Raw genomic sequence first — 113,449 nt, 5'->3', positions numbered from 1 at the left:
ATCTCGTAAGTCTCCGTCGTGCCGGGCTGGGGAACGCCGTCGGGCCCGTAAGCCATCAAGCCCTCGAACAAGGCATATGCGACACGCCCGTCGAGCTGGCCGGTGATCACCGCCGGGTCGATTGACTCGGGCTCGGCTCCATTGAGGAAGGCGAGGTCAGCCCGTTTCGCCACGGGCGAGCAGCCGAAACTGAGGGCGGCCAAGCCGATAACCAGCAAAACCCACCCTCGGAAAGGGATCGTCGGGCGCGGAATTTTGCTGGTGAAGTGGCGAATCACCCGATTGAGGAGGAAAATTTACGGAGTGGCCGAAGGAGATGCGGCAGATTCCACAGGTGAAATGGGAGCCGCAGCTTCCGGAGCGGGCGCAATAGGCGCAGCCAGGGGAGTTGGAGTCGCCTCAGGCGTTGGTGTGGCACTCGGCGCTGGCGTTGAGGGAGTCGGGGAAGCGGTCGGCGTGGCGACGATGGCCGCCTGCGGAGTCGGGGAGGAAGCGGGGAGCAATTTCTTCGCGGCAGCAGAGGCGGCGAGTTGCTTTTGAATGGCCGACTGCTGGGTGGAGGATTTCGAGTAAAGAACGGTGAGGAGCAGGCAGGAGCCAAAGAAGATCGCACCGAGGTAAACCGTGAATTTCTGGAGGACGTTGGTGGTCTGGGCTCCGAACAGGTCCTGCGTCATGCCGCCGCCGAAGGAAGCGCCGAGGCCCTCGTTTTTCGGACGTTGCATCAGGACGATCAAGACCATGAGCACGGCAGTGATGATCAAAATGCCGAGAAGCAGGTAAATGGAGACGTTTAACATAGGTGGAGCCGTCTAGTGTAACGAGAGATCGTGCTTTGTAAAGGGTCGTCTGGCCGCGGCTCCGGGAGCGAAAAAGTGGATGCAAGGCATGGGCAGCTAACCTCGGACGCGGCGCCGGATGCTTGCTAACAATGGTGCTAGCATAGTTTTTCAAATAGCTAGTCGTGTTAGCAACTAACATGCATCTCCTAACCAAGGGCTAACAGCTAACTTTCTAGCTGGAATGCATAAGATAGTATTTGCATTAGCCGAAAAGATTACTAATATGCGGCCATGCCTAAAAAAGCTACACCTAAACCCGTCAAGAAAGCCGCCCCTAAAGCCGCTGCCAAGAAAATCGTCAAAGCTGCAGCGCCAGCCAAACCTGTGAAGGCTGCCAAAGCCACCAAGCCAGTGAAAGCGGCTCCAGCCAAGACCGCTCCTGCAAAAGCGACGAAGCCGGCGCCAGCCAAGGTTAGCAAGACCGGCCCGAAAAAAGGACGTGGCCGCGTGACCTCTCCTAGTGGTCCACTTTCCGCCGCAGTTGTTTCCGTTCTCAAGCGTTCCAAGCGCCCGTTGAGCTGCGCTGAAATCACCGAAGCGCTCATCAAAAAGAACTATCAATTCACCCATCCGGAGCCAAAGCGCATCGTCTCGATCCGCATCTACAAGCTCAAGGGTGTGGAGCAGACCGGCCCCGGCCGTTTCACTGCTGCCGCTGAAGAAAACTAACTATCCTTAACTCACAGGGCGGCCCGGGAAACTGGGCCGCCTTTTTTGTTAGTAGAAAAAACTAACATGCGAGTTTAAGTCCAATGTGAGGCTTGCATCCCCGGTGATAACAATGAAACCCGACTCTGGGGTGCCAGAAGTTTATCCATTTCTTGCTTGCGGGGAAATGCCGACCCTTTAAAGCTGGGGAATGGTCGGCAAACTTCTCGCTCCCGAGATTCGAGAGATGATTTCCCAGAGGGATTTCACCTCTCTCCGCTCTGTTTTCACAGACTGGCCAGTGGCGGATCTGGCGGAGTTGCTCTCCGATCTGGAGGTGGAGGAGCAGGTTATTTTCTTCCGCGTTCTGCCGCATTCGATTGCAGCCGACACCTTTGAATATCTCGATGTGGACACGCAAACCGCGCTGCTCCATGCGATGGGCCAGGAGCAGGTGGTGGGGATTCTCAACGAGATGTCGCCCGATGATCGCACGGCCTTGCTCGAGGAATTGCCGGCGAATGTTGTCTCGCAACTGCTGCGACTTCTAACACCAAAAGAACGCGCCGTGGCGCAGGCGTTGCTCAACTACCCCGAGGAAAGCGTCGGGCGTTTGATGACTCCGGATTTCATTTCAGTGAGACAAGACTGGCGGGTCTCCGACGTGCTGGATTTTATTAGGAAACATGGGCATGCGAGCGAGACTTTGAACGTAATCTATGTGGTCGATTCGTCGGGAATGCTAGTCAACGACGTGCGCATCAGCGAGTTTTTGCTCAAACCCACGGATATGTTAGTCAGCGCGCTACAAGGCAGCTTTGTCGAGCCGCTGAAAGTGACCGATTCCCAAGGTGACGCGGTGCAGGTTTTCCGAAAATACGACCGTACGGCGCTGCCGGTAGTCGATTCCGAAGCCAAGTTAGTCGGAATCGTGACAGTGGACGACATTCTCGACATCGCCGAGGAAGAAACCACGGAAGACATTCAGAAGTTGGGTGGTATGGAAGCGCTCGATGAGCCGTATCTGGACATCTCGCTTTTCGGCATGGTGAAGAAGCGCGCGGTCTGGCTGGTGATTCTATTCATTGGAGAAATGCTAACAGCCACAGCGCTGGGTTTTTTTGAAAATGTAATCGCCAAAGCAGTCGTACTAGCTTTGTTTATGCCGTTGATTATTTCCAGCGGCGGCAACTCCGGTTCGCAGGCGACAACGCTAATCATTCGCGCGATGGCCTTGGGGGAAGTGACGCTGGTGGATTGGTGGCGTGTCATGCGACGAGAATTTCTCTCAGGCCTCATGTTAGGTCTCATCCTGGCCGTGATCGGATTTACGCGCATCTGTGTCTGGACGCTTTTCAGCCATCAATACGGAGAACACTGGCTGTTGATTGCCGCCACGGTTTCCTTGTCGCTGGTCGGGGTTGTTCTCTGGGGATCGCTCGCGGGTTCCATGCTGCCCTTTCTGCTTCGTAGATGTGGGCTCGACCCGGCGACGTCCTCGGCTCCGCTCGTGGCAACGCTGGTCGATGTGACGGGACTGGTAATTTATTTTTCGGCCGCGATTCTTTTGCTGCGCGGAACCTTGCTTTAACTAACTACGCCGGCTGCTGCTGCGAAAGGCAGTGGAAGGCGCCGAGGCCCCAGATGAGTTCGCGGCAATCGATGCCGACGATGCGCCGAGTGGGAAATGCTTGCTGCAAAACAGATGTCGCCCAGGCGTCGGTCGGCTGGTGAAAAATCGGGAGCAGGACGACTTTGTTAGCAATGTAAAAATTAGCGTAGCTAGCAGGCAGTCGCTGCTCCTGTTTGATGACTGCCGATGGCATGGGCAAGGTTAGCAAATGCAGCGGCGTGCCGTCCTCGACTTGCATTTCTTTCAGCAGATTCAGGTTGTGCTGGAGCGGCTCGTAGTTGGCATCCGCCGGATCATCCTCGACGACCGTGATGACCGTTGAGCGGTCTGCGAAACGACTAATATCGTCGATGTGACCGTCCGTGTCGTCGCCGATAATGCCGTCTCCGAGCCAGAGGAAATGACGCACGCCCAGGTAGTCGCGCAGTTTCTCCTCGATTTGAGTTTTGGTTAGATTGGGATTGCGATTCGGATGCAGCAGACACGCGCTGGTGGTTAGCAAAGTGCCGGAGCCATTCACTTCAATCGAGCCGCCTTCCATCACGATGCGCGGATAGAAAACATCCATTCCTAACAATTCTCCAACCCGCGTCGGCACATCTTCATCGAAGTCCACTGGGGGATATTTCCAGCCCCAGGCGTTGTAGTCCCAATCGACGATGGCGACGGATCGATCCGAGTCGCGTTTGACGAAGATCGGGCCGTGATCACGGCACCAGCATTCGTTCGTTGGAATGTGCCGAAAGGTGACATGGCTGATATCGATGGAACTCAACTGGCGCCTCACCATTTGCTCGACGTCCATGTTAGGGACGTTGATGTTGACGGCCTCCGACTCGCGCAGTGCGTCCACCATTTGCGTGAGCGCGGGCAGGACGGACTCGTAGGAATCCGGGAAGCTGATTCCCTCGGGACGCGGCCAGGAAAACCATGTGGCAGCGTGCGGCTCCCATTCGGCGGGCATGCGATAACCGAGACTGGCTGGAGTGGGGGAGGACATTGGAATGTTAGTCGATATAGCGGCGGGTCAGGTCGCTGTAGGCGTCGATGCGCCGGTCGCGCAGAAACGGCCAGTGCGTGCGCTGCGTGTCGAGCGTGCCAAGATTGGCCTCGACAATGAGGATTTCCTCCTGATCGACCGAACCTTTTTTCAGGATCATGCCCGACGGATCAGCCACGAAACTCTGGCCCCAAAACTGGATGCCGTCGCCGCCTTCCGGCGTTTCGACTCCGATTCGATTCGGAACGGCAACGTAGCAGCCGTTCGCGATGGCGTGACTGCGCTGGATCGTTTCCCAGGACGAATGCTGGCGCTCGCCGTAATGGGCTTTCTCCGACGGATGCCAACCGATGGCAGTCGGGTAAAAGAGGATTTCCGCGCCACTCAAAGCCGTGAGCCGGGCCGCTTCGGGATACCATTGGTCCCAGCAAACGCAGACGCCGATTTTCGCGTATTTTGTCTGCCACGAGCGAAAGCCGAGATCGCCCGGTGTGAAATAAAATTTCTCGTAGAAAAGCGGGTCGTCCGGAATATGCATCTTGCGATATTTCCCGAGAAACGTCCCGTCGGCGTCGATGATTGCGGCGGTGTTGTGATACAGGCCCTCGGCGCGTTTCTCGAACAGCGACGCCACGATGACGACTTTCAGTTCTTTCGCGAGGGCGCAAAGCAGGTCGGTCGTCGGACCGGGAATCGCTTCGGCGAGAGAGAAATATTCGTGCTTTTCCGCCTGGCAGAAATAGAGCGACGTGAACAATTCCTGGAGGCAAATAATTTGCGCTCCCATCGACGCGGCCGTGCGAATGCGCTCCACGGCCTTGGCCACATTTTCAGCGGGAACCGCCGAGCAAGTCATTTGGATGAGGCCGATCTGGACCGGACCGCGAGGTGAGGACATGGGAAGACTTTAGACAAGAAAAGCGGTGCGCCCAAACAGGAAAATCACGATTTTTCTCCTCTGCTGTGAATTGGACAAGTTCCCTGTGCGTCGTAAGCTCGCCCATGAAATTCCTCCTCGGCTCGCTCGCCATTCTCTTCGGACTCACCCTCTCCCCACTTCAGGCGGAGACCGCGCCATCCACCGAAAAAGCCGCGCCGCTCAAGGACATCCGGGTCGTTTTGCACACGGATAAGGGCGATATCGAGGCCACGCTTTTCGCCTCCAAAGTGCCCGTCACCGTGGCGAACTTTCTCAATCTTGCGGAGAAACGCTATTACGACGGTCTGACCTTTCACCGCGTGATCCCCGATTTCATGATTCAAGGCGGCGACCCCAAGGGCAATGGAACCGGCGGTCCGGGTTACAAATTTGCGGACGAGTTTGATCCGACTCTGCGTTTCGACAAATCGGGCGTCTGGGCCATGGCTAATGCGGGTCCGGCGACCAATGGCTCGCAATTTTTCATCACCCATGTGCCGACGCCGCACTTGAATGACCGACACACCATTTTCGGCCAGACCACGAAGGGTCAGGACGTGGTCAACAAGGTTGAAAAAGGCGACAAGATCAAATCCATTGACATCCTGGACGACACCAAGGCGCTCTTCGCGGCCGAGGCGACGAAAATCAAGGAATGGAACGAGGGAATGAGCAACAACTAGCTCTTTACCGACACCACGATGGCGTATTGCTGAATCTCGAATTTCGTCGAGGTCAGCTCACCCAAATAACGCAGCACTTCGGTAAAAGGAACGTTACTCAGATCGAGTGTAATCGGTGTTTTCTCGGCAAAATCCGGCGGCAGTTGCAGGACAAAACTGGGTGTGATCTTATTCGCGGAGAGTTCCGCCGCCTTTACTTTGAGATAATCCAGAACCGAGCCGAAAGACGCTTCCTTGAAAGTGACTTTGGGAACAATCAAAGTCGCGAGCTGCGTCGAGAGCGTGGATTTTTTGTCCTTTTTCTCCGCCGCGAGAATGGACTTCATGTAATTTTTCGCCCCTGGATGTTCCGGCTCTGCGGCGAGAACTTTTTCAAATTTCTCCTTCGCCGTCTTTGTGTCTCCGGACAGATACGCTCGCTGCGCCTCAGAGTAAGTGGCCGAGGTGCTGGTCTGCGAATAAACGGCAGGAGCCGTCAAAAGCAGGGCCAGAAGACAGAAATGGGGGATCTTCATGCGCTGACAATAATCACTAGCCAGCCCGTTTTCAAATGTTCTTAATAGCCGAGAGATGTCGAAGAATATGATCAAACCAGAGGCCACCATCGGGCTGCTTGGCGGCGGGCAACTAGGCCGTATGTTTGCCTTGGCAGCACGTAAAATGGGCTATCGCGTGCATACTTTTGAGCCGCAACCTGCGAGTCCGGCAGGGCAGATTTCAGACCGGGAATTCACCGCCGCCTACGACGATCTGGAGCAGCTCGACACCTTTGCGGAATCGGTGGATGTGGTCACATTCGAGTTTGAGAACATTCCAGCGGGCGTCATCGATCGCATCGCCCGTCACAAGCCGGTGCATCCACGTTCCGAGGTGCTGCACATTTGCCAAAATCGCGAGCGGGAGAAAAATTTCCTTCAGCAAAAAGGCTACCCCGTGGCTCCGTTTCGGATCGTCGCCTCCGCAGACGACTTGCAGTCCGCCCTGCTGGAGATCAAGGGCGATGTTGTCCTAAAAACAGCCGACTTCGGTTACGATGGCAAGGGCCAGTTCAAGGTCGACCGCCCGCAATCCGCCGAGGCTATCTGGGGCCAGTTTGCCACGCCGAAAGCTGTTCTGGAAAAATGGATCGGCCACGTTTGTGAGTTGTCAGTCGTCGTTGCGCGCAATGCCACAGGCGAGAGTACCTGTTTTCCTGCCGCCGAAAACCTGCACAGCCGCCACATTCTCGACATCTCCATCGTGCCTGCGCGGGTTCCTGCCGGGATTCAAAAAAAGGCCGCCGAACTGGCCACAAACATCGCCGCTGATTTGAGTTTGATTGGACTCCTGGCCGTCGAGTTTTTTCTGACGGCGGATGGCGAACTGCTCATCAACGAGCTGGCGCCCCGGCCGCATAATTCGGGTCATTACACCGGCGATGCCTGCGTCACCAGCCAGTTTGAACAACAACTCCGCGCCGTCTGCGGCTGGCCGTTTGGCTCCACGAGACTGCTCTCGCCTGTGGTCATGGTGAACCTGCTTGGGGACCTCTGGAAGGACGGAAAGCTCCCAGATTTCCTGCCGGTCCTCCGCGAGCCGGATGCCAAGCTACATCTCTACGGCAAAGTCGAGGGACGTCCCGGACGCAAAATGGGTCACTTCTGCGTGCTCAAGCCGAGCGTGGAAGAGGCCCTGGAGACCGCCCGCAGAATACAGGCGGAACTCAAAGGCTAAGAGCCTTTGTGGAGTTCAGAATGGAATCCAACTCCGCTCAATTCAACAAAACTGAATCCGCGCAGGTCGGGTTGCACAAGTCTTGGTTCGCTCGAGTCTTTTATCATTGGAAATCACCGGCGTTGCCCGTGAAGCAGAAAACAACCTCTGCGGCTCCTGCCTCATCCAAGTCCGATTCAGTTTTAAAACGACTTAATAGCGTTTTCCATGCTGCCTATTATCTCTCTAAAAATCCTGCTGCCGCCGATTCGGATCTAACTCCACTGGAACATTATCGAACCATCGGATGGAAGAAAAACCGCCAGCCACATCCGCTTTTCGATGTGACTTGGTATCTGCGGCAGAATCCCGAAGTGGCTGCATCCGGGCAGGAGCCGCTCCAGCATTATCTGGAGCATGGCTGGAAAATGGGGTGTTCACCTCATTTGTTTTTCGATCCTCAATATTATCTACAGACCTATCCAAATGTAGCAGCCAAAGATCAGGAACCGTTGGGACATTATTTGCAATTTGGATGGAAGAGAGATTTCAAAACGAGCGCTCACGGACGGTTTCACTGGCAACGTGAATTCTCCAATCTCGACGCTTTAATCAACGGGGACGAAATATCTGTAATCTTGGGGCTGCGGTTTTTTTCGGCACTGAAAACAAAGAGCCCAAACAAGCCCGCAATCCTGCTCGTCACGCATGAGAGCACCCGTACCGGCGCACCGATAATGCTCCTCAATATAGCTAAAATATTGAGGGAAAAATATTTTATTATCCTGCTAGATTTTTGTGAAGATGCGTTGCAACCCGAGTTCCAACAGGCGAGCGATTACTATGCCGGATTTGGAACCAAAACCCAGCCGCGCATGTCGGGGCTTACGCTGCATCTGCAGCTTTTGCTCGCACATATTCCGATTCATTTTGCGCTGGTCAACACACTGGCTTCCACAAAAATTCTGTCGCTTTTATCGAGGCACAGCATTCCCTCAGTTCACCTTGTTCATGAATTTGCCGAGTCTTGTAGGCGTTCAACCTTTCGCGATGCTGTTTTCCGTGCAAGCAAAATGGCGTTCCCCTCGCAGCTTGTTCTCGATAGTGCCACGCGAGCTTGCCCGGATTTAAAAACTTCGCACGCCGTGATTCTGCCGCAAGGAATCTGTCCGCTTCCTGCATTCCTCAGCTCTTCCGAGAAAGAGACAGTCCCGAAGGCCATTCGGCCATCCGGTTGGGAGGATGCTGTCATCATTCTAGGCATGGGGAGCGTGGAATATCGAAAAGGCGCCGATCTTTTCTTTCTTTGTGCCAATCAGTTGATACAGCGTAATCCCGACAGGAAAATACGGTTTGTATGGATTGGATCAGGACTCGTTGCTGAGCAGAACAACCACTTTTGCGTCTATCTGAAGGATCAACTGAAAGAAGCCTCTACAGATGGTGCGGCTGTCATTCTCGAAGATATCACCAATGTCGGACTCGCTTACTCCGAAGCGGATGTGTTTTTTGACAGTTCCCGGCAGGATCCATTTGCATTGGTGGCTCAGGAGGCCATGCACCATGCCTTGCCGGTGATGTGTTTTGCCGAGGCGACCGGTACAGCGGAAGTCCTCTCGGCAGAACCCGTCACCCGAGAATGCGTTCTGCCATATCTCGATATTGAAGCAGCTTGCTGCGAACTCCAAAAACTCATCGCTGATCCGGCTCTCCGCACAACTATTGGACTTAAATGCCAGCAAATTGCCGCGACGCTTTTCGACTTCGATAACTATGCAACCCAAGTCGAAAAGGTGGCCTTGGAACAGGTAGAACTCACCCGGGAGCTTAACCGACAAACAGCCGAGATTGATAATTCCAAGGTGCTCGATCTGGATTATTTATCCTCTCCCATCCAGCCAGAAATCTGGGCTGATCCCAGTCGTTGGTTTGTTCATTCTTGGTCGAAGGGAATGAGTCGTCGAAAGCCATTCCCAGGTTTTCATCCTGGCATTTATGCGGAAAGAAATCAGATCCTGGCAGGTGATCCACTGGTGCATTTTCTTCGAACTAGACAGCCTTTAGGCCCTTGGTTGGCACGGCGAATTCATCCCTTGGTGGGAAATGCCCGGCCTATTGCGGACTGCAAAATTGCCCTGCACATCCATTTTTTTTATGCTGACATGGCGGAGGAAATTTCCCGTCGGCTGCTGCGCAACCGGACCTTGATCGATCTTTTCATTTCGGTCCCGGATGAAGAGACTGCGGAGCTGGCTAGGCGCAAATTTTCTGCGTGTGCGAATCGAATGAAAGTCGCTGTGGTTCCCAATCGGGGACGCGACATTGGGGCGTTTCTGAAAATGTTTACCAGAGAAGTAGCCCGTGATTACGACATCGTCGGCCATCTGCACACGAAGAAATCGTTGCATTCTTTCAAGTTGAGCAAGGTGGCTCTTTGGAAGGAATTTCTATTTGAGAATCACGTAGGTGGCAGCGAGGCCATGATGGACGCTATCTTGTCAGCGATGGTCGAAGATCCAAAGATTGGGATCGTTTTTCCAGATGATCCCAATGTCTTGGGATGGGGGAAAAATTTTCCAGTCGCGAATGATTTGTTGACTCGGATGAAGTTGCCGCCCGTGGTGCATCAGGAGATTAATTTTCCGGCTGGGACTTTCTTTTGGGCCAGAACAGCGGCTTTGCAAAGACTGCTCGATCTTGATCTCCAATGGGAGGATTTCCCTGAAGAGCCGGTACCAATGGATGGCACGATTTTGCACGCTATTGAGCGGCTTCTTCCGCTGATTACCGAATCGGCTGGATTTTACTCTGCTATCACCGCCGTGCCGGGCTTCACTCGATGATATTATTGTCCTGTGGCATCTTTGACTTTGTCGCCGACGTTTTCCGCACTGTGTTCGATCGAGCGTCCGACCTTGTCTAGAGTATGCTCAATTTTCTCCGCGCCCGTGCGGGTGTCCACCGGCTCTATGGGTGTCATGTTTGACTGTGGAGCGGTGGCTGTGGCTGCGGCATAACGGGCTGTTTCCTTGGCACGGTAAGTCTGCATATTCGTGAGTTTCGCCTGGGCTTCAGCCTGATCCGAGCCAGAGGTTTTAGCGACACGAGCTTGCAACTCAGCGATCTCACCGTCCAGATCGGCAAATGCGCGTTTTACATCGGCGGCGTTCTCGGCACTGGGAGTGGAAGCGTATTGGTCGATGGCGGTTCCAAGTTTTTTAGTTTCCAAAGTGGCCGTGGCCGACTCTGGAGTTCGAGTGATATCAATGGGAGTCGGGCTCGGGATGACGACTTCGACTTTCTTTTCACAGCCAGCTCCGACAAGGCTAAAGGTAAGCAGGGCGGATAAGCAAATATTCTTATTCATACCTAGAATATTCGAAAGCCGCAGCCTTGCTGGCTGTATCGATGATCTTAAGCTGACTGCTCGAAAGCGGTCTGAGTCGCATTGGTCGGGAAGCGCAATTCTGGCTGGCCACAGAGGCGTTTGCTGAGATCCACCGGATCGCCGATGTGCACTTCGCGGGGATCAACTTGATACGACCAGACCTCGAAATATTGGAGCAGCGTCGGACCAAAAAACGTCCCAAAGGCGCAACTTCCTGCATCGTATCCAGAGGAAATTCTCACCCGGCCGATTCGTGGTTTCAAGAAACGCGCGTCGAATGTCTGCCAGCGCTGGTCGAGCCAGACTTCCATGTAAGCGTGGAAATCCATGGGGCGACCGTCATCTTTCCAAGCAATATCGCTGACGTAGCCGCTGACGTAGCGGGCCGGGAGGTTCATGGCACGGCACAAGGCGACAGCGCAATGGGCAAAATCACGGCAGACGCCGAATCGGCGCTGAATGACGTCATTAGCGGTGATGAACGGGCTGCCGGAGCCGGTGCGATATTCGATATTGGCGTGAATCCATTCGCAGATCGCCAAAACACGCGACAAACCCGCTGGCAGATGCCCAAAGTTGTTCCAGGCAAAATCAGCCAGGCGGTCAGAGTCGCAATAGCGCGAAGGCTGGGTGTAACGCAGAATCTCCGAGGGAAGCTCGTTTACCGGAGTGGGCACATCGCTCCACCAAGCATCCTCGCGGACGCTAGGCACCATGACGATGGCGTCGTAAGTCAGGAAGTGTTCGCCGGGTACGAGGAGCATGCGGTAGATGACGTTGCCGTGCTCGTCGCGGTATTCTGTAACCGAGGAATTCTGCGAAAGCTGGATGCTTTCCTGCCGAATGGACTGCGTCGGCTCCTGCTGCGGCTTGAGAATGGCGAAAGTCGGCACGTCGTTGTTGACTGAATAAACGAGCTTGCAACCGACCCGCACTGCGATGTCGAGGACGGGAGGTTCGTGATGTGAAATGGTGCTCATAAATTTTCAGACTGCCCACCTAATCGAGAATTGTCCGTCGCCCGGTTCCCAGAAGTTGCGGGATTAAACCACGAAGACGCGAAGACACGAAGGGAAATAGCACGGACGCCAAATGCATTCCTCAAAACAGACTGCCGTCTTCTTTTCCCTTCGTGCCTAGGTGTCTTCGTGGTTATTTTCCAGCCATGCCTGAAGATCTCGCTGCCTTTTGCCAGTCCGCCCTGCCGGAAACCTTGGAATTTCTCCGTCAGATGGTCGGGCTGAACAGCTTCACCGAAAATCGGGACGGCATCGCGGCAAATGCGCAACTCATTTCCCAGCAATTCGCCCAGCTCGACTTCCGTCCGACTCTCAAACAGGCGGCAAATCCAAAATTTGGACCGCACCTCGCCCTCCGCTGCGCGCCCGTGGACGGGCCCACCATTGCCTTGCTCTCGCACCTCGACACCGTTTATCCGCCTGCGGAAGAGGCCAAAAACAATTTTCACTGGGAACAAGTCGGCAACCGCATTTACGGCCCTGGCACCAACGATATCAAAGGCGGCACGGCGATGATTTGGCTGACGCTGCTTGCGCTGCAAAAGTTTGCGCCGGAGGTGTTTGCGCAAACCAACTGGGTGATTTTGCTGAACGCTTGCGAGGAGGTCGTCTCTGAGGATTTTGGGGAATTTTGCCGCGAAATCCTGCCGCCGTCGACGAAGGCCTGCCTTATCTTCGAAGGCGATGGCGGCGAACCGGGCGAAGTGTCGCTGGTTTCCTCACGCAAAGGCCGGGCAGCATTTCGGGTCGATGTCGAAGGCAAAGCCGCCCACGCCGGGACGCAACATCCGAGCGGTGCGAACGCTATTGTGCAATTGGCCGAATTCATTTCCGACATCAGCGCGCTAACCGATTATGAGCGCTATCTGACCGTCAATGTGGGCCAAATCTCCGGCGGGACAGTCCCCAATCGAGTGCCACACGAATCATCAGCCACATTCGAGATGCGGGCGTTTGATCCAGCAATTTATCAAGAAGCGCGCAAAAAAATTCTCGCATGGAACGAACGCTCGACCATTTCTGCAAAAGACGGTTCCAGCCAGTGCCGCGTGCAGGTGAAAATCGTTCACGAAACCGTTCCCTGGCCGCGTAATCCCGCGACCGATCAATTGCTCGCGATTTGGAAAACGGCCACGGAAGATTCGGGTTCAATTTTTGTGGCAGAAGATCGCGGCGGATTAAGCGACGGAAACGTTCTCTGGAATCACTTTCCCACGCTCGATGGCCTCGGCCCTCAGGGAGAAAACTGCCACTGCTCCGAACGCGACCCAACAAACGGAAAAGACGCCGAATGGGTTGGCTTGCAGACATTTGCAACAAAAGCCGCCCTCAACGTTACAGCCATCATGAAAATCCTGAGGAATGCCGCCCCCGCCGACGGATAAAGTGACAAGAATACCGCAAAAACACCGGAGTTTCATTGGACTCTCCGCTGTTTTCGGAGTAGTAAATTCCCTTCAAATCAGCATTATGAACAAATCCCCCAAGTTCCTATACCTTTTTCTGGCCGCCGGACTGATGTTGTCCACAGCAGGTGCACAATCAGTCACCACAGATCCAGTGGGATTTGTTACATTAACTATTGGCGCAGGCAACGGTTCGGGTGGGCGAACGCTCACGCCTTTGTCGATTCCCCTTCTTGCTAATTCTGTCGTCTCCGGACAAGTGGCGGGCGTAATTACGTCAGTTACATCTTCTTCAATAACCAATAGCAATGCCGGTTGGACGGCGGGACAGCTTTCGGCTGTGGCAACTCCTCAATTGATCAAAATTACCAGTGGAGTTGCCAAAGGTCGGACTTTGCTAATTTCAACAGACTCTAATTCTCAAAACACCGCAAACACCGTATTCATCGATCCTGCTGATTTGGCGGGGGCTGATATTGCAGCCCTCCAGATTGCAGCAGGCGATACATATCAGATATTTGCGTGTGACACTCTTGCAATTTTATTTGGCGACCCCGGTTCCACGGGCATTGTTGGAGGTTCTAGTTTAAATACATCTGACAATGTGATTGTTGCTGTTAACGGTCAACTTTCAACATACTACTATGCCACCACAGGCTTAAATAGTCCCGGTTGGGTGCAGGCTTCGTTTGGAAATCCTGCGTCTGGAAATACCCCAATTCGTCCCGATTCTGGTGTGAATTTTAGTAGGGTAGGGAGTGCTGATATTGTGCTGACCATTCTAGGGTCAGTCCCCTCTACTAATCGTCTTATTCCCATCAAAGATGCAGGCGTAACTTATTTGGCTCAAGGCTGGCCAGTCGACGTCCTTTTAAGTGGTCTTAGTGGACTCAACCTTCAAAATTCGCCTAACTGGACATCAAATTCATCGCCAAACTCTGCGGATACTGTCACTGTCAAAACCTCAAACGGCCTACAAACATTTTTCTATGATGGGGCTAACTGGAGGGAGCAATCTTTTGGTAATCCAGTTAGCAATAACGTAGTTATCCCGGCGGGCTCAATGATCTTGATAAATCAACGTGGAATAGCCTCAGGAACATCGTTGCTAAATCAAACAATTCCATACACTCTGTAATTTAAGTTTTATTACTTGATTTCGACCTTTTGATTTATGGCAAAAATAATCCTAAGCTGTTTTGCGATTTTAGTAATTTCAATTACAAGCTTGCAAGCAATTGTAATTACAGGCTTTGGCTCAACCGGGGAGTCAGGTGCCTCCGCTTTTACTGTGGACACCAACAACACAAACTTTAATACCTCGGGCCAGACAGCTTTTACTTTGCCTGCAACTGGCACAGATTCTAATGTGCTAATTGGAACATTTACTCCCATCAACATTACAGGCAATAGCACAATTCAGTTGACCTTAGCTGTAAGTGGCACAAACCCTAATTCTGCATTTACAGTTCGACTTTATTCGTCAGATTTCAGCTTTAGAACATACAGTGGCTTCTTGAGCAGCTTTGGAAGTAGTCAGACGACCGTGGTCTTGACTCCTGGAAGTGGTACTATTACCGGGAATACGGTTGTAGCTTTTGGCTTCTTCGGGGGCGGATCGGGAAATTCTTTAAACCTAACATTTGATACGATCACAGCAGTTCCAGAACCGTCTTCTTATGTTTTGATGATTATAGGTGCTATGGTTTTGAGTAGAATTGCCTTTAAACGCAGAACGCAAGCTGAGATTTGATTATCTTCTTCGCCAGCTAAGTATAATCTTACTTGATCTTTTGGCGCGTTTCCTTATCAGTCAGTCTTGTTCGCCATTCTGACCGCCGATATTTACAGAAGCTAACGTGATGTCGAACAATTGCCTCACCTAACCGTGCTCGTCCGGCTTTTTTTTAGAGATATCCGTGCGACTTAAATTTGGCCGCGAAAAGTCTTTCAATTTTCCCCGGATGATCTCGGCTCGCAGATTATCACGCTCGTCAGCGGTTAATTTTTGCTGACTGCTTTTCTGCAAATGGGCTGGTTGCGTTTCCATGAACAGCTCATCGAGCGGCTGACAGTAGTCTGCCTCAAAAAATCCCAAGTCCACTCCGAGGCGCATGATGGATAAGAGATTCAGCGCCTCTTTGCTCGTCATGGAGTAGGCAAAAGTCAGCGTGCCATATGCGCGCCCGATTTGATCTAGCAATGTATTGGCGCGTTTCTCCACGAGAACGGCGCGGGCATTTTCCTCGTGCTCAATGATTTTTTCTATCACTTTGGTGAGGTTGCCAATGATTTCTTCCTCCTTCTGTCCGAGAGTCGTTTGGTTGCTAATCTGGAAAAGATTGCCCATGGCTTCGGTGCCTTCCCCGTAAAGTCCGCGGACGGCAAGTCCGATTTTATTCACACCCTGAACCACGCGATTGATCTGCTCGCTAAGAACGAGACCAGGGAGATGCAACATTGCCGAGGCGCGCATTCCGGTGCCAACATTGGTGGGGCAGGCGGTGAGATAACCTAGATCGCGGCTGTAAGCGAAGTCGAGCGTGGCCTCTAGTTCGGAGTCCACAGAGTCGATCATCTTGAACACATTCTTGAGCTGCAGACCGGGCCGAATCGACTGCATACGCAGGTGATCCTCCTCATTGATCATGATGGCGAGCGTCTGCTTCTTATTGATGACCACCGCGCTGCCTACGCCTTTAGCGGCATGTTCGCGGGAAATTATATGGCGCTCCACGAGCACTTGCTTTTCCAAGGCCGTGAGGTCTTGCAGTCCAATGGAAGTCGCCTCCTTCATCACGGGCAATGCTTCGACCGCAGGACGAATCATGTCCAATGTCTGCACGCGCTCCGCTTTTTTAGCCCATCCCGGAAAAGGCAGCCTGGCCAGATTGCGGGCGAGTCGCACCCGGCTCGTGATAACGATGGACTGATTGGCGCCATCGCCGGAAGGCCATTCGCCAGATTTGGAAAGGCGATTGATTTTCATGAGAGTGGCTGGTTGGCGGGAAGCTGCTCGATCTGACGAATTTCATCCCGCAGCTTCGCGGCGAGTTCGTAATCCTCATCGAGAACGGATTTTTGCAACGTCGTGCGAAGATCCGTCAGGCGATTGGTTAGCTCGACTTCACGAAACTGGCGCGCCGGAATCTTGCCTACGTGCCGCGTTCCCTTGTGCATTCCCGAGAGCAACGGTTGAAGCTGGTCGGCAAACGTCTCATAGCAGTCACTGCAACCGAGACGGCCGGTTTTCTTGAAGTCTGCCTGAGTAAACCCGCAGGTCGGGCACTGGCCTTCGGTGATTTCAGTCGTCGTGGGGACTTCAATATTTTGCGGCGCTCCCAAGCCCAGCAACAAATCGGCCAGCGCAAAACCTGTCGGATCGGTGACGCCATTTTTCTTGGAGCAAGCCTCGCACAAATTAAGCTTTTGCATTTTCCCATCGACGATTTGCGTGAGGAAAACGCTCGCTTGATTGGATTTGCAGGAGTCGCAGAGCATGGGTTTGTTTCGCCTCTGAATGGAGGATTCGCGGCCGGATAAAATCGGAGTTCCACTGCTCCCTGTCAAATGACCTTTCGCCAGAGCACGCCCTGACTCGGCTCTATTTCTGGTGATGTCGCTGCCAGATTCGGTCGGAAAGACAGCGAGTGGCGAGTGCGGTCCAACCCGTCTGATGACTGGCACCCAAGCCGCGACCGGTGTCTCCATGAAAATATTCATGGAACAGCGCATAGTCGCGGAAATGAGGATCGTGGGAAAATGGCCAGTCCGGGCCGTCGAAAGGCCGTTTGCCGGATGCATCGCGCAGAAACAGACTCCCCAGACGCGCGGAAATGTCCTTGGCGATTTCACCCAACGTCAGCTCTTTCCCAGAGCGGGTGGGATATTCGATTTTGAAGCTGTCGCCGTAGTAGCGATGGTAGCGCTCCAAGGCTTCGATGAAGAGATAGTTCACCGGAAACCAAATGGGCCCGCGCCAATTGGAATTTCCGCCGAACAAGCCCGTTGTAGATTCACCCGGATCGTAGCTCACGCTGGAGCTGCCGCCATCGAAAGCGAAGGTGTAGGGATTTTTTTGATGCCACTTCGATAGCGATCTAAGTCCGTATGGGGAGAGAAACTCGTCCTCATCGAAAACATAGGACAAGGTGCGCCGGAGGCGGTCGCGCGTGGGCATTGCGAGGAGCAGATAGTCGTGCGGCTGGGTGTTGTTCTCCAGATAACTGATACTGCCCGACAGGTCGCCACGGTTTTCCAGAAACCAACGCGCGCGCTTGGCAAACCCAGGGAGTTTGTCCAGGGTTTTGCGGTCAATGAGTTCGACCGCGAGCAACGGTATCCAGCCCACGACGGATCTCACTTTCAGCGGCTGCCGCTCGTGTTCCGACAACATCTGATCATAGTAAAAGCCGTCCTCATCGTCCCAGAGACCATTGCCCTGGGCACCGTTGATGGCGTCGCAAATGCGGATAAAGTGCTCGAAAAACTTCGACGCCATGTCCTCGTAAACTGGACGCTCCAAGGCGAGTTCGATTGCCATGGAGAGCATGCTGCCGCAGTAGAAACCCATCCAGGCGGTGCCATCGGCCTGCTGCAATTTTGCTCCATTCGGCAGTGGCTTGGATCGGTCGAAAACACCCACGTTGTCCAATCCCAGAAATCCGCCGGAGAAAACATTGTGACCCTCGTCATCCTTCCGGTTGATCCACCAGGTGAAATTCATCACGAGCTTTTGAAATGTTCGCGCGAGAAAATCCCGATCGCGCTGACCCTCCGGCGCAGAGATTTTGTAAACCCGCCAGGCGGCCCAAGCTTGGACGGGTGGATTTACATCCGAGAGATTCCACTCATAGGCGGGCAGCGCCCCATTGGGGTGCATATACCACTCGCGCAGGAAGACGAGCAGTTGCTGCTTGGCAAAATCTGGATCGATTTCAGCCATTGGGATCATGTGAAAAGCGAGATCCCAGGCCGCATACCAGGGATACTCCCATTTATCGGGCATGGAGATGATGTCGCGGTTAAAGAGGTGACGCCAGTTGTGGTTGCGCAGGAGTTTTCGGCCTTCAGGCGGCACGGGCTGAGTGGGATCCCCGTCGAGCCAGTCTTCGACCACGTAATGGTAAAATTGTTTGCTCCAGAGAAGTCCGGCGTAGCTCTGGCGCATGACGTTCGCCTCCTCGGGCGTGGCGCCGTCCCAGAAGTTGCGGCGATAAAAGGTATCGGCCTCGGCCAGACGATGACCGAATACCGTTTCGCGTTTTTCCTGGCTCGGTGCTCCATGCCAGCGCGGCTGGATCGCGAGCCGCAGGTCGATGGTCACTTCGCCTCCGGCTGGGATGACGGTTTGATACCACGCGGCGGCTTTCGTGCCTCGTTGTTTGGGCGAAACGGCACCGAGTTCGCCATTCACTACGCGTCGATGAAAGGCGTCCTTGAAATAGGATGTGTAGCTCGGGGAGTTGAAAAAAAGCGGCGAATTCGTCTCGTTTTCTGTGAAGAGCCATTCGGGTGCAACTCCCGTGTTCGACTTCGCCGCCCAGAAAGTAAAACCCTCCAGCAACTGGTGACGCGTGCGCACAATGCCGTCCTCCAACCAGAGCGACGGCTTCAAACTGCATCCGTCATGACGGCAGCCCCAGATCCAGGAATTGCGAAACCACAAAGTTGGCAGCAAATGCAGGGGAGCCGCCTCAGGCCCTCGATTGTGCGCTGTGATGCGGATGTAAATGTCATCCGGGTCATCCTTAGCGTATTCGACGAAGATATCGAAATAGCGGCTCTCATTGAAAACACCCGTGTCCTCGATTTCGTATTCCGGATCGAGCCGCGAGCGCCGGGCACTTTCAGCTACCAGTTTGTCGTAAGGAAACGCCGCCTGCGGATATTTGTAGAGCGCCTTGCAGTAGGAATGAGTCGGGGTGGAATCGAGGTAGTAATAGTGTTCCTTCACGTCCTCGCCGTGATTTCCCTGGTGGCCGGTGAGCCCGTAGAGCCGCTCCTTCAGAATGGCATCCTGCCCATTCCAAAGAGCCAGCGAAAAACACAGGCGGCATTCACGATCCGTGAATCCGAGGAGTCCATCCTCGCCCCAGCGGTAGGCGCGACTTCGGGCGTGATCATGCGGAAAGTATTCCCACGCCTCGCCGGTTTCCGAATAATCCTCGCGCACCGTGCCCCATTGCCGCTCGGACAAATATGGGCCCCAGCGCTTCCAGTTTTTTTCACGCCGCTGATCTTCTTCGAGCCGGCGGTGTTCTGGAGTCATGCGATGTTTCCTAACAGCCCAAGTCGAACGCCGAGCTATTTGCCATATCTCTGCAACCGCGCCGGAGTCGGAGTGGGGACGCCCTCAGCCATCGTGCGGCCTTCGACGCCCACCTCGCTGCGAGCTTCCTCGCCCAGACTTTCACGTTGGGCTTCGTCGTTGTTTGAGACCACATTGGGCTGGATGAAAACGAGGAGTTCGTCCCGTGTTTTGCTTTTGCTGGTGTTGCGGAAGAGCGCGCCGAGATAGGGAATGTCGCCCAAGACGGGAATCTTGCTCCGATCATCGCTGGTGGATTCGGTGACGAGCCCGCCGAGGACGACGACGTTTTTATTCGCCACAGTGACCGTGGTCCGAATTTCCTGAGTGGCAATCGTTGGCACCGTCTGACCCGCGACGGTCTGGCTGCCATTCACACTGTCGTTCACCTGTGCGATCTTCATGGTGACTTCCTGGTCGGAATTGATCTGCGGCACGATCTCGATTTTCAAAACGACATCTTCGTAATCAATATTGGAGACAACCGAGGCCGTGTTGTTGGAGTTCAGGTTGTTGTTCGTCAACGATTGCGTTGGAACAGCAATGCGCCGCCCCGAGGAGATGACGGCTTTTTCATTATTCGACGCATAGATTGCCGGACGTGAGAGGACTTTGAATCGATTGCTCGATTCCAAGGCACGCACGTAGATGCTGAGGTTGTCGGCCACGGTGCCGTAAAGGCTGAGGCCGTTAAGGGCGGGAAGTTTGCTAATCGCATTCAAAGCCGCCGGGGACGTGAAAGTCGCCGTGCTCGCGGGAGACGAGGTAATCGCGGTGCCGCCAATTCCGGAGCCTTTACCGCCGAGGAATGACTGGAGGTAGTCGATGCCAAACTGTTGGTTCCCTGTAATGCTGAGCTGGCCGATGACCGCCGAGAGATAGACCTGCTGGGGTTTGTGGTCGAGTCGCCCGAGGATGCCGCGAACTTTCTGGAGGCTTTCGGGCGGACCAATGACGAGGACTTTCCCGGCTTTGTTGTCGGCGATGATGCGAGTTTTTCCAACGATGCGGGACTCGGGTCCGATGTCAGTTTCTGGATCCTCAAGCGAGTCCTCACGAGTGAGCGATCCCGAGTTGCTATTGGAGCTGGAGCGGCTGTTGTTATTGGTGGACCGGCTCTGATTGTTCGCTGGCGTCTTGGGCTGCTGAATGGCATTGGTACCACCGGCGGCCGCGTCTTTTTCATCCTCGGTGAGGAGGTCGGCAAGCACTTGCAGAATGTCACTGGGTTTCACATAACGCAGCGAGACTTCGAGCGGCTCCGTGAGCCCGACCGAGCGGTCAAATTCCTGAATCAGGCTTTTCACATACGGGAAACTCGACGGCCGGGAAATAACTAGAATGCGATTGGTGCGGGTATCGGCCGTGAGTTGGATTTGCCCCGCCGTGAGGCTGTTCGAGGCCGATTCATCACCACCGCCAACATTATTGGCTTGGACCAACTGACCATTCGCATTCGGAGGAGGCGGAGCTCCATTATTGGCGAGAGGAGCGCTGCCCGAGGTAGAGGCATTGTTTTTCTGTGCGTCGATCATTTTGGTGATCGTTTCAGCGACCCGCTCCGCATCGGCGCGGATCAAGGGGACGAATTCAGAAATGATCCGCGCCGGAGGCACATCGATGAGTTCCTTTAACTCCAGAAGGCGGCGGATGACGGATGTGCTCTCGGTAACGATCACCGCCTGCGCATTTGGAACCGGAAATATGATCCCATATGGATGCGGCACAAATGCCTGTCCAAGTTCCTGCGCGGCTTGCAGTGCGTCGCGATATTTGAAGGTCATGAAATAGGACACGACTTGGTCACCTTCTGGCAAGGAATTGGGTGTCGTATAGATGGCCACGCCTTCGCTGCGTGGATTTTTGCCATTCTGGATACTAACAATTTTCATCTGATTCTCGCCAAAGGGAATGAGGGCGTAATTGTTCAGCAACAACGTGGCCTCGATAATGGAGATGGCCTCGCGTTTGCTGACCGGCTCCGCCACGACGATGCTCATGTTTTGGCCCGCCAGTAATGCGTCTTTAATGAGACGTTTGCCACTGAGCCGCTCGTAGTTGAGCAAGATTTGAGTCAGAGTCGTATCGGGAAAATTAACGCTAATTTTATCCTCCATGCTCGGATCGGCATTTGGATCGGTCTTCTTCACGGAAGAAATGGGAGTGGCCATCGGTTCGACATTTTCCGGCGGCACATCGCCAGAGACTTCGTTTTGCGCCGAAAGCGAGCCACTCAAAATAAGCGGGCTGAATAGAAAAGAGAGAATCAGTTTTTTCATTTAGGGAGGTGGAATGACATTGGCCTTGGGCGAGTTGGGGCGCGTTGGCTGGTTGGGCCGGTTGGCTCCTGGGAGTTGAAGCTGACGTCGACGAATAATTTGAGGGCCGCCTGGCATCGGCATCACGGGTCCAGTAGCGCGGGGGAGCACGCGAGGCTGGCTGGGATTGGGAATATTTTGGTTGTTGTTCAGGCGAGGCTGCACCACCCGAGGGGGTTGGCCCCCATTCGGCTGGTCGGGAGGCGGAGCGGGAGTCTCGTTGATGACAAAATGAAGCGTGCCAGTCGCATCACCTTTTTTAAGAACGACTTCCACTTTGGTCGGATCCAGATTATTGACGAAACTCACCACCTGTAGCCCGGCTGCATTTGGCTTGTCTGCTTCCACCAACTGCGTTTCCTGCGAATCATTGGCTACAACAGTCACTAATGGTTTGCCATCGATGGTCAGCAAACCCGCCAATGTGAGGGAGTCGGCAAAGGTGGTATTATTTACGGGTTCAGCCGCAATCACGGAAGCGACGGTGAAAGGAGATTTCTTCCAGATACGCTCATACCGCTCCGGCGCGTAGCCTTGTGGGATGATCGGTTCTGCGGCATTTGCGCAAACCAAACCCAGCAGGATAAAAGCAAAAATATGGGTTCTAGCTGCCATTGCTCGGACGGTAATATTTGGAGATCTCCAGTTCCACATTCACATTGGGTGGTTCTTTTTCACTCTTCAGCGAAAAGCTGGTGATGGCTTGAAAAAGCTCCGGGCGTTGAAGTGATGCCAGCCAGCGAGTAGTGTTTTCCAAAGAGCCGGTGATCCGCATTTTGACGGCAACGGATTGAAAGTAGGTGCTCTCGGAGACCTCACCAAAGCCCTGCTCATTGATGGCCAGGTTGAGAGTGCGGGCGGATTTTTGCAGATCCTCAAAGAACGTGGATTGAGCCGCCTCCGGTTGGGATGCCTTGGGCTGGGTCTTGTCGAGCCACGCTTTCCGGGTCAGCCATTTGTCTTTTTCATTTAGCCAAATGTTGGATTCATCGCGCTCGCCTTTGAGAGTTATGGCATCGAGCTGCAAGGCCCGGCGGTGGCGCAGCAGCGCAGAAACGCCAAAGAGATTTGCGAGCAGGAAAATGGTTCCCACCAAGCCAATGATGAGCGTTTTTTCGAGTTTAGTGAGTTGGCGCATTGGGTGGCTCTCCTTTGATCAGAAACTCGGCTTTGTCGTTCGGTAAAATGTTGGGCTTGGGCATTTCCCAATCAAAATAATTGAGCTCAGACTTACCCTTGATGGCCTCGACGAGTTTGAAAGCAGCTGCGGCGCTATTCGATTCGCCACGGATTGTGACTCGATTGTTATTTTCCTCAAAGACAGTGAAGCGAACACCATCCTCTGGCAAAAGTGAGGCGGATTGCAGTAAAACCTCTACCGGATAAATCGCGGGATTGATGGCCGCCTCGATCGCTTTCCAACGGGAATTGGTTGAACGAATGGCTTCAACTGTTGGCTGATCGGCAGCGATCTTCTTGCGTAAGCTGCGGTTGTTATAACTAAGCCAAGCCACACTCAGAATCAGCCCCAAAAGTAGCAGGCCGTAAATCCCAGCCGCACTTAAGAGGACACGTTCCAAGCGTTGACGGGTGCGTACTTTCTGCCGCTGCGTCTCGACCAGCGGTGGAGTCAGGTCTGATACGACAAGTGGCAAAAACGGCGCTTCGATAGGAGCGTGTCGGGGAGTCGTTGCAAAAATAGACGTAAGGAGTGAAGTCTCGTCATCGGTGAAATCGCCCAGAAGAGAAATACCTAACTCCGAAGTTAAAATTTCCTCCGTCTCCAACTGCAGCTTGGTGCAGAGGAGTTCAATGGCAATGCTCTCGCTCAGCACGCCTTCATGAAACGACTGGAGATGAATCAGCGAGCCAGCGCGTGAAAATGCCGCGACCAGCCGTCCAGCCTCGCGCCACAAAGTCAGTCCATCGCGGATGAGCGGCTGGAGGTCAGCGGCGATTTCAAAACGCTCCACCTGAGGTTGGCATAAACCGGCTGGGATTTGTGTTCCGAGGAGTCGGATCGCTACCAGCGTGCGGTTTTCCTCATGCAGGACTGGGACGAAAGAGAACGATTTGCCGCCTTCCTCACGAGGTATTAGGCCTTGGCGGTCCAGAAGAATCTGCACCATCTCTGGCAGCAGGCTGTCATCGTTGGTTTGCAGCCAGCGCGAGATCACCAGCACTGAATCAGCAGGCAGCGCGACGGCGAGGAGGTTCCTTTTCTCAAGATCAGGTAGGGTTTCAAAACGTCCCGCCTCACGTGGAGCACCTGGAGCCGTGGCCCAGAGTTCCCAGCCAACGTCAGCGGCGGGACGAAGCAGCAGCGTATCCGGATTTTTCCGGGAATTGCCACGTGATTTTTCTGGGGAAGCCAATGCGAGAGTAGAATTTAGAGGGGGACTTCCTGCCATTGGTAAATCACGGGGGGTTGTGCCTTGCGGTTGAAAATAACTCGAATCTGATGCTTCCGCTCATTCAAAAACGCCGTGCTCTCGGCTCGGGTTAGAAGTGTCTCGAGCGATACCTGCTGGGCGTAGGGCGCGAATTGTTTGTCCGTAAAACCGAGAGCGCCAGCGAGGAGTTTCATATCGGTATAAGGCTGGTCGTCGAGAGTGTGCTCTTTTTTGTCAGGTCCAGAGCGGGATTGCACGAAACTTTCCGCTTTCCGCTCACCAATTCCGAAGAAGGCTCGCAAAATATCGGCGGACGCGTCGTTTACGTCAATTTTTCCATTCCCCCAGATCGTAAACGCGCTCATCCAGTCCGGATGCAGTTTCTCGATTTTATCCATGCCCTCGACGTCACGCATTTGTTCGACCGAGGCAAACTCACGCTCCACTGAATAATTATCCGTCGCATCGCCGGTGCGCCCGCTCCAAAGAATAAGCTTGGCAACCACCATTCGAGCATCCGAACTGGGTGCTCCCCACGCCACAAAAAGCCGTTGCAGAATATCCTCGCGACCCTTTTGGAGAATTTGATTGATGTGCAACCGAGCCGTCTCGCTGTGCAGCACGACCTCGTAGCGGCCGCCATTCGTTCCCATGTCAGCCATCAGCAGCGGATCGCCCTCGGAAATCTGCGGGGAAAACGCCACGGCAATGCCAGATTCGGCGATTTGCCGAAGCTCGAAATTCAGATTCAGCCCCTGAGTTTCATCCAAATTGTAATGGATGTATTCGACAACTCCGAGGACGGCGACGGACATTGTAATGATCGACCAGAGGACGAGCAAAAGAGCCGAGCCGCGCTGATGCGACTTCCATTTCATTGTGATGGGCTGGGGGGAAGCATGGGGAAAACCACACGGGTTTCTTCGGGGCTGGCGGGAGATTGGATCACCAGTTCGACCATGCTGGGCCGCACGCCGCCTTCCTCCCATTCTTTGCGCCAGGTCGCGGCGCGAGGATCGAAAAAGCGCCATTCCAGCTTCTTCAGATCGCGGACTAGGACAAACCATTTCGGCTTGGGCGCCAGCTTGCTATCGTTCTCTGTGCTGTCCGCGTCGGGTTCGTGCAAAAGACAAAAAGCCAGCAATCCATTGGCCTGCGGACGCGGCGAAACCGTGGTGATTCCTGTCTCAGTCCCATTCCCCTGCCAGGAGAAAGCCAGCGGGCCGTCCTCGATTCGAAGTTCCTGCACGTAGCCGCCACCCGTGGCGGGTTTGACGGTCGAGGTGAACTGCGCGCGTCCATCCAGAGTCGCAAAAGTCTCACGGCAAATTTCGATCAGCCCATTTAATTCCTGAGTCTGACCTTGCTTGATGCTCAACTGCGCCGCCGCGCCAATCGTGCTTTCAACCAGTGTAAAAAGTACGCCGGCAAGCAGGCCCAGAATGAGCACGCCGAGAACCACCTCGATCAGGGTAAACGCAGACCGGTTTCCGCCGGCGACACGCTTAATTCTGGAAAACATATTGCATCGCCTCCCGTTGCACCTTGCGGCCGCCTTCCTGCCAATCGGCGTGAATCACCACCTGATAGAGATTGGAAACCGGATCCTTTTTTTGATTTTTCCAGTCCAGCAGGGTCACTTCGCGTGAGTAAACCACTGTGCCGGTGCCGAGTTGCAGGGTTTCTTTTCCCACAGTCAGTTTTTGCCCGATTGCCTCGGCCAGCGCGCTTTGGAGTTGCAGGCGAATTTCCGACTGGCGGCGCACGTCGGCAAAGGCATCGAGTGATTCATTTAGGGCCACTGCCAGCGATACTGCGGCCAGTGAAAAAACGATCACCGCCAGCATCACCTCTAGTAGAAGCATTCCGCTTTCCGATCTGAGCCGCGAAAGTTGCATCACTGGAAGAGGAAACTTTCGTCCTCAGTTTGAGCGGTGAGCGGATTGAAACTGAACTCGAGAAAATCCTGATCGCGCACGAAGTGCACGGTGATCGGTTCGCACAAACCAGTCGGCAGAAAGCGCCAGCGCGCGTCGGCCTTGGCGGCAAATTGGGTCTCGTCCCAGCGCTTGACGGAATAAGTGATATTTTTCGGCAAGGTGTAGGAATCGATCTCTGCGTGGTCCGTTTCGGGCGCAATCTTCGCACGGCTGGTGGAGTCCTCTAGAACGGCATCGCGCAGGACGTAGCGGTTATTTTCCAGCAAAATCTCCACCGTTTTCTGTTGCGTGACCGCGCGGCGGCGGGCGGTGAGCGCGAACTTTTTCAATTCACTGGCTGGTTCGCGCAACTGGCTTTCGCGTCCCATGCCCGTGGCAAAGGGGAGTCCGATTCCAATTACCAGCACGACGATGAACATCGCGAGCGCGACCTCAATCAGCGTGAACGCCCGCTGGCGTTTCCCAAACACCGTCCTTTGATTACTTGGGATCACTCCAATTGCCGATGTCATCGGCGCTCTCCTTTTTATCGGGGCCTAGAGAATAGACATCGTAGCTGGTGGTGTTGTGGACACCGGGATTACGATATTGGAAAGGCTGGCCCCAAGGGTCCATCGGGAGTTCCTTAAGGAGTTGCATCCAGCCGCGGGGCTTGGGCTGGCCGCTCGGCATGGTGACCAGTGCCTCCAGGCCCTGCTCGGTTGAAGGCGCGTTCAGGTTCGACATTTCGTAGCGTTTGAGGCTGGTCGTGATCGATTGAATGCCAGTGCGGGCAGTGATGGTTTTTGCGTCGTCGAGGTTGCCGGAAATGTTGTAAATGACGGCACCCATGAGGATGGCAATGATGGAGAGAACGAGAATGATCTCGATCAAAGTGAAGCCCGAGCGGCGTCCGGTGATTCGAGTCGGAGTGAAATGAAGCGGGGAGTGCATGACTGGTTGGTTATTGGGGGTATTGCAGTTGAACGTCGAAATCTTTTAGGGCCAGTGCCGGGAGTTCTTTACCAGCCTCGAAGTAGAAATGATTCTCTCCCACTGTTAGCAGAGCCGCCTCGACTAGCAAGCTGGCCTCGCGCCAGCCGGTGTAGCTGAGACCTCCTTCTTGCGTCTCGAAAAGCCCCGGATCACTCAAGTCTGGAACGACCACGGAGACCTCGCCGGCGGGTTTGTTATTCACCCAGAGCGTGAGCTTGGTGCCGAGCGGAAGACCGGAAACTTTCGTATGCACACGGACAAATTTTGGCAATTCGGGCAGCTCGGCGACAAATTGCACTCCGCGCTCGATCCGCACTGGCGCGGTGATGATCGGAGCGGTGACCACCTCGCCCTGCCAGAAATCGTTGCGCGGAGTCGCGGGTAGGCCGTCAATCTCGTCATCGTGCAACCATTCACCGCTGCGTCCGAGAAGTCCGCCCGGAAAATAGGACTCGTCCAAGTAGGCCGACTGCTGGCGGTTCCATTGCCAGTAAATGCGGTCCACGCCGAGTTGAGTTTCACTCGACTGAAAAGTGAGCAGACCCTTGGCCACCATCGTCCCGCGCTTGATCACCAGCGTGCGGCGGTTCGCCATGCCAATTCCCTCGGCCAAGTTCTCGGTCAGCATCTCCTTATTAAATCCATCGTCCCAATAAACCCGCAAAAAGCCGCCGGGTTGCTCATTAAAAAAAACTGTCACAATCAAATCATCCTCAGCCTTGGGCGGATTGATCGGAAAACTGACCGTGGCATGTTTCGCCGGTGTGGCCATGGGCGGACCATCCATCCACTGCGGGAGCTGGGCGGATTCCGCGCCATTCAGGTTTTGCAGAAAAGTGGCGCCGGCTTGAGACGTCGCTGCGAAAGCTAGAAGCGCGGCAAGAACGTGGAGAACTGAAAGTCGCATTGGAGGGAGGGGATTAGCGAATGAAATAACTGAGGTTCTCCAGTTCAATCGCGAGATCAACATTATTCACAAAGACCAAAGGCGGAACCTGCAAAACCGTCGGGCAAAAATTCAGAATCGCCTGGATGCCTGCGTCAACGAGTTCATTGGTCACCTCCTGAGCCACGACGACGGGAACCGACAAAATCGCCATCTTGATCGCTTTTTTTCGGATGAAATCCTTCATTCCGGCAGTGGAGCGAACCTTCAGGCTGGCGTCGGCACCGCTGATGGCCTGGCGTTTTCCGGCATCCGCATCGAAGGCTGCAACGATCTCGAAACCTTCCTTGGCAAACCCCTCATAACGAGCCAGAGCGGATCCGAGATGTCCCACGCCCACCAGAATCACCGGTTGGAAACCCGTCCGTCCGATCGCCGCGCTAAGCCGCTCGCACATGTCGTCCACCGCATAGCCGAGACCGCGTGTGCCAAATTGGCCGATGTAGGTGAGGTCCTTGCGGAGTTGGGTTGGTTTCACGCCGGCTGCCTTGGCCAGAGTCGCTGAAGAAACGGTCGCGACGCCATTGTGCTTCAATCGTTGCAGGCTGCGATAGTAGAGCGAAAGCCGGTAGATGGCCTTGCGCGGGATTTCCATTTTTAACATCGACGTGTGCCGAAGTTAGCCGAGCCGGGGAAATCTTCAACTCCGACTCATAGAGCCAGCTTGGTGGTGGACCTTTCTGGCGCACTATGCTGTAATTTTCTCCAACATGTCCCAGCTTCCAACCATCATTTACACCAAGACCGACGAGGCACCGGCGCTCGCCACTTATTCTTTTCTGCCCATCGTCCAGGCATTTACCAAGCACGCCGGAATCTCCGTGGAAACGCGGGACATCTCACTGGCGGGACGCATCATTGCCGCCTTTTCGGATCAGCTAACCGAGGTGCAAAAGACCAGCGATGCCCTGGCCGAACTTGGAGCCCTGACGCTTCGTCCTGACGCCAATATTATCAAACTCCCGAACATCAGCGCCTCCGTGCCGCAGTTAAAAGAGGCCATTGCTGAACTCCAGTCCAAGGGTTATGCGCTGCCAGATTATCCAGCCGATCCAAAGACGGATGCCGAAAAAGACGCGCGTGCCCGCTACGATAAAATCAAGGGCAGCGCGGTAAACCCAGTTTTGCGCGAGGGAAATTCCGACCGGCGAGCCCCAAAAGCGGTAAAGGAATATGCCCGCAAAAACCCGCATTCCATGGGTGCGTGGTCAGCGGATTCCAAGACAAAAGTCGCCACGATGGGTAGAAGCGATTTCTTCTCCAATGAAAAATCCGTCACCGTTCCTGCGGCCACGGAAGTGAAGATCGAATTCATCGGAGCCGATGGACAGACCGCAGTATTGAAAGAGAAGACGCCGCTACAGGCAGGCGAAATCCTGGACGCAACGGTGATGAGCAAAAAAGCGCTCGTTGCATTTTTAGAGGAACAAATTGCCGAGGCAAAAAATCGAGGCGTCCTCTTTTCCGTGCATCTGAAAGCGACCATGATGAAGGTTTCAGATCCGATTATGTTCGGCCATGTGGTGAAGGTTTTCTTCAAGGATCTCATCGCCAAACACAGCGCTGTGTTGAGCGAACTCAAAGTGGACTTCAATAATGGTTTCGGTGATCTCGTTGCCAAAATCCAGAAGCTTCCGGCTGAGAAAAAAGCGGAGATCGAAGCGGACATTCAGGCGGCTTATGCGAATGGGCCTGCTCTCGCGATGGTGAACTCCGACAAGGGAATCACCAACCTGCACGTGCCGAGCGATGTCATTGTCGATGCCTCCATGCCAGCCATGATCCGCACCTCGGGCAAAATGTGGAATGCGGCTGGGAAGGCGCAGGATACGCTCGCAGTGATTCCCGACAGCAGTTACGCGGGTGTCTATCAGACGACCATCGAGTTTTGCAAAAAGCACGGCGCATTTGATCCCAAGACAATGGGCACGGTGCCAAATGTAGGACTCATGGCCCAGGCCGCCGAGGAGTATGGCTCGCACAATAAGACCTTCGAGATTCCGACGAACGGCAGCGTTCGCGTGACGGATGCGAGCGGTCAGATTCTCTTCGAGCACGCTGTGGAAGCTGGCGACATCTGGCGCGCCTGCCAGGCCAAGGATGCCCCGATCCAAGACTGGGTAAAACTGGCCGTCAATCGCGCCCGCGCCACCGGGACTCCGACAGTTTTCTGGTTGGATGAAAACCGCGCCCATGATGCGCAAATCATCGCCAAGGTGAAAACCTATCTCGGTGATCACGACACCAACGGGTTGGATATCCGCATCCTCGCTCCCGCTGCTGCCACGCAATACACTCTGGAGCGTCTGAAGGCGGGTCAGGACACGATCTCGGTCACAGGAAATGTCCTGCGCGATTACTTGACCGACCTGTTCCCGATTCTCGAACTCGGCACTAGCGCAAAGATGCTTTCGATTGTCCCGCTAATGAATGGCGGCGGACTTTTTGAAACCGGAGCTGGTGGTTCAGCTCCAAAGCATGTGCAGCAATTTGTTGAGGAAAATTATCTTCGCTGGGATTCGCTCGGTGAATTTTTGGCCCTGGCCGTTTCGCTGGAACACCTCAGCGAAATTTTCAAAAATCCCAAAGCCAAAGTGCTGGCCGACACATTGGATGCGGCCACTGGATTATTTTTGGAGAACGACAAATCTCCCTCTCGAAAAGTGGGCGGCATCGATAACCGTGGAAGTCATTTCTATCTCGCTTTGTATTGGGTGCAGGCTTTGGCGGCACAGGAAAAAGATGCCGAACTTAAAGCGATCTTCACTCCCCTGGCCGAAAAATTAACCGCCGCAGAATCTACAATCGTCGATGAACTAATTGGAGTTCAAGGTCAGCCAGTGGACATAGGCGGATACTATCAATTGGATGACATCAAAGCCACGATTGCACTTCGTCCGAGCACGACGTTTAACGATCTTCTGGCGACTGTTTAAAGACGCTGCTTATTCCGGCTGGGATGGCAGTGGCTGTCCAATCCGATGCTCACTATCTCTGGCACGCACCGCTGTTCGGCGAGGTGCCAGTGCTCGTTGGAGCGACCTTCAGGACACCCTTCTTCTTGGTAAATCTCCATGGCCAGCGCGGCTATTTCTTTATCGGTTACCGTCAAGTCGGATTTTGGAACGGGGATTTTATCTTCCAGCATATCGGTGATGTCGATTGACGGCTCCTTGTCCTGCTCGCGAGCAAATTGCGGCGACGGAATGTCCATATCCTGATTCTTGGAAGGCATATTTTATTCTACGGAACTCGAGTTCCATCCGAATGTGGGCTAATGCGCCGCGTTGTGCTTCCTACATCCGCAAGTTGTCTCAAGCGCGTTAATCGTCTGTTAACCTGCCGGCTATGGAAAAGAAAAATACTGAAGGAGATACCACTAAAAAATTAGGTGACGTGGTCATAGAAAAGGCAGGCATTCTTACGCCAGACCACACCACCGAAGAAGCGGCGCACAAGATGCGTGCCATGGAAACCGATGTGCTTCCCGTAACGGAAGATCGCCGGTTGGTGGGCATGATGAGTGGCCAATATGCCGACCGCGAGGTGGCCAAACGTGGTCACGATCCCAAGATGATTCGGGTTGGTGAGCAAATGTCGCGCGATGTCATTTTTTGCTACGAACATCAGGATCGCACCGAGGCGGATCGGATCATGAAGGAAAAAAATCTCCGCTATCTTCCTGTCGTGGACAATGAAATGCGGATCGTGGGCATGATCACGCGCGATGATATTGTTACGGAGTAGCTGTCGTTTGACCGGCTGCCTCGGCTAGCAAAGCCTCCACGGCGCGCAGAGGAATTTCCACAAAGGATGGACGGTAACTGAGTTCGTATCCAACCTCGTAGATCGCCTTATCCAGCAGGAAAATTCGCAGCAGCAGCGCAGTGTCTGCCTCGCTCTCCGGAATTAATCCAGCAGGCCGGGCAGCGGCAAAATACCCGGTCAGAAATGATTCGCTGATCGTCTTCACCCAGAGTTCTGCCCATGGCGCGAGAGTCGATTGATCCACCTCGTGTTCCTGCCGAAGCGTAACGCAGGCGGCATAATCGAAGGACCGCAGCATTCCAGCCACATCCACCAGAGGCGAGCGTTTCAGGTTGCGCTCACCCAGAGTTTTGCGCGGCTCACCGCCAAAATCGATGATCACAAAATCCTTTCCGGTGTTTAGGACCTGACCCAAATGGTAGTCTCCATGAACACGAGTTTTGACGGCTTTGATTCGATGATCCATGAGAGGAGCATATGCTTTGAGAATGGTGGAATGATCTTGCAGCAGCCGTGCGGCGCGAAATTGCAGTTCGTCTGGAAGAATGGACATTTGCCGACGAAGTTGACGCAGCAAACGCCCGGTCGATCCACGCAGCGCCTGATAGAGCGACCGCTGCCACAGGGTGCTGAATTCCTCGGGAGCAAAGTCGGGCAAATCGGTGCGATTCGCGAGAGCGATATGCAACTCGGCTGTGCGCTGGCCGAGCTGTTGCATGCGTTCAGGGAAAATGGCACCCACCATTTCTGCAGGGCCCACATTAGGACCGGACGCGGCCAGGACGCGCTCGAAAAACCGGCCCGCTGCTTCCAAGGCGTAGGCCCAGCCGTCGCCCTGATTGCGAGTGTATTCGACAAGTAGCGCAATGAGCCCGTGTTGATTCCGACCGGACCGGAGTACCAATGCACCGGCGTAGGGCGCGGAATGAGTGAAGCCCGCGTCGGTAGTTAAATAACGAGTCACTTCCAGATCGGGATGTGAGCCGTTTTCGAATTGGCGAAGGAATTTGAGGAACCATTGATCTCCGTAAACAATCGTGGTGTTGGATTGCTCCCCGCCTAGCAGACGACTGGGTAGCGTCCCCGGAGACGTGGTCATATTTCCACCCGGCAATCCAATCAGTTGCGTTGAGCCAAGACCATGTTTGCCACCTTGCAGAATGATATTCAGCAATTCCGAACGGAACGAAGGAAGCCAGAGTGCATCGCAAAGAACAGCCCCGGATTCCCATTTGGCGAGCACCGGAAGCGAGGCGAGTTGGGCCGCTATCTCTGCTGTGGCAATAGCCAGCGGCAACAACCAGGTGTCCGGATTTCCGTCGGCGTAAGTCACTTCGATGGCGAGCACATGGACAGTCTCGGTGCCGGCATCGAGCTGGATGTTGTGAATAACGTGCAAGTCGCGAATCACACGACCCTTGCCACCAAACCAGCGACAGGTTGGCATCCAGGCAGCCAGAATGTTTTTCTCCAGACGAGTTTGCAGTGTGCTGTTCCAAGCGGGCAAACCAGTGAGAAGAGGAGGAATCCAATCCGGTGTTTGCAAGGCTTTCTCCACCGGATTTTTCAACGACAGCCAATAGAACCCGTGAGGAGCCAGCGTGAACACCATGGGCGTTTCCTTGATCGTCGGAAAAGCTGTGTTACCAAACATCTCATACGGCACACAACCGGCAAAGGCCGCGAGATCCAATTCGATGGCTTGCGAAAACCGGGAGAGATTTGCCAAACACAAAATTGTGTCATCTCCCAAACGGCGGATGTAAGCGAGAACAGCCGCGTTATCCGGATGAAGAAACTCCAAGGAGCCGCTGGAGAACGCCGGTGATTGCTGCCTAACTCGCAAAAGGCGCCGCATCCACCACAGGAGCGAGGAGGGATTGGTCAGTTGGTTTTCGACATTGACCGATTCATAGTGATAGCCCGGATCGATGACGACTGGCAGATAGAGCTGCTGCGGATTGGCCGAGGAAAATCCGGCGTTCCGATCTGCGCTCCATTGCATGGGAGTGCGCACGCCATTGCGGTCGCCGAGATAAAAATTGTCGCCCATTCCGATCTCGTCTCCGTAGTAAAGTATGGGCGTTCCGGGAAGCGAAAGCAGGAGTGAATTGATGAGCTCGATCTTACGTCGATTGTTTCCGAGCAGTGGAGCCAGTCTGCGGCGAATTCCCAAATTTATTCGAGCGCGCGCATCGAGTGCATAGACGCGATACATGTAATCGCGTTCCTCATCGGTGACCATTTCCAAGGTCAACTCATCGTGGTTGCGAAGAAAAATAGCCCACTGACAGGATTCTGGAATCGCTGGTGTCTGTTCCATAATGTCGATGATTGGAAAGCGGTCCTCCATCTGTATCGACATGAACATTCGCGGCATCAGCGGGAAGTGAAATTCCATCTGGCACTCGTCGCCCTGACCAAAATATTTCGCCGCGTCTTCCGGCCACTGATTGGCTTCCGCGAGCAGCATTCGGTCCTCAAATTTAGCGTCGATGTGTGCACGCAATTTTTGTAGGAAAGCATGGGTCTCCGGGAGATTTTCGCAATTGGTTCCCTCGCGTTCGTAAAGGTAAGGCACGGCATCGAGCCTCAAGCCATCGACCCCCATCGCGAGCCAGAAATCGATCACGCGAAAGAGTTCCTCATGCACGGCTGGGTTGTCGAAATTCAGGTCGGGCTGATGCGAGTAAAACCGATGCCAGAAATAGGATTTGGCGACAGCATCCCATGTCCAGTTGGAGGCTTCAAAGTCTTTGAAAATAATACGCGCCTCGGCATATCGGTCCGGGGTGTCGCTCCAGACATAAAATTCCCGCTCAGGTGAACCCGCCGGAGCACGTCGGGAATGTTGAAACCAGACGTTCTGATCCGAGGTATGATTCAACACGAGCTCGGTGATGACTCGCAGGCCACGCGCATGGGCTTCCTGTAGAAAAGTCTGGAAGTCCTCCAGTGTTCCGTAACTCGGATTCACCGAATAATAGTCCGCAATATCGTAGCCGTCGTCCCGCAAAGGTGAGGGATAGAAAGGCAGCACCCAGATGGCTGTGACCCCGAGTTCCTGCAAATAATCCAGCCGCGATAGCAGCCCTGGGAAATCCCCGATTCCATCGCCGTTGCCGTCCTGAAAAGTCTTAATATGCAGCTCGTAAACAACGGCTTCCTTAAACCACAACGGATTACTCATACCCACTTTCAACGTATCCCATACGTGGTGCGCGTGCATCCATCCCGCTCAGGGGTCAGCCCTATATACAAGATGCGGGGACACTGGATATTGCCATCTAGCCTGCTGACTCAGCAGGTTGCATCCCCCCATGAAAAACATTATCCCCATCATGAAAAATAGGAAGGTCCTGCCTTCAGTTAAGAATATGCCTCCCAAAAAACGACGCTGCCCACTCTGCAATCGCGTGTTTGAATTGCCAGATCCTCTGGATTTACAATTGGATAAAACCCTGCATTGCCCGACTCCGAATTGCCGCGGCACTTCCGACATGTGGGTGCATCCGGGGAATCCGCTGACCTCTGAGGAAGCATGGAGGGATTGGGAGCGGATGACCGACTGGTGGGAGAAGCATCACGGTCAGGATGACGTGGCCGCGTAATCCTGCGGCTACATTTGCGAGTGGAACGGCAACACGATCCATTCGCCGAATCGCTCCCAAAGCCCCCGTCGATTAAAATCATCCAACCGATATGGTTTTGAGAATCGCAGATCACCCACAAAGATATTTTCCATTTGTTGAGCGAATGCCGCGTCATAAACGGTGACATCGATTTCCTCATTTAATTGCGCGGAGCGTGCATCGAAATTGGAAGTTCCAAAAATGGAAAACATCCCGTCGATGACCATTGTTTTGGTGTGAATCATAGCGGGTTCATACTCGAAAATCTGCACGCCGCCTTGCAACAATTTGCCGTAAGCCGCTCGTCCTGCAGCCTTCGTCAGTGGCTGATCGTTGTGCGTGCCGGGAAGTAAAAGCCGAACTGTAACTCCACGCTTAACTGCATCGCAGAGCAGGGCAACTTCCGCATTACTAGGTGCACAATAGGAGTTCGTAATGAAGATGGATTTTTCGGCCGACGAGAACGCCACTGCCTGCACAAAAGCGAGAGGTGCAAATGAAAAAGACTCAGTTGCGATGACCTGCGCCTTGAGATTCCCGGCAGGAGGCAGCAGCGGATAGTCATCAGGACCCGCAATGATATCGCCACCTGATTTGATCCAATGTTTTTGAAAAGCGCTTTGCAGGCGAGTTACAATAGGTCCTTCCAAACGAGCCTGCACATCCCGCCAATGCTCCGGCTGGTCTGCGTGTCCCTGCCAGCGATCGGCGAAACCCACGCCGCCGGTGAATCCTACTTTGCCATCCACCACCAGCACACGGCGGTGACTGCGGCGGTTGAGTTGATCGAATCGCCAGGTGTGAGTCGGATGGTAGTAGGCGAATTGGCAGCCGCCTTCGCGAAATGCATCGACATCCTGACTCTTGAGTGAGCTGCCGGAGCCGACTCCGTCCAATAAAACACGGACTTGCACGCCAGCGCGGGCTCGCTCGCAGAGCGCCTCACGAAACTGTGTTCCAATGGAACTCGACTCAAAAAGAAAGGCCTCGAAGTTGATGCTTTTTTTTGCCGAACGAATTGCCGCCAGCATCGCTGGGAAAATCTGGCCGCCATTTTGCAGCAGGTCGATTTTATTTCCATCGACGGGCAGGGGATCAGCCAGCGCATGGACTGAGCCGATGAAAGCGGGGTCGTGGACCGAAAACTGATGCCCCATGTGATATTCTACAATCTGCCGTCGAACAAACAGAATACTATAGGCGGCAAATCCCAGCAGGATCGCCAGCAGAGCGCCCACCCAGAGTCCGAGTGGGATGTAGAGCCAGCGTGTTTTCGTCCAGCGGAGTCGGGGGTGCATGAAAGTGGAACTACGCAGAAAGATCGTGGCGCACCAGAGTTTCGCTTGTATGGCAATGTAGATCGATCAGTGCAAAAAGAGGGTAATGATCGGACGCCAATCGCGCGGCACGGCCCACTCCCACGGCCACTCCATGCACGCGGCAAGACATATTTACAAAGATGTGGTCGAGCGGGAGCATAGGCAGAAACGTCGGGAAAGTGGGTCGCTTCCGTCTGCCATGCACGCGGCTGGCATCGCGCAAGATGGAGGTGAGAATGCGATATGGCCGAGAGCTCGGCAGCGAATTGAAGTCTCCGAGAACGATAAGCGGTTCTTCCTCTGGAACCGCGCCAATCCATTCCGCACCGATTAGGGCTTCAGCTTGCTCGATGCGCTCGCCGGTCCCGATTCCGAAGTGAGTGTTGATAACGTGGACGCGGCCGAACGGCGTTTGGATTTCCACCCAAAGTGCACCGCGAGTCTCGGGAAATGGGAACGCCTTCTGCGATGGCAATTCTCCCACGAGCCGCCGCGTCATGGGCCAGCGGCTTAGGATCGCGTCGCCATAATGCTCCTCGTTGCGAATCAAGGCAGGATGAAAAATCCTGTCAAATCCGAGTTCCAATGCAATCAGGCCTGCTTGGTCAACACCCCCAGAACGCTTGCGCCCGAGGTCGAGTTCTTGCAGTCCAACGATGTCCGGCTGAAAACTCGCAATGACTTCAGCGACCCGCTTTTCCGACCGGCGCAGATCCATTCCGACACAGCCGTGGACGTTGTAAGTCATCACCCGCAGACTGTTGGTTTGGAGAACACTCACCGCAGAGAATCGAATGCAACTCACCACCCGGACGCAAAAACGCCGCCCCGGTGTAGAGGCGGCGTTTTTGCTGATTTCTGGCAGTGACTATTTTTTTTGCAGCGTTTGGATGTGTTCCAGATGCATCTGCAAAGTAGGAAGAGTCTCAGTGGCGAAGCTTTTAATGTCCGCATCCTCGCCTTTTTTGGCTTCAGCTTTGAATAACGCCACATCCATCTTGTGGTCGGTAACCATGTCTTTGATGTAAGCTTTGTCGAAATCCTCGCCTGTCATCTTGGACATCTTATCATATTTCTCCTGGTGCTTTTCATCCAGCTCGGAGGACAGCGTAATGCCCTTCGACTTGGCCACACTCATGAGTTGGGTGTTCGCTTTGGTGTGATCCGTTACCATCATGGCACCAAATTCTTTTACTTGGCTGCTGCTGCCATTTTTCTCTGCGAGCTTGCCCAGTTTCACTTCAGCCATGCCACCCATCGCGGCTTTCATAATAAATTTTTGATCGGCAGCGGATAGGTTGGATTCCTGAGCTGTGCCTTCTTTTTTAGCGGAGCCCGTGGTTGGAGCCATGCCAGGATTGGACGCGGCGTTGCTGCCGCCGGTGTGAAGTTCGCCGGTTTGCTTGTCGGTTTTAGAGGGAGTCGGATCAGGTTCCATCTGACAAAAAGCGGTCAGTGGTGTCAGGCCCAGGACCAGGCTGGCGACTAGACTGCGGTTGAAAAGAGAGGATGTAGTATTCATAGTTGGGATTGAGTTGTGTGTAATCCTTTTCGCATTCCTCCGTGGCTGCGGATGCTGTTTTGAGAACACCTGACGAATGGCTCAGGGGTAAGCCTGATTCATACAACCAATTCTGTTGGCCCATGCGTAATTGCACAGTCGATGGATTTTGGCCGTAACTCCGAAGGCAGTTGCCAGTTTTCAAGATGTAAAAATGGATCATGCTTTCACTTCTAATTTTTTAGCCGCAGGAGGCGAACTTCTTCAAATGGAGATCGCTGAAAAGCACATGCTCGTGCGTGCATTTCTGGAAGCTGGAGAAGTGGAGTCGCGACTCCTCGGGCAGAGACTCCACGATACTCTCAGTCAGCAGCTTTTGGGAATCACCTTCGCGGCCAAAATCCTCGCGCGGGACTTGGAAAAAGTGGATGTCATTCGTGCGGCGAAGCTCCATGAATTGGTTGGCCTTCTAAATGATGCGATCGAGAGTTGCAGGGAACTGACTCAAGGTGAGAGCTTCGCCAGCGGCGGGGATTTACAGGCGGCATTGCAGAATCTGGCTTCAAAAATAACTTCGGTAGTCCCATGTGAAATCGTCTGCCGGGAAAATGTTTCTCTCATCAACCCAGAGTCCGGTCGGCAGGTGTATCGCATCGCATTGGAGGCCATTGAGAACGCATTAAAATTTTCCCATGCGAGTTGCATTCGCATGGGCTTGATGCAGGCGAATGATCTCGTCACGTTCGAGATTTTTGACAACGGAATGGGCTTTGAGCCAGACGAGAAAACGGACGGGCTTGGCCTCCAAAATATGTATTTCTGCGCTGAAACACTCAAAGGCAGCCTGAGAATCGAATCTAAGGCGGGTGACGGAACCAAGGTCATCTGCACTTTCCCGAATATTTGAATTATGAAACCCTTGCTTGATTTGGAAAAAACAGAGGCGACCTCAACAAAAACTTTCAAAGCCCTCGTGGTCGATGACCACCCCGTCTTTCGGCGCGGCATTATTGCGCTGCTTCAGGAACTTGGAAATGTGATCATTTGTGGCGAGGCCGACGACGCGATGAAAGCACTTGGAGCCATGCGCACGCTCGAGCCGGACATCGTTCTCGTGGATATTTCCATGCCGGGTACGAATGGAATTGAGCTCACCAAGTCCATGCTTTGCGAACGCCCGGATTTAAAAATCCTTGTCCTCTCCATGCACGACGAATCGCTCTACGCTCTCCGCGCTCTTCGGGCTGGTGCCAAGGGTTACGTGATGAAGGCCGAGGCGCTCGATTATGTGAATGAGGCGATGCAAAAAATCATCGAAGGCGGCACGTATGTAAGTCCACGATTTGCCGAGAGACTCGTCTTCCGCGCTGTCCAATCGGTCGAAAGTGGAATGGGTTCGCCCGTAGATAAATTGTCCGACCGCGAACTTGAAGTTTTGCACCTGCTGGGACGCGGATTGGGCACTCGGGAAATCGCCGCCGAGTTGCATCTCAGCATCAAGACGATCGAGACTCACCGCATGCACATTAAGGACAAGCTGGACTTCAAGGACGCCAGCGAAATGGTGCGTTTCGCCATTGATTGGGTGGCGCAGGAAGAGGGGTAAATCCAGCTCCGGCTCGGAATCAGTAGGAAGGCCGCGTCGAGTGCGGCTGTGTGGTCGCGCCCTGGCCGCCGAAGGTTCCGCTTGTGGTGTTATCACCGTCGCTGCCGGTGTAGTGGGCGTTGTTCGTGTAAACCTGGGCGGGTGCGAGTCCATTTACCGTGACGACTTTCGAGTTGTCGATCTGAACGGTGTTCGCGGCGATGATTTTCGTGCTGTTGCCGTTCAGAGTCACATTGTCCTGGAAGTGGACTGTGCCGTTGCTGCCGCCAGCGTAGAGCTTGAGCAACGTGTCTGCAGAAATGCTGCCGCCCTTGATGTTGAGCACGCCATTGGTGCCGAGCGCGTTGGCCTTCACTACATCGGCGGCCACGGTGGAACCATCCAGTGTGATCACGCCATTCGCGCCGGTGTTTTGAATATCGATGGTGCCTTGTTCAGCGATGACGGCGCCGTTGATAATAATGTCGCCGCCACGAGATTCCATGGTCACTTTGCCGCCAGCGCCGGTGCCTAGTTGATCCATGAGAGCTTTCAATTGCGCGGTGCTGGTGATGGAAATGGCGGTGCCGGTGAGACGTTTCCCGGTGAGCTTGATGCGTGACGCAGACCCGGCTGCCAATGGATCGGGAGCACCAGTGGCAGTCAGATTGGAGGAAACGGTGAGGGTGTCCGCAGCTTCCAAGGTGATGCCGCCGCCCGTGGTATCGGCCAATTTGGGAGCAGCGTTGATGGCTCCAGTAACGACTAGTTGTCCATCGGTCAGGCCAAACATTTCGTGTGTTTGCAGAGTTGCCCGCAAATCCAATGTGTCTCTCGCGTCGAGTTGGAGGTAATCGGATGTGGTAGTGCCACCGAGGATGATTTTTCCCAACGAATTAAAGAGGCCGCGGTTGAATGTGGCGCTGCCAGTGGACTTCAACTCAAGGTCCTGCGCGGAATCAATGTAAAGATTTGCGGTGGGCAAATTGATCGTTCCATTGAGGGTGACTTTTCCCGCGCGACTGTAGAGGTGCAGAAACTTGAATGGCGTCGTCGTGGCGGAAATGGTGCCGCCATTGGCGAGACTAATGTCGCCCGATTTCGCAGCGAGGGTGAAGCTGGAGAAATTATTCAGACTCACATTGGATCCTCCGGTGGCGAGGGAAATTCCGTTGGTGTTGCTGATGAGCGCCACGTTTTTCGCACTGCCATTGGCGAGCACTTGGGGCGTGCCTGACAGTTGCAAGGAGGTGAAAGAGAACACTGCAACTCCCGATGTGGGGAATGAGAAATCGTAATTTGAGCCGAAGCGTCCATCGAAGGAAGTTTGCAGGTCGAAGGTTTGCGTGGAGCCGAACAGGAACGCAGATGCGGGGCCGTCCACTGCGAATCCGCCGTAAGTCGTTCCCGTGGAAAGAACATTGCTGATGATGTTGCCCAAGCCCAGCGGAAGGGCGGTGAGGATGCCGCTGGTGATGGTGGGCGTGCTGCCGCGCAGGTCGAAAACGGTGTTCGCGACATCGCTGACGATGTAGGTGGTGAGCACGGTGTTGAGAACTGGCCGGAGGTGCAATGTGACTCCCGTGTAAGAGCTGCCGCTGGCAATGGCTGTATCGTCGATGGATGGATAATCCGCCGTTTCGTCACCAATGATCGGGATCTGGCGCGGTGTCGGTGTTGGGCCCGGTGTGGCGGTCGGGACAGGAGTGGGTGTGGAGATCGGCGTTGGCGTAGGGGTGGCCACAGGGTCCGGCGTGGCAGTGGGGTCGGGTGTGGGGGTATTGAAGGGCAGCGGCGTGGGAGTGGGAACGGCCAGTGGGGTGGGGACTGGCGTGGCCGAGGTGGTGGTGACAATGGTTTCGAGTGTCTGCGTCGGAGTTCGCACATCGCCATCCCGGACGGTTGGTTGTGATGGGGTGTCCACGGCGACCAATTGCGTGCCGTAGCCGTCGATCACTAGATTGGTCGGAGTCAGGCCGCCCGTTTGCACACGGCCATTTTGGTCGTCAATGACGGTTTGGATTTTCTTGAGAGCCTCATGCGACAATGGCTTGAACTTTCCACCGTCCAGGAGTTTGGAGGTCTTCATCAACTTCGCCGTGTTGATTTCGACGGTCTGCCAATTCTTGAAAGAGTCGTCCTTAATCGGCCCGATCAGCATCTGACCGCCATGGACCATCATGGATTCGCGAAGTTTGTTATTGAGGAAAACCCGCATCGTCCCCTCCAGCAGCACCAATTTGTAATGGGTCGGGCCGCGTTCGATGAAACCCGTCGTGCCGATGATGGCCGCCGTGATGGCTCCGGTCTGAATGCTCGCGCCGCCGACGCCTCGCGGAACTTGGAAAAGAAGCAGGCCGCTTTCCACGTTCATTTTCCGCGTCCCAGTCTCAAAAGTGAACAGAGTATCTGAACCCAGTCGGGCCAGGGTCTGATCTGGAAAGAGGAGTTCAGCGGCGGATTGTGGACCTGTCCGAACGCCTTGTCTCCCACGAACAATCTCGCCTTCCCTGGCGGCAATGGCAGCTCCATTGTCCTCGATAACACGCACATCGCGTTGCACCCGATTGATGCGGGCTTCGGTAAGCGGAGCCGAAAGGACGGAGTGTGCCGTACACAGAATAAGAATTCCAAAAACGGCTCGCATGGCTTCTTGTGAAGCTATTTTCGAGCCAACTAGCCGCGTGAAACGCCGCCAGAGCGGAGTTTCATTTATTTCTTTCCCAACCGCACATCCGCCCAAACAGCCAGTGCCAGGACAATGCCGCGGGCGATGTATTTGGATTCGGGGCTGACGGCGAGCAGCGTCATACCATTGAGCAGGGCGGCCATGATCAAGGCTCCGAGCAAGACTCCGCCCACGGTTCCGCGTCCGCCTTTAAGGCTGGTGCCTCCGATGACGCAGGCTGCAACGGCGTCGAGTTCCATCAACGAGCCGACCGTCGTCGTGCTGGCACCGGAGTAAGCGGTTTGCAGAAATCCGGTGATCGCGACGATCAAACCCATGATGAGAAATGCGCCAATCGTTACTTTCGCCACGGGAACGCCGCTGACGACGGCCGCCTCTTCATTGCCGCCGATGGCGTAGAGGTAGCGCCCAAACGGCGTCTGTGTGGTGAGCACGTAAGCCAGAAATGCCACGCAGCCGAGCACCAGGGCGGGCAGGGGAATGCCGCGATAGGCGTTGCAGATGAGGACGAAAAAAAAGAGGGTTTGAGCCGCGACGAAGGTCTGGAGAAAGAGTTGCTCGCCGTCGATGCCGCTGGCTTTGCGGCGCCGATATTCACTCCAGCGAACCGCCGCCAAGGCTAACACAACGCCCGCCGCGAGCATGTAGCCGGCGATGGGCGGCAAATAGTAAGTCGTCAGCATCGAGTATAAATTGACCTCGCCACCGCGGCTTACCGGCACCGTCGCATTGTGGATCACGAGCCAATGCAGCCCTCGAAAAACGAGCAATCCGCCGAGGGTGATAATGAACGCCGGGACGCGTTCACGGATAATAATGGAACCCATTCCGAGCCAGATGATGGCGGCCGCAATGATGCCGACCAAGAGCGCGAGCGGAGCCGGCCAGGCGTGCTCAAAGACAAGCACCGCAGACACACCGCCGATCAATCCCACGCCGCTCCCGGCGGAGAGATCGATGTGGCCGGGAAGAATGATCAGGAACATTCCCAAAGCCAGAACGGCTGTGATCGAAACCTCGATCGCGAGCATCGAGAGATTGCGCGAGGAGAGAAAAACGGAGGATTGCACCGTAAAATAAACAAAGATGGCCAGCAGCGCTAGCGGCATGGCCAGGGCGCGGAAGGGCAATCGGCGGGCAGTGATCGGAGTGGTGGAGAGAGTCTGAGTGGTCATAGGAAGTCGGGATTGGATTTGGCCATGGCGGCGGCGAGTAGTTTTTCCTGAGTGGCTTCGGACTTGGTGAAGACGCCCCCGATCTGGCCCTCGGCAAGCATGACGATGCGGTCGCTCATGCCCATGAGTTCGGGAAGTTCGCTGCTGACCAAGACGACCGCTTTTCCCTCGTCGGTTAGGCGGTTGACCAATTCATAGACCTCCAGTTTGGCTCCGACATCAATGCCGCGGGTCGGTTCATCGAGGAAAACAACCTGCGGGCTGGTCATCAGCGCCTTGGCGAGAACGACCTTTTGCTGGTTGCCGCCGGAGAGCGTGCCGACGCGAGTTTTGAGTCCGGGAGCTTTCACGCGCAGGGAACGAAAATAGTCGTGGTTGCGCGCTTCCTCGCGCTGCTCCTGAATGAGCCCCCAGCCGCGCCAGGCGACTTGATCGAGAGAGGAAAGCGCCATGTTGAAGCCAATCGATTGATCGAGCACGAGGCCATAGCGTTTGCGGTCCTCGCTCACCACGGCGAGGCCACGGCGAATGCAATCGGTGGGTTTGGAGCGAGGGCCGAGGGCGGTGCCGTTGAGCTTGATTTCGCCCGAAGTCCGGGTGCCGTAAGCGCCGAAAATATGCATGAGCAATTCGCTGCGACCGGCTCCCATGAGGCCTCCGATGCCGAGGACTTCGCCCGCGCGGACTTGCAATGAAATGTCGCGCAACCGGGTCTTGCCGCGATGTTGGACGGAGAGATTTTTTACATCGAGTCTGAGTTCGCCCACTTGGCCTGCGCGCCTCGGGAAAAGGTCCTCGATGGAGCGCCCGACCATGTGGCGGATGACTTCATTTTTATTGGTCTCGGCAGCGTTGAGAGTGGTGATGCTTTTTCCGTCTCGCAAGACAGTGATGCGGTCGGCCACGGCAAAAACTTCGTCCAGTTTGTGGCTGATATAAACCAAAGCCATGCCGCGTTTTTTGAGATCGAGCAGCATGTCGAGGAGCACGGCAACCTCCTGCTCGGTAAGCGCGGCGGTGGGTTCGTCGAGAATGAGGATGCGCGTTTCCTTGGAGAGCGCCTTGGCGATTTCCACGAGCTGGCGATGACCCACGCCGAGATCCTGGACTTTCGCCGCCGGATCAATCGCGAGTCCGAATCGATCCAGTAAAATCTTCGACTCGCGATAAATGCGATCCCAGTCGATCAGCACGCCCGCGAAAGAGCGTGGCTCGTTTCCTAGAAAAATGTTTTCCGCCACCGTCATTTCTGGAACGAGGGCGAGTTCCTGATAGATCACACCGATGCCGGCTTTTTCGGCTTCCTTGGCATTGGCAAAGGCAACAGCACGGCCTTCGACGTGCAGGGTTCCCTCGTAACTTCCCGCAGGATGAATACCGGAAAGTGTCTTGATGAGGGTCGATTTCCCGGCTCCATTTTCACCGCACAAGGCATGCAACTCACCAGCCCGCAGGTCGAAGCTGACGCCGTCCAGAGCCTTCACTCCGGGGAATTCCTTTACCAAGCCTTCGGCTGAAAGTAGGACGTTCATGAGGGGAAAACCGGGCTACAGCCGAGTTTCAGTGCGTTCCGTAAACAGCTTCCTTCTTCTGGAATCCGTCGGCGATCACTGTTTCCATCATGTTGGTTTTATCGACGGCAAAAATATCTCCCAGAACAGACGGGACGTCGATCTGGCCGTTGTTGACGGTTTTGTTAGCGATGACAGGCTTTCCCTTGGCCATTTTTATGGCGACTTCGGCGGCATTGGACGCGAGTTTTTTGAGAGGTTTGTAGATCGTCATGGACTGCGTGCCGCCGATAATGCGCTGGCAGGCCACGAGTTCCGCGTCCTGTCCGGTGACGAGAATTTTGCCCGCGACGCCTTCCTCACTGAGTGCCTGAATGGAGCCGCCAGCCACGCCGTCCGCCGCAGCCAGAACGGCATCAAACCCGTCCTTGCCGAGCTTGCTGAGAGCGGCGTTGACGATTTTCTTGGCGTTCTCCAGTTTCCAATCTTCAGTCCAGTCCTCCCAGACGATTTGCACATCGCCCTTGTCGATCAAGGGCTGGAAAACTTCCATCGCACCCTGATGAAAAAGGAAGGCGTTGTTGTCGGTCTTCGAGCCATTTACCAGCACGATGCGGCCTTTTCCCGGCGTGGGCAGATGGTCCAGAATCCACTGCGCCTGGAGCCGGCCGACTTTGATGTTGTCGAAGCTGAGATAAACATCGAGGTCGCAGTTTTTGATGAGCCGGTCGTAGGCGATGACCGGGATGCCGGCCTCATGAGCGATTTGCACGCCCTTCGCCATGGCGGCACCGTCGTGGGGAACGATGACCAAGACATTGATTTTGCGGCTGATGAGCGATTGCACGTCGTTGATCTGCCGGGTGTCGTCGCCGTTGGCCGATTGGACGAGAACGTCCGCGCCGAGTTCCTCGCAACGCTGCTTGAAGAGGGCCGCGTCCGCCTGCCAGCGGGCTTCTTTGAGGGTGTCGAGCGAGATTCCAATCAGCGGACGCCCAGCGGTCTTGCCTACGCTTTTTATATCGCCGCTTTTCCCGAGGAAAAGACCAATGAGAATGCTGAGAACCAAGGAAACGACGACGAGACTGGATTTTAAGGACATAGGAGGATGAATCCTATAGGAAAACCGGTTTTGAGCCAATAAACCAAGAACAAAGAGGCTCACTTAACCGGTAGCAGAAAATCTCAAACCTGCTGGAGCGGGTGAAGGGAATCGAACCCTCGTATGCAGCTTGGGAAGCTGCCGTTCTACCATTGAACTACACCCGCTTTTCTTGCTACTGCCAGGAAATCACGTCGTCTTTGGAAGTGCCTGCATTTTTATCGGCAGCTCCGCCGGCCGCATCGCGCCCAAGCGACCACACAATAACCCCAGTGCTTAGTTTAGAACTGCCCGCATTGGAAGAATATGGATTATCCACCTGATTATCGTAATCGGTATCAAAGGTGATGTAATAAAACCCCTTTGCCGTACCCCATGGGTCGAGATATTGGCCAGAGCTGCCAATGCCAGCCCGTTCCTTGGCGGCTGTACCTAAATTTTTGGCGTTGGGAACTTCCAAAAAAACAATTTTCCTTGGGTTCATCGCTGTAACCAAAGCAGTGTTCGAACCAGTTGTTGTATTACTGCGGAGGATATCAATGAGTTTGGCATTATCGCTCGCTGTGGTGATTTTGGTATCTGTAGTTGGAGCAGTGGCCGCATCAAGGCTGGGATATTTACCGTATTCTGTGTAATAGCCTTTAATGGCATTGACGATTTGTAGCGCGTCGTTCTTGGCCTGAGTCTTCTTTGCGGCTTCGATGGCCGAACCGATGGTAGGAAACAGGATGCCCATTAGGATGGCGATGATGGCAATGACGGTGAGGAGTTCGACCAGAGTGAATCCGGCAGTTTGGCGGGCAGTTTTGGGGGTAAACATAGAGAACTTTCTTGCAGTCAAAATAGCGGAGCGCGCCTGTTTTGCAATGCTGATAACATTCGGACTCGCATGTGCCCAAACGCCCCGCACGCTAGGCTCGCGGATGCGCGGAATCATAGACCTTCTTGATGCGCTCCGTGGTCACGTGCGTATAAATCTGCGTCGTCGAAAGGCTGGCGTGGCCGAGCAGACTCTGCACACTGCGGAGGTCGGCCCCGGCGTCCAGCAGATGGGTGGCGAAACTGTGGCGCAGCTTGTGCGGGCTGACTTTGAGCGGAATGCTCGAGGCAGCGAGATATTTGCGGAGCATGAGCCAGATGGAACGCACGTTGATGCGCTTGCGCTGTTTGTTGATAAAAAGCGGGCCGCTGCGGACGTTGGCCACGCTCTGATATTGGGAAATACAGGTCAGCGCACGGCTTCCCACCGGGCAGATGCGTTCCTTCGCGCCCTTGCCCATCACGCGCACGGCCTCCGAATAGGGATCAAGGTCGGCCACATCCAGCCCGGCCAACTCGGACAAACGCAGGCCGCTGCTGTAAAAGAGCTCCAGAATCGCGCAGTCGCGCTGTGGCATCCAAGTCGGGGCCTGCTTCGTCAGCTGCAGCGACAGCGGGAGCGAAAAAAGCTCGTCAATCTGCGCAATCGTCAGCACCACAGGCAGACGACGCCCCATTTTCGGGAGTTGCACTTCTTTCACCGGGCTCGTCGCGAAGCCGTGCCGCTCCATCAGGAACCGGTAAAAACTGCGATACGCGGAGAATTGCAGCCGAATGTAGGAGCGCGCCACCTCGGCCTTCATTTGAGTCAGAAGGAAATTGCGAAACAGGTTCGCGTCTGCCGTGTCCCAGCCACTGAATTTCGGCTGCGCGCGCAATGTTTCCAAAGCCTGGCGGTAGGCGATAAGCGTTCTCGGCGACGAGTTGCGTTCGACTTCGAGGTATTGGAAAAACGCTTTTTCCAGACGCTGATCGCGGACTTTCAGGAGCGATTTGGGTTTCATTGAAATCTGGAAGCCATCCTACAACGATGAATGGTGGCGGGAAAGCTCGTTGCGGTGTTTCTCAACGAATCTAAAACCTAATTTCGATGGCAACCGAATAATTCTTTGACTCTTTTTTGCCAGACCCTTACCAAATCCCTGTGCTTGCACGGGCTCGGGCTCTGGCAGGCGGGTAAACGCTGGTCAAACAGCGGTCACATCAGTGATATAAAAGGGGAATCATTTTGCGAAAGGCGGGACCGGCTCGCCAAATAGCTCAACAACCAAACTGCGGTTCATGCCTATGATAGCCAACGTCGTCATCGATCAATTTCACAAGGGCGGCCCGATTATGTGGCCCATGTTAGTCGTCATGATCACGGCTGTGGCGGTGATTCTCGACCGCATCATTTGGTGGACGGCACACGCGGCCCATCGCGAACCGGCTAAACTCGAGGAAGTCTATGGCGCACTCGAAGAGGGAAACATCAGCGCCGCCTCCGCCGCTGCGAAAGACGCCCGCGATCCGGTGGTCAAAGTCCTCTGGCATGCATTGAATCATCACCACGCCTCGCTGGAGGGCGCACTCACCGTCGCGTCAGGTGCCGAATTGCAAAAAGCCGGCCGATTCCTCGTGGCGATGGACACCTTGATCACCATCGCGCCGCTCCTCGGATTGATGGGCACCGTCCTGGGAATCATGCATTCCTTCAACGCCGTCGGGGAATCCGGGCTCGAAGTATCCAAGGTTTCGGGTGGCATCGGCGAGGCGCTCATCGCGACGGCTTGCGGCCTGGGCGTGGCGGTTTTCGTGGTGCTTTTTTACAACTATTTCGGCGCGCTGGTGACGAAGCTTCAGTTTGAAATTGAGACTGCCGCCAACAACCTCGAGATCATGCTCAAGACCAGCAAAAAGCCGCGCGCGAAAGGCCAGCCCGAATGAAATTGCGTTCGCCCATACCGCACAAAAAGGCACGCATCGAGATCATTCCGCTGATCGACATCATGTTCTTTTTGCTCGCGTCTTTCATGCTCGTGAGCCTGAGCATGATCCAGATGCGCGGCATGAAAATCAACATGCCGACGGCCTCCGCGAGCACGCCGGAGCAGAAGCCGGATTTCATCACGGTAACCATCGATGTCACGGGCACGATTTATTTTGAAAAAGACAAGGTCGATCGTGATCAGCTTCTCACTCGATTGAAGGACGAGATCGCCCGCAAACCCGATACGAAAATCTACATTCGCGGCGACAAAGACTCCACTCACGGCGACGTGGTGAACGTCCTCGACTGCGTCAAGCGCGCGGGCATTACCAAGGTGGCCTTCGAGATCCGCCCCGAAGCCTCTGGCGGCAATCCTCCGCCCGCCCCACCGAAGCCGCCGACTCCTTAGATAACGAGTTCCATTCCGATGACTGCGCCACGTCTGCCCAGCCCGTCCACGGGAAAAAAAGACTACACCTTCATCGTTCTCCTGCTCGTTTCCGTCGCGTTGCATGTCGGCGCGGTTTATCTCGGTGCTTTTCTTACACCGACGACCCTGCCCCCGGTGGATAACTCGCTCGATATCGAAATCGTCGGTGAAGAAAACGAGCCTCCGCCACTCGGCACCAACGACATCGAAACGGGCCCGCCGCCAGCCCCAGAGACCACACCGCCGCCGCCCGAACCTGAGGAAACGCCTCCTCCGCCAGTCGTTCCGCAGGATTTCGCAGTGCCAGAGGAAGCTCTCAGTCCGACTCCAGCGGCAACGCCCAAACCCAAAGTCACGCCCAAGCCGCAGGCAACTCCGTCCAACACGACCAAACCGGCCCCAGCGTCCGGAGTCAATCCAAACGCGCGTCCCGGTGCCATCAAAGGCGTGGACGCCGCACACGGCGGTGTGGCCGGCGGCACGGGTGCGGTGAAATCTGGTGGTCGTGCCGACTTCATTTCCACACCAAACCTGATCGTGCCTTACAGCATGAAGCAACGCCTGCAGGGAATGAAAGCATCCGCCTCCGCGTCGATCATTTACTCAGGTGGCACGATCACGGAAGTGAACATTATTCGGAGCTCCGGAAACTCCGCCATGGATGCCTTGGTTATCAAGCATGTGCGTAGCAATTATCGGGTAAAAAGCGGTGCCGCAGGCAAGATAACTCTTCCCATTGGAATTCGACTGTGATTCCAATCGACTCAAAGTTTTATGATTGACTCCAATCATATATTGTCTTTACTTGCGGCACATTGAAAGTTGCCCTCCACCAAGTTCATGCCCGACGCGAGGGGCTCCGTGCCCTTCTAAAAAGCGACCGTTATCTCTCCATCACCCGGATCTGCCGTCTGCTCGGCGTCTCCGAGGCCACGGCCCGGCGCGACCTCGCCGTGCTCCATGAAGAGGGAAAAATCACCCGCACTTACGGCGGCGCCGTCGGCGAATACGCGGAGCATTTCCCCGCTTTCAGCGACCGCGAACGCGTGGCACCCGCCGCCAAGCAGCGCATCGCCGAGGCCGCCATTCACCAGATGAAATCGGGCGAAACCTATTTTCTCGACGCCGGCACCACGCTGCTGGCCATCGCCAAAACGCTCGCCCAGACCGCCCTCACCGATCTCACCATCGTCACCAACAACCTTCCCGTCGCCGAAATCCTCAGCCGCATGGCTGGCGTGCAAACGCATCTCCTCGGCGGACAATTTTTCAGTCGCCAGGCCGTGCTGCTCGGCGACAAGACGCAGAAAATGGCCCGGCTGTGGCAGTTCGACGCCGCCTTTCTTGGAGCCGAGGGCATGAGCGCCGAGGGCTTGTGGAATTCGCAGGCCGACGTCGTCACGTTTCAACGCACGATTTTGTCGCGCACAGAGGACGTCTTTTTTTGTCTCGACGCCACCAAGATCAATCGTAAAGCTCATTGTCCGCTCGCCAAGTGGACCGAGGTTCCGCACATCATCACCGATGCGCACGGCGACCAGCTCACCAACGCTCAAATCACTCTCACCAGCCGGCAACTCGTCGTAGCGTAAATCCCCCCTCTGTAGTGGACTTGCATCATTATCTAGCTTGCGATCTCGGCGCGGAAAGTGGACGCGTCATGTTAGGAACCCTCGACAGGGGCCGCCTCATTTTGGAGGAAATTTATCGTTTTCCGAGCGCCATTATTCAGAAGGAAGGCGACATGCGCTGGGACACCGAAGTCATCTTTGCATCGCTCCAGAGTGGTGTGCAACTCGCCTTGGAAAAGAACCTAACCATCTCAGGAATCAGCGTCGATTCCTGGGGCGTGGATTACGTTTTGTTAGATGCCGCGGGCGAAAAGCTGGCCGAGCCGCATCACTATCGCGACGAGCGCACGGACGCAGTCTTCCCGGAGGTTAGAAAAAAAATCGGCGACGAATTCATCTTCGCGGAAACAGGCATCCAGTTCATGCACTTCAACACGCTCTACCAGCTAGCGGCTGAGTTGGAGTTGAATCCCGAAGTGTTAGGAAAGACTGCTGTGTTTCTAACCATTGCCGACTACTTCAACTACCGTTTTAGCGGCACCTCCGTCATCGAGGAAAGTCTTGCGAGCACCACGCAACTCTATAATCCGCACCAGCGTAAATGGTCTTTCGACTTGATCGCGCGCGCCGGATTGCCTGAAGCCATTTTTCCGAAAATTGTCCCAAGCGGAACCTTGTTAGGAAAACTCAAGTCGAGTTCCATCGAAGTCATTGCTACCTGTTCGCACGACACCGGAGCCGCCATCGCCGCCGTTCCAACCACACCCGGCGAAGACTGGGCCTACCTTTCCTCCGGCACGTGGTCGTTGTTAGGCGTCGAGTTAGATGTTCCTCTAACCACGGAAGTCGTGCGCCAGCATAACTTCACCAACGAAGCGGGTTACGGTGGAACGACACGCTTTCTCAAGAACATCGTCGGCCTCTGGATTCTCCAGGAATGCCGCCGAGCCTGGGCCGCTTCTAACATGGACTATACCTACGGCTGGATGATGGAACAAGCCGCCGCCGCAGAGCCGTTGCGCTCGCTCATTCATCCGTCGGACGACCGCTTCATGAAACCGGGAAACATGCCCGCGAAGATCGCCGCGTTTTGCTCGGAGACAAGCCAGCCGATTCCCGAAACACCCGGCCAATTCACCCGCTGCATTCTGGAAAGTCTGGCTTTGTTGTATCGTCAGACCATTGGCGAAATCGAGCTGCTAACCAACCGCCATTTGAGTCGCATTCATATCGTCGGCGGAGGCAGCCAGAGCGAGTTGCTTAACCAATTCAGTGCCGACGCCACTGGACTCACCGTCGTTGCTGGACCCGTCGAAGCGACCGCCATTGGCAACGTCCTCGTGCAGGCGCTCGCCCTCGGCCATCTCGACTCTCTTACAGCCGGACGCCAGCTTGTGGCCGACTCTTTTTCTGTTATCACATATCAACCCAACCAAACCCAAGCGTGGCAGCAGGCTTACGCCAAATTTACTAACTTATGAGCAAGACCTATCAATTCGTTAACTACTCCTGGGACGACACCTTCGCAGCCTCTCTCGATCCCGTGGGCAGACTGATCTACCGTTCTAACATCCTCGGTGCCGACCAGCGCATAACTAACACAGGCGGCGGCAACACCTCGGCGAAGATCATTGAAAACGATCCGCTCACCGGCAAGCCCACGGAGGTTCTCTGGGTGAAGGGCAGCGGCGGCGATTTGCGTACTAGCAAACGCGAAAATTTCTCCTCGCTCTACCAGGAAAAACTTCTCGGCTTGCAGGAACTTTATGCCGCCGCTCCTGAGCGTGGACCGAAGACGGATGCCGAGGACAAAATGGTAGGCATGTATTCGCACGCTACGTTTAACTTAAACCCGCGGCCGAGTTCCATTGATACGCCGCTGCATTCTTTTATCCCGGCGAAACACGTCGATCACATGCATCCGAATGCGGCTATCTCTGTTGCTGCGTCGAAAAATTCCGTAGCACTCACCAAGGCGATCTTTGGCGACGAAGTCATTCATACTCCCTGGCTGCGGCCCGGGTTTGAGCTGGGTCTGGCCATGCAAGAAATCTGCCGCCAGCATCCAAATGCGCGCGGTATTATCATGGGCCAGCACGGCCTGATCAACTGGGCCGACGACGAGAAGGAATGCTATGAGTTGACTCTAACCCTGATCGAAAAAGCCGCAGCTTACATCGAGGCGAAGTATCAGGCCAAAGGCGGCGATGCCAAAGCTTTCGGCGGAGCCAAATATCAATCGCTCGATGAAGCGAAACGCCGCGCTACACTAGCAGCCGTTCTTCCCTGGCTGCGCGGACAAGTTTCGCAGAAAGCCCGCTTTGTCGGGACAATTCAGGACGACAAAAAAATCCTGCGCTTCGTAAACAGCGCCGACGCGCCTCGCCTCGCCGAGCTGGGTACTAGCTGTCCCGATCATTTCCTGCGCACAAAGATCAAGCCGCTCTATGTGGACTGGAATCCGCAGACGGAGGACATCGCTGCGCTCAAGAAAAAACTAGGCGACGGACTCGTGAAATATCGCGCGGACTACGCGGAGTACTATCAAAGCTGCAAGCGCACCAATTCGCCAGCGATGCGCGATCCGAACCCAACGGTGATTCTTATCCCTGGGCTTGGCATGGTCGCGTGGGGCAAAGATAAGTCTGAAAGTCGCGTGACGGCGGAGTTCTATAACTGCGCGGTCGAAGTGATGCGCGGTGCGGAGGCGATTGATGAATACATTGCGCTCCCACTCCAGGAAGCCTTCGACATTGAGTATTGGTTGCTGGAAGAAGCCAAACTCCAGCGCATGCCTGCCGAGAAAGAACTAGCACGGCAGATTCATATCGTCGTCGGAGCTGGCAGCGGCATTGGAAAAGAAACCGCGCATCGTCTCGTCAGGGAAGGCGCACACATCGTCGCAGTGGACTTGAATCAAGTAGCCGCCGAGGCGACTGCGAAAGAAATCACCGATAAGTTGGGACTCGGTATCGGCGTCGCGGGTAGCGGCATTTCCGGTTGCGGACCAGCCATCGGACTCGCTGCTAACATCACAGATCGCGCGAGCATTCGGGCGATGTTAGATCAGGTCGCGCTCGCTTACGGCGGGTTCGATGCAATTGAGGTGACCGCCGGAATCTTTGTCGCCAGCGACACGTCGGGCCACATTCCAGACGACAAGTGGGCGCTGACTTTTGGCATCAATGTTGCCGGTCTGTATTTTGTCGCCGACGAGGCTTACAAAACCTGGAAAGAGCAGGGACTCAAGGGCGCGCTAGTACTAACCACGAGCGCGAACGCGGCAGTCGCGAAAAAAGGCAGCCTCGCCTACGACACGAGCAAGGCGGCGGCGAATCATCTCGTCCGCGAACTGGCCATCGAACTTGCGCCGTTGGTTCGCGTGAACGGCGTGGCTCCGGCGACCGTTGTGCAAGGTTCTGCAATGTTCCCGCGCGACCGCGTGATTGGTTCACTGGCGAAATATAACATTCCCTACACGGACGACGAGGCGACAGAATCATTGGTTAGCAAGCTCGCGCAATTCTACGCGGATCGCACCCTAACGAAGGCGCCGATTACCCCGGCGGATCAGGCCGAAGCCTACTTCCTCCTGGTGAGTAATCGCCTGAGCAAAACGACCGGCCAGATCATCACGGTGGATGGCGGTTTACACGAGGCATTCCTGCGCTAACATTTCACCAACCCCTCCTGAATATGTCCACCTTTCACGATCCAGAACGCACCATCGAATTCGAGTTTGTCCGAGCCACGGAAAATGCCGCGCTCAATGCGTTGCGCTGGATCGGGAGAGGCGAAAAAGAAGAGGCGGATCAGGCGGCGTGCGATGCGATTTATGGTGTGTTCGATCTGGTGAACATCTGCGGCGAAGTCGTCATCGGCGAGGGGATCAAGGACGATGCGCCGGGGATTTTCCTGGGAGATAAACTAGGAACTTGGCGGGAGGGCGCGCCGCATTTTGACATAGCGCTCGATCCGGTGGATGGCACCACTAACATCTCGAAAGGAATGGCGAATTCCATCTCTGTCATTGCTGCGGCAGAGGTTCCCGAAGGCCAGAAAGCGATGATGAATATCCCGAGCTATTACGCGCACAAGCTGGCCTATGGACGCGACGTGGCGGAGGCGATCCGGAAATTTAATGTCGCCGCAGACTGGCTCGACCAGCCGCTCTCGGAGACGCTCGCCTTCATTGGTCGCATCTTGGGAAAACGTGTCTCGGATCTCGTTGTGCAGGTTTTGGATCGTCCGAGAAATGAGACGTTTATCCAGCAGGTGCGCGAGGCGGGTGCGACGTTGCGGATGATTTCCGATGGAGACATTACGGCGGCAGTCGCGCCGGCGTTGGTCGATAGCGGCATCGATCTGTATGTCGGAATTGGCGGCTCGCCAGAAGGAGTGCTAACCGCGACGGCGTTGCGCGCACTGGGTGGCGACATTCAGATGCGGATGTGGTTTCGCGATCACGATGAACGCGAGGCGTTGCGCGGGACGCTTTCTGATAACGATCTAACTCGTATCTACACGGCCGATGACATGGTTCACGGCGACAGCGCCATTTTTTGCGCCACGGGAATCACGGACAGTCCGCTCCTGCCTGGCGTAAAAATGATCGGGCACACAGCGATCACGCATTCGATCCTGATGCGAGCTCGCAGCCAGACGGTGCGGTACATTCGTGCCGTACACAATTTACAGCGGAAAACGATTCATCTCCGCAGCGACCGCGCCGATCACAAAATCTAGTTGGTCTTGTTTTCCACTACCCGCTCCGTCGTGCGACGGGCGTTCTGGACGAAGGGATTATTGTCGCCGTAACGCGCCCATGGTCCGGGCGGCACATCGCGGAACTCGACAAATTTCCAGTCGCAATGGTCGGTGTTGTTCATCCCGAGATAATCGCGGACGGCTGGCGAAACATCGAGACCGGCGCCGCCATTCAGATTCCAGCGGGGGAGTTCGTTGCCGAAGACGTATTGCCAGTGATCGGTGCGAAACGGTCCGCAATCCTCCCATTGCGCGAAGCAGACGCGATTGCCGCGGCGGATGGCCAGCCAGCGGCCTTTGCAAACGGACTGCCCAGGCTCGCGATAGGCACGGCGGAACCAGGGAATGACGAATTTTGCCTCCGGCTTGTGCGCACTGGAGTTGATGATGTCATTGTAAGGCAGCGCGATGTAGAAAGGATTTTGGCGAGGGAGGAATCCAACTGGAACGAAGTTTCTCCGCGCGGCTGGATCGGGATTGTCGGTGCCGCCGTAGTTGGACTTCCAGTTCACATCCCAGGAACTACGGATGTTATCGACGGGGTTGTTTTGGCCGGCGTTTTCACCGATCCAGAAGGTGGTGGTGACGATGTTGCGCTTCCACGGGTAGCCGCCGTTTCCGTAGAGCGCACCGTAAGTCGAGGTCGAGGGCAGGACGACTTGGGGTTGAATCTTCGAGAGGGCGTCCTCGCGAAGTTTCATCGCATATTTCTCAAAGTCGGAGCTGCTTTGATATGGGTCCGCCGCCATGGCGGGCAAGCTGAGGCCAAGCAGAATGGCGATGAGCAGGCGTGGGAAATTCATAGGTCGTGCGGGGGAGCAGATTTTTATAAAGATTAACCCATCCCGTCGCAACTGCAAAACCCGCGTGCGGCGGGTGTCAAAGCGGACTTTCAGCGGGCTCATACGCTTTTAATAAGCATAAGGCAGACCACCGATTCGGGCTGGGCGCAGGTTTTAAGACGCCTGGCTCGGAAATTGTTCAATATCGCCGGATGAGCGTGTCTTTTTTCCAATGCAGATCGTCCGTTTGCGGGTAATCGAGATTGAAATTAAGGCCGCGGCTTTCCTTGCGACTGAGGGCGCTATCGACAATCAGGCCGGCGACAGTGACGAGGTTGCGCAGTTCCAGCAGGTCGGTGGTGAGCTTGAAATTCCAGTAAAAATCCTGAATCTCGCGGCGCAAATTTCGTAATCGAGTTGCAGCACGCTGGAGGCGTTTGTCGGTCCGCACAATGGCCACGTAATCCCACATCAGGCGGCGGATTTCGTCCCAGTTATGGTAGATCACGACGAGTTCGTCCACGTCTTGCACATTGCCAGCGCGCCATTCGGGCAGGCGGTATTCCTCGTGATTGGCCGAATAATCGAGCGTGGCCGCCTTGTCGCAGGCGCGCTTGGCCATGACGACTCCCTCCAGCAGCGAATTACTCGCCAGCCGGTTCGCGCCGTGCAATCCGGTGCAGGCCACCTCGCCGATGGCGAAGAGTCCCTTCAAAGTCGTCGCGCCGTGAATGTCCGTCTTCACGCCGCCGCACTGATAATGCGCTGCCGGCACCACCGGGATTGGCTGCTTCGTAATGTCGATCCCGAAGCGCAGACAGGTCTCGTGAATGTTCGGAAAATGACGCATCACAAACTCCGCAGGTTGATGCGAAATATCGAGGTAAACGCATTTTGCGCCGGTGCGTTTCATCTCCGCATCGATCGCGCGGGCCACAATGTCGCGCGGGGCGAGTTCCATGCGAGGGTCGGCTGTTTCCATGAAGCGGACACCTTTTTCATTGCGCAAAATACCGCCCTCACCGCGCACGGCCTCGCTGATGAGGAACGATTTTGCCTCCGGGTGAAACAGGCAGGTCGGATGGAACTGGATGAATTCCATATTCGAAATCGTCGCCCCGGCGCGCCAGGCCATGGCTACGCCGTCGCCGGTCGCGATGTCGGGATTCGTCGTGTAAAGATAGACTTTTCCACAGCCGCCGGTGGCGAGAACGATCCGGTCGCTGCGGACGGTTTCCACTTCGCCGGTGTGTTCATTGAGCACGTAAACGCCCAACACGCGATCCTCCGTTGCGTAGCCGAGTTTGCCGGTGGTGATGAGATCCACGGCCATGTGATTCTCCAACAAATCGATCTGCGGATGATTCGTGACGGCAGCGATGAGGGCGCGCTCGATTTCTTTTCCAGTGAGATCCGCGGCGTGCAAAATGCGCCGCCGCGAATGTCCGCCTTCCTGCGTGAGATCGACCTCGCCCGTTTTGCCCTCGTCGAATTGCACGCCGAGATCGATCAACTCCTGAATTCGCTCCGGGCCGTCCATCACGATTTGGCGCACTGCAACCTCGTCGCAAAGCCCCGCGCCGGCTACCAACGTGTCATTCACATGCAAGTCGAATGAATCCTCATCGCTCGTCACACAGGCCACGCCGCCTTGGGCATAAGCTGTGTTGGACTCCGATCCAGTGCGTTTTGTAATCAGGGCCACCCGGCCCGTGGCCGCCGCTTTGCGAGCAAAAGTGAGTCCTGCCACTCCGCTGCCGATCACGACAAAGTCATAATTTTTCATTTGGAATAGGCAGCCTGCCAGAACGTCGCCGGGCGGTCCAGTTTTAGAGTCAGAGCGAGGCCAGCGCCTGCCGGAGACGGGTGAAATCCACGGGTTTGATCAGGTGCAGAATGAAACCGGCGTCGCGGGAACGGGCCATGTCGTCTTCCATGCCGTAGCCGCTGAGAGCGATGCCGCGCAGGCCGTATTGCGCCCGAAGCTTTTGCATCAGCTCGTGACCCGTGCCGTCGGGCAGGCCGAGATCGGAGATGACGAGGTCGAATGTTTCCTGACTCGCGGCGGCCAATGCGGCAGTGGCGGAGGCGACCGGGACGACTTGATGCCCGTCGCGGGAAAGCAGTCTTGTGAGAACAAGCAAAGTCGAATCGTGGTCCTCGACGAGCAGGAGCCGGAGCGGAGTTTTCTCGAGAGCGGCGGTGGGCAGGGTGCCGTTGGGGTGTCCTTTTATAATAGGCTGGAGACCGGTCGGTAGAGTCGCAGGAATGTCGATGACGAAGGTCGCGCCCTGACCCGAGCCGGCGCTTTGGGCGCGAATGCTGCCGTGATGCACCGCCAGAATGGCGCGGGCGATGGCGAGTCCGAGTCCCATGCCGCCGAAACGATGGTCGCCGGTGAGCCCGCCCTGCTCGAACGGGGTGAAAATCTGATCCAGCAATCCGGGTTCGATGCCAATGCCGGAGTCGGCGACCTCGATTTGCAACCGGTCTTCGTGATCGCGCGTCTGGATCGTAATCTGGCCCTGGCGCGGAGTGAATTTCACGGAGTTGCGCAGCAGGTTCCAGATGACTTGCTGGAAACGCGCCGGGTCGGCATCGACTTCGTTGCGAGTCGCCTGGAAGTCGCAGGTCAGTGTGAGTTCCTTGGCCTCGGCGTCTTGCCGGACGATCTCCACGGCGAGCCGGATGAGGGCGTGCGCGTCGCAAGGCTGTGTGCGGAGTTGGAGCTTGCCCTGGGTGATGCTCGTGACGTCGAGCAAATCGTCGATCAGCCGGGCTTCCAGGGCGATGTTGCGCTCGATCATTTCAAGCTGCTCCTGGATCTCGCCAGGGAGACGGTCGTCGTGGCGGAGCGTGGCAGCGGTCATCAGCACCGGCGTGAGCGGAGTTCGAAGCTCATGGGAAAGCGCGGCGAGAAAGGCGTCTTTCGCGAGATTCGCCGCCTCGGCCCTGCCCTGCGCGAGCTTCAAATCCTGAATATCGGTGTTCGTGCCAAACCATTTGCCCGGCCCCGTTTTGGGGTCGTGCATCGTCTCCGCCCGGGTGATGAACCAGCGATAATCGCCACTTCCATTACGCAGGCGGAACTCCGTCTCGTAGTGTTTACCGGTGGTGATCGAGTCGTGCCATTGCTGGGTCACGCGGTCGAGGTCTTCGGGGTGAAGGAAACTCGCCCAGCCTTGGCCGAGGAGTGCGTCCGCAGAGGCGAGGCCGAAATAATCGACGCATTCCTGGTTCACATAATTGATGTGCCCACGTTCATCGGCCATCCAGACCTGAAGCGAAACCACCTCGGAGAGCAGCCGGAAACGCTCGGCGCGCTCCCGCGACTCGGCCTCGGCCCGGGCGCGCTCGATCGTGGACCAGCAGCGCTCCACGACTTCCTCGACGAGTCCGATTTCGTCCACGGTCCAATGGCGCGGCTGCGTCTGATGCACAGCCATCATCGCGTGCAGCTTGCCCTCCTTCACCAGGGGACAGCAAATCAGGGCCTTGATCCCGATGGCATTGAACATCTCCGCTCCATCCTCGAGGGAGAGTTCCGCATCGACATCGTGCAAGACCAGCGTGCGGCCCGCGTGCATATCCGCCACGGCGCGCGGACCAAACAGAGTCAAATGGTACTCGCCCCGCGAACTGGCGCAGCCGTCGGTGTAATCGTTCGGAATGACGAATTCATCCGTCGCTGGATTCACCTCGGCGTAGGCGCAGCGCGACGTTTTCATGTAACGACCGAGCGCCTGCGTGGTCACTTCCATAATGGCCTCGCCATCGAGCAGCGTCCGCGTGGACTCTCCCAGTTCGTTCAGAAAAACACCCCGGTGATGGATCGATTGCATCTGGCGCGCGGCCTTTTTCTTCTCCGTGACATCGTGAAAAACAAGGATCACTCCGAGAACCTCGCCATTCTCCGCCCGGATCGGCGCGGCGGAATCCTCGATCGGCACTTCGATGCCTTGGCGCGAGCGCAGCACCGTGTGATTCGCCAGGCCCACCACGACGTTCTCGCGAAGGACGCGCTCCACGGGATTCTCCGCCACGGCTCCGGTCTGCTCGTTGAAAATAGCGAAGACCTCCGGCAGCGGACGGCCCTGGGCGTCGGCATTCGTCCAGCCCATCAATCTCTCAGCGGCGGCATTCAGAAACTCCACTCGCCCGCGCCGGTCTGTCGCCACCACCGCGTCGCCGATGGAGTGCAGAGTGACTTGCAACTCGCTCGCCCGCCGTTCCGCCGCCGCTAAGCTGTCCTGGTAGGCACCATTGGCCCGGCGCAGGAGGCCTTGCAGGAAAAAGACCAGCGTCGGGATTCCTATCAATGCGGACAGACCGAGGAGGGCAAAGAGGGCCAGCTCGATGGCGTGCAACCTTTCAGCACGCCGCAGCCGGAGATGATGTTCCCCGGCGATGAATTTCTCCAGCGTGTCCTGCGTTTGATCCATCAACTGCCGTCCCTGCTGCAGCACCTCCGGGGCTGGGTCCGCCTCGCCGCGCTTCATCTTGGAAAGGTAGTTGGCCACGAGTTGCATCCAACTCTCCGCCGTGTGGCGCGCCTCCCGGACGAGGTCCTGCTGCGGCCGATTGTCCGAGACCAGATTGGTTAATTCATCAAGTTGCGGCAGCACTTTCAGACGCGCCGCGGCGTAGGGGATGAGAAATGTTTCATCGCGCCCAGCTCGGTAGCCGCGGACTCCATTTTGCAGGGTGATGAGGAGATTCTGGGATTCACGAGCCTTCAGGATGACCTCGTTGGTGTGCTCCACCCGGTCGGACGAATGGAGCAGGAGCAACACCAGTGCCACCAGCATGAGCAGCGGCCCGCCGAGAGTGAGGATCAGCACCTTGCTGGAGCGATTCAGTAGCTGGCGAAAACTTTTTTCACCGAGAATGCGCTGCGCCTCAAGCTTGGCAGTGGGCGAAGAAAGGTTCGGCATGGAGCACAAGCTTTTTACAAGGGCAGGCAGACACTGGCAATTCGAGTTACAAACGAATGCTGGAATCGTTTGGATGCCTCACGGGAAGTGCTGAACCTGAGTAAAAAATAAGAGCCGAAAAGGAAGCGTCCGGCATGGTTTGAGCTAACAAAAGAAATCACATGCTCCTCACATTGCTTATCTTCCTCGCGGTGATGTGGGGCTGCGGCCACTCGGTGCAAATCCTCGATAACGTGCGGCACAAGCATCCCAAGCGGCCAGATGCCGCCGAACCTAGGCAAAGCTGACGGACGCTGGAAGCGATTGAACTGGGAGTCATATCCCTAGTTAGCATGGCATCTGACCTGCTTGGTTACATGTTATGATCCAAGCACTCTACGCGAAACTCCGGGGGCTGCGCACGAAACGCATCCCTGTTGCTTCGGCCCGTTTTCCCAAAAAAAACGCCGGCTTCACGATTATCGAAGTCGCTGTGGCTGTGACATTGCTGGCGCTCTTTGGCATGGCTGGGATCGACGCTTTGCTGACGCTCAATCGCGATGCTGGTTCGCTGCGCGTCATGTCAGCGGCCCGCGAAGTCGTCCAGCGCAACATGGAAATGGCGATGACGGTGCCGTTCGATTCGTCGAACATTCCCGCGATTTTGGCCGTCAACACCGGCACCGGCTGGAACGAGACGTCCGATGTCTCGCTCGGTTCCGCCCCGATCGCCCTCATCACCGCCCGCGATGGCACGGTGCTCGTTACGGGCACGCTCAAGCGCACGGTGGCACTCTTCTCCGGCTCGACTTACAACGCCAACACGCGCCGCATCACGTTCACACTGGATTACTCGATCAATGGCAAGTCCAAGCCGAGTTACACCCTGACCTCGATCCGGTCGCCTGACATATGAGAAACTCGCTGCGACAGACCATGCAAAGTGGATTCACCCTCGTGGAGGTGATGGTGGCTGGCGCGCTCTTCGCACTCGTCGGCGGCATCGCCTATTACATCATGACCGCGGGCACGGTGCTCTACGCAAAAAATTATTCCATCAACAGCTCGGGCGGCGCCTTGCGAGCTGGGCTGGACCGGATCAACGCCGAAGTCAGCCAGGCCACCGACATGCCGCAACTCGTGACCCTCAACGGCAGTGGCGGATTCACCACACAGGCGATTGTCGCAGGAGCCACGGCTGGCATCGGGCCAGCAGCTGGCATCATCTTCGATAAATATCTCGGCGGCCCCTACATCATGGAAGGAACGGGTGCCGCCACGGCCACGACTTTCAGCATGAAGCGCTCGACTAATCCGCGGGTGATCGCTCCGATTCCTTCAGCCGACGATGTCGTTTTGATCGATGGCTCGGATAACCGCTCCCGAGTCAGCACCGCGAGCGGCGGAGTCATTTCCAGCCAGTTGCAAAGCATCTCGGTGACGTTGAAATCTGGCAACAGCTCCGGCATTGCCTGGGTCGCCGGCGATAAAAAACCAGCGACGCTGGTTCGGCGCGTCGCCTTTATCATCGTCGGCAACGAGTTGCGTTACTATCCGACGATGGAGGGTGCGACGACCTACACCACGTCCGCCACGCCGTATTCCGTTCTCACGACGGACGTCGGCACCAGCTCGGGCGAGGCGACGCCGTTTTCCATCGTCATCAAAAACACCGAGCCATTTCTCAGTCTGTCGTTCCGGGTGCAGAACCGGGACAACAACAGCGTTTTAACCAAGAAAGAAGCGAAGGATTTCAACACATCCATGCGCATCGACACCCTGCTCCGCCCCCGAAATGCACAATAAATTCATCACTACCAAACTCACGAGCCGGGAAGACGGAGCGGCTCTGCTTGCAGCCATTTTTGTCGCCCTCGTCATCGCGGGCGTGGTCGGCATCGCGCTGAACCACACCCAAGGGATCGGCAAGCAAGTCGATACCAGCCGCGATTATTCCGACCTGCGCTTTGAAAGCGAAGGCGCTCTGGAAACGGCTTACGGAATCTGGCTCAAGGCCGCCAACGCGAAATACGGACCGCCCAATTCTGCGGACATCGACTCCACGGTCCGCGGCCCGACGCCACCGACGGCCAACTCGCCATTCAATTTCCCCTACGCCTCGGGCGGCCAGTTGAAGATCGATGTGGTGGACGACTATGGCGCTCCGCTGCCCACGACGACTTCCACACTGCCCGCCGCCGTCTATGTGGATCTGCCGGAATATCCCGGCTGGAAAGGTGTGAAATTTTCCTACACCGCCAGCGTCAAACTCGCGAAAAGCTCCGCCTCCAGCGCCCAGACTTACGGGTTGAAACGCACCATCGAATACGTCTCCGTCCCGCTCTTCCAGGCGATGGGATTTTTCCAGGACGACATCGAGTTTTACAAGCCGGCCCCCATGATTATTGCCGGACTCGTCCACACCAACCACAAGGCTTACATGAGCGGCGGCACGACAACGGCGCTCACTTTCCAGAACAACACCTCGAACGTCGATGGCTACACTTCCACGGAATATCCCACCGGCGCGACGGCTTGGAATAACTCAGGCTCCAATTATTCCCCGGTTTTCTCAAATGGCGGCCAGTCCGCCCAGGTGAACACTGTTTCCACGCTCTATCCTCTCGGCACCAGGCCGGAGTCGGTCCTCAGCACCACGGACTCCAATCCCAACAACGATAGCATGCGCGAGTTGATCGAGCCGCCCGTCGCGGGTTATGCGGATGATCCCGCCATCGCGGATCGCCGTCTCTACACCAAGGCTGGCATCATTGTTAAAATCACCGGCCCCGCCTCCGTCGCGACCAACATCACCATCACCACGCAGAACGGCGTCGCACTCACCGCCGCCCAGATCACTACGATCAAGAGCGCCATCACCGCCCAAACCATCACTGACCGACGCGAAAACAAAACCGTCGATGTCTCCACGGTGGACATCAATGCCATTCGCAGCACGCTCAGCGCGGCTACCGGGTTCACCACCAATGGCGTCCTCTATGTCTATGATACGAGTTCGAGTGGAGCCTCGGACCCGAAGGCGGTTCGTCTAAAAAACGGGGGCACCCTGCCTCCCACCGGTCTCACCGTCGTCAGCGAAAACCCCATTTACATCCAGGGCGATTACAACACCGGCAGCACTTCGGCCACAGTTAACAACGTTCCGTCCAACAACGGCGGCAACCCTAGCAACACCGACAGCCCTGTCGTTTCCGGCTACACCAAGGCTCCCTCCGCCGTTATCGGCGACGCCGTTACCATTCTTTCCAATACTTGGAACGACTCCAACTCCGCCAACGCTCTCTCCTCAAGACCTGCCAGCAGCACCACCGTCAACACCGCCATCGTCACCGGCAACATCCCATCGGGATGGGACCCGGATTCCAACTCCGCCACCAACAACAGCTACGGCTACTCGGGTGGGTTTAATAACTTCCCACGCTTTCTGGAGGATTGGACCAATGACAGCTTCACCTACTTCGGTTCCATGGTGCAGCTTTTCACCAGCAAGACCTTCACCGGAGAATGGGATACCGGGGCCATCTACGCCGCGCCCAACCGCGCCTGGAACTTCGACAGCTCGTTCCTCGCCACCCCGCCCCCGGGAAGTCTGGACGTCGTCACCCGCACCCGCGGCAACCTCATTCGCTTCTAACTCCCATGAAAACCTCTCTTATTGCTTGCGCGACCGTCTTCCTCGGCTCCGCTTGGAGCGCCTTCGCCTGGGACTTCACCCCGCAGTCCGCAGTCACGTTTGTCGATGGACCAGCCCAGCGTCATTATTCTCTGCTAAACGACACGCGGAAGGTGAATTTTCGGATCGACGGCACCACCAAAGTTTCCGGGGATGCGGGCAAGGCGGAGTTTATTTTCACCGATCTGGCCAATGCCACTTTGAAGATCGCCCTGTCGCCGCTGAACGAAAAGAAGCCCGCTTTTCAGGGAAACATTCCGGTCTATCTCGAAGCGGCGCGCAAGCTTTTGCCCGAGGGCTCTACCGAGATCATCATGGCCTCCGAGGCGGATAATGTTTTCCCGATCAACCAGTGGACGAGCCACCAGTTTGTCTTCCAATACGGCTACTTCGGTCGTCCCTTCCGCACTAGCGTCACCTTCCTCAATTACAGCGCCAAGGATCAGTGGATAGTCGTGCTCAGTGCCGGCCCGAATGAATTTGAGGGTGCCGGCCACCGCACCAGCCGTCTGCTCAATACCTTTCTCGAAACTGACGCCAGCTACAAGGCCGAGGACGCTCCAAACTGAGTTCAGGCCGTCCGCCGCCGGCTCAGCATCCAGGCCAGCGCAGTGCCAGAGAGGATCATTAGCGAAGTCGTGCCCGGCTCGGGCACGAGCACCAGACTCGTCGCCACAGCGGGCGCGGTCGTGCGAATGCTGTAATTATCCGTCTCGAAGATCGCCACGGATTCGCTCAGCACCGCGCTCGTGATCTTCGTTCCCGCTGTGGCGAAGAAGCTGACATACGCATACGGCTCGCTGGCATTCGAGCCGGTCACCGGCTGGCCATAATACTGATCCGTGTTGTAGAGCGTATTGTCGATCGCCCGCACCGTGCTCGTGGGATTGTTGGGCAGCAATGTCGTCAGCGAACTCGCATTGAAGGTCAGCAACAGCGTAGAGCCATTGTAGAGCTTGATCACGTTGTTGCCGTCCAGAGCCGAAATGTAGAGGCCGAAATACTCCACCGGTGCCGCGAAAGTCGCCGTCACCACCGCCCCCGACGCAACTCCGAGATAGTTTCCCGTGCCATTGCCGCCGTATTGGTCATTCGCCTGAATCTGCGGCGAGCCGGTGCCCGTGTAAGTGATGCCCGTTGTCGAGCCGGTGAAACTGGTAAAAACTCCGCGATTGCCGGCCTTGGTGCCAAAGTCATCCGTCAAAAAGGTCGTCCCGCTGGTGTAAGCCTCCTCGATGGCCTGCTGGTCAAACTTGGAAATATACGTCGTGATCGCCGCAGGTGAGTTTGCAATGATTGCTGAGGCTAGGCCCGCCCAGGCGAGGCTACGCAGGCAGAGGACTGGGGTGGATAGGGTCTTCAAGTAGAGGTTGATGTGGCAAACTCCACGGGCAGCCCTTGTTTGCGGGTGGCTTAGGAGAACGCAAGCACCAGAAAAAGATTTTACCGCTCGGCTGTAAAGCCTTTTTCTGCGGATGAAGCGAACTTTTTCACTTTTGCGTCGCAACCGCTCACTTTTGGGAGGTGAGCTGTAAGCACCCCGCCACCCCGCTAGAGAGAGATCTCCGGAGGTTCTCGCAGCCGCAGCTATTTTCCAGTCTGTCTGTGCTTTTTCGTGACATCCATCCCCTGCTGGCACGGCTACTGCTAATTTACCCTTGGAAGAAAAATTCCATTCATAATAGCAGCCAATAAATAAACCTATGACACACAAGAACCACATTCATCGCGGGGGCTTCACCCTCGTCGAGATTATGATCGTGGTGGCCATCATCGCCTTGCTCGCCTCCGTCGCTGTTCCCAGCTTCCTGCGGGCCCGCAAGCGATCCCAGGCCACCGCCGTAAAGAACGACCTCCGCCTCATCGACGCGGCAGTCGATCTCTACGCCATCGAAACCAGCAAAGCCACGGGCATGCAGCCCACCGGCGCGGATATCTCCAAATATCTGAAAACCGGCACCCGGCTCCAAGTCGCTGCCGCTGCCAATGCCATCACGGACCAACTCGGCAACACCATCGCCGTCCCGACCGTGGACTCATTGCCGAAGCTGCCCACCACCACGAACACGGCTCTCTCCGACGTGGCTAACGCCAGCTTCTGGGCCCCGTATTCCATCAACTAATGCTCGCCAGCCCGTGGCCGCCAGTTTTTCTCTAAACTGGCCGCCACCCCGGCTGACTAGACCCCTGCCGGGGGCGTTATCCCCTTTTCGCACTTCGTCGCGCACCATTCCGCGATCTTCCCTGCGATCATCTCCCGCACCGAGATCGTCTTCTCCAGACGCTCCTCCCAAGTGCCGGTAAAAGACGAAGGATCGGGAAATCCCCAGTGCAATCTCTGGGCTATCCCTGGAAATATCGGGCACCGCTCCGCACTCGTCTCATCGCACACCGTGATCACGTGCGAGTAATATCGCCCCGCTTGAAAGAGCTCCAGGACCCCCTGCGGCTGCTTCTGGGAAATATCGATCCCCATGTCGGCCATCGCCGCGACCGCCAGCGGATTCAGCACGCCCGGCTCCAGACCGGCACTCTCCGCCCGCATCTGAGTGCCGCAATAATGATTCAACAACGCCTCCGCCATCTGACTGCGGGCGCTATTATGAATGCAGACAAAAAGAATCTTTTCCATGCGACTTGGAATAAATTGAAGCTCCGCCCGAGGCAAGCCAGAGTTCGTTTCGTCACCCAAACGTCACAAAACAGAGCCAGACTCAACCTTGTCCTGCCAATCGGATGCGAGAACGTATGATGAGCCACTGGAGTCACGGTTTTAAGGCGGCCCGGACCCCGGCTGGGAAATGACCCGTGCGAGTTTCCCAATCGGTCAGAGCAGAGACGAGTTGCATTTCTGTCTCCAGCGAAGTGAGGGCTAGGGTGAGGTGCTGGCGTCGGCTTTCGTAGATGGAAACAAAGGTGCCGGTGCCCGAGGCGACGCTTTGCTGGATGCGTTCCGTGTTCTGCCGGGCCTGCGCTTGCGCGGTGCCATCGAGCTGACGCAAAATCTCCGCCAGACCCGTCGCGCGGGTTTGCGCCTCGCGGATCTCGGTGGAGATGGCGAGCTGTCGCGCGGTGATTTGGGTTTGGGCGCGTTCACCAGCAGCCTGGGTCTCCGCGATGCGACCTTGATTGCGATTCCAGACCGGCAGCGGCAGGGAAAACTTGAGCTGCGCCATGTTCTCCGACATCCCATCCTCGCGCTGACGGCTGACTCCCAAGCCAACGGTGAGGTCTTCCCATTTCTCCAAGCGAGCCAGCCGCTGCTCCGCTTGGGATTTGTCGGATTGGAGAAGAGCTAGTTGCAAGTCGGGACGTTCGGGTGCGACAGCGAAGCTTTTAGGCAAGGCTGGCAACGCACCGGTGATCTCCATTGGTGTCCCTGGTTGCAATCCCATCAGGCCGCGCAAGGCATCGTGCGAGCTGTCGCGGGCGACGATTTGCGCCTGTCGCTGCAAGCCGAGCGTGGTCTTTTCCAATTGCACCACGCCGATGTCGTTGGTGTCGCCCGTGCCAGCGGAAGCCAGCGCCGTCGTCTGCTCCAAAATGCGATCCAGGAGTGCGATCTGACTCCCATGGACGGCGATCCGTTTGTCCAGGAGGAGAATGGCGCGGGCCTGGGTGAGGACGTTGCCGGCGAGAAGTCGTTGCTGATTGTGGAACTCCGCCACGGCCATGGCGACATCCACCCGGGCCACAGCGCGGGCTTGCCCAAGGCGTCCGGCGAGGGGAAATTTCTGGCTGAGTCCGGCGCTGATCGTGCGATCGCTCACCCCCACATCGGCATTCGCCTCAAACTCAGGATTGCTCCATAGACCTGCCTGGATGAGGCGTCCCTCGGCCTCGGCAATCAGGGTTCTGGCCGCTGCTAAATCAGGATTGTGCTGTAGCGCATAGACCGCCGCCGTCTCCGGCGTGAAGCTTGCTGCCTGCAGGGAAGCCACCGCAAAGAAGCTGAGCAGAAAAATTTTCATGTGAGTTTCATTTCCCTCGTGCGCAGCCAGAGAAAGATCGCCGGGGTGACGATCAGGATGTGGAGCAGGCTCGAAACCATTCCGCCAATCACTGGTGTGGCCAGCGGCTTCATCACTTCCGAGCCGGTTCGCGTGCTCCACATGATCGGTAGCAGACTCGCGACGATCGTGGCCACAGTCATCACTTTTGGACGGAGCCGGAGCCGCGCGCCTTCCTTGATCGCATCCACGAGATCGCGCTGACTGAATGCGGCTTCGAGTTTTTTCATGCGAGTGGCCACAGCCTCCTCCAAATAAACGACCATCACGACTCCGGTCTGGATCGCCGTTCCGAAGAGCGCGATGTAACCCACCCAGACTGCGACGCTGAAGTTGTAGCCCTTGGCATATTGCAAAAACACGCCGCCGCTCAACGCAAACGGCACGGCCAGGATGACGTGTGCCGCTTCCTTTGCATTGTGATAAACCATGTAGAGCAGCAGGAAAATAATGAAGAGCACTGCGGGAACGATCACGCGCAAAGTCTTTGCGGCTCGGATCTGACTCTCAAATTCTCCGCTGTATTCCACGGTCATCCCCTTCGCGAGATGGGGAATGATTTCCTGGTCGATGCGCGACTTCACCTCGCTGACAAAACTCCCCAAGTCGCGTCCGGTAACGTTCGCCTGAACGAATACGCGCAGGCGTCCATTTTCGCTGGCAATCTCGTTCGGACCCTCCACGCGCCGGATCTCCGCAACTTGCCCTAGCGGAATGACCTGGCCGTTGGGCGACGTCACCAGCACATCGCGCAGCCGGGTGATATCCTCGCGCTCACTACGTTCGAGTCGCACTTGAATAGGAATCCGAGCCCGACCGTCGATGGCAGTGGAAACCGTCTTGCCGCCCAGACCGGCCTCGACCGTTTCCAGAACATCCTGCGCACGCAAGCCGAACCGGGCCATGGCCGTGCGGTTGACTTCAATTTCAATGAAAGGTTTCCCTTGAACGCGGCTCGGCGCGACGCCCGTGGCACCGCTGACTTGCTCGACGATGCGCTGCACCTCGAACGCCTTCGCCTGCAACGCGTCGAGATTGTCCCCCAGAATTTTCACGCCGAGTTGCGCACGAATGCCGGTGGAAATCATGAGCACGCGATTTTCAATCGGCTGGAGAAAACCCGGAGCCGCGCCGGGCACGAGACGCATCTTGGCGGAAAGTTCGTCGATCAGCTTTTGTTTGGTCAGACCTGGCCGCCACTCGGATTGAGGCTTGAGCATGATGGTCGTCTCAATCATTTCTGTGGGAGCCGGATCGGTGGCCGTGTCGGCACGGCCGAGTTTGCCGGCAACCGAGAGCACTTCCGGAGTTTCCTTAATCACGCGATCCTGCCAGTTCATCGCGCGCTTTACTTCTGTGAGCGACGTGGCTGGAACAAACGTGGGCATGAAAAGCAGGCTGCCCTCATTCAGCGGCGGCATAAATTCCTGCCCGATCCCGGCCGTAACCCGATCCAAAATGGGGATGCCGGTGAGATGCCGGTGGATTGTATCTGGTAATCCAAATGCGACGAGACAGGCGGTTGCCAGGAGACAGGCGGCGAGAGCGAGAACGGTTTTGCGATGAGTCAGGGCGAAATCCAGGCAGGGATCGTAAAGGCGTAGCAGGAACCGCATGACAAAATTACGATCCTCCGAATGGAATGGGCCGCGCACCAGCCATGTGCACAGCACCGGCACGATGGTGACTGCCAGCAAAGTCGAGCCGATCATGGCAAAGGTCTTGGTGAAGGCCAGCGGATGAAACATTTTTCCTTCCTGTCCGCCTAGCGCGAAGACCGGAACGAAGGCCAGGATGATGATCGCCATTGTAAAAAAGATCGGGCGTCCGACCTGCGCGGATGCAGCGAGGACGACTTCAAATGTTTCTGCGGGAGTGAGCTGGCTGCCCTTTTCGGTTTCGGCTCGTTCGGCATGGCGGAGGACATTTTCCGTGAGCACAATCGCGGCATCGACCAGCACGCCGATGGCAATGGCGATGCCGGAAAGCGACATGATGTTTGAAGTGATTCCAAACTCCTTCATCAGGATGAAAGAGATCAAAATCGAAAGCGGCAATGGGATCGTGACGATCAAGATACTGCGGAAGTGAAACAAGAAAATGATGTGCGCCAGCGTGACCAATATGACTTCTTCGGTAAGCGCGTGCTTGAGCGTTTCGATGGTGCGGTCGATCAATTCGCTGCGATCGTAGAACGACCGAATCGTTACACCCGGCGGCAGGCTGGGGGAAATCTGCGCAATCTTTTCTTTCACGCGCTTGATGACCTCATGGGCGTTCTCCCCGGTGCGCATGACCACTGTTCCGCCAACGACTTCATGTCCGTTGACATCGAGAGTCCCGCGCCGGAAATCGCCGCCCATTTCAACACGAGCGACATCCTTCAAATAAACCGGTGTTCCTTCGCGAGCGAGCAGCACAGTGTTCTCCAAGTCGGCTGTGTTTCGCACGAGACCGACTCCGCGCACGATGAATTCCATGCCATTTTCTTCGATGGTTTTGCCCCCGACATTGAGGTTGCTCTGTCCCACGGCCTCCATAACCATGGCTAGTGAAACGCCCGTGGCACGCATCTTTTGCGAGTCCACTTCGATCTGATACTGACGAACAAAACCACCAATGCTGCCGACCTCGGCGACGCCCGGAACTGAGTTCAATTGATATCGCACAAACCAATCCTGGACGGAACGCAGCTCACCGAGGTCGTAGCCGTTCGGCGCGGGTTTCGGATCGACGTCGAGATAGTATTGGTAGATCCAGCCGAGTCCTGTGGCGTCTGGTCCGAGGCGCGCCTCAACACCCGACGGCAGGATGTTGCCGAGATAATTTAGGCGTTCGAGCACCCGTGATCGGGCGAAATAATTATCCACCGAATCGTCGAATACGACGGTGATTAAAGAAAAGCCAAACATCGAATTGGCCCGGACTGTTTTCACACCCGCCAGACCTTGGAGATTAACCGAGAGCGGATAAGTCACCTGATCCTCCACTTCGGTGGGACTCCGGCCTGTCCAGTCAGCGAAGACAATGACTTGGTTCTCGCTTAAATCGGGGATCGCATCGACTGGTGTGTGCACAATCGAGTAGATGCCAAATGCCACCAGAAACAACGCCCCGCAAACAACGAGAAAGCGGTTCCGCAGAGACCAATGGATTATCCGTTCGATCATGGCACTTCCTCGCCGCAATTGAGCATTTCTTTTCCGAGGTAAGGATTATGGATTGCAGGTGAGAGCTGCACCCATCGGGCATTTTTCGGCACACCATCCGCAGCCTGATTGCTCATGGGGCAGCTAAAAATTTTCAGGTTGGGAATGTCGCGACGAATCTTTTGGGCAGCAGCCACCACCGTTTCGCTGAAGGGCTGAAAGTGCTGGCGGGTTGTTTCCAGATCGTTGCCAGGCTCGGGAGCCTTTTTGGAGAAACCAGCCGGCGCGGCGGGCAGTTTCGTGAGGGCTATTCGATAACGTTGCAAGTCGTCCGCAGCCAATGCCTCACTCAGGGCAACGACTCCGGCCAGATAAGAATGACGCTCGTCCTGAGGAACTGAATCGCCCAGACGATCCATCTGCGCCTGACCGTCGATGAGCATGTTGCCGCTCACTACAACGTGTTCGCCCTCACTTAAGCCTTCCATCACTTCCCATGCTTCGTCGCCGGGCTGGCCGAGGGTGACGGCACGCGGCTCGTAGTTGCCGACAGATTTTTCTACATACACACGTGGCTGTTTGCCTGACCACAAAACAGCGCTGCGGGGAACGGTCAGCATTTCGGGAGATTCCGCTGTAACTCGAACCTCGGCGTAGGTCTTGTGCAAAAGCTCGCGCTGCGGATTGGCCACCTCCACCCGGACCATGGCGCTGCGGGTCGTGTTATCCAGGTTGGGATTGATGAAAATGATCGGTGCTTCCAGTGTTTTACTCGGAAGTGAAGACAGGGTGACCTCCACTTTTTGCCCTACTTTCAACAGCGGCAGATCCTGTTCATACGCCTGAAACTGGAGCCACATCGTGGAAAAATCGGCGATCTCCATCAGCTTTTCGCCTTCCTGGACATACTGACCCTCATAAGCTGCGCGCTTAACGACGGTGCCGGTAATCGGGGCAAGAATTTCAAAATAGAGATCGTTTTCCGCACGTTCTGGAATCTTGGCGATCTGTTGCTGAGTGAGACCCAATTGTTGCAGGCGGGTGGCACCAACAGAAGCAATGGGGTTGTTGTTTTGCTTGCGACTCAGGGCGTATTCGCGTGCGGCGGAGAGTAATTCGCGGCTGTAAAACAAGGCGAGCGGCTGGCCCTCCTCGACTTCGGCTCCTTCGTAGTTGACGAATAATTTCTCAATTCTGCCGCCGGTGTAGGCACTCAAAATCCGGTGCCGCGAATCATTGTCTTCGATGGTTCCAGCGAATCGCAACGTGCGAATCAGCTTCTGCCGCCGAACTTCCGCCGTTCGAATGGAACTCGCCTGTGGCGCGCCTTCAGGGAGCATGACGAAATTGGTTTTCTTCGGTTGGGACTGATTGGCAAACACAGGAACCAAGTCCATTCCGCAAATAGTGCATTTGCCTGGATGATCGGAGCGTATCCACGGATGCATGCTGCATTGGTAGTGAGAGACTTTCTGGGTGTTGGGCGGGCTGGCCGGGCTCGTCTTCTGACAGCCTACGTTCCAGCCAACGATCAAAATACAGGCGAGTAAAACGCGAATCAGAGTGAGCTTTTTCATAGATGGGTAAGGTGACCGGCGGCGTGTCTGAGCTGGCACACCGCCGGAGGCTATTTATTTCTTCGCGGCGGCAGCTTCCGTCACCATCTTGGTGTATTTGCCCGGATTTTTGGCGAAGTCTTTCTTGCACATTTTGCAGCAGAGATAGACGTCGATGCCGTCTTGGGTAACTTTGACGGGTTTCCCATGCTCGCCGAGTTTTTCGTCGGAGACGACGCACTTGGTGAGCGGGTAACTGGCGGGTGGTTCCTCCGCACGAAGCGAGGCGCTGCTGGTGACTACGGCCAGTGAAGCGAGACTGAGGATGAGTTTGGTGATGTTCATAGTTTGATATTTGTTTCTTGTTGGGATGGCTGGATATGCGCACAGGACGCAGAATCCAAAGGGATGCGCAGCGCTCAAGTGGCGTGGCGATGAAGGCAATAACGACCTGAAAATCTCGTGAGAACGAGAGGAGGTCGTTAGCTGAAATACGGGGGAGCGAAGGCCGGATGGCAACGCTCCAGATCGAGACAAGATGCGAGCCTAACTCCCGGCGGATCGCCCATGTGGATGCGGCCGGCGAGTGTCTCGTCCGCCACGGGAAGAATGAGGTCGATAAAGCTGAACATCACGTCCGGCAGTGGAACGACTGATTGCAGCGGCACGGAAATGCTGGCTTGCTCCGTAGTCTGAAGCGTTTGGCAGCAGGCGGTGCTGGCGGGCTGTTTTTTCTCCGACTTGGTGCAGCAGCTTTCAGCCTCGTGAGGAGTCGATGCGAGGGACGCCAGCGCGCAATGGTTGGTGATCTCCAGCCAGGAAATCAGGCAGAGCAGGACGACGAATGCTTTCGCGAGTTGTCCCAGTTTGGCGGTCATCAGTGATGGTAGAGTCGTTGAAGCGGGGGAATGTTCAACTGATTTCCCTGCGCTCAGCCGACTTACACTGTCACGGGTTTCAGCTTCCAGATGTCGTCGGCGTATTCGGCAATCGTGCGGTCGCTGCTAAATTTTCCCATTCGCGCCGTATTCAGGATCGCCATGCGCGCCCAGTCCGACTTGTCTTTGAAGGCCTCATCCACCTTTTTCTGGCAGTCGCTGTAACTCGCAAAATCGGGCAGGCAAAGGAACGGATCGCTGTGGATCAGATTCTCGCTCAACATGGTCAATGCGCCGGGTTCGTCTGGAGTGAAGAAATTCGAGCCGATCCAATCGACAACGGCTTTCAGCTCTTCATCGCCGCTGTAATACTCGTGCGGGCGATAGCCTTTCTTCCAAAGCGCAGCGACTTCCTCGGTAGTCATGCCGAAGAGGAAGAAATTCTCCGCGCCGACTTCCTCGCGAATCTCCACATTCGCGCCGTCGAGCGTGCCGATGGTGAGCGCGCCGTTGAGCGAGAGCTTCATATTTCCCGTGCCGCTGGCCTCCTTGCCGGCAGTGGAGATTTGCTCGGAAAGATCGGCTGCCGGAACGATCCGCTGTGCGAGCGAGACGCGGTAGTTCGGCAGGAAAACGACCTTCAGCTTGTCCTTGATCCGCTTGTCCGCATTGATGTGCGCTCCGACGGAATTGATCGCCTTGATAATGCACTTCGCGAGGTCGTAACCCGGCGCGGCCTTCGCAGCGAAAATGAAGACGCGTGGCACGATGTCGAGATCGGGATTTTGCAACAGCCGCCGATAGAGCGCGAGAATGTGCAGCAAGTTCAGATGCTGGCGCTTGTATTCGTGCAACCGCTTGATCTGCACGTCAAACAAAGCAGACGGGTTGACCACGACTCCGCAGGTCTGGTGAATAATCTTGGCCAGATCGATTTTGTTGGCGTGCTTCACGGCCATGAAATCTTTCTGAAACTGCGCATCGCCCGCATACGGCTCCAACTCCCGGAGCTTGTCCAGATGGCGTTCCCAGCCGGAACCAATCTTCGATGTGATGAGCTGGCTCAGACGCGGATTGCAGGCTAGCAACCACCGGCGCGGCGTGATGCCGTTCGTCTTGTTGTTAAACTTCTTCGGGTAAAGCGCATCGAACTCCGGAAACAAATCACTCTTCAACAACTGCGTGTGCAATGCCGCCACGCCATTCACCGAATAGCTGCCGACCACCGACAAATGCGCCATCCGCACCATCTGGGTGTGGCCTTCTTCGATGATCGAAAGGATGCGCTTTTTGTGACTGTCGCCTGGCCATTTCTCCTCCAGATCGACCATGAACCGCTTGTTGATCTCGAAGATAATCTGCAAGTGGCGCGGCAGCACTTTCTCAAACAACGGCACACTCCATTTCTCCAGCGCCTCGGGCAGCAGGGTGTGATTCGTGTAGGCAAACGTCCGCGTGACCAAGCCCCACGCCTTTTCCCAAGGCATCTTGTGGTCGTCGTGGAAAATGCGCATCAATTCCACGATTGCCACCGCCGGGTGCGTGTCGTTGAGTTGGATAGCCACCTTGTCCGGGAATGTGTCCCAGCCCTTGTTATCCTTGGCGTAGCGGCGGAAAATATCCTTCAACGAGCACGCGACGAAGAAATACTGCTGCGCCAGACGCAACTCCTTGCCGCTCTCGGTTTTGTCATTTGGATAGAGAACTTTGGATATGGTCTCACTCGCATTCTTATCGCGCACCGCCTCATCGTAACTGCTCCGGTTAAACGCCTCGAAATCGAACTCCGACGATGCCCTCGACTCCCAGAGACGCAGGTAATTCACCGTATTCGTCCCAAAACCAGGGATCGGAATGTCATACGGCACGCCCATCAACTTTTTCGTGGCCGTCCACTTCGGCGTGTAGTTGCCAAAGTCATCGAAAACGTTTTCCACGTGCCCGTAGATCTCGATCTCGTTCGTGTGCTCGGGCCGCATGATCTCCCAAGGCGTGCCAAATTTCAGCCACGCATCGGGCAATTCAACCTGGTGTCCGTTACGGAATTCCTGCTTGAAGAGGCCATATTGATAATGAATGCCGTAGCCGATGGCCGGCAGATCGAGTGTGGCCAGCGAGTCCAGAAAGCAGGCCGCGAGCCGTCCCAAGCCGCCATTGCCCAGCGCCATATCGTATTCCTCGTGGCGCAACATTTCCGTATCGAGTCCCATTTCTTTCAAAGCCGACTCGACCTCGTCGAAAATGCCCGCGCTGTAGAGGCTGTTTGAGAAAAGACGTCCCATCAAAAACTCCAGCGAGAAATAATACAGCCGCCGGGTGTTCACCTCGTGATGCTTCGCTTGCGTGGCGATCATGCGCTCGATGATCACCCGCTGGACGGCCTTCGACGTGGCGAGCCACCAATCGCGGGTCGAGGCGGTGCTTTTATCGCGGGCCAAGGCAAACTTAAGCTGGCTTTGGATGAGCTTTTTCAGCCCATCAACGGACATGTCGATTTCGGAAGTGAAGGTAGTGGATTCGGCCATGCCGACCTGATTAGGGAAAATTTTGCGCCGGGGTAAGGAAAAAATGCGTTTTCGGTTCCATATTTATCGAAAGATCCCGACTCGACGCCTCCGATTTAAGCGAAATCAGCTCGGAATATCGCTGCATCCACTCGAAATAGCGTCAAAGCGACACAGAATAGCGTTCCATCGGTTCTGAATATCGCCTCAGCGACTACGCATAGATCGGAGTTCCAGTCGAATTGGCCAATTCGCGGAAACGCGTGATGAGTCGCTTCGTGATCGGGCCCGGAGTGCCGTCGCCAATGGGGCGCGAGTCCAGCTTGATCACGGGAATGACCTCGGCCGCCGTGCCCGTAAGGAAAATTTCGTCCGCCGTGTAGAGGTCATAACGCGTCATTTGTGGCTCGGTGACAGTGATATCAAACTCGCCGCAAATTTCGATCGCCGCCTGCCGTGTGATGCCGCAGAGCGCGCCCGCACTGGCTGCCGGGGTGATGATTTTTCCGTTCTTGATCGCAAAAATGTTGTCTCCGGTGCATTCGGCGACGTAGCCCTGCTCGTTCAGCATCAGGCCCTCGCCCGCGCCAGCCTGGTTGGCCTCGATCTTGGCGAGGATGTTGTTCAGGTAATTGAGCGATTTCACCGTCGGCGGCAGTGAGGCGGAGCCAATCCGGCGAGTGGAAGTGGTCACGACGATCAATCCTTTTTCATACGCCTCGGCAGGGTAAAGGCTGATCGCGGCGCTGATGATGAAGAGGCTGGCTTTCGGACAAAGGCTCGGGCTTAGCCCGAGACTGCCGACGCCACGGGTGACTACGAGCCGAATGTAGCCGTCGCGGAGGCCGTTTTGGCGAATGGTTTCCAGCGTGTGCTCGATGAGTTCCTCGCGGCTCTCGGGAATCGTCAACAGGATCGCGCGGGCAGAATCGAACAAGCGGTCGATGTGTTCGTCCAGGCGGAAGACGCGTCCATTATAAAAGCGGATGCCCTCGAAAACGCCGTCGCCGTAGAGCAGGCCGTGGTCGAACACGGAGATTTTGGCGTTTTCCTGATCGAGAAACTGGCCGTCGAGATAGATTTTCATGGGAGTTGCGATGGATTGTCCGAAATGGTCTTAGGATTGCAGCAGGCCATCGACCACTTCGAGCCGACGATCGCCGAGGGCTGCGAGCCGCGCGTCATGGGTGACGACTACTAATGTTTTGGCGCGTTCGCGGACGAGGGCAAGCAGTAAATCCATGATTCCGCCGCCGGTGGAGGAGTCGAGATTGCCCGTCGGCTCGTCGGCGAAGAGGATGCCGGGGTCGTTGATGAGGGCGCGGGCGATGGCCACGCGCTGCTGTTCGCCGCCGGAAAGCTCGGTCGGCAAATGCGCGTGCCGGTCGGCGAGGCCCACGGTTTCGAGCAGGGAAATGGCGCGTTCCTGGGCGGCAGCCTGGCGTGCCGTGCCGAGGATCATGGCTGGAACAAGGACGTTTTCCAGTGCAGTCAGCTCGGGCAGCAGAAAATAGCTCTGGAAAACGAAGCCCATTTTTTCGTTTCTGAGCTGGGCCAGGGCGGATTCGCTACCCTTGTAGAGCGGCGTGCCGTCGAGCGCGACCGTGCCAGCTTCAGGACGCTCCAACCCAGCCAGGGTGTAGAGCAAGGTGGTTTTTCCCGCGCCCGATGCGCCGACGAGGAAGACGGATTCGCCGCGCTCGATCTCCAGCGAGATACCGCGCAGAACGTCGATCTTGCGCGCCCCGATCTTAAACGAGCGACGGAGGTTTTCAGCTACGAGATGGGCAGGCATGGGAAGGGGAATTTAGCCACAGAGGACGCGGGGGCACAGAGATTTTTTCCTCTCTGTCAGCTTGCAAACGGTGGGTTTGAATTTATTCTGTTGGCTCCACTGCCGCGTGGTGTAACGGTAACACAGAGCCCTTTGGAGGCTTTATTCATGGTTCGAATCCATGCGCGGTAACCACTTTTTCCCAAGCGAGTCGGCGGCGTGAATTTCAATCGAATCGCCTCCTTTTACGGTCTCATCGAACTCCTCTCGACCGGCTCCCGTATGCAGAGGGCCCGCGTGGCGCATCTGTCGTCCGTCGCCGATGCTCGTCGTGTGCTCATCGCCGGTGAGGGAAATGGAAGTTTCCTCGCCGCCTGCGCCAGAGCACTTCCAGAGGCGAGTTTCACTGTTATCGACGAATCGCCCGCGATGCTGCAACGCGCCGCCGCCAGTTGGAAGAAGGCTGGTGGAGATGAGGGTAGAGTAAGATTCGTATGCGAAAACTTGCTAACATGGGCACCCGAGGAACCGGGCTACGATCTTATCGTGACGCACTTTTTTCTGGATTGTTTTCCCGAGGAAACACTTCGTCTGATTACAATGAAACTTGCGTCTGCCGCGACTTCTAACTCGCGCTGGCTCATCACCGATTTCTGCGAGCCTGAGTGCGGTCTAGCCCGACTTCGCGCCCGCGTGATGTTGCGTGGCGCCTACCTCCTTTTTCGTAATCTCGCCGGTGTTCAGGCGAGGCAGTTAGTCAAGCCAGACGCGATGTTAGAAAATGTAGGGTTCCAACTTTTTAGTCGAGTTACATCCGATTGGGGAATGATGCACTCCGATCTCTGGACGCGTTCTAGCTAATCAAAAACTTCCGGGTGTAAAACGCCTCCGCCATTTCCGATCCAGCCTCGATTCCGCGCAGCCGCATCATGGCTTGAAAAGTCTCTGGAGTAAACCAGCGCTTGCTTCGTTGTGTACCAAAAAACTCCATCAAGTAATTCACTTTCAACGTCGCTTGCTTCGCACTCAAAGAGACAAAAGTGTTAGGCTGACCAAGGTCGCCATCATACTTGGGAATCTCGTATTCAAAGATTGAATGATCGCGCCAAGTATTCCAGGTGAGTTCGCAAAGTGTGCGGTGATCTTGATGTCGATCCTCTCGCGAATGGGTGAAGATCAAGTCCGGCGCAGTATCGATCTTGATCTTCTCAAAAGTCTCCTTCACTTCCATGCCCAGCCATGGAAGAAACCCATCGCGGAAAGAAAAAATCCTAATATCGCGCAAGACATCCTTGCCTAGAAACGCTTCGGCGCTTGCATGAGCTTCCTTCGCGCGTTCTTCATTGGAACAAATCACCACCCAAATAAAAAGCGCATCGGGATACTTCTCGACGAGCTGCAACACAGTTCCGCCGCAACCAATCTCTATGTCGTCGGAGTGTGCTCCTAACAATAAAATCTGACGCGGAACTTGGGTGGGCTTAAAGGTCAGCATAACGATTTATTCCTGCCAGACGGCCCAGGGCATGTGACCTCGCGCATAGAGATCCTCAAACTGCTGCTTCTCCTTAAAAGTATCCATGCACGCCCAGAACCCATTGTGCTGATAAGTATGCAACTGGTTCTCCGAAATCAATCTCTGGAATGGTTCGTTGACTAGTTCGTCGCCTTCCTTGATGTAGTTAAAAATCTCGCGCTTGAAAACAAAGAATCCGCCATTGATCCAGATGCCGGAGTTGCCCATTTCCTCGATACAACGCACCGTGCCATCCTCTTGGCTCTCCACGACGTGGAAAGTTTGCTTGGGGCGAATGCTAACAAAGCTGGCGATCTTGTCGTGCTTATGGAAATCGCCGATCACTTGCGGCAACGGCACGTCGGCCAGACCATCGGCGTAGTTGGCTAGAAATTCTTCGTCGCCATTGAGATATTTCTCTACCGATTTGAGTCGCATTCCGATGTTGGAATTCAGCCCGGTATTCACGAAGCTGATCGTCCAGTCTTTCATTTCGTTGTTGAGCAGCGTGACTTCGGAGCGGCCATTCGCGAGAGTAAAATCGTTGGCCAGCTTCTCGTTATAGTTGAGGAAGAAATCCTTGATCGCTTCTCCCTTGTAACCAAGGCAGAGAATAAAATCCTTATGCCCGTGGTGCGCATAATATTTCATGAGGTGGAGAAGTATCGGGCGGTCGCCGATAGTCACCAACGGCTTGGGCAAAGCTTCTGAAGCTTCGCGCATTCGCATTCCCATTCCACCGCAAAATAAGACGACTTTCATGATGTTGGTTCTAATCTAGAATACTAACTTCAGGAATGGGAACAATGAACTTTCCGCCCCATTCGCGGATGTAACTGAGCTGGCCCGTGATTTCCTTGGTGAGATTCCAGGGCAGGATGAAAACGTAGTCTGGTTTCGTCTCGGAAATCTTCTCAACCGGATTGACTGGAATGCGGCTGCCGGGAAGGAGTTTGCCTTGTTTGTAAACATTTCGATCCACGGTGTAGTCGAGGTAGTCAGTGCGAATGCCGCAGAAGTTAAGCAAGGTATTCCCTTTGCCGGGCGCGCCGTAACCGACAATGGTTTTCCCCTGAGATTTGAGTTCGATCAGTTTCGAGAGAATGCGGTTTTTCGTGAGCTTCACGCGTTCGCCAAAATCGCTGTAAGCCGCCATGGTGTCGAAGCCAGCGGTGGCCTCGTCGGCGCGCACTTTGAGCAGGCCCGATGTTAGCTTGGGAGCTATGTTAGTATGCTGCGCGTAGATTCGAATGGAACCCCCGTGGATTTTTAGCTCATCGACATCGAAGATGGTGAGCCCGTGGGCGGCGAAGATTTTTTCGACCGCGATCAGCGACAGATAGGAAAAGTGCTCGTGATAAATCGTGTCGAACTGGTTGCCCTCGATCAAACGCAGGAGGTGGGGAAACTCCATCGTGATTGTGCCGCCGGGCGCTAGCAAAATGCGCATACCCTCAACGAAGTCATTGATGTTAGGCACGTGCGCGAGAACGTTGTTGCCGATGAGGAGGCTGGCGGCTCCGCGTTCTGCTAGAAACTGTGTCGCGGTCTCCACGCCCATGAATTTGTGCACGACAGGAATGCCTTTCTCGCGGGCGACAGCGCCGACATTTTTAGCGGGTTCGATGCCGGTCACGGGAATGCCGAGCGGCAGGAAATGCTGGAGAAGATAGCCGTCATTGCTGGCGATTTCCACGGCCAGATCGTTGCTAGTCAAGCCGAGGCGCGTGACCATGGACTCCACATATTTTTTAGCGTGCGCGACGAGGCTGTCGGAGTAGCTGGAGAAGTAGGCGTATTCGGTGAAAATTTCCGACGGACTAACAAATTCATCGAGCTGCACGAGCTTGCAACTGCCGCAGACGAAGACGTCCAGCGGGTAGAACGCCTCGGGTTTGCTGGCGTCCTCCAGTGGGATGATGTTCTGGCAGAGTGGCGACAATCCGAGATCGACGAACCGGGTCGAAAGTGGCGCGTGGCAAAAGCGGCAGGACGGGACGCTCATGGCTGGATGACTGTGAAAAAGTGGAACATTGCAAAAGATGGTTGCAGAAATTGTGCCACCGGCAACGATTCAACCGAGAAACTTTCCCGGATTGAGAATCCCTTGCGGATCGAGGGCTTTTTTTAGAATGCGATGCAACTCGTCCGTGTTTTCGCTCACCGCCTGCGGCCACCAGCGTTTCTTGGCGAGTCCGACGCCGTGCTCGCCCGTGATCACGCCGCCCCACGCGAGGACTTGGGTAAAAAGCTCGTCCAGCGCGGTCTCGGCGAGGGCGCGAACTTCCGGCTTTTCGTAGTCGGGACACATGATGTTGACGTGGATATTTCCATCGCCAGCGTGTCCAAAACAGGCCACGGGAAAGCCGTATTTCTCCTGCAAATGCGCGCCGAAGGCGAACATATCCACGAGGCGTCCGCGCGGGACGACGACATCCTCGTTGAGCTTGATCAAACCCGTCGCGCGTAGGGAAAAAGAGAAGCCGCGGCGCAAGTCCCAGAGCTTCTCGCAATCTTCCTCGCCGACGGCGGTTTGCAGCGAGAGAGCGCCGGATTTTTGCAGAATCTGACGCAGCGACTCCGCCTCGCTGGCCACGGAATCGTGCTGCCCGTCGAGGTCGATCAGGAGATGGGCCTGGCCGTCAGGAACGAGGCCGCGACCGAGGTATTTGCGGGCGGCGTCGAGAGTAAAGGCATCCGCCACCTCCAGTGCAGCTGGGAGAAATCCGCCATGAAACACCGCCTGCACCGCCGCCGCCGCCGCTGGAGCGCTCGCAAAACTGGCTGATAACGATGCCCTCGCTGGTGGCAGCGGGAGCAAACGGAGCGTCGCCTCCGTGACGACTCCGAGCATTCCCTCGGAGCCGGTAAAGAGGCCGATGAGATCGAAGCCGGTCTTGTTTTTATGGGTGCGCCCACCGCAGCGCACAACGTTTCCATTCGGCAAAACCACTTCCAGCCCGAGCAGATAGGAACGCGTGACGCCGTATTTCAGGCAGCGCGGACCACCGGCATTCGTGGCGATGTTTCCGCCGATGCTGCACTCCTTCAAGCTCGCCGGATCGGGCGGATAATACAGGCCGACGGCGCGCACAGCCGACTGTAACTCGCCTGTAATCACCCCCGATTGTACGACCGCCACGCCGTCGTTGAAATGGATTTCCAGGATGCGATTCATGCGGGCCAATGAGAGAACGATGCCTTTTTTCACCGGCACGCAACCGCCCACATAGCCGTAGCCTGAACCGCGCGGCGTCACCGGAATTCCGTGGGTCGAGGCAAACTGCATCACCGTCGCCACGTCCGCCGTTTCGCTGGCAAACACCACCACCTCGGGCACGGTGGAGGCAAACCATTTGTCGCCCGCGTGCTCGGCCAGCACCTGCGGATCGGCGGACGCCTTTTCCGGCCCGAGGAGTTCTAGCAAACGCGTGGCGCAATCGATCATCGGGAAATTATTAGCCACCGGGGACAACGGAGGCCACAGAGTTTTTGGGTGGCAATGTAGCCCACGTGAATTTTATGGGTGTGATTCTGTGATGACTATTTTTCCAGACGAGACATCAAACTTAAGCCGCCGTAAATCGACTGTCTCGACATTGAAATAACCTTCCGAGTCCAAGCCCCATCTATTTCCCCAAGCGTAGTGCGACACGCTTCTTTCGAGCTTGGATAAGTCGGGCATGATCTCAGAAACAGTGACCCTGCGAACCAGCTTGGGTCCATCGAAGAACTCCAACAGCACAAGGCCCGGCGAATAATCGAGCGGAATGAGGTTGGCCCCGCCATACACCGTAATCAGGTGCCGGCCATCGTCTGCCAGGAAGGCGATGCGGTGAAACCCTGGCTTCGACCACAGTAGCTGACGTTGACCAGCGCCCGACACATCAAACACGGTGGTCTGTGGCGGTTCGAGAGTGATCGAGGCTTCAAACTTTGCATTCGGCGATTTGATAATCTGGTCCTCGGATGGCGGAATGGGAGAGTCGCCGATCGCACCTGCGATAAACGATAGCAGGACGAGCACGATGCAGATGAGTTTGGACATGGAAGTGTGGAGAGACGTTTCGTGAAAATATGGACAAAAGAAATAGCGTCCAGCTTTCCCTCATTCCTGTGTCTAGCTGCTTTTCTGAAGATTTGACGGGCCATTCGGCTCCGGCAATGATCGCAAGATGCGCGTTCTTTCGTCTCCGACTTCTGCTCTTCAGAGTGCTATGCAACTCCCGTCTCTGCGGGTGCTCGTGCCGACGATGGGGGCGCTTCATGCGGGTCACATCGCGCTCTTGAAAAGGGCGCGGGGGCTGGCAGGGAAAAAGGGCTCGGTGATGGTGAGTATTTTCGTGAATCCGATCCAGTTTGGGCCGAAGGAGGACCTCGCGAAATACCCGCGCCCGCGCCGGGCGGACCTCGCCATTTGCAAAGCGGAGGGCGTCGATCTGGTGTTTGCGCCGGAGACGCTCTATGCCGCCGATCACAGCGTCTTTATCGACGAATCGAGTCTCAGCACCAGTCTTTGCGGAGCGTCGCGGCCGGGGCATTTTCGCGGCGTTTGCACCGTGGTGGGGAAATTATTTCACCTGCTCCAGCCGCAGATCGCGGTCTTTGGCGAAAAGGATTACCAGCAACTCGCCATCACACGCCGCATGGTGCGCGACCTCGATTTCCCCGTGAAAATCGTCGGGTTGCCCACGGTGCGCGAGGCCGACGGGCTCGCCCTCAGCTCGCGCAATCGCTATCTAACTCCGTTGGAGCGCGCCGCCGCGCCGGTCATTCGCCGGAGTTTGCTCGCAGCAAAAACAGAGGCGAGTGAGGGAGAAATCAGCGCGAAGAAAATCCTCGGACGTGTCACCCGCGCCATCGAAAAAGCCGGGGGCCGCATCGATTACGTGAGCCTGGTGGACGCCGACACGCTGGAGCCGCAATCCCAAGTGACGAGTGGCAGTCTGATCGCCGCCGCCGTGTTTTTTGGCCAGACGCGGCTGATCGATAATTGCCGGATCGGCGGCTGAGGGAGGAATCTGGAGGGACTACGTTCGTCATTCGCAGGAACCATTCTTGACGGACCGGGCGCTTTTCGCCATGTAAGTGCGATGCCTACGCCACTCGATACGCTCCGCCAATTTTCCACCGGCTCCGACGCTTCGGCGGCCTATTTTTCCCTGCCTGCCCTCGAGGAAATGGGTGTGGGCCCTATCTCCCGGCTGCCGGTGAGCATTCGGATCGTGCTCGAATCGGTGTTGCGAAACTGCGACGGGAAAAAAGTGGCCTGGAAGGACGTGGTCACGCTCTCCAACTGGAACGCGAAAACGCCGGTGGAAGAGGAAATCCCCTTCGTCGTCGCACGCATCGTTTTGCAGGATTTCACCGGTGTGCCGCTGCTCGTCGATCTGGCGGCGATGCGCAGCGCCGTGGCCCGGCTTGGTGGCCAGCCGAAAATCATCGAGCCGCTGGTGCCGGTTGATCTCGTGGTGGATCACTCGGTGCAGGTCGATTACGCCGGTTCGCAGCAGGCGCTGGACCTAAACATGGCGATCGAGTTCCAACGCAATCGCGAGCGTTACCAGCTCTTGAAATGGGGCCAGCAGGCATTTGAAACCTTCGGCGTGGTGCCTCCCGGCATCGGCATCGTGCATCAGGTGAACCTGGAATATCTCGCGAAAGGCGTGCTCTCAACCACGCTCGATGGGCAGACTATTTTCTATCCCGACACCCTCGTCGGCACCGATTCGCACACGACCATGATCAATGGTCTCGGCATCGTCGGCTGGGGCGTGGGCGGCATCGAGGCCGAGGCCGGAATGCTCGGGCAGCCTGTGTATTTTCTCACGCCCGAAGTCGTCGGCGTGCATCTCACCGGGCGGCTCAGCGAAGGTGTCACCGCGACTGACTTGGCGCTGCATGTCACGCAAATGTTGCGGGCGAAAAAGGTCGTCGGGAAGTTTGTCGAGTTCTACGGCGAAGGCGCGGAGACGCTGCCGCTGACCGACCGCGCAACCATCGCCAACATGGCTCCCGAATACGGCGCGACGATGGGCTTTTTCCCCGTGGATTCGGAGTCCGTCGAATATCTCAAAGCCACCGGACGCACCGAGGCACAGGTGGCGGCGTTTGAGAATTATTTCAAGGCGCAGGGGCTCTTCGGCATGCCGAAAAAGGGCGAGATCGATTACAGCGTCGATGTCGAGCTGGACCTCGCGACCGTCGTTCCCGGAGTCGCCGGCCCGCGTCGCCCGCAGGATCATATTAATCTCCCCGACCTCGGCAGCGCCTTCACCAAGCTCCTGCACAAATCCTCGCTCGACGGTGGTTACGGCAAACCTGACGCCGACACTTCGGCCCGCATCGCCGTCCATATGAATGGAACTCCGGTGCAAAACACGCCCGACTTGCTTTCCACCGACGCGAAAAAACCCGAGGAACATTTGCAGGAGGGCACGCCGCGTCACGTTTTGGAAATGACTTCCAACCGCCCGACGCAGACGCCCGCCGAAGACCTCATCGACGTTTCCGCTCCGATCCAGGACACCGCCATCGGCCACGGCAGCGTGCTCATCGCGGCGATCACGAGTTGCACCAATACCAGCAACCCCAGCGTGATGCTCGGCGCGGGTTTGCTCGCGAAAAAAGCCGTCGAGCGCGGACTTACGGTCGATCCTTCGGTGAAAAGCTCGCTCGCCCCCGGCTCCCGAGTCGTCACGGATTATCTCAACAAATCCGGGCTCCAGCCGTATCTCGACCAGCTCGGTTTCCAAGTCGTCGGCTACGGCTGCACCACCTGCATCGGCAACTCCGGCCCGCTCAATGCGGCCATCGAGGAAACGATCACCAAGAACGACCTCGTCGCCGCCAGCGTCCTCTCCGGCAACCGCAATTTTGAGGCGCGTGTCCATCAAAACATCAAGGCCAACTTCCTCATGTCGCCGCCGCTCGTGGTCGCGTTTGCCATTGCCGGACGCGTCGATATTGACCTCACCACCGAGCCGCTCGGCACCGATACGCATGGAACTCCGGTCTTCCTGAAAGACATCTGGCCATCGTTGAAAGAAATTCGCGAAACCATGCAGGGCGCGCTCAAGCCCGAGGTTTTCCAACGGCTTTACACTGGTTTCTCCGAGCAAAATCCAAAATGGAACGAGATCCCGTCGTCCGTTGGCGAGATCTATCAATGGGACGCCGAGAGCACCTACATCCAGGAGCCGCCGTTCTTCACCGACTTCCAACTCGAGCCAGGCACGATTCAGGAAATTCAGGGTGCGCGCCCGCTCGGCATCTTCGGCGATTCCGTGACGACCGACCACATTTCGCCCGCCGGTGCGTTCAAGGCCGCGAGTCCGGCAGGAAAATTTCTCGTCCAGAGCGGAGTGGACCCAGTGGACTTCAATAGCTATGGAAGTCGCCGCGGCAATGATCGCGTGATGGTCCGCGGGACGTTTGCGAATGTGCGGATCAAGAACCTGATGGTGCCGGGCATCGAGGGCGGCGTGACGAAACATTTTCCCGACGGCGAGCAGCTCTCCATCTACGACGCCAGCGTGCAATACAAAGCCGAGGGCACGCCGCTCATCGTCATCGCGGGTCAGGAATACGGCACCGGCTCCAGCCGCGACTGGGCCGCGAAAGGCACCGCCTTGCTGGGCGTCAAAGTCGTCGTCACGCAAAGCTACGAGCGCATTCACCGCTCGAACTTGGTCGGAATGGGCGTGCTCCCGCTGCAATTTATCGAAGGGACGAACGCGCAAACCCTCGGCCTCACCGGCGGCGAAATCTACGACGTCATCGGGTTGAACGACCAGATCGTGCCGTTGCAAATGCTCTCGCTTGGCATTACTTACGCCGATGGACGCAAGGTGGAAGTGCCCGTCAAACTGCGCATCGACACGCCGATCGAGGTAGATTATTACCGCCACGGCGGCATCCTGCCCTTTGTCCTGCGCCAGCTCGTCAACGCCTCAAACGCGTCCCAGTAAGAGTCAAATGGAAGTCCCATGAACGACCTTCTGGGCTCCGCACTTCGGCTCTACTGCAAAGTTTTCGGCGTTATTCTCGGGCTCGTCCTGAGCATTGGGCTCGTCGGCCAGATGCTGTCGAGCTATCTGGCCTACAACGTCTTCGACCGGAAAAACTTCGTGGCCGGTTTGCAGACGGGCCTGTTGATCGATCTGGTTTTTGGCAGTGTGATCGCCGCTGGTGTCCTGCACGCGCTCTTCGTGGATCGCATGGGACGGCGCGCCGGTTTCCTAGAATGCTTTGGTGTGGCCGTGAGCCACTGGCTGCAACTCTGCTGGACGAATTTATTGACGAATTGCCTGGTCGTGATGGTGTCGGCCTTGTTTTTCCTGCCGATTGGCACCTGGCAGATGCGGCTGATTTTTCTTCTGCCGTCCGTGGTGATCGGGATTCGGCTCAGTCTCGCCGTCACGGTGGTGATGACTGAGGGCGAATGGGGTGTGGCGGCTTTGCGGCGCAGCGCCAAACTGACTACTGATCGTGGCTGGCAAATCCTCGGGTTGTGCCTCTTCGTTTACGTGCCGGTGCAGCTCGCGGGTTTCATCGGTATCGGGATGCTGCAGACCAATCCACAGTTCGACACCTGGCAAATGACCGCTGGTTTTGGCACCGTGCTGAAACTCGCGTCGAGTTTCATTCCGGTCTGCTTCTTTTGCCTCTACGAAAAAATTATCGCCGAGGATCGTCCGGAGGAATAAATTACCTAGCCGAAGCTGAGATTCGTGACCTTGGCGGCGGCGGCGGCGTTAAGCACGTCGATAATCCGTTCCTGCTGAGTCTCCATCGAAGGCCGAATAATCACCGGGTCTTTGCTGCCGAACATCTTGATCGTCTCGCTTAGCCAAGCTTGGAGTTGGACCAGATTCTTGGTGGTTGGCGAATCAAATGTTTTGCCGTTCACGACGATGGAATCGTCCTGGTTGATGTCGATAATGATCGGAGTCGGAGGCGGGCCGCTCGAAGCTTTTCCCCCGCCAGGGAGATTGATGGAGAGCTCCAGCTCGGTCTTTTGCGTGCCGGCCATTGCCATAAAAAAGAGCAAAAGCACGAACACCACATCGACCATTGGCGCGATTTGAAATCCGACGTCGCCATCCTCGGAACCTACTGATCCAGCCATGTTAGAGTGTCCTCCTCATTTTTCGTCGTCTTTGTTGATGACCGAAAATGTGATATTGATCGCACCCGCCCGGCCGACGGCAACGAGCAGGGGCCGGATGAAGCTGTAAGGCGCGCGCCGGTCGGCACGGATGATGACGCGCAATTTCGGATTCTTGGAAATGGAATCCTGCAACGGTCCGATAATGGCGTTGGCGTCGTTGACGGTGACCTCGTTGTATTGAATCTGGCCCGCGTTGCCGAGCGGCACCCAGAGGACGTTGAGAATGGCGGTGCCAGAGTCCCCTCCTTCCTTTGGGTCCTTGGCCTTGGCGGCAACCGGCAACTGGACCTGATCATTCGACTGCAAGACTTGGGTCGAGCTGATCGACATGAAAAACACTAGGAGCACGAGCAGGATGTCGATCATCGGGGCGATCTGAAACTCCGGATCTTCCTCGGGCATGACCCGGACGGCTCCTTTGATGACACTCGTGTGCGACATACTCTGGGGGAGGCGGCTGAGTTCAGTCTAAGTCCACTGCAAAGTGGCGCCGCAATGCGGGCAGGGATTCACGCCGGGAGTGACGGCACCGTTGCAAACGGGGCAGTTGGTCGTGAGAGCCATGGAGACTTTGCGGGATTCGCCCGAAGCGCTGCTGCCGACACCGGCGACGCCAGCGCTGAAGTTTTCCCCGATGCGGACGCCGGCCAGTTCTTCGTAGGGAATGTCGGAGACGAGCTCGTTGATCTTGTCGTCCGCGTGAACAATGACCATCTGGGCGCGGTTGCGGAAAATGTAGTAGGTGACGAACGCCGGAATGGCGATGAAGAGACCGCTGGCAGTGGCGAGCAACACCTCGGAGATGTTCGCAGCGAGTGCGCTTGGGTTTTTGATACCACTGGAGGCCAAGGTGGCGAAGGCGCGCATCATGCCGATGACGGTGCCGAGCAGACCGATCATGGGCGAGACGACGCCGATGACGGAGAGGTAGCTGTTCCGGGTGCGGAGAATCTGGGCTTCGCGCAGACCGTGCTCGGCGAGACCTTCCTGGACGGCTTCCTTGCCACGGCCGAGGCGCTCAAGGCCGGCGCGCAGGACGTTGGCGATGTAGGAGCTATTGGCGCGGCAGATTTCCCATGCTTCCTGATAGTTTCCCGAGGAAAGCGTCTGGCGCAGGGAATCAAGAAGGGGAGGCGGCGCGAGCTTTTCATTGCGCAGGAAAAGGATGTTTTGAACGATGAAAGTAACCATCGTCACAGAGGTTAGAATGAGACAAATCCAGATGCCGACGGTGAGCGGGCCACCATGCCAGATGAGCTGGATGATCGAGTGCGACTCGGGTGCGGCTGCGGGAGCACCGCCTTCTTGAGCGGAGGCGACCGTGGCCAGACAGAGGAGGCCGGCGGTGGCGAGGAGGTTGGGGAAGGGGAGGGAGAACGTTTTTTTCATGAAGCTAGATGTGAGGAGTCGGATTTATACGCTGGAGTTTAGGGGACTGCAATGCCGCCGTTTTTACGCAACGCATCGGCCCGTTCCTGCGCACGGGCCGTGGTGGCGCGATCGGCGTAAAAGATGGTGACGGTGCGGAGGTAATCTTCGAGAGCCTCGGCGGGTTTATTCTCTTTTTCAGCGATGTTTCCGAGGGTGAAATAAGCCTGGCCAAAGGCGGCGGACTCAGCCTTGGTGAGATCTGGTTTGGTTAGCGCATTGGCGATGATCGGAGTCAGGGCCGTCTTGGCATCATCGAATTTATTGTTGGCCGCAGCCACGCGCGCCATGCCGACATCGGCTTGCAGGGAAAGTCCGACACCGGGGTAGAGTTGCTTGAATTTCGCGTAGGCGGCGGAAGCCTCGGCCGTCTTGTCGAGGGAAAGATAAAGATCGCCGATCGAAGCGGTGGCCCTTTGCGCCCAGTCCAATGGAAGTCCGCCAAATTGGTCCACGACCGGTTTCAAAACGGCCAGCGCATCCGCCGGTTTGCCAGCTTCCTGGAGATTCAACCCGCGATCCACCGCCGTCGGCTGCGCCATCGTGACGGCGGTCACCTGCGAGAGCGGGATTCCGATTTCCGCAGGACCGGATTTGATCATCGCGCTGCCATTGCGGACGCCCGTGATCTGGCCGGTGCGCACAATGCCGTTGCTGGCCTTGATGGAATCTTCCGCGCGAACCGTCGTTCCGAAGGTGAGCAGACTCACGGTCAATACGGCGGCAAAAAGATGTTGCTGGGAGGGAAACAGGCGACTAAGTCTCATCGTTCGCCCAATCTAGGAAGCGAAGTCCCCAAAATCAATCCCCAATTCCCAATCCTTTTATGATCAACCTCATGCGGAAAAATCAGCGCTGGCTGATGATCCTTATTTCCGTCATTGTCATCGTCGCCTTCGTTTTTCTCTATAACAAAACTGACCTCGACAAGCTGGGCCGCAGCGCGATGGGCAGCATCTACGGCAGAACCGTCAGCGGCAGTGAGTTTGCCCGTTCCGAGAAACAATTCGAGATCGCCCGCGGCCTCGGCTTGTACGATTTGCTCCAGGTGCTCGTCACCGGCGGCAGCCGCGACCAGGCCGAGGATTACGTCTGGAGCACACTCGTCCTGCGGAAAAAAGCCGAGGTTTTGCAGGTCGAGCCGACCACCGAGGCCGTGGCGCAAAAAATCCAGCAACTCCCACCGTTTCAGACCAACGGCCAATTCGACTTTGAGAAATATCAGGGCTTCGTCGCCAACGCCCTCACCCCGCGCGGCTTCAGCGAGGAGCAGCTCAACGACCTGATCCGCGATGAACTGCGCCTCGCCAAACTCCGCGAAATCGTCGGCTCCGCCACCGTCACGTCTGAAAGCGAAGTCCGCGACGCCTACGGCAACGCCTTTCGCAAGCGCCACCTCCAGGTCGCCAAACTCAAGCGCGAGACGTTTGAATCCGCCGTCACCGTCACGCCGGCCGAAATCAAAGACTACTACGAGAAAAACAAAGCCAGCTTCCAGACCGACGAAAAACGCGCCGTGAAATACGTCGTTTTCCAGCTTTCCGACGCCGACAAAAAACTCAAAGGCAAGGACCGCGTCTCCGCCCTCCAGCCGATCTCGAACCAGGCCGACGCCTTCTCCCAGCGCCTCCTCAAGGCGGGTGCGAACTTCGACGCCATCGCCAAGGAACTCAACGCGCCGGTGAAGGAAACCGCCACTTTTCCCGCCTCAACGCCGCCGCCTGAAATCGCCAGTGTGACCCAGGTCGCGCCCACGATTTTCTCGCTGACCACCGACACGCCCGACAGCGACGTGCTCCAGACCGAGGACGGTTTCTACATTTTCCATCTCGCCAAAATCGAACCCGCCGTCCCGCAAACCTTGGAGGAGGCCACCGCCAAAATCACCAGTACGATCCGGGAGGAACGCGTCGCCGCCGCCATGACTCAGAAGGCCGCCGAACTCCAAAAAGCCATTCGAGTCGCATTGAAATCGGGCCAGACCTTCGCCCAAGCCGCCGCCGCGAGTGGACTTGAAGTCGAATCTGTCCCCGCCTTTTCACCCGCCGAACTCCAGCAAAACCGCGAGTTCAACGCCGACCGCATGATTCAAATGCGAGCCGCCACCCTAGGCGAGGGTGCCGTCAGCGACCTCATACCCACAATGGACGGCGGCGCGATCGCCTACCTCGAAAAAATGGAACCGCTCGACGAGGAAAAATGGAAAACCGAGCGCGAAAGCATGCTCGACCAATATTTCTCCAGCCGCCGCGCGATGAGCTTCAGCGAATGGTTCCGCGCCCAGCGCGCCGCCGCGAACATTCGCACCGGCGCAAACGCTGGTTAGCTTAAAACCCCAGCCCGGGTGGCAAACCCATGCCGCCGGTGACTTTGCCCATCTCGGCCTGCTGCATCGCACGCCCTTTTTCGATGGCTTGCTGGATGCCGCTGAGGATGAGGTCCTCGAGAAATTCCACATCCTCGGGATCAACGATTTCCTTGGCGATCTTCAGTGAAATAATGTCGCCGCCGCCGGTGGCCACGACCGTGACTTTGCCACTGCCGACGCTGGCTTCGACGGTGCGTTGGGCGAGTTCTTCCTGAGTGCGCGCGAGCTCTTCCTGCATCTTCTGCGCTTGCTTCATCATTTTCTGGATATTCATAGGGATTGGTTAGTTGGAGTTGACTTGCGGTGGGATGACGGAAGTAATTTCCGCCTTGAAAAGTTCGAGCGCTTTTTTGATCAGCGGATCATTTTTGAACGCCTCCATCGGATCGACGACGGGCTCCTCGGGAATCGCGTAGCTCACCGTCGGAGCCGTTGCGCCCTCGCGCAGGGCGATTTGCAGGCTGGTGGTTTTGCCGCGGAGATGGGTAACGAGGTCCTCAAGAAAGGCGCGATTGTTCGGACGTTGCAGATTTTCCACGGCAAATTTCTGGTCCGTGGGAAAGGCGAGGCTCAGCGTGTCGTCTGCGCCCAGCTCCGGTGAGGCGAGTTCGAGAAAACTCAAAATCAACCGCCGCTTCGAGCTGACTTCGCGAAGAATCTTCGGCCACAACTCCGCAATCGTTTCCGTCCTGGAAACTTCCACTGCGTCCGGCTGCGTGACTTCCATCGGAGCCTCAACCGGCGCTGCCGCAGCGGGGACTGGCTCGGGTTTGGGCTCAATCTTCGGCTCCGGTTTGGGTTCCACTCGTTTCGGTGAAATGACGGGCGCTGGAGAGGGTGCCGGGGCAGGAGTGAACGCGCGCGGCGGCGGCGGCGTGAGAGGAATGGAAGTCGCCATGGGCGAGCCGTCGCGCAGCGAAGTCAGCGCCGCCAGCACATCGTCGAGCGAGGACACTTGCAGGCTCTGCGTGGCGCGAATCAGGGCGATCTCGAGTTGCAGTTTTTTGTTCGCAGCCCACTTCATGCGACCTTCGGCGGCGGAAAGTTGCTGGATGAGGTCGAGCAGTTTCGGGCCGGAAACAAACCCCGCCTGCTCTTGCAATACGGATCGAAGTTCGCTGGAAATTTCCCGGTCCAATGAACTCGGATCGACTTGGAAAATGAGCAGGTTTCGCAGGTGACCGAGCAGGTCGGTGAGGACTTTCATGAGGTCCTTGCCCGACTCGGCCTGTGCGTGGACCAGCGATAAGGCCTGCGGCGTTTCGATACGGAGAATGTGTTCGGTGAGGGCGTTGATCGTTTCCTGCGAGGTGAAGCCGAAGATCTTTAGAACATCCTCCTCCTCGATGGCCTCGCCGCAAAAGGCCACGAGTTGATCGAGCATCGACTCGGCGTCGCGCAACCCGCCGTCGGCTCCACGCGCGATGGCGGCGGAGGCCGCGTCGGAGAGCGTGATCCTTTCCTCGCCCGCAATGTATTGCAGGTGGTTCGCGATCAGCGTGTCGGGAATCCGCTTCAAGTCGAATCGCTGGCAGCGGCTGAGAATCGTCACCGGCACCTTCTGCGGGTCCGTCGTGGCGAAGAGAAATTTCACGTGGCTGGGCGGCTCTTCCAACGTCTTTAAGAGTGCGTTGAAACTCGAATTGGAAAGCATGTGCACCTCATCGACGAGGTAGAGTTTGTAAGTGCCCTTGGTCGGGGCAAACTTCACGTTGTCGATGATGATCTCGCGGATTTTATCGACCTGCGTGTTCGACGCGGCGTCAAATTCCAGAACGTCGAGGCTGTTTCCCTGGGCGATTTCTCGACAGGAATCGCACACGCCGCAGGGTGTGGTGGTCGGTTTGCCGTGGCCAGTCTCGCAATTCAGCGCCATGGCGAGAATGCGTGCGGTGGAGGTTTTGCCCGTGCCGCGCGGGCCGACGAAGAGGTAGGCGTGGGCGAGCCGGTTTTGCTCGATGGCGTTTTTCAGCGTCTGCGTGATGTGCTCCTGGCCGATGACGTCGTCGAACGTTTTCGGGCGGTATTTACGGGCGAAGACCTGGTAGCTGCTCACGGGGAGACTCTAGGGCAGGACGGGAAAAGCTGGCAAGCGCAGGCAGCAGAAAGTTGCGCGGACGAGTTCCATTCCCCTCTGAAAAACAGAGCGGAGTTGGATCTTAATCTTCGTCGTAATCCCGCATCGGACGCGGTCCGCGCGGTTTTTCTTTTTCGCGACGAGGCGGCTCACCCCGGCCACCGGAATCGCGGCCGCCAGCGGAGCGGCTGCCACCACCAGAAAACGGAGGCCGATTGGCTCCAAAGCCACTGCTGCCGGATGCGGGAGCTGCATTCGGACGAAAGGGACCGCCGTGTCCTGGCGGACGCGCACTGCCCAGCCCTTGAGGACGATCTTCGCGCGGACGCGCCTCCGTGATGGCGAGCGCGCGGCCTTCGATGCGGTGGCCGTTCATTTGCGCCGTGGCTCGTTCCGCCTCGCCGTCGCTGGCCATGGTGACAAAGGCGAAACCGCGCGATTTGCCCGTCATTTTATCGAGGATGAGCTTGACCTCCTGCACCGTGCCGAACGGTGAAAAAATATCCTGAATCTCGTTTTCCGTAAGATGAAACGCGAGGTTGGCGACGTAGAGTTTGTTTCCCATGACTGGATCTGACTGATGATGAACTGATTGAGCTGGAGCGAAGAAATTAAATGAACGGATGCGCCGAGACTATTTGCCTATATCCTCGTTCCAGAGCAAGGGATTTTCTTCGATGAATTTCGCCATCATCTCGTAACATTCCGGCAGGTCGAGATCGATCACCTCCACGCCGTGGGCGCGCATAAACTCCGGCCCACCGGGAAATGTGCGGCTTTCGCCCACGATGACCTTCTTGATTCCAAACTGCACCACCGCGCCCGAGCACAAGTAGCAGGGCATGAGCGTGGAATATAAGGTCGTCCCCCGATAGTGGCCGATGCGCCCGGCGTTGCGCAGACAATCGATCTCCGCATGGGTAATGGGGTCGCCGTCCTGCACGCGCTTGTTGTGGCCCGTGGCCAGAAGCTGTCCATCGCGGGCAATCGCCGAGCCAATGGGAATGCCGCCCTCGGCGAGACCTTTTTTCGCATCATCGATGGCAGCGCGCATGAATTCGTCCATGAAGTTGAGTGAAATAGCGAATCCAGCGGCAGATTCCAAGAGTTTTCTGAATGGAATCTAACTCAAATGAAAAAAAGCCGGGGCACCCCTGATGGATGCCCCGGCCCCAACCACTACCAAATTTTGTTTACCGATCCGCGCCGCCGTCACGGACGCCGTATTTGTAGGGATCGGGGGTGAGGACCTTGCCCACTTCCTCGGCGATGTTGCGGTAGTCGAACATTTCGGAGGAACCCATGCCGGAGTTGTAAACCGAGCCCGTGGGGCCGGCGGCCTTGCTGCTGGATTTCACGTCAAAGGCATAGAGCACGCCTTCGGGAGCGCCGCCTTTGCCATCGCTTTCGCCGCCTTCTTCACCGGCGCGAGTCACGCGGACATGGACGATCGCGGTGGTGCGACCGGCTCCGAGACGGCCAAAGAAGAAGCGCAGCGCCTGGTTGCCGCCATCGACGACATCGATGTTGCCATCGACGATCCAGCCTTCCTCGGGGATGTCGTTGTTATCAATGACCATGGTGGGGGCGATTTTGCTGAGTTGCTCCTTGAGCGCGATGCCGAGTTCGGCGGGGGCGAGGGCCTGGCGGATGGGGCGTTCGCCAAGGGGGCCGTGGTCGCCGACGAAGGTGGCTCCGGCGACGTTAAAGGGCCGGATGTAAATGCTGGAGGGGTGATGCGCGCCGGAGGCGACGTAGGTTTTGGTGACTTCGACGTTGGCGCATCCGATGAGGGAGAGCGTGGCGAGGCTGAGGAGGGCGGGCAGGAAGGAGCGTTTCATAAGCATGGGACTGGAATTTAGACTTTGAAATGCATGAAGCGTGCCGCGAACCGGCTTCGACGTTGATTTTGCGGTGAAATGCCGCATTTAGGTGGGTTCGAGACGGAGTTGTGGGAGAAAACCAGGGTTCCAGGGATTGGATTGGAAGTCGGATTCGCGAATGTGGTCGCGAGTTTTTGCACAAAAGCGAATCAGCGCCGCGACATCAAGCTGATGATGCAACGGCTGAAACGGCCCGATATTGGCCATTCCGAGATCGAAAAGCCGCGTTGCCGGTCTCATGCGAGTTCCATCCTTATGGTGGAGCGGGCGCTCGTATTGCTTCCGCAAATGGACAAATGCGCCCGCAATCTGGATGAGGCCCTTGTAAAAAGCGTAGTCCGCCCCGTTCGTTTGCAGCCAGAGATCCTCCAGCACATCGTGGGCTTCATAGTATTCACCGCGGTTGAAACAGGTGAAGTATCCGAGGTAGCGCGGGTCGAACAGGGCATCGCCTGATTCGCTAGGTGCAGCTAATTCCTTTACAAACTCGGATATTCGATCACGTTTTTTCATTCGGAAACCAGTGCACTCATTGAATCACGCAATAACGCGGCCCGCGAAAAGAATACAAGATCGAATGCCTGGAAGAGCGCAGCCCCAGCCGTGACGACCTGGCTCTTCGTCGTGGTCGCGATGCTGGTCGGCGCGTCGGCGTTTTTCTCGGGGATGGAAACGGCGATTTTTTCCCTGCGCGAGCACAAGATCAAACGCCTTCGCGAGAAAGACATCTGCCTCGCGCTAAAGCTCGATCGGCTAACCTCGGACCGGCGCCGGCTGCTGGCGGTGATCCTTTTTTCCGACGTGATCGTGAATGTCCCGCTCGTGCTGCTCTGCCTTTTTCTGGCAGAGCGAATGCACAGTGTGCTGCCGGTGTGGCTGACGACTCTGAGCTTGTTCGCAGTCGTGGTGATTTTTTGCGATCTGCTGCCGAAGCTTCTCGCGCTGACCTATCCACTGCGACTCGCGCCGCTGGCCATCGGCTATCTGGATTTTGCCGTGCCGCTGCTGGGCAGAATCACCGGCGTGCTCGAACACGCGACCGAGCATCTCGCACAAATGATCACCCCGAAATCCATGGAACTCCGCGACACGCTGTCCGAGGGAGAATTTGCCACGCTGATGAATCTGGGAGCGGAAACCGGCGTGATCGACTCGAATGAGCGCGAGATCATTGCCGAAATTATGAAGCTCGCGGACAAGACGGCGAAGGATTGCATGACGCCCCGCGTGGACAGCTTCACGATGCCCGACGATCTCACGAATGAGGAGGCGATCACGCTTTTGCGAACGAAACGCCGTCGCCTCGTTCCGATCTATGGCGAGACGCCGGATGACATTCTGGGCGTGCTCGATGTGGCGGCTTTTCTGGCGAATCCGACGCAGCCGTATCAGGAAATCCTCGTGCCGCCGTCGTTTGTCGCCGAGACGATGAATGCACTAGAACTCCTCCAAAGCTTCCTGCATCGCCCGCAGCGGATCGCCATCGTGGTCGATGAATTTGGCGGCACGGAAGGCGTCGTTTCCTTCTCCGACATCGTCGAGGAAGTCATCAGCGACGCCGTCCCGCTCGGGTCGGATCTTTATATCGAGGACGCCGGGCAGGGGAAATTGATCGTCAGCGGACACGCGCGGCTCGACGACATCAGCGAAAAACTCCAGACCAAGATCCATCACGACGGGCTGGACACGATCGGCGGGTATATTTTCAACAAAATGGGCTACGTCCCGCGCCCCGGCTCGTTGGTGGAGATTCCGGGCTACACCTTGCGCATCCGGCGGGCTACGCGGCGGCGTGTGCAGGAAGTTTTCATCGAGAAAGTGGCCGCTGAGCCGAGTTCCATGGAAATGGAGGCTGCATGATCTGGCTCGCGCTCGCCATTTGCCTGCTTGTGTCGTTTCTTTTCGCAGGCGTCGAGGCCGGCTTGCTCTCGATCAACCCCGTGCGGCTCAGCCACAACGTCCGCAAAAAAGCCCCCGGCGCGCTTCGGCTCCAGGCCTTGCTGCTCCATCCGCAGCGCCTTCTGATCACCGTCCTGCTCGTCACGAATTTACTGAAAATTTGGGCCCTCGTCCTCATCACGCAACTTCTACGCCAAAAAATCGGCAACTGGGGCTATCCCGTCGCGTTTCTCATCGCCATCCCGGTCTTCGTCGTGCTCTTGGAAATGCTGCCGAAGTCGCTCTTTCGCCGGTTTCCGTATCGTCTGCTCGCGCCGCTTTCGGAAATTATCCGCGCGGTTTACTGGCTGCTTTCGCCAGTCATCTGGCTGCTCACTTGGGTGGGAAAACTCTTTTTTCGAAACGAAGACCCGCGCGATCTATTCATCGCCCGCGACGAGTTGAAAGACCTCACCAGCGAAGTGGAAAAGAGCGGTTCGCTGGATCCTGCCGAGCGCGCAATGATCCACAACGTCGTCGATTTTCGAGCCGTCCGTGGTCGCGATGTCATGATCCCGATGGACCGCGTCGCCTCGGTAAAGCCCGAGACGCCCGTGACCGAACTTCTCGCCATCGCCAAGGAAAAGGGCTGGGACCGTTTCCCCGTCATCGCGTCCGACGGGCAGATCATCGGCCTCGTTCGCTCGTTCGAGGTGCTGCTCGACGGCCGCCTCCACACCAGCGCGCAACATCATTTGCGCCGGATCATCAACGTCCGCGCCGACGAGCCCGCGACGCAGATTATTCGCAAGCTCCGCGCCGCCCGCATGTCGCTCGCCGCCGTCCTCGACGAAAATAATCGTCCCGTCGGCGTCGTGCGCCCCGAGGACTTGATTGACCGACTCATCAACGTCAACGTAGGCTCCGCGCAATCTCACAGCCCTGCCCGGACGGCGGCGACTTAAGATTTTCCAACACCCATTTTTTCATGAATTCAGAAGACATTTCCCCCGACGACGAAACCCAAATGGAGCCCACAGAGTCGGACGCAAGTCCCATTGTGCCCGATTCGCCTGCAACTCCCACGGAAAATTCCACGCTCCCGCAGATGGTCGCCACCGCGCAGGCCGGACGCATGAGCCCGGCGCACGAAACGCAGACCGCCGACCTCCTCCGCAGCGCCTTGCTCGGTGGCAAACCCGAGATCAACGAGGCGCTCGACGCCATTGGCAAACTGCCTTGGCCGATCAGCGTCAACGGTCTGAACGCCGCCTGGCCCGAGATGAAGCCTTACGGCCGCCGCCTCTTCGTTTCCGGGATGAAAGGTCCCGCCTTCGAGGGCGAAATCGGCCGCCGCATTCGCCTCAGCATCACGCGCGGTCTCGTGAAGGTCGATGAGGCCCAAGCCGCCAAATGGGCCTGCGCCATCGCTGCCGAAATGCTCGGAGAGGACGGTATCCTCACCACGCGCGACCGCCAGTCGTTCTTCAACGTCCTCGTCGGCAAGGGGAAACCCTGGCTCCTGCGCCTGCAACTCGACGGCCTCAAAGACGCCGATCTCGCGCACCTGCTCAACGCCGCCATCAGCACGATTTTCACCGGCGGCTGCCCGCCATTTACGCAAAGCGCGTTTCTCCTTTGGCTGATCAAAATCGACAAACTCACCATTCTCAGCGAGCGCTCGCAGCAATCCATCGCCCAGGCGATTCGCAAATGGCCGGGCCGCTTGATGCGCGATTTTAAGACCGTGCCGGAGAATTTGCCGACGGCAATCGCTGAGGCGTTTGCGGAGAAAACCTCGCGGCGCAATCCTGCCGACGCGCCAGAAAACACTGAAACTCCCGCCGACGAAACCGCCGAGCCCGCAGCCGAGTCTGATTCTGATGACGACGACGAGGAGGATGATGACTACGACGAGGAGGATGATGATGAGAAAGACGATGACGAAGATGAGGCCAGCGGCGAGCGCCGGGAAAGCCGCCCGAAGCATCCGCCCTACGTCAGCCCCGGCCAGCCGAATCGCCCGTCGAATCAACCGGCTCAATCCAGTGGACGTGACAGTCGCGGAGGTCGCGGAGGAGAGCGCACTCAGGCCGATCCAGTCGCCATGCTGCGTCAGCTCGATAATTTCATTCGCCAGCAATCGCAGGAACTTTCCCAGGCGCGCACCAAGTTGCGCCAGCTCGAAGAACGCGGCGGCGGTGGCGGACGCGACAAACGCGGTCGTGGTCGCGGTGGGCGTTACGGTTCTGGTGGAGGCGATGGCGTCTGGCCCGACACGACGCCCCCCGAGGACAACGAATCTTTGCGCCGCTATGTGGCCCAACTCGAGAGCATCAACTCCGAACTCCGCACCCGGCTGGAAGACCTCGCCCAGGACGGTGAACGTCGCGCCCAAAGCATGGTTTCGCCCGAGGGAACACCGCTCGGCGAACGCGAGCAGTTGATTAATTTTCTCTCGCTCAAGCTGGGGAAAGATCACGCCGATTACCTCAAACTCAGCCGTGAGCCGGACGACGAGGTTTTCCGCGAGCATTACCGGATCGTGGCGGAAAATGTTTTCGATATCTTGGCGGCTGAGGGCATCCACCCGAAACCGCCCGAAGTGCCGCAGGTCGATCTGGGTTAGACCGTGATCTCCTCCGATCTCCTCCTGCAAGCCTACTCGCAGGGCGTTTTCCCGATGAGCATGGAAAACGGGGAGATCGGCTGGTTTTCGCCCGACCCGCGCGGAATCATTCCGCTGGACACATTTCACGTCCCGCATGGGCTGGCCCGGACGCTGAAAAAGCATCCGTTCACCATTCGCTTCGATCACGATTTCGAGACAGTGATGCGAGCCTGCGCCGAGCGCGAGGACACGTGGATCAGTGAGGAAATCATCGCGAGTTACGTCGCCTTGCACCGGTTGGGCCACGCGCATTCCGTCGAAGCCTGGAGCGAAAATGGCCTCGCCGGAGGACTTTATGGCGTCTGTCTGAGCGGGGCATTTTTCGGCGAATCGATGTTTCACACCGAGACCGATGCCTCGAAAGTGGCTCTCGTCGCCTTGGTCGATCACCTCCGCGAGCGGAGTTTCATGCTGCTCGACACGCAATGGATCACGCCGCATCTGGCGAAGTTTGGCGCTCTGGAAGTGTCGAAAAAAGCCTATCTCGCCCGGCTCCAGAGTGCGCTCAAACTCGACTGTAAATTTTAGCGGGCGACGACCATTTCAAGCTCGCTCCCTCGACAGCGGCTTCGACGATTAACCCGCTACCCTTCGCCACTTTCTGGCACGCCTTCGCCTTGGCCGCGACCTGCGCGTCGTCGTGCTCGGGGTTGTGATGAAACAAAAATAGCCGCTCGACGCCGGCCTCCATGGCGATGCGAGTCACCGTTTCCGCGTCGGCGTGGCCCCAGGCCATGTGATGCGGATATTCCTCGCTCGTGTAATGCGAGTCGATGATGAGCACCTTCGCGCCACGAATAAATTCCACGAGATCGGCATCATTCCGCTCCGACCGGGCCATCGTTTCGGCGCTGACCTCGACCCCGCGCCGCTGCTGAATTTTCCGAAGATGCACCTGCGGCTCGTTGTCGGGCAGATAGGCGATCGCGCCACCCGGAGTCTCGATCCGGTAGCCCGCGCAGACGCCGGGATGGTTTAACAATTTCGCTCGCACCGGGATGTCGCCCACATGGAAATCGAACTCCTTCAGCTCCTCGATGTCGATGTTCGCCGGGAGTCGGGTCATTTCGACGGGGAAATACGGGCTTTCCATTTGCGCGAGCAAGATCGAGGAAAACCGGGCTCGCGCTCCTTCGTAACCGCGAATATGGACTTTGTTTGCAGGCGAATAGACTGGCATGAAAAACGGAAACCCCTGGATGTGATCCCAGTGCGTGTGGGAAATGAGGAGCGTCAGATTCATCGGCACGCCCGCAAATTCCTTCGCCAGGCTCAGCCCGAGCGGGCGAATCCCCGTCCCGGCGTCGAGAATGATGATTTCCTTGCCGACCCGCACTTCGACGCACGAGGTGTTGCCGCCGATGCCGACGGTTTCCGGGCCGGGCGTGGGGATGGAGCCGCGCACTCCCCAGAATTTGAGTGAAGTGGAGATCATTTCCGAAGATTTGAAACAAATACCGCCGCGCGGCATCTAAAGGTGAAATGGATTCTGGACGCACGCATGGACACGGGAGAAGTTCCCTGTAAGAAAGCTGTTTCCGCGCCAGACATAAATAAAAATCGCTTCATGCCCGATTCCGCCCTAACTCCCCCCGCAGCCCCTCCGAAAAATCGCCGGCGCTGGCTCTGGATCACAGCAGTCATTCTCTTTTTAATCATCGGCGGCGTCCTATTTGGGCGCAAAAAAGAGAAAACCATCGAAGTCACCACCGAGAAAGTCGGCCGCCGCGATGTCACCCAAGTCGTTTCCGCCACGGGAAAGATCCAGCCGGCCCTCGAAGTCAAAATCTCCGCCGAGGTCGCAGGCGAGATCATTGAATTGCCCGTGATCGAGGGGCAGACGGTGAAAAAAGGCGACCTCATCGTCAAGATCAAGCCCGACGTTTACCAAGCCCAGGTCGAGCAGCAGGAGGCCGCGCTCGACTCCGCCCGCGCCGACAATCTCCAGCGCAAGGCCCAGCTCTTGAAGGCCGAGCAGGACCTGCGGCGGCAGAAGGCGCTCTTCGACAAAAAGATCGCCTCCGACAGTGAAATCGCCGACGCGCAGACCAATCGCGATGTCGCCGAGGCCAGTTACAACGCTTCCACCTTCAACATCAAACGCGCCGAGGGTCAGCTTTCGCAGATTCGCGAGGAACTCGTCAAAACCAGCATCTACGCGCCCACCGACGGGGCCATTTCGCTCCTCACCAGCAAGCTGGGCGAACGCGTCGTCGCCACCGCGCAGTTTGCGGGCACCGAAATCATGCGCGTCGCCAACCTCGACGACATGGAAGTCCGCGCCAACGTCAACGAGAACGACGTCGTCACCATTCACCTCGGCGACCCGGTGCGGATCAGCATCGACGCCTACCCCGACCGGACTTTCAGTGGAATCGTGAAGCACGTCGCCAGCTCGGCGACCGTCACCGCGGAGAAAACCACCGAGGAAGTCACCAATTTCGAGGTCAAAATCCAGATCATTGCCCCCGGCGTCGCGCTCCGGCCCGGCATGAGCGCCACCGCCGACATCCAGGTCGCCAGCGTGAAAAACGTCCTCACGGTCCCGATCCAAAGCGTCACCGTTCGCACCCGCGACGAGGGCAAAAGCATGACCGAGATCAACGAAAAACGCGACGCCGAGCAGAAGCAGGCCGGCAGTTCCACCACCGACACCGGGCGTTCCGACCGGGAGAAACTGCAGCGCGTCGTCTTCCTCAAGAACGGCGGGAAAGCCGTCATGAAAAAAGTCGTCACCGGCCTGAGCGACAACAGTTACATCGAAATCAAAGCCGGACTCACCGGCGGCGAGGAAATCATCAGCGGCAGCTACGGAGCGATCAGTCGCGAGCTCAAAGATGGCAGCTCTGTGACCATCGAGAAACCGAAGAAAGACGAATCCAAATAGATGAGCGCCACCACCCTTCCCACCACCACAGTCCATTCGCGCACCACCCGACCGCCGGGGCCGCTCGTTATCGACATCCGCGGGCTCACCCGCGAATACATCATGGGCGACACCACCATCAAGGCCCTGCGCGGGGTCAATCTACGCATTCATCGCAACGAATACCTCGCCATCATGGGCCCGTCGGGCTCCGGCAAATCGACTTTGATGAATATGCTCGGCTGCCTCGACACCCCCAGTGCGGGCCACTACGAGTTCTCTGGGAAAAACGTCGCCGCCATGACCGATGACGACCTCGCCACCATCCGCAACCGCGAGATCGGCTTCGTCTTCCAGACCTTCAACCTCCTCCCGCGCTCCACCAGCCTCGCCAACGTCGAGCTGCCCCTCGTCTATGCCGGCATCAGCCGCGAGGAACGCTCGAAGCGCGCCGCCGCCACCCTCACCTCGGTCGGATTGGGCGAGCGAATGCACCATAAACCGAACGAACTTTCCGGCGGGCAGCGTCAGCGCGTCGCCATTGCCCGCGCCCTCGTCAATAGCCCCTCGATCATCCTCGCCGACGAGCCCACGGGCAACCTCGACAGCAAGACCGGGGAGGAAATCATGGCGCTCTTCGAGACCCTTTACCAAGCTGGGAACACCATCATCGTCGTCACGCACGAGGAAGACATCGCCCAGCACGCCCGGCGCGTCGTGCGGCTACGCGACGGCCTCATCGAGAGCGACATCCCGATTTAACCCCGGGTTTGGGCACCTTTATCGGACTTATCCGCCCCCATGGGTCCTATTCAGATGCAACTCAAAAGCGAGATAAGTTCCCTCAAACCCTCCGTATATCTCCGTGCCTCCGTGTGACATTCTTATCATGCACCGTCTGATTTACGAACTGGGCGAAAGCCTGCGCATCGCCTGGACACAAATCCTCGCGAACCGCACCCGCTCCTCCCTCACCGCGCTCGGCGTCGTCATCGGCATCATCGCCGTCACCCTCATGGGCACTGCGATCAACGGGATCGATACCGGGTTCGACCGTTCGCTCTCCCTCCTCGGCGACGACGTGCTCTACGTCACAAAAACACCGTGGGGCCCGAGCGAGGACTTCGCCCTGTTTCGCAACCGCCGGAAGATCAGCACCGACTACGCGGCCCAGATCAACCGCATCATCGCCGACACGCCCAACACTCTGCTCGAACTCGCCGTTCCCGCGCCCGTCGTTTTCAAAACCGTCTCCCGTGGCGGACGCAAAGTGGACACGGTTTACACCCTCGGCACCACGAACGACTTCACCCGCACCTCCACGACCGAGTGCGAACGCGGACGTTTCATCACCGAGGCCGAGTCGCGCGGGGCGATCTCCGTTTGCGTGATCGGGCTCGACATCGCGACGTCGCTTTTCCCCTCGGAAAACCCCATCGGCGAGACCATCGAAGTGGGCAACCATCTGTTTCGCATCGTCGGCGTTTTCGCGAAGCAAGGCTCCTTCCTCGGGCTGTTTTCGTGGGACCAGCAGGTCGTGATCCCGGTCGGCGCGCTTAAGAAATACTTCGTGGCCGACGAGGACGCCGCCATTCGGGTGAAAGTGAAATCCAAGCTGCGGCTCCTGGAGGCGAAGGAGGAATTGACTGGCATCATGCGGCGCATTCGCGGGTTGTTGCCGGAGAAACGCGACGATTTTTCGCTCAACGAGCAGCAGGCGTTTCGCAGCACGATCGGCCCGATCAAGACCGGCATCGCCCTGGCGGGCATCTTCATTACCGGGCTGTCGCTCTTCGTCGGCGCAATCGGGATCATGAACATCACCTTTGTCAGCGTGAAGGAGCGGACGCGCGAAATCGGCACCCGCAAGGCGCTCGGCGCGCGCCGGAGTTCCATCCTGATGCAGTTTTTGATCGAGGCCGTGACCATTTGCCTGATCGGCGGTCTCATCGGGATCGTGCTCTCGGGCGCGGCGTTCATCGGGCTCTCGTCGGCCGTCCCGAGCTTCCCCGTGAGCTTCTCGTTTGGGCTGACTTTCATCGCCCTGCTGGTCTCAGTGCTCACGGGGATCGTCTCGGGTTTTGCGCCCGCGTGGTCGGCGTCGCGGTTGGACCCCATCGATGCGTTGAGGTATGAGTAAGAGCACAATCTTTTCCCCGGGAGCGCACGCGTCCCGCGTGTTCCAGCGGACGTCCCGTCCGATGGCGAGAACCGGCCCTTTCGCGGGACTCAAAAGGGAACACGCGAGACGCGTGCGCTCCCGAAGACTCTGCTCCGCGCCACTGCCATGAAACGCTCCGACATCTTTCGCATGGCGCTCAGTTCCCTCGGCGCGAACAAACTCCGCTCGGCGCTCACCATGCTCGGCATTACGATCGGCGTTTTCTCCGTGATTGGCGTGATGACCGCGATTTCCGCGCTCCAGGGCAGCATCGAGAGCGGCCTCAGTTTCCTCGGTTCGAACATTTTCCAATTCTCCCGCACGCCCGTCTTCCACGGGAACGACAATGAGAAATATCGCAACCGGCCCAACATCAGCTACGCGCAGGGCGTGCAGTTTGCGCGGCTGATGAGCGACAAGACGGACGTGGTCTGCCTGAAGATTTTCAAGGGGGGCGTCGCGGCGACTTACGGCGGGCGCAAGACGAATCCCAACCAGCAACTCGTGGGGACGAACGAGTATTTTCTCCAGGCGAACAGCCAGACAATCGGCGAGGGGCGGATGATCAGCGCCGGCGATGTGGACATGGCGCGCGCGGTGATCGTGATCGGCGGCGACCTGCGCGATAAATTGTTTCCCAACGAGACTCCGCTGGCCAAAACCCTGCGCATCAGCGGGAAGAATTATCAGGTCGTCGGCGTTTTCGAGACCAAAGGCTCCGGCTTCGGCGGCTCGAACGACAACACCTGCGCCATCCCGATCACGCGGTTCTTCGCGGACTTCGGCGAAAGCTCGCGGAGTCTGAACATTTCCGTCCAATCCCAAACCCAGGCGACCTACGACGCCACCCTCGGGCACGCCGTCGGGCTCATGCGCAAAGTCCGCGGCCTGCGCGTGGAAGACCCCGACAACTTCGATATTTATTCCAACGACTCGCTCACCGCCGCCTTCACGCAGGTCGCGGGTACCATTCGTATCGGGGCCTTTGTCATCAGCGGCATCGCCCTGATTGCAGCCGGAGTCGGCATCATGAACATCATGCTCGTCAGCGTGACCGAGCGAACCAAGGAAATCGGCGTCCGCAAGTCCCTCGGGGCGCGGCGAGGGGACATTCTCGGGCAATTTCTCCTCGAGAGCCTCTTCATTTCCGAACTGGGCGGCTTGGCTGGGATCATTCTCGGGGCGGTCGGCGGCAATGGACTCGCGCTGCTCCTGAAGGCGTCCGTCTTTTTTCCCTGGGGCTGGGCGATCGTGGGTTTGATCGTTTGCAGCGCCATCGGGATCGGCTTCGGAATGTATCCCGCGCACAAGGCCGCCGCCCTCGACCCGGTGGACGCGCTGCGGTTTGAGTAAATTTTCTGCGAAACGTGCTTCCCGCCGCCCGCCGCGCCGTGTAGAAAGCGCGAATGAAATCTTTCCTGCTCCTGCTCTGCTCAGTCGCCCTTTTTACGGCGTGTGAACGTCATTCTGCGGAGGAAACGGCACCATTGCACGAGGAACATGGGCATCCTGAAAAGGGTAGTCAGCAGGAAGCCCCGCACGAGGTGCCCCAGAAGGGCGGAAATCGCGGCGGCGAGACGGGTTACTAGGCGTTTTCACGACAGGAGCGGTCACTTTGGCAGTGAGGTGACTGAGAATCCGCTCAGCGGGGAGGTTTTCCAGAGCCCAGCTCGTGGCGACTGGGTGCAGCACGGCCCATTTCGCAAGCTGATTGACCCAGAGGCGACCGCGATAAAGCTCGGCGTGCTTTTTCCGGTAAACGTCGGGCTGCGTGATGTTTTGTCCGGCCAGTTCGCCACTCGCGAGGGCGTAATAAATTCCCTCGCCGGTGAAAGGCTCCACCACGCGGGCGGCGTCGCCGACGAGAAATAGGGAGCCCTTCGCAGCAGGGAGCGGGCGGCGGCTGAGTGGAGTCAGGCTGCGCCAGTGCAAGTTCGACGGGAGCTTCCAGAGTTTCGTGGCCCGCTGCTTGAGCGCCTCGATGTTTTCGCCACGGGCGACTAGGCAGAGATTCCAAAGGTTGTCCCCGATGCTCGCGCCGCCGCTGTAACCCTCGGGGTGGAGTTGCATGCGAACCGAGTTGAATTGATGCGACGCGAGCGGCACGTGCGTCTGGATGCCGACGCGGTCTTTTTGCTGCGCGGGCATCATCCCGAGGAGCCGGGCCACGGTCGAGTTGCGTCCGTCTGCGGCGACGAGCGTCTTTGCGGTGAAATGCCGGCCGCCCGCCTCGATCTGCCAGTTCCCCTGGACGGAAGTCACCGCTGTGTTTTCCAGAAACGCCGCACCGGCAGCACGCGCCATTTGAATCAAAGTCAGGTCCAGCTCGCGTCGCCGAATGCCGATCTCGCCCGCCTCGCCGCCATGCAGCGGGAAATCGAAAACGCGGTCGTTGATCGTAGCAATCTGCACCTTTTTCAGAGGCGAATGGGGCAGGGAACGAATGCGTTCGTCGATGCCGAGGCGCTGTAACACTTTCCAGGCGGCGGGATTCAGGCAGTCGCCGCAGACCTTGTCGCGGGGAAATTTTTCACGATCAATCACGAGGACTCTCATGCCCTGGCGCGCGCAGACGGTGGCGCAAACCGAGCCCGCCGGTCCCGCTCCCACGATGATGACGTCGAATTGAAAAGCCATGTTAGATAAGCAGCTCGGCCACGCTGTCGGCGACGAGCCGGCCTTGTTTGGTTAGGAAGACGCGATCTTCCATTTGAGTTAGAAACCCATCTGCGGTTAGGCGCGCGATCTGCGGCAGGGGAAGTCCTAACATCGAAACGCCGCGATTCGTGCGCAACCCGAATGCGACTAGCTCGCTGTGACGAATCTCGGGCGTGACGGATTCATGGAAAGACTTCGCCTCTCCGCAGCTTTCGATGAGCTGGCAGTAAGCCGTGGTGTCGGGGAGATTTTTCCAGCGCGCACTGCCGACCGTGGAGAACGCACTGGGGCCCAGCCCGAGATAATCGTATCCTAACCAATAGGCCAGATTATGCTCACACTCGAATCCAGGGCGCGCGTAGTTCGAGGTCTCGTACTGAACGTAGCCAGCGGCTTCTAACATCGCGATGCTTCCCTCGTAGAGATCAGCGTCGGCGTTCTCATCCTGCTGCAACTCGCCACTTTGAAAGCGGCGAAAAAACTCCGTGTCCTCTTCGTAGGTTAGACAGTAGGCGGAGATGTGATTCGGTTCTAACTCGATTGTCTTTTTTAAGTTGTCGAACCAGACTTCCTGGCTTTGTCCGGGAGTGCCAAAGATGAGGTCGAGGTTGATGTTAGAAAAACCCGCCTCGCGCAAGATGTGATACGAGCGCAAGGCTTGTTCCGCCGAATGGACGCGGCCCAATGCTTTCAAAGTCGCCTCGTCCCAGGCCTGCACGCCCATGCTCACGCGATTGACTCCCAGCTCCCGCAGCCGCGCCGCTTTCTCGAGGGAAACCGTGGCTGGATTCATCTCCAGAGTCCATTCGTGGAGATGCGTGATATCTAGCCGCTCGCGGAGACCTTCCAACAAATAGCTGAGTTGCGGTGTGCTCAGCGCCGTGGGAGTGCCGCCGCCGAAAAAGATTGTCTCAGGTTGAAGCTGGTGTGTCTTCTGAGCGGCATTTAACTCGGATAGAACCGCGTCTAGGAAACGCTGCGTCTTGTTGCGATCCGAGGCCTCCTTGTAGAAGGAACAATACGGACAAACCTTCGGGCAAAACGGGATGTGCACATAGAGATGGCGGATCATCGCGGCGCGTAGAAGGGATTGTGATTCAACTCGAACTCGACTGTGGTGAGCGGGCCGTGACCGGGGCAAATGATGGTTTCTGGGGGAAGAGTGAGAATCTTTTCGCGATTGTTAGTCAGCGCCAATTCCCAGGCGGTTGATCCGCCCATGGAGCCGGCGAAAAGGGAATCCCCGACGATGGCGATGGGTTTCTCCAAACCAGAAACGACAAATGTCGTGCCGCCCGGGGAGTGTCCATGGGTTAGCAAAGTGCCAATACGCAGCGAGCCGCATTCGAATGTCGCTCCCTCGGAAAAAGGGGCTGCATCTTCCAGTGGTTCGCGAATGTTAGTAAAGACGGGAGCGCCAGTCTTTTCCACAACGCGGTCCAGGTCGAAGACGTGATCGCCGTGCGTGTGGGTTAGTAAAATAGAGCGGACTTTGAGTCCATTGGACACGATGGTGTGGAGGAGTTCCGTGGCGTCGGAACCGGTGTCGAAGACGATGGCATCGCGTGTGGCCGGATCCCAGACGAGATAGGAATTCACCGTGTAATCCTCGTAGGGCGTGTTGAAAACGGCGAGCCCATCGGGCAGACTAACATCGGGCTGGTAGTTTCCCTCCGCGAGCTGGATGAGTGCACTCAAACTCAAATGCAACACGGGTGCGATGGCTTGCAGGACGGCTGGATCGACGTGGCCGGACTTGAGATTTTTGAGTTCTGCGAGAGCGATTCCGGATTGTTCCGCGAGCTGACTGTCGGCCAGGCCGAGGCCGCGCTGGGCCTTGGCGATGACATCGGTGTAGGCGTCTTCCAGTGAAATCTGCATGGCGGCCCCTAATTAAGCGGGCTCGGCTGGTTTCGCAAGGCTTCAGCCAGCGGCGGCGACCTTTTGCAGGACGGCTTCGAGGTCGTGCAGACGATACGGTTTGGGCAGCACGCCCTGGAACCCATATTCGGCGGGATGGCTCATGACGGGTCCATTCGAGTAGCCGCTGGAAACGATGGCGCGTACCTTCGAGCCACTCTCGCGCAGACGACGCATAGCCTCGGCCCCTCCCATGCCGCCGGGGACGGTGAGGTCGGTGATGATGAGGTCGAATGGAGTACCGCTTTGTTGCGCCTGATGATAGACGGCGAGCGCCTCGGCCCCGTCGCTGGTGGTGACGACTTCGTAGTCGAGGAGCTTGAGCAAGTCGGCGCAAACTTCGCGAATGGAAGCCTCGTCATCCATCACGAGCACGCGTTGCAGACGCTGGCCGGAGAGAGGTTCGGCAGGCTGCCCAGGAGTGGAAATGTGTTCCGATGGTTCAGGGGCCGAAGCCACTTCCACCGCAGGCAGGAGCAGGTGAACTTTTGTGCCGTAACCGGGCGTGGACTCGACATCGATCAAGCCGCCGTGGCGATGAATAATGGAATAGGTCGCGGCCAGACCGAGTCCGCGCGCCTGGTTTCTCGTGGTGAAAAATGGATCGTAAATGCGCGGCAGATGTTCTGCCGGAATGCCCACTCCCATGTCGGAAATGGAGATGGAAACGTAGGCCCCGCCAGGCAAGGTTAGATCGCTGTCTTCCTCGATCATGATGTTCTCCGCGGAGAGGAAAATCGTGCCGCCCTCGGGCATGGCTTGCGCGGCATTCATCACGACATTCGAGACGGCTTGGGTGAACTGGCCGGGGTCGGCCTCCACTTTCCAGAGGTCGTCGGGCAGCTCAAAATCGCAATCGACCCGCGAGCCGCGAACGACGAATTCAGTGGTCTCGCGAAGCAGCGCGGCAGGCTCGACTACTTTCTTCAGCGGCGCGCCGCCCTCGGCGAAGGTTAGGAGATATTGCGCGAGATCGCGGGCTCGCAGCGCGCCTTCCTCGGCTTCGTCGAGGCGATGCATGATGTCGGGCGAGGGATCGACGCCGTGACGCAGCAGGGAGAGATTGCCGATGACGGCGGTGAGCATGTTATTAAAGTCGTGGGCGAGTCCGCCAGCTAGTACGCCGATGGATTCCAGCTTGCTGGAGCGCAGGACTTCCTCGGCGATTTTTTCTTTTTCCGTGACGTCGCGAATGACGACGACCGTGCCTTTGATGCCGCCATCGTGGCCCTGGATCGGAGCGGCGTGGGCGGCCATGATCCGCTCCCCGAGCGGCGTGATCATTGTGTGGCCGGACGGTGTGTCCACGACGGCGCGAAGTTGCAATGCCTCGCGTGCAATGTCTGCCGCGGGCTGATTGTTAGTTCGGTCAAAAATCGGGAAGACGTCGGCGAAAAACTGCCCGCGCGCAGTGTTGGCGGAGCGGCCTGTGAGGACTGTCGCGCCATTGTTAAAGAGAACGATGCGGCCTTCCGCATCGGTGGTGACGACGGCGTCGACCAGCGATTGCAGCGTGACGCTGAGAAGTTCTTTTTCGGAGTCCAATTCGCGCAAGCTGGCTTGCTCGTGATCGCGCAGGCGTTTCTTTTCCATGCAGGCACCGAGGCGCGCACGGAGTAAGATCGCATTCACAGGCTTGGG

General features: G+C 56.8%; 104 protein-coding genes and 2 tRNA genes (2 of these 106 running past the window's edge). 40 read left to right on the top strand and 66 right to left on the bottom strand.

Annotated elements, in window-relative coordinates; translation table 11 throughout:
* Window positions 1-278 carry the start of a peptide ABC transporter substrate-binding protein gene (locus tag ABIT76_02000; GenBank protein MEO7931909.1) on the bottom strand. 1,345 nt of this gene lie to the left of the window's left edge, so 278 of the gene's 1,623 nt are visible here — the first part of the coding sequence; the start codon lies at window positions 276-278; its stop codon lies beyond the left edge, outside the window.
* Window positions 279-296: 18 nt separating this feature from the next.
* Window positions 297-800: a preprotein translocase subunit SecG gene (gene secG / locus ABIT76_01995; GenBank protein MEO7931908.1), complete on the bottom strand. Its 504-nt coding sequence runs from the start codon at window positions 798-800 to the stop codon at window positions 297-299.
* Window positions 801-1,073: 273 nt separating this feature from the next.
* Between secG and ABIT76_01990 the strand changes: the two genes are divergently transcribed.
* Window positions 1,074-1,511 (top strand): hypothetical protein, encoded by a 438-nt coding sequence (locus ABIT76_01990; protein MEO7931907.1) that lies wholly within the window; start codon window positions 1,074-1,076, stop codon window positions 1,509-1,511.
* Between the two features lie 190 nt (window positions 1,512-1,701).
* Complete coding sequence (gene mgtE / locus ABIT76_01985; GenBank protein ID MEO7931906.1) at window positions 1,702-3,081, top strand: magnesium transporter; 1,380 nt, start codon at window positions 1,702-1,704, stop codon at window positions 3,079-3,081.
* A gap of 4 nt (window positions 3,082-3,085) precedes the next feature.
* Here the strand turns inward: mgtE and ABIT76_01980 are convergent, their stop codons facing one another.
* Entirely contained in the window at window positions 3,086-4,123 is a 1,038-nt protein-coding gene (locus ABIT76_01980) for an agmatine deiminase family protein (GenBank protein MEO7931905.1), read from the bottom strand.
* Window positions 4,124-4,130: 7 nt separating this feature from the next.
* Window positions 4,131-5,021, bottom strand: coding sequence for a carbon-nitrogen hydrolase (locus ABIT76_01975; GenBank protein MEO7931904.1), 891 nt, complete (start codon window positions 5,019-5,021; stop codon window positions 4,131-4,133).
* Window positions 5,022-5,125: 104 nt separating this feature from the next.
* On the opposite strand from ABIT76_01975, the gene ABIT76_01970 reads away from it, so the two are divergent.
* Window positions 5,126-5,725, top strand: coding sequence for a peptidylprolyl isomerase (locus tag ABIT76_01970; GenBank protein MEO7931903.1), 600 nt, complete (start codon window positions 5,126-5,128; stop codon window positions 5,723-5,725).
* On the opposite strand, the gene ABIT76_01965 is transcribed toward ABIT76_01970, so the two are convergent.
* Window positions 5,722-6,240 (bottom strand): hypothetical protein, encoded by a 519-nt coding sequence (locus tag ABIT76_01965; protein ID MEO7931902.1) that lies wholly within the window; start codon window positions 6,238-6,240, stop codon window positions 5,722-5,724. The two genes, ABIT76_01970 and ABIT76_01965, sit on opposite strands and share 4 nt — an antisense overlap.
* 67 nt (window positions 6,241-6,307) lie before the next feature.
* Between ABIT76_01965 and ABIT76_01960 the strand changes: the two genes are divergently transcribed.
* Both ABIT76_01960 and ABIT76_01955 read left to right on the top strand, forming a co-directional pair.
* A complete protein-coding gene (locus tag ABIT76_01960) occupies window positions 6,308-7,438 on the top strand; it encodes a 5-(carboxyamino)imidazole ribonucleotide synthase (protein ID MEO7931901.1) in 1,131 nt (376 codons plus the stop codon).
* Between the two features lie 20 nt (window positions 7,439-7,458).
* Window positions 7,459-10,260 carry a rhamnan synthesis F family protein gene (locus tag ABIT76_01955; protein ID MEO7931900.1) on the top strand — a complete coding sequence of 934 codons (2,802 nt, stop codon included), beginning with the start codon at window positions 7,459-7,461 and terminating at the stop codon, window positions 10,258-10,260.
* A gap of 2 nt (window positions 10,261-10,262) precedes the next feature.
* Here ABIT76_01955 and ABIT76_01950 read toward each other — a convergent pair whose 3' ends face one another.
* Complete coding sequence (locus tag ABIT76_01950; protein ID MEO7931899.1) at window positions 10,263-10,784, bottom strand: hypothetical protein; 522 nt, start codon at window positions 10,782-10,784, stop codon at window positions 10,263-10,265.
* Window positions 10,785-10,831: 47 nt separating this feature from the next.
* Complete coding sequence (locus ABIT76_01945; GenBank protein ID MEO7931898.1) at window positions 10,832-11,785, bottom strand: transglutaminase family protein; 954 nt, start codon at window positions 11,783-11,785, stop codon at window positions 10,832-10,834.
* A gap of 185 nt (window positions 11,786-11,970) precedes the next feature.
* Between ABIT76_01945 and ABIT76_01940 the strand changes: the two genes are divergently transcribed.
* The 3 genes from ABIT76_01940 (at window position 11,971) to ABIT76_01930 (ending at window position 14,983) form a co-directional block, all read left to right on the top strand.
* A complete protein-coding gene (locus tag ABIT76_01940; protein MEO7931897.1) occupies window positions 11,971-13,209 on the top strand; it encodes a M20/M25/M40 family metallo-hydrolase in 1,239 nt (412 codons plus the stop codon).
* Window positions 13,210-13,294: 85 nt separating this feature from the next.
* The gene (locus ABIT76_01935) at window positions 13,295-14,368 is read left to right on the top strand and encodes a hypothetical protein (GenBank protein MEO7931896.1); all 1,074 of its coding nucleotides are present in this window, start codon (window positions 13,295-13,297) and stop codon (window positions 14,366-14,368) included.
* 36 nt (window positions 14,369-14,404) lie between these two features.
* On the top strand, window positions 14,405-14,983 hold the full coding sequence (locus ABIT76_01930; GenBank protein ID MEO7931895.1) for a PEP-CTERM sorting domain-containing protein: 579 nt from the start codon (window positions 14,405-14,407) through the stop codon (window positions 14,981-14,983).
* A gap of 129 nt (window positions 14,984-15,112) precedes the next feature.
* Here ABIT76_01930 and ABIT76_01925 read toward each other — a convergent pair whose 3' ends face one another.
* The 14 genes from ABIT76_01925 to ABIT76_01860 all read right to left on the bottom strand — a co-directional run bounded on the left by ABIT76_01925 (window position 15,113) and on the right by ABIT76_01860 (window position 28,716).
* Window positions 15,113-16,219 carry a protein arginine kinase gene (locus ABIT76_01925; GenBank protein ID MEO7931894.1) on the bottom strand — a complete coding sequence of 369 codons (1,107 nt, stop codon included), beginning with the start codon at window positions 16,217-16,219 and terminating at the stop codon, window positions 15,113-15,115.
* Complete coding sequence (locus ABIT76_01920; protein MEO7931893.1) at window positions 16,216-16,731, bottom strand: UvrB/UvrC motif-containing protein; 516 nt, start codon at window positions 16,729-16,731, stop codon at window positions 16,216-16,218. The genes ABIT76_01925 and ABIT76_01920 overlap by 4 nt, the downstream gene beginning before the upstream one ends.
* Window positions 16,732-16,834: 103 nt before the next feature.
* Window positions 16,835-19,501, bottom strand: a complete 2,667-nt coding sequence (locus ABIT76_01915; GenBank protein MEO7931892.1) for a glucosidase — start codon at window positions 19,499-19,501, stop codon at window positions 16,835-16,837.
* A gap of 35 nt (window positions 19,502-19,536) precedes the next feature.
* Window positions 19,537-21,819: a secretin N-terminal domain-containing protein gene (locus ABIT76_01910; GenBank protein MEO7931891.1), complete on the bottom strand. Its 2,283-nt coding sequence runs from the start codon at window positions 21,817-21,819 to the stop codon at window positions 19,537-19,539.
* Window positions 21,820-22,473 carry a hypothetical protein gene (locus tag ABIT76_01905; GenBank protein ID MEO7931890.1) on the bottom strand — a complete coding sequence of 218 codons (654 nt, stop codon included), beginning with the start codon at window positions 22,471-22,473 and terminating at the stop codon, window positions 21,820-21,822. It lies immediately after the preceding gene.
* Window positions 22,463-22,996: a hypothetical protein gene (locus ABIT76_01900; protein ID MEO7931889.1), complete on the bottom strand. Its 534-nt coding sequence runs from the start codon at window positions 22,994-22,996 to the stop codon at window positions 22,463-22,465. Before ABIT76_01900 ends, ABIT76_01905 begins: the two co-directional genes overlap by 11 nt.
* Entirely contained in the window at window positions 22,980-24,233 is a 1,254-nt protein-coding gene (locus tag ABIT76_01895; protein MEO7931888.1) for a hypothetical protein, read from the bottom strand. The genes ABIT76_01900 and ABIT76_01895 overlap by 17 nt, the downstream gene beginning before the upstream one ends.
* Before the next feature lie 14 nt (window positions 24,234-24,247).
* Window positions 24,248-25,129, bottom strand: a complete 882-nt coding sequence (locus tag ABIT76_01890; protein MEO7931887.1) for a hypothetical protein — start codon at window positions 25,127-25,129, stop codon at window positions 24,248-24,250.
* Window positions 25,126-25,773, bottom strand: a complete 648-nt coding sequence (locus ABIT76_01885; protein ID MEO7931886.1) for a hypothetical protein — start codon at window positions 25,771-25,773, stop codon at window positions 25,126-25,128. Before ABIT76_01885 ends, ABIT76_01890 begins: the two co-directional genes overlap by 4 nt.
* Window positions 25,757-26,116, bottom strand: a complete 360-nt coding sequence (locus tag ABIT76_01880; protein ID MEO7931885.1) for a hypothetical protein — start codon at window positions 26,114-26,116, stop codon at window positions 25,757-25,759. The genes ABIT76_01885 and ABIT76_01880 overlap by 17 nt, the downstream gene beginning before the upstream one ends.
* Window positions 26,117-26,148: 32 nt before the next feature.
* Complete coding sequence (locus ABIT76_01875) at window positions 26,149-26,661, bottom strand: prepilin-type N-terminal cleavage/methylation domain-containing protein (protein ID MEO7931884.1); 513 nt, start codon at window positions 26,659-26,661, stop codon at window positions 26,149-26,151.
* A 10-nt stretch (window positions 26,662-26,671) separates the two neighbouring features.
* Window positions 26,672-27,124, bottom strand: coding sequence for a type II secretion system major pseudopilin GspG (gspG, locus tag ABIT76_01870; protein MEO7931883.1), 453 nt, complete (start codon window positions 27,122-27,124; stop codon window positions 26,672-26,674).
* Between the two features lie 10 nt (window positions 27,125-27,134).
* Window positions 27,135-28,073 (bottom strand): hypothetical protein, encoded by a 939-nt coding sequence (locus ABIT76_01865; protein MEO7931882.1) that lies wholly within the window; start codon window positions 28,071-28,073, stop codon window positions 27,135-27,137.
* A gap of 13 nt (window positions 28,074-28,086) precedes the next feature.
* Window positions 28,087-28,716 carry a redox-sensing transcriptional repressor Rex gene (locus ABIT76_01860; protein MEO7931881.1) on the bottom strand — a complete coding sequence of 210 codons (630 nt, stop codon included), beginning with the start codon at window positions 28,714-28,716 and terminating at the stop codon, window positions 28,087-28,089.
* A gap of 106 nt (window positions 28,717-28,822) precedes the next feature.
* On the opposite strand from ABIT76_01860, the gene ABIT76_01855 reads away from it, so the two are divergent.
* Entirely contained in the window at window positions 28,823-31,048 is a 2,226-nt protein-coding gene (locus ABIT76_01855; protein MEO7931880.1) for an NADP-dependent isocitrate dehydrogenase, read from the top strand.
* Here the strand turns inward: ABIT76_01855 and ABIT76_01850 are convergent.
* The gene (locus ABIT76_01850; GenBank protein MEO7931879.1) at window positions 31,045-31,347 is read right to left on the bottom strand and encodes a DUF2934 domain-containing protein; all 303 of its coding nucleotides are present in this window, start codon (window positions 31,345-31,347) and stop codon (window positions 31,045-31,047) included. The two genes, ABIT76_01855 and ABIT76_01850, sit on opposite strands and share 4 nt — an antisense overlap.
* Before the next feature lie 113 nt (window positions 31,348-31,460).
* On the opposite strand from ABIT76_01850, the gene ABIT76_01845 reads away from it, so the two are divergent.
* Window positions 31,461-31,859, top strand: coding sequence for a CBS domain-containing protein (locus ABIT76_01845; GenBank protein ID MEO7931878.1), 399 nt, complete (start codon window positions 31,461-31,463; stop codon window positions 31,857-31,859).
* On the opposite strand, the gene treS is transcribed toward ABIT76_01845, so the two are convergent.
* A complete protein-coding gene (treS, locus tag ABIT76_01840; protein MEO7931877.1) occupies window positions 31,849-35,070 on the bottom strand; it encodes a maltose alpha-D-glucosyltransferase in 3,222 nt (1,073 codons plus the stop codon). The two genes, ABIT76_01845 and treS, sit on opposite strands and share 11 nt — an antisense overlap.
* A 187-nt stretch (window positions 35,071-35,257) precedes the next feature.
* On the opposite strand from treS, the gene ABIT76_01835 reads away from it, so the two are divergent.
* A complete protein-coding gene (locus tag ABIT76_01835; GenBank protein ID MEO7931876.1) occupies window positions 35,258-35,491 on the top strand; it encodes a hypothetical protein in 234 nt (77 codons plus the stop codon).
* Between the two features lie 8 nt (window positions 35,492-35,499).
* Here the strand turns inward: ABIT76_01835 and ABIT76_01830 are convergent, their stop codons facing one another.
* The 3 genes from ABIT76_01830 to ABIT76_01820 all read right to left on the bottom strand — a co-directional run bounded on the left by ABIT76_01830 (window position 35,500) and on the right by ABIT76_01820 (window position 38,353).
* Window positions 35,500-36,810, bottom strand: a complete 1,311-nt coding sequence (locus ABIT76_01830; GenBank protein MEO7931875.1) for a phospholipase D-like domain-containing protein — start codon at window positions 36,808-36,810, stop codon at window positions 35,500-35,502.
* Window positions 36,811-36,820: 10 nt separating this feature from the next.
* The gene (locus ABIT76_01825; GenBank protein ID MEO7931874.1) at window positions 36,821-37,612 is read right to left on the bottom strand and encodes an endonuclease/exonuclease/phosphatase family protein; all 792 of its coding nucleotides are present in this window, start codon (window positions 37,610-37,612) and stop codon (window positions 36,821-36,823) included.
* Window positions 37,613-37,699: 87 nt separating this feature from the next.
* Window positions 37,700-38,353, bottom strand: a complete 654-nt coding sequence (locus ABIT76_01820) for a DUF4142 domain-containing protein (GenBank protein ID MEO7931873.1) — start codon at window positions 38,351-38,353, stop codon at window positions 37,700-37,702.
* A gap of 403 nt (window positions 38,354-38,756) precedes the next feature.
* Between ABIT76_01820 and ABIT76_01815 the strand changes: the two genes are divergently transcribed.
* Complete coding sequence (locus tag ABIT76_01815) at window positions 38,757-39,239, top strand: ATP-binding protein (protein MEO7931872.1); 483 nt, start codon at window positions 38,757-38,759, stop codon at window positions 39,237-39,239.
* Between the two features lie 3 nt (window positions 39,240-39,242).
* Window positions 39,243-39,938 (top strand): response regulator transcription factor, encoded by a 696-nt coding sequence (locus ABIT76_01810; GenBank protein ID MEO7931871.1) that lies wholly within the window; start codon window positions 39,243-39,245, stop codon window positions 39,936-39,938.
* Between the two features lie 19 nt (window positions 39,939-39,957).
* On the opposite strand, the gene ABIT76_01805 is transcribed toward ABIT76_01810, so the two are convergent.
* From ABIT76_01805 to ABIT76_01775, 7 genes are all read right to left on the bottom strand, one after another.
* Window positions 39,958-42,564 carry a FecR domain-containing protein gene (locus ABIT76_01805; protein MEO7931870.1) on the bottom strand — a complete coding sequence of 869 codons (2,607 nt, stop codon included), beginning with the start codon at window positions 42,562-42,564 and terminating at the stop codon, window positions 39,958-39,960.
* Window positions 42,565-42,629: 65 nt separating this feature from the next.
* Window positions 42,630-43,781, bottom strand: a complete 1,152-nt coding sequence (locus ABIT76_01800; protein ID MEO7931869.1) for an ATPase — start codon at window positions 43,779-43,781, stop codon at window positions 42,630-42,632.
* The gene (locus ABIT76_01795; GenBank protein MEO7931868.1) at window positions 43,778-45,313 is read right to left on the bottom strand and encodes a sugar ABC transporter ATP-binding protein; all 1,536 of its coding nucleotides are present in this window, start codon (window positions 45,311-45,313) and stop codon (window positions 43,778-43,780) included. The genes ABIT76_01800 and ABIT76_01795 overlap by 4 nt, the downstream gene beginning before the upstream one ends.
* Before the next feature lie 28 nt (window positions 45,314-45,341).
* Window positions 45,342-46,394, bottom strand: a complete 1,053-nt coding sequence (locus tag ABIT76_01790) for a substrate-binding domain-containing protein (protein MEO7931867.1) — start codon at window positions 46,392-46,394, stop codon at window positions 45,342-45,344.
* A gap of 93 nt (window positions 46,395-46,487) precedes the next feature.
* Window positions 46,488-46,561, bottom strand: a tRNA-Gly gene (locus tag ABIT76_01785).
* An 8-nt stretch (window positions 46,562-46,569) separates the two neighbouring features.
* Window positions 46,570-47,331 carry a prepilin-type N-terminal cleavage/methylation domain-containing protein gene (locus ABIT76_01780; protein ID MEO7931866.1) on the bottom strand — a complete coding sequence of 254 codons (762 nt, stop codon included), beginning with the start codon at window positions 47,329-47,331 and terminating at the stop codon, window positions 46,570-46,572.
* A complete protein-coding gene (locus ABIT76_01775) occupies window positions 47,306-48,217 on the bottom strand; it encodes a tyrosine recombinase XerC (protein ID MEO7931865.1) in 912 nt (303 codons plus the stop codon). The genes ABIT76_01780 and ABIT76_01775 overlap by 26 nt, the downstream gene beginning before the upstream one ends.
* 277 nt (window positions 48,218-48,494) lie before the next feature.
* On the opposite strand from ABIT76_01775, the gene ABIT76_01770 reads away from it, so the two are divergent.
* The 7 genes from ABIT76_01770 to glpX all read left to right on the top strand — a co-directional run bounded on the left by ABIT76_01770 (window position 48,495) and on the right by glpX (window position 55,929).
* A complete protein-coding gene (locus tag ABIT76_01770) occupies window positions 48,495-49,139 on the top strand; it encodes a MotA/TolQ/ExbB proton channel family protein (protein MEO7931864.1) in 645 nt (214 codons plus the stop codon).
* A complete protein-coding gene (locus ABIT76_01765) occupies window positions 49,136-49,591 on the top strand; it encodes a biopolymer transporter ExbD (protein MEO7931863.1) in 456 nt (151 codons plus the stop codon). The genes ABIT76_01770 and ABIT76_01765 overlap by 4 nt, the downstream gene beginning before the upstream one ends.
* Before the next feature lie 18 nt (window positions 49,592-49,609).
* Complete coding sequence (locus ABIT76_01760; GenBank protein ID MEO7931862.1) at window positions 49,610-50,365, top strand: hypothetical protein; 756 nt, start codon at window positions 49,610-49,612, stop codon at window positions 50,363-50,365.
* Between the two features lie 62 nt (window positions 50,366-50,427).
* Complete coding sequence (locus tag ABIT76_01755; protein ID MEO7931861.1) at window positions 50,428-51,204, top strand: DeoR/GlpR family DNA-binding transcription regulator; 777 nt, start codon at window positions 50,428-50,430, stop codon at window positions 51,202-51,204.
* 14 nt (window positions 51,205-51,218) lie between these two features.
* On the top strand, window positions 51,219-52,664 hold the full coding sequence (locus ABIT76_01750; protein MEO7931860.1) for a rhamnulokinase family protein: 1,446 nt from the start codon (window positions 51,219-51,221) through the stop codon (window positions 52,662-52,664).
* A complete protein-coding gene (locus ABIT76_01745; GenBank protein ID MEO7931859.1) occupies window positions 52,661-54,856 on the top strand; it encodes a bifunctional rhamnulose-1-phosphate aldolase/short-chain dehydrogenase in 2,196 nt (731 codons plus the stop codon). The genes ABIT76_01750 and ABIT76_01745 overlap by 4 nt, the downstream gene beginning before the upstream one ends.
* Window positions 54,857-54,879: 23 nt before the next feature.
* Window positions 54,880-55,929, top strand: a complete 1,050-nt coding sequence (gene glpX / locus ABIT76_01740; GenBank protein MEO7931858.1) for a class II fructose-bisphosphatase — start codon at window positions 54,880-54,882, stop codon at window positions 55,927-55,929.
* On the opposite strand, the gene ABIT76_01735 is transcribed toward glpX, so the two are convergent.
* The 3 genes from ABIT76_01735 to ABIT76_01725 all read right to left on the bottom strand — a co-directional run bounded on the left by ABIT76_01735 (window position 55,926) and on the right by ABIT76_01725 (window position 61,666).
* Window positions 55,926-56,753 (bottom strand): hypothetical protein, encoded by an 828-nt coding sequence (locus ABIT76_01735; protein ID MEO7931857.1) that lies wholly within the window; start codon window positions 56,751-56,753, stop codon window positions 55,926-55,928. The two genes, glpX and ABIT76_01735, sit on opposite strands and share 4 nt — an antisense overlap.
* Window positions 56,754-56,931: 178 nt before the next feature.
* Complete coding sequence (gene nadB / locus ABIT76_01730; GenBank protein MEO7931856.1) at window positions 56,932-58,518, bottom strand: L-aspartate oxidase; 1,587 nt, start codon at window positions 58,516-58,518, stop codon at window positions 56,932-56,934.
* 49 nt (window positions 58,519-58,567) lie between these two features.
* Window positions 58,568-61,666: a PAS domain S-box protein gene (locus tag ABIT76_01725; protein MEO7931855.1), complete on the bottom strand. Its 3,099-nt coding sequence runs from the start codon at window positions 61,664-61,666 to the stop codon at window positions 58,568-58,570.
* 161 nt (window positions 61,667-61,827) lie between these two features.
* Here ABIT76_01725 and ABIT76_01720 point away from each other — a divergent pair, with 161 nt between their 5' ends.
* The 5 genes from ABIT76_01720 (at window position 61,828) to ABIT76_01700 (ending at window position 65,908) form a co-directional block, all read left to right on the top strand.
* Entirely contained in the window at window positions 61,828-61,953 is a 126-nt protein-coding gene (locus ABIT76_01720) for a hypothetical protein (protein MEO7931854.1), read from the top strand.
* Window positions 61,954-62,027: 74 nt separating this feature from the next.
* A complete protein-coding gene (locus tag ABIT76_01715; protein ID MEO7931853.1) occupies window positions 62,028-62,561 on the top strand; it encodes a prepilin-type N-terminal cleavage/methylation domain-containing protein in 534 nt (177 codons plus the stop codon).
* Entirely contained in the window at window positions 62,558-63,451 is an 894-nt protein-coding gene (locus ABIT76_01710) for a prepilin-type N-terminal cleavage/methylation domain-containing protein (GenBank protein MEO7931852.1), read from the top strand. The genes ABIT76_01715 and ABIT76_01710 overlap by 4 nt, the downstream gene beginning before the upstream one ends.
* Window positions 63,441-65,300 carry a hypothetical protein gene (locus tag ABIT76_01705; GenBank protein ID MEO7931851.1) on the top strand — a complete coding sequence of 620 codons (1,860 nt, stop codon included), beginning with the start codon at window positions 63,441-63,443 and terminating at the stop codon, window positions 65,298-65,300. Before ABIT76_01710 ends, ABIT76_01705 begins: the two co-directional genes overlap by 11 nt.
* Before the next feature lie 5 nt (window positions 65,301-65,305).
* Window positions 65,306-65,908 (top strand): hypothetical protein, encoded by a 603-nt coding sequence (locus tag ABIT76_01700; GenBank protein MEO7931850.1) that lies wholly within the window; start codon window positions 65,306-65,308, stop codon window positions 65,906-65,908.
* Between the two features lie 2 nt (window positions 65,909-65,910).
* On the opposite strand, the gene ABIT76_01695 is transcribed toward ABIT76_01700, so the two are convergent.
* Window positions 65,911-66,702 carry a PEP-CTERM sorting domain-containing protein gene (locus tag ABIT76_01695; GenBank protein MEO7931849.1) on the bottom strand — a complete coding sequence of 264 codons (792 nt, stop codon included), beginning with the start codon at window positions 66,700-66,702 and terminating at the stop codon, window positions 65,911-65,913.
* A 340-nt stretch (window positions 66,703-67,042) separates the two neighbouring features.
* Between ABIT76_01695 and ABIT76_01690 the strand changes: the two genes are divergently transcribed.
* Window positions 67,043-67,462 (top strand): prepilin-type N-terminal cleavage/methylation domain-containing protein, encoded by a 420-nt coding sequence (locus tag ABIT76_01690; protein ID MEO7931848.1) that lies wholly within the window; start codon window positions 67,043-67,045, stop codon window positions 67,460-67,462.
* A gap of 56 nt (window positions 67,463-67,518) precedes the next feature.
* Here ABIT76_01690 and ABIT76_01685 read toward each other — a convergent pair whose 3' ends face one another.
* The 9 genes from ABIT76_01685 to ABIT76_01645 form a co-directional block, all read right to left on the bottom strand.
* Window positions 67,519-67,971: an arsenate reductase ArsC gene (locus ABIT76_01685; GenBank protein MEO7931847.1), complete on the bottom strand. Its 453-nt coding sequence runs from the start codon at window positions 67,969-67,971 to the stop codon at window positions 67,519-67,521.
* Window positions 67,972-68,104: 133 nt separating this feature from the next.
* Window positions 68,105-69,310: a TolC family protein gene (locus tag ABIT76_01680; GenBank protein ID MEO7931846.1), complete on the bottom strand. Its 1,206-nt coding sequence runs from the start codon at window positions 69,308-69,310 to the stop codon at window positions 68,105-68,107.
* The gene (locus ABIT76_01675; GenBank protein ID MEO7931845.1) at window positions 69,307-72,519 is read right to left on the bottom strand and encodes a CusA/CzcA family heavy metal efflux RND transporter; all 3,213 of its coding nucleotides are present in this window, start codon (window positions 72,517-72,519) and stop codon (window positions 69,307-69,309) included. The genes ABIT76_01680 and ABIT76_01675 overlap by 4 nt, the downstream gene beginning before the upstream one ends.
* Entirely contained in the window at window positions 72,516-74,075 is a 1,560-nt protein-coding gene (locus ABIT76_01670) for an efflux RND transporter periplasmic adaptor subunit (protein ID MEO7931844.1), read from the bottom strand. Before ABIT76_01670 ends, ABIT76_01675 begins: the two co-directional genes overlap by 4 nt.
* A gap of 54 nt (window positions 74,076-74,129) precedes the next feature.
* The gene (locus ABIT76_01665; GenBank protein ID MEO7931843.1) at window positions 74,130-74,399 is read right to left on the bottom strand and encodes a hypothetical protein; all 270 of its coding nucleotides are present in this window, start codon (window positions 74,397-74,399) and stop codon (window positions 74,130-74,132) included.
* Window positions 74,400-74,536: 137 nt separating this feature from the next.
* Window positions 74,537-74,932 (bottom strand): hypothetical protein, encoded by a 396-nt coding sequence (locus tag ABIT76_01660; GenBank protein ID MEO7931842.1) that lies wholly within the window; start codon window positions 74,930-74,932, stop codon window positions 74,537-74,539.
* A 62-nt stretch (window positions 74,933-74,994) separates the two neighbouring features.
* On the bottom strand, window positions 74,995-77,457 hold the full coding sequence (locus ABIT76_01655; protein MEO7931841.1) for a glycogen/starch/alpha-glucan phosphorylase: 2,463 nt from the start codon (window positions 77,455-77,457) through the stop codon (window positions 74,995-74,997).
* A gap of 193 nt (window positions 77,458-77,650) precedes the next feature.
* Entirely contained in the window at window positions 77,651-78,523 is an 873-nt protein-coding gene (ilvE, locus tag ABIT76_01650; GenBank protein ID MEO7931840.1) for a branched-chain-amino-acid transaminase, read from the bottom strand.
* 30 nt (window positions 78,524-78,553) lie between these two features.
* Window positions 78,554-79,231, bottom strand: a complete 678-nt coding sequence (locus ABIT76_01645; GenBank protein ID MEO7931839.1) for an ABC transporter ATP-binding protein — start codon at window positions 79,229-79,231, stop codon at window positions 78,554-78,556.
* Window positions 79,232-79,331: 100 nt separating this feature from the next.
* On the opposite strand from ABIT76_01645, the gene ABIT76_01640 reads away from it, so the two are divergent.
* Window positions 79,332-79,405: transfer RNA gene (locus tag ABIT76_01640), tRNA-Gln, on the top strand.
* 24 nt (window positions 79,406-79,429) lie between these two features.
* Window positions 79,430-80,071, top strand: a complete 642-nt coding sequence (locus ABIT76_01635; GenBank protein ID MEO7931838.1) for a class I SAM-dependent methyltransferase — start codon at window positions 79,430-79,432, stop codon at window positions 80,069-80,071.
* On the opposite strand, the gene ABIT76_01630 is transcribed toward ABIT76_01635, so the two are convergent.
* From ABIT76_01630 to ABIT76_01610, 5 genes are all read right to left on the bottom strand, one after another.
* Window positions 80,064-80,705 (bottom strand): PIG-L deacetylase family protein, encoded by a 642-nt coding sequence (locus ABIT76_01630; protein ID MEO7931837.1) that lies wholly within the window; start codon window positions 80,703-80,705, stop codon window positions 80,064-80,066. The two genes, ABIT76_01635 and ABIT76_01630, sit on opposite strands and share 8 nt — an antisense overlap.
* A gap of 6 nt (window positions 80,706-80,711) precedes the next feature.
* Complete coding sequence (locus tag ABIT76_01625) at window positions 80,712-81,488, bottom strand: sugar phosphate nucleotidyltransferase (protein ID MEO7931836.1); 777 nt, start codon at window positions 81,486-81,488, stop codon at window positions 80,712-80,714.
* Window positions 81,489-81,498: 10 nt separating this feature from the next.
* Window positions 81,499-82,731 (bottom strand): class I SAM-dependent methyltransferase, encoded by a 1,233-nt coding sequence (locus ABIT76_01620; protein MEO7931835.1) that lies wholly within the window; start codon window positions 82,729-82,731, stop codon window positions 81,499-81,501.
* Between the two features lie 69 nt (window positions 82,732-82,800).
* Window positions 82,801-84,174: an FAD-linked oxidase C-terminal domain-containing protein gene (locus ABIT76_01615; GenBank protein ID MEO7931834.1), complete on the bottom strand. Its 1,374-nt coding sequence runs from the start codon at window positions 84,172-84,174 to the stop codon at window positions 82,801-82,803.
* Between the two features lie 72 nt (window positions 84,175-84,246).
* On the bottom strand, window positions 84,247-84,774 hold the full coding sequence (locus tag ABIT76_01610; protein MEO7931833.1) for a hypothetical protein: 528 nt from the start codon (window positions 84,772-84,774) through the stop codon (window positions 84,247-84,249).
* A gap of 127 nt (window positions 84,775-84,901) precedes the next feature.
* Between ABIT76_01610 and panC the strand changes: the two genes are divergently transcribed.
* The 3 genes from panC to ABIT76_01595 all read left to right on the top strand — a co-directional run bounded on the left by panC (window position 84,902) and on the right by ABIT76_01595 (window position 89,434).
* Window positions 84,902-85,738 carry a pantoate--beta-alanine ligase gene (panC, locus tag ABIT76_01605; protein MEO7931832.1) on the top strand — a complete coding sequence of 279 codons (837 nt, stop codon included), beginning with the start codon at window positions 84,902-84,904 and terminating at the stop codon, window positions 85,736-85,738.
* Between the two features lie 81 nt (window positions 85,739-85,819).
* Entirely contained in the window at window positions 85,820-88,696 is a 2,877-nt protein-coding gene (locus ABIT76_01600; protein MEO7931831.1) for an aconitate hydratase, read from the top strand.
* Window positions 88,697-88,714: 18 nt separating this feature from the next.
* Window positions 88,715-89,434: a hypothetical protein gene (locus ABIT76_01595; GenBank protein ID MEO7931830.1), complete on the top strand. Its 720-nt coding sequence runs from the start codon at window positions 88,715-88,717 to the stop codon at window positions 89,432-89,434.
* A gap of 5 nt (window positions 89,435-89,439) precedes the next feature.
* Here the strand turns inward: ABIT76_01595 and ABIT76_01590 are convergent, their stop codons facing one another.
* The 4 genes from ABIT76_01590 to ABIT76_01575 are packed head-to-tail and all read right to left on the bottom strand — an operon-like array spanning window position 89,440 to window position 92,093.
* The gene (locus ABIT76_01590) at window positions 89,440-89,856 is read right to left on the bottom strand and encodes a biopolymer transporter ExbD (protein ID MEO7931829.1); all 417 of its coding nucleotides are present in this window, start codon (window positions 89,854-89,856) and stop codon (window positions 89,440-89,442) included.
* Between the two features lie 15 nt (window positions 89,857-89,871).
* Entirely contained in the window at window positions 89,872-90,339 is a 468-nt protein-coding gene (locus tag ABIT76_01585; GenBank protein MEO7931828.1) for a biopolymer transporter ExbD, read from the bottom strand.
* 27 nt (window positions 90,340-90,366) lie between these two features.
* Window positions 90,367-91,287, bottom strand: a complete 921-nt coding sequence (locus ABIT76_01580; GenBank protein ID MEO7931827.1) for a MotA/TolQ/ExbB proton channel family protein — start codon at window positions 91,285-91,287, stop codon at window positions 90,367-90,369.
* A gap of 38 nt (window positions 91,288-91,325) precedes the next feature.
* Entirely contained in the window at window positions 91,326-92,093 is a 768-nt protein-coding gene (locus ABIT76_01575; GenBank protein MEO7931826.1) for a tetratricopeptide repeat protein, read from the bottom strand.
* A 59-nt stretch (window positions 92,094-92,152) separates the two neighbouring features.
* Here ABIT76_01575 and ABIT76_01570 point away from each other — a divergent pair, with 59 nt between their 5' ends.
* Window positions 92,153-93,652, top strand: a complete 1,500-nt coding sequence (locus ABIT76_01570; protein ID MEO7931825.1) for a peptidyl-prolyl cis-trans isomerase — start codon at window positions 92,153-92,155, stop codon at window positions 93,650-93,652.
* 1 nt (window position 93,653) lies between these two features.
* Here the strand turns inward: ABIT76_01570 and ABIT76_01565 are convergent, their stop codons facing one another.
* From ABIT76_01565 to ABIT76_01540, 6 genes are all read right to left on the bottom strand, one after another.
* Window positions 93,654-93,968: a YbaB/EbfC family nucleoid-associated protein gene (locus ABIT76_01565; GenBank protein MEO7931824.1), complete on the bottom strand. Its 315-nt coding sequence runs from the start codon at window positions 93,966-93,968 to the stop codon at window positions 93,654-93,656.
* Between the two features lie 9 nt (window positions 93,969-93,977).
* Window positions 93,978-95,750, bottom strand: coding sequence for a DNA polymerase III subunit gamma/tau (gene dnaX / locus ABIT76_01560; protein MEO7931823.1), 1,773 nt, complete (start codon window positions 95,748-95,750; stop codon window positions 93,978-93,980).
* 103 nt (window positions 95,751-95,853) lie between these two features.
* Complete coding sequence (locus tag ABIT76_01555) at window positions 95,854-96,336, bottom strand: RNA-binding protein (GenBank protein ID MEO7931822.1); 483 nt, start codon at window positions 96,334-96,336, stop codon at window positions 95,854-95,856.
* Between the two features lie 69 nt (window positions 96,337-96,405).
* Window positions 96,406-96,837, bottom strand: coding sequence for a nucleoside deaminase (locus tag ABIT76_01550; protein MEO7931821.1), 432 nt, complete (start codon window positions 96,835-96,837; stop codon window positions 96,406-96,408).
* Between the two features lie 127 nt (window positions 96,838-96,964).
* Window positions 96,965-97,612 carry a DUF4410 domain-containing protein gene (locus ABIT76_01545; protein ID MEO7931820.1) on the bottom strand — a complete coding sequence of 216 codons (648 nt, stop codon included), beginning with the start codon at window positions 97,610-97,612 and terminating at the stop codon, window positions 96,965-96,967.
* Between the two features lie 87 nt (window positions 97,613-97,699).
* The gene (locus ABIT76_01540) at window positions 97,700-98,167 is read right to left on the bottom strand and encodes a DUF309 domain-containing protein (GenBank protein MEO7931819.1); all 468 of its coding nucleotides are present in this window, start codon (window positions 98,165-98,167) and stop codon (window positions 97,700-97,702) included.
* A 90-nt stretch (window positions 98,168-98,257) separates the two neighbouring features.
* On the opposite strand from ABIT76_01540, the gene ABIT76_01535 reads away from it, so the two are divergent.
* The 4 genes from ABIT76_01535 to aat are packed head-to-tail and all read left to right on the top strand — an operon-like array spanning window position 98,258 to window position 102,731.
* Window positions 98,258-99,514 (top strand): hemolysin family protein, encoded by a 1,257-nt coding sequence (locus tag ABIT76_01535; GenBank protein MEO7931818.1) that lies wholly within the window; start codon window positions 98,258-98,260, stop codon window positions 99,512-99,514.
* Window positions 99,511-100,497, top strand: coding sequence for a CNNM domain-containing protein (locus tag ABIT76_01530; GenBank protein ID MEO7931817.1), 987 nt, complete (start codon window positions 99,511-99,513; stop codon window positions 100,495-100,497). Before ABIT76_01535 ends, ABIT76_01530 begins: the two co-directional genes overlap by 4 nt.
* 23 nt (window positions 100,498-100,520) lie before the next feature.
* Window positions 100,521-102,161: a hypothetical protein gene (locus ABIT76_01525; GenBank protein ID MEO7931816.1), complete on the top strand. Its 1,641-nt coding sequence runs from the start codon at window positions 100,521-100,523 to the stop codon at window positions 102,159-102,161.
* A 3-nt stretch (window positions 102,162-102,164) separates the two neighbouring features.
* Window positions 102,165-102,731, top strand: coding sequence for a leucyl/phenylalanyl-tRNA--protein transferase (aat, locus tag ABIT76_01520; protein MEO7931815.1), 567 nt, complete (start codon window positions 102,165-102,167; stop codon window positions 102,729-102,731).
* Here the strand turns inward: aat and ABIT76_01515 are convergent.
* Complete coding sequence (locus ABIT76_01515) at window positions 102,709-103,638, bottom strand: MBL fold metallo-hydrolase (protein MEO7931814.1); 930 nt, start codon at window positions 103,636-103,638, stop codon at window positions 102,709-102,711. The two genes, aat and ABIT76_01515, sit on opposite strands and share 23 nt — an antisense overlap.
* Window positions 103,639-103,770: 132 nt before the next feature.
* Here ABIT76_01515 and ABIT76_01510 point away from each other — a divergent pair, with 132 nt between their 5' ends.
* The 4 genes from ABIT76_01510 (at window position 103,771) to ABIT76_01495 (ending at window position 108,583) form a co-directional block, all read left to right on the top strand.
* Window positions 103,771-105,090 (top strand): efflux RND transporter periplasmic adaptor subunit, encoded by a 1,320-nt coding sequence (locus tag ABIT76_01510; GenBank protein MEO7931813.1) that lies wholly within the window; start codon window positions 103,771-103,773, stop codon window positions 105,088-105,090.
* A 102-nt stretch (window positions 105,091-105,192) separates the two neighbouring features.
* On the top strand, window positions 105,193-105,831 hold the full coding sequence (locus tag ABIT76_01505; protein MEO7931812.1) for an ABC transporter ATP-binding protein: 639 nt from the start codon (window positions 105,193-105,195) through the stop codon (window positions 105,829-105,831).
* Window positions 105,832-105,958: 127 nt separating this feature from the next.
* Window positions 105,959-107,209, top strand: coding sequence for an ABC transporter permease (locus ABIT76_01500; protein ID MEO7931811.1), 1,251 nt, complete (start codon window positions 105,959-105,961; stop codon window positions 107,207-107,209).
* 147 nt (window positions 107,210-107,356) lie between these two features.
* On the top strand, window positions 107,357-108,583 hold the full coding sequence (locus ABIT76_01495; protein ID MEO7931810.1) for an ABC transporter permease: 1,227 nt from the start codon (window positions 107,357-107,359) through the stop codon (window positions 108,581-108,583).
* A gap of 93 nt (window positions 108,584-108,676) precedes the next feature.
* Here ABIT76_01495 and ABIT76_01490 read toward each other — a convergent pair whose 3' ends face one another.
* The 4 genes in view from ABIT76_01490 to ABIT76_01475 are tightly spaced (at most 42 nt apart) and all read right to left on the bottom strand, a layout consistent with a single transcriptional unit that may run on beyond the window.
* Window positions 108,677-109,867 (bottom strand): NAD(P)/FAD-dependent oxidoreductase, encoded by a 1,191-nt coding sequence (locus tag ABIT76_01490; protein MEO7931809.1) that lies wholly within the window; start codon window positions 109,865-109,867, stop codon window positions 108,677-108,679.
* A 1-nt stretch (window position 109,868) separates the two neighbouring features.
* Window positions 109,869-110,960 (bottom strand): radical SAM family heme chaperone HemW, encoded by a 1,092-nt coding sequence (gene hemW / locus ABIT76_01485; GenBank protein MEO7931808.1) that lies wholly within the window; start codon window positions 110,958-110,960, stop codon window positions 109,869-109,871.
* Window positions 110,957-111,769: an MBL fold metallo-hydrolase gene (locus tag ABIT76_01480; protein MEO7931807.1), complete on the bottom strand. Its 813-nt coding sequence runs from the start codon at window positions 111,767-111,769 to the stop codon at window positions 110,957-110,959. The genes hemW and ABIT76_01480 overlap by 4 nt, the downstream gene beginning before the upstream one ends.
* Before the next feature lie 42 nt (window positions 111,770-111,811).
* Window positions 111,812-113,449 carry the 3' portion of a response regulator gene (locus ABIT76_01475; protein ID MEO7931806.1) on the bottom strand. The gene runs 789 nt beyond the window's last position, so the window shows 1,638 of its 2,427 coding nt (coding positions 790-2,427); the start codon falls outside the window, past its right edge — the gene reads right to left on this strand; it ends in the stop codon at window positions 111,812-111,814.

This window comes from Chthoniobacterales bacterium (assembly GCA_039930045.1).
Lineage (GTDB): Bacteria > Verrucomicrobiota > Verrucomicrobiia > Chthoniobacterales > DASVRZ01 > DASVRZ01.
This window is presented reverse-complemented; position numbering and strand designations above follow the sequence as displayed.

What these genes read in the sequence shown, in the direction of transcription:
- ABIT76_01540 (MEO7931819.1), bottom strand. Translation starts at nt 98,167, where the DNA reads ATGAAAAAACGTGATCGAATATCCGAGTTTGTAAAGGAATTAGCTGCA.
- ABIT76_01795 (MEO7931868.1), bottom strand. Translation starts at nt 45,313, where the DNA reads ATGAACGTCCTACTTTCAGCCGAAGGCTTGGTAAAGGAATTCCCCGGA.
- ABIT76_01670 (MEO7931844.1), bottom strand. Translation starts at nt 74,075, where the DNA reads ATGAAAAAGCTCACTCTGATTCGCGTTTTACTCGCCTGTATTTTGATC.
- ABIT76_01555 (MEO7931822.1), bottom strand. Translation starts at nt 96,336, where the DNA reads ATGGGAAACAAACTCTACGTCGCCAACCTCGCGTTTCATCTTACGGAA.
- ABIT76_01915 (MEO7931892.1), bottom strand. Translation starts at nt 19,501, where the DNA reads ATGACTCCAGAACACCGCCGGCTCGAAGAAGATCAGCGGCGTGAAAAA.
- ABIT76_01970 (MEO7931903.1), top strand. Translation starts at nt 5,126, where the DNA reads ATGAAATTCCTCCTCGGCTCGCTCGCCATTCTCTTCGGACTCACCCTC.
- ABIT76_01570 (MEO7931825.1), top strand. Translation starts at nt 92,153, where the DNA reads ATGATCAACCTCATGCGGAAAAATCAGCGCTGGCTGATGATCCTTATT.
- ABIT76_01865 (MEO7931882.1), bottom strand. Translation starts at nt 28,073, where the DNA reads ATGCGACTTTCAGTTCTCCACGTTCTTGCCGCGCTTCTAGCTTTCGCA.
- ABIT76_01585 (MEO7931828.1), bottom strand. Translation starts at nt 90,339, where the DNA reads ATGTCGCACACGAGTGTCATCAAAGGAGCCGTCCGGGTCATGCCCGAG.
- ABIT76_01900 (MEO7931889.1), bottom strand. Translation starts at nt 22,996, where the DNA reads ATGCGCCAACTCACTAAACTCGAAAAAACGCTCATCATTGGCTTGGTG.
- treS (MEO7931877.1), bottom strand. Translation starts at nt 35,070, where the DNA reads ATGAGTAATCCGTTGTGGTTTAAGGAAGCCGTTGTTTACGAGCTGCAT.
- ABIT76_01620 (MEO7931835.1), bottom strand. Translation starts at nt 82,731, where the DNA reads ATGAGCGTCCCGTCCTGCCGCTTTTGCCACGCGCCACTTTCGACCCGG.
- ABIT76_01690 (MEO7931848.1), top strand. Translation starts at nt 67,043, where the DNA reads ATGACACACAAGAACCACATTCATCGCGGGGGCTTCACCCTCGTCGAG.
- ABIT76_01780 (MEO7931866.1), bottom strand. Translation starts at nt 47,331, where the DNA reads ATGATTCCGCGCATCCGCGAGCCTAGCGTGCGGGGCGTTTGGGCACAT.
- ABIT76_01660 (MEO7931842.1), bottom strand. Translation starts at nt 74,932, where the DNA reads ATGACCGCCAAACTGGGACAACTCGCGAAAGCATTCGTCGTCCTGCTC.
- ABIT76_01760 (MEO7931862.1), top strand. Translation starts at nt 49,610, where the DNA reads ATGACTGCGCCACGTCTGCCCAGCCCGTCCACGGGAAAAAAAGACTAC.
- ABIT76_01665 (MEO7931843.1), bottom strand. Translation starts at nt 74,399, where the DNA reads ATGAACATCACCAAACTCATCCTCAGTCTCGCTTCACTGGCCGTAGTC.
- ABIT76_01845 (MEO7931878.1), top strand. Translation starts at nt 31,461, where the DNA reads ATGGAAAAGAAAAATACTGAAGGAGATACCACTAAAAAATTAGGTGAC.
- ABIT76_01550 (MEO7931821.1), bottom strand. Translation starts at nt 96,837, where the DNA reads ATGGACGAATTCATGCGCGCTGCCATCGATGATGCGAAAAAAGGTCTC.
- ABIT76_01645 (MEO7931839.1), bottom strand. Translation starts at nt 79,231, where the DNA reads ATGCCTGCCCATCTCGTAGCTGAAAACCTCCGTCGCTCGTTTAAGATC.
- ABIT76_01950 (MEO7931899.1), bottom strand. Translation starts at nt 10,784, where the DNA reads ATGAATAAGAATATTTGCTTATCCGCCCTGCTTACCTTTAGCCTTGTC.
- ABIT76_01545 (MEO7931820.1), bottom strand. Translation starts at nt 97,612, where the DNA reads ATGAAACGCTCCTTCCTGCCCGCCCTCCTCAGCCTCGCCACGCTCTCC.
- ABIT76_01700 (MEO7931850.1), top strand. Translation starts at nt 65,306, where the DNA reads ATGAAAACCTCTCTTATTGCTTGCGCGACCGTCTTCCTCGGCTCCGCT.
- ABIT76_01525 (MEO7931816.1), top strand. Translation starts at nt 100,521, where the DNA reads ATGAATTCAGAAGACATTTCCCCCGACGACGAAACCCAAATGGAGCCC.
- ABIT76_01880 (MEO7931885.1), bottom strand. Translation starts at nt 26,116, where the DNA reads ATGCTTCTACTAGAGGTGATGCTGGCGGTGATCGTTTTTTCACTGGCC.
- ABIT76_01830 (MEO7931875.1), bottom strand. Translation starts at nt 36,810, where the DNA reads ATGCACCCCCGACTCCGCTGGACGAAAACACGCTGGCTCTACATCCCA.
- ABIT76_01790 (MEO7931867.1), bottom strand. Translation starts at nt 46,394, where the DNA reads ATGTCCTTAAAATCCAGTCTCGTCGTCGTTTCCTTGGTTCTCAGCATT.
- ABIT76_01610 (MEO7931833.1), bottom strand. Translation starts at nt 84,774, where the DNA reads ATGTCCAAACTCATCTGCATCGTGCTCGTCCTGCTATCGTTTATCGCA.
- ABIT76_01980 (MEO7931905.1), bottom strand. Translation starts at nt 4,123, where the DNA reads ATGTCCTCCCCCACTCCAGCCAGTCTCGGTTATCGCATGCCCGCCGAA.
- ABIT76_01855 (MEO7931880.1), top strand. Translation starts at nt 28,823, where the DNA reads ATGTCCCAGCTTCCAACCATCATTTACACCAAGACCGACGAGGCACCG.
- ABIT76_01715 (MEO7931853.1), top strand. Translation starts at nt 62,028, where the DNA reads ATGATCCAAGCACTCTACGCGAAACTCCGGGGGCTGCGCACGAAACGC.
- ABIT76_01625 (MEO7931836.1), bottom strand. Translation starts at nt 81,488, where the DNA reads ATGAAAGTCGTCTTATTTTGCGGTGGAATGGGAATGCGAATGCGCGAA.
- ABIT76_01710 (MEO7931852.1), top strand. Translation starts at nt 62,558, where the DNA reads ATGAGAAACTCGCTGCGACAGACCATGCAAAGTGGATTCACCCTCGTG.
- ABIT76_01705 (MEO7931851.1), top strand. Translation starts at nt 63,441, where the DNA reads ATGCACAATAAATTCATCACTACCAAACTCACGAGCCGGGAAGACGGA.
- ABIT76_01850 (MEO7931879.1), bottom strand. Translation starts at nt 31,347, where the DNA reads ATGCCTTCCAAGAATCAGGATATGGACATTCCGTCGCCGCAATTTGCT.
- ABIT76_01945 (MEO7931898.1), bottom strand. Translation starts at nt 11,785, where the DNA reads ATGAGCACCATTTCACATCACGAACCTCCCGTCCTCGACATCGCAGTG.
- ABIT76_01530 (MEO7931817.1), top strand. Translation starts at nt 99,511, where the DNA reads ATGATCTGGCTCGCGCTCGCCATTTGCCTGCTTGTGTCGTTTCTTTTC.
- hemW (MEO7931808.1), bottom strand. Translation starts at nt 110,960, where the DNA reads ATGATCCGCCATCTCTATGTGCACATCCCGTTTTGCCCGAAGGTTTGT.
- ABIT76_01490 (MEO7931809.1), bottom strand. Translation starts at nt 109,867, where the DNA reads ATGGCTTTTCAATTCGACGTCATCATCGTGGGAGCGGGACCGGCGGGC.
- panC (MEO7931832.1), top strand. Translation starts at nt 84,902, where the DNA reads ATGCGCGTTCTTTCGTCTCCGACTTCTGCTCTTCAGAGTGCTATGCAA.
- ABIT76_01955 (MEO7931900.1), top strand. Translation starts at nt 7,459, where the DNA reads ATGGAATCCAACTCCGCTCAATTCAACAAAACTGAATCCGCGCAGGTC.
- ABIT76_01725 (MEO7931855.1), bottom strand. Translation starts at nt 61,666, where the DNA reads ATGCCGAACCTTTCTTCGCCCACTGCCAAGCTTGAGGCGCAGCGCATT.
- glpX (MEO7931858.1), top strand. Translation starts at nt 54,880, where the DNA reads ATGTCCACCTTTCACGATCCAGAACGCACCATCGAATTCGAGTTTGTC.
- ABIT76_01935 (MEO7931896.1), top strand. Translation starts at nt 13,295, where the DNA reads ATGAACAAATCCCCCAAGTTCCTATACCTTTTTCTGGCCGCCGGACTG.
- ABIT76_01595 (MEO7931830.1), top strand. Translation starts at nt 88,715, where the DNA reads ATGAACGACCTTCTGGGCTCCGCACTTCGGCTCTACTGCAAAGTTTTC.
- gspG (MEO7931883.1), bottom strand. Translation starts at nt 27,124, where the DNA reads ATGCACTCCCCGCTTCATTTCACTCCGACTCGAATCACCGGACGCCGC.
- ABIT76_01920 (MEO7931893.1), bottom strand. Translation starts at nt 16,731, where the DNA reads ATGCTCTGCGACTCCTGCAAATCCAATCAAGCGAGCGTTTTCCTCACG.
- ABIT76_01590 (MEO7931829.1), bottom strand. Translation starts at nt 89,856, where the DNA reads ATGGCTGGATCAGTAGGTTCCGAGGATGGCGACGTCGGATTTCAAATC.
- ilvE (MEO7931840.1), bottom strand. Translation starts at nt 78,523, where the DNA reads ATGAAAATCTATCTCGACGGCCAGTTTCTCGATCAGGAAAACGCCAAA.
- mgtE (MEO7931906.1), top strand. Translation starts at nt 1,702, where the DNA reads ATGGTCGGCAAACTTCTCGCTCCCGAGATTCGAGAGATGATTTCCCAG.
- ABIT76_01930 (MEO7931895.1), top strand. Translation starts at nt 14,405, where the DNA reads ATGGCAAAAATAATCCTAAGCTGTTTTGCGATTTTAGTAATTTCAATT.
- ABIT76_01960 (MEO7931901.1), top strand. Translation starts at nt 6,308, where the DNA reads ATGATCAAACCAGAGGCCACCATCGGGCTGCTTGGCGGCGGGCAACTA.
- ABIT76_01775 (MEO7931865.1), bottom strand. Translation starts at nt 48,217, where the DNA reads ATGAAACCCAAATCGCTCCTGAAAGTCCGCGATCAGCGTCTGGAAAAA.
- ABIT76_01675 (MEO7931845.1), bottom strand. Translation starts at nt 72,519, where the DNA reads ATGATCGAACGGATAATCCATTGGTCTCTGCGGAACCGCTTTCTCGTT.
- ABIT76_01885 (MEO7931886.1), bottom strand. Translation starts at nt 25,773, where the DNA reads ATGTTTTCCAGAATTAAGCGTGTCGCCGGCGGAAACCGGTCTGCGTTT.
- ABIT76_01580 (MEO7931827.1), bottom strand. Translation starts at nt 91,287, where the DNA reads ATGAAAAAAACGTTCTCCCTCCCCTTCCCCAACCTCCTCGCCACCGCC.
- ABIT76_01515 (MEO7931814.1), bottom strand. Translation starts at nt 103,638, where the DNA reads ATGATCTCCACTTCACTCAAATTCTGGGGAGTGCGCGGCTCCATCCCC.
- ABIT76_01630 (MEO7931837.1), bottom strand. Translation starts at nt 80,705, where the DNA reads ATGCTGACCTTTAAGCCCACCCAAGTTCCGCGTCAGATTTTATTGTTA.
- ABIT76_01680 (MEO7931846.1), bottom strand. Translation starts at nt 69,310, where the DNA reads ATGAAAATTTTTCTGCTCAGCTTCTTTGCGGTGGCTTCCCTGCAGGCA.
- ABIT76_01720 (MEO7931854.1), top strand. Translation starts at nt 61,828, where the DNA reads ATGCTCCTCACATTGCTTATCTTCCTCGCGGTGATGTGGGGCTGCGGC.
- ABIT76_01925 (MEO7931894.1), bottom strand. Translation starts at nt 16,219, where the DNA reads ATGAAAATCAATCGCCTTTCCAAATCTGGCGAATGGCCTTCCGGCGAT.
- ABIT76_01940 (MEO7931897.1), top strand. Translation starts at nt 11,971, where the DNA reads ATGCCTGAAGATCTCGCTGCCTTTTGCCAGTCCGCCCTGCCGGAAACC.
- ABIT76_01575 (MEO7931826.1), bottom strand. Translation starts at nt 92,093, where the DNA reads ATGAGACTTAGTCGCCTGTTTCCCTCCCAGCAACATCTTTTTGCCGCC.
- ABIT76_01500 (MEO7931811.1), top strand. Translation starts at nt 105,959, where the DNA reads ATGCACCGTCTGATTTACGAACTGGGCGAAAGCCTGCGCATCGCCTGG.
- ABIT76_01565 (MEO7931824.1), bottom strand. Translation starts at nt 93,968, where the DNA reads ATGAATATCCAGAAAATGATGAAGCAAGCGCAGAAGATGCAGGAAGAG.
- ABIT76_01975 (MEO7931904.1), bottom strand. Translation starts at nt 5,021, where the DNA reads ATGTCCTCACCTCGCGGTCCGGTCCAGATCGGCCTCATCCAAATGACT.
- ABIT76_01510 (MEO7931813.1), top strand. Translation starts at nt 103,771, where the DNA reads ATGCCCGATTCCGCCCTAACTCCCCCCGCAGCCCCTCCGAAAAATCGC.
- ABIT76_01615 (MEO7931834.1), bottom strand. Translation starts at nt 84,174, where the DNA reads ATGATCGATTGCGCCACGCGTTTGCTAGAACTCCTCGGGCCGGAAAAG.
- ABIT76_01890 (MEO7931887.1), bottom strand. Translation starts at nt 25,129, where the DNA reads ATGAAATGGAAGTCGCATCAGCGCGGCTCGGCTCTTTTGCTCGTCCTC.
- ABIT76_01765 (MEO7931863.1), top strand. Translation starts at nt 49,136, where the DNA reads ATGAAATTGCGTTCGCCCATACCGCACAAAAAGGCACGCATCGAGATC.
- ABIT76_01810 (MEO7931871.1), top strand. Translation starts at nt 39,243, where the DNA reads ATGAAACCCTTGCTTGATTTGGAAAAAACAGAGGCGACCTCAACAAAA.
- ABIT76_01820 (MEO7931873.1), bottom strand. Translation starts at nt 38,353, where the DNA reads ATGAATACTACATCCTCTCTTTTCAACCGCAGTCTAGTCGCCAGCCTG.
- ABIT76_01600 (MEO7931831.1), top strand. Translation starts at nt 85,820, where the DNA reads ATGCCTACGCCACTCGATACGCTCCGCCAATTTTCCACCGGCTCCGAC.
- ABIT76_01990 (MEO7931907.1), top strand. Translation starts at nt 1,074, where the DNA reads ATGCCTAAAAAAGCTACACCTAAACCCGTCAAGAAAGCCGCCCCTAAA.
- ABIT76_01800 (MEO7931869.1), bottom strand. Translation starts at nt 43,781, where the DNA reads ATGACCACTCAGACTCTCTCCACCACTCCGATCACTGCCCGCCGATTG.
- ABIT76_01655 (MEO7931841.1), bottom strand. Translation starts at nt 77,457, where the DNA reads ATGGCCGAATCCACTACCTTCACTTCCGAAATCGACATGTCCGTTGAT.
- ABIT76_01910 (MEO7931891.1), bottom strand. Translation starts at nt 21,819, where the DNA reads ATGAAAAAACTGATTCTCTCTTTTCTATTCAGCCCGCTTATTTTGAGT.
- secG (MEO7931908.1), bottom strand. Translation starts at nt 800, where the DNA reads ATGTTAAACGTCTCCATTTACCTGCTTCTCGGCATTTTGATCATCACT.
- ABIT76_01480 (MEO7931807.1), bottom strand. Translation starts at nt 111,769, where the DNA reads ATGCAGATTTCACTGGAAGACGCCTACACCGATGTCATCGCCAAGGCC.
- ABIT76_01745 (MEO7931859.1), top strand. Translation starts at nt 52,661, where the DNA reads ATGAGCAAGACCTATCAATTCGTTAACTACTCCTGGGACGACACCTTC.
- nadB (MEO7931856.1), bottom strand. Translation starts at nt 58,518, where the DNA reads ATGAAAAATTATGACTTTGTCGTGATCGGCAGCGGAGTGGCAGGACTC.
- ABIT76_01860 (MEO7931881.1), bottom strand. Translation starts at nt 28,716, where the DNA reads ATGTTAAAAATGGAAATCCCGCGCAAGGCCATCTACCGGCTTTCGCTC.
- ABIT76_01735 (MEO7931857.1), bottom strand. Translation starts at nt 56,753, where the DNA reads ATGAATTTCCCACGCCTGCTCATCGCCATTCTGCTTGGCCTCAGCTTG.
- ABIT76_01905 (MEO7931890.1), bottom strand. Translation starts at nt 22,473, where the DNA reads ATGGCAGCTAGAACCCATATTTTTGCTTTTATCCTGCTGGGTTTGGTT.
- ABIT76_01505 (MEO7931812.1), top strand. Translation starts at nt 105,193, where the DNA reads ATGGGCGACACCACCATCAAGGCCCTGCGCGGGGTCAATCTACGCATT.
- ABIT76_01835 (MEO7931876.1), top strand. Translation starts at nt 35,258, where the DNA reads ATGCCTCCCAAAAAACGACGCTGCCCACTCTGCAATCGCGTGTTTGAA.
- ABIT76_01965 (MEO7931902.1), bottom strand. Translation starts at nt 6,240, where the DNA reads ATGAAGATCCCCCATTTCTGTCTTCTGGCCCTGCTTTTGACGGCTCCT.
- ABIT76_01685 (MEO7931847.1), bottom strand. Translation starts at nt 67,971, where the DNA reads ATGGAAAAGATTCTTTTTGTCTGCATTCATAATAGCGCCCGCAGTCAG.
- ABIT76_01805 (MEO7931870.1), bottom strand. Translation starts at nt 42,564, where the DNA reads ATGCGAGCCGTTTTTGGAATTCTTATTCTGTGTACGGCACACTCCGTC.
- ABIT76_01495 (MEO7931810.1), top strand. Translation starts at nt 107,357, where the DNA reads ATGAAACGCTCCGACATCTTTCGCATGGCGCTCAGTTCCCTCGGCGCG.
- ABIT76_01770 (MEO7931864.1), top strand. Translation starts at nt 48,495, where the DNA reads ATGCCTATGATAGCCAACGTCGTCATCGATCAATTTCACAAGGGCGGC.